Genomic DNA, 115,343 nt, shown 5'->3' on the forward strand with positions numbered 1-115,343 from the left:
CCACTGCGGTTTCTTGCGTGTCTTCACGAGTACCGAAATAGGTGTAAAGACCTTCATCTTCCAGTACTTCTTCGACTTTTAGAGACCAACCTTCTTGGCAGTCGATGACATCACCAACGTTAAAAGTGACTCGGGTAACAGGTGCATCGTTACGTGCGTAAACTCGGTTTTCCTCTGACGCTGCAAACATCAATGTCACAGTACGAGCATCCATTGCTACAACGGTACCTAAACCTAAATCGCTTTCCGTATCGCTAATCCAGCGCTGCCCCAAAGCAAATGTCATGAATTGACTACCTCGTTATTAGTTCTTGATTCGTGTTTCTTGTTGGTCTACTCATGCCCGTAGGCATGGATAATAGTTTAGATCTGATTCTGGCTTCTGCTATGCCGATAGCATTCGTCATTCCAGTATGAACTGAGTATTTTTAAGCCAGCTCAACATGATAAATCGGACGTAGCCTATACGCAGAAAAAGGTCGCTAATCTTACTTGAAGCTGTGATTTAGGTCACGCCGAAACCGCATCAAGCGGAAACTTTTTTTCCCAAACTATAAATGCAATCAAATTGTAAAATACTCATGCCAATGATTAAGTTGTAGAACGTAAATATTACGTATACTTCTAGTGAGGGGCGTTTAAAACCATTGCATATGATTTAAGCGCGTTAGTACACGATTAGGATCAACACGGGTTTGCAGTAAGTTGTCTTGCTACTCGGTTGCACACTAACCGACATCAGCCCGACAACCTCTATTGCAAGCAATCAGAGTTAGGCCGCTTCACACCTATTTGAGAACGACCTAACCACTCGCATGCAGAGCCGTATTACGGCAAGGAGACGCTATGGGCGATACCGATCGGAAACTGTTTGTACTTGATACCAACATTCTTCTTCATGAACCCTTTGCCATCTTCTCTTTCCAAGAACACGATGTCGTTATCCCCATGACCGTGTTGGAAGAACTCGACCGAATCAAAGACAGCAAACGCGATGTCGCAAGAGACGCGCGCGTGGCTATTCGCGCTTTGGAAGATTTGTTTAAAGAAGCAACGCCCGATGAAATTTCTGAAGGCATTCCTGTTTCTAAAGACAGCCCCGCCCAAGGCACTATTTCCATTTTGGCGGATTTTGAACTGCAGGAAACCGTCAAAGCCTTCGCCGACAAAGCCGGTGACAACCGCATCCTCAATGCGATGCTTTATCTGCAAAACAAACGAGCACCACGTGAAGTGGTACTGATCACGAAAGACATTAACATGCGTCTGCGCGCCAAAGGCGCTGGTGTGCGTTTTGTTGAAGACTACCGAACCGATCAACTGATTGACGATATTCAATACCTGACCAAAGGCTTTCAACTGCGTGAGGGGGACTTCTGGAGTGATATTGAGGAAGTGGAAAGTTATGCGCTGGGCGGAAAAACCTATCACAAGCTCAGCCGTGAACCTTTTGAACCCACTTTTATTAACCAATATGTGATTGATGAAGACAGCGACTTTGCTGGCCGCGTGGAAACCATCAATGAAGACAAATTAACCCTACTCGACCTGAGCCGCGAACGCATGATGCACCGTAAGGCTTGGGACATCACACCAAAAAACATCTACCAAGGAATGGCGTTGGATGCCTTACTTGACCCAGATATTGATTTGGTGATTCTAACGGGTGCGGCGGGCAGTGGTAAGACGTTGCTGGCCATGGCAGCCGCACTGGAGCAAACCATTGAAAAAAGCATGTTCGATAAAATTATCGTGACGCGTAACACGCCCGACATCGGGGAATCCATCGGCTTCTTACCCGGCTCAGAAGAGGAAAAAATGATGCCGTGGTTAGCCGCCGTAACCGATACCTTGGAAGCACTACATAAACACGATCACTGCACTGAAGGCTCATTGAAGTACATCTGCGATAAAGCCAATATTCAGTTTAAATCGATCAACTTTATGCGTGGCCGTTCGATTCAAAATGCGTTTGTGCTGCTTGATGAGTGTCAAAACCTCACCGCTTCACAAATCAAAACCATCATCACCCGCTGCGGCGAAGGAACGAAAATCGTCTGCTCAGGTAACTTGGCGCAGATTGACTCCCATTACCTCACCCCAGTGACATCAGGGTTGACCTACATGGTTGAACGCTTCAAGAACTTTGAAGGCAGCGCGAATATTCACCTTAACGGCGTGGTTCGTAGCCGCTTGGCAGAGTTTGCCGAAGAGAACCTGTAGTCGACATCGACTCACAAAAACAAAAGAGCGCTCCAACGAGCGCTCTTTTTATAACGATTCGATTGAGTTACTCAGTACCACCCACTGTTAGTGAATCCAGTTTTAATGTTGGCTGACCAACGCCCACCGGAATACTTTGCCCTGCTTTACCACATACGCCAACGCCCTTGTCGATACTTAAGTCGTTACCAACCATCGACACTTGCTGCATAGCTTCAATACCAGAGCCAATCAACGTGGCCCCTTTAACAGGGCGCGTAATTTTGCCGTTTTCAATTAAGTACGCTTCCGATGCAGAGAACACAAACTTACCCGACGTAATGTCCACCTGACCGCCACCAAAGTTTGGCGCATACAACCCTTTCTCTACCGTTGAAATGATTTCTTCTGGCGTATGTTCACCTGGAAGCATGTAGGTGTTGGTCATGCGCGGCATCGGTAAATGTGCGTAAGATTCACGACGACCATTACCGGTTGGGTTCACGCCCATGAGACGCGCGTTGAGCTTGTCTTGCATGTAGCCTTTTAGCACACCATTTTCGATGAGGGTGTTGTATTGGCCATTGACGCCTTCGTCGTCGACGTTGAGCGAACCACGCAGATCTTTCAATGTACCGTCATCGACGATAGTACACAGTGGTGATGTCACTTGTTGACCGATTTTACCGGCAAAGACTGAAGATTCTTTGCGATTAAAGTCACCTTCCAAACCATGACCGACCGCTTCGTGCAGCAACACGCCCGGCCAACCTGAACCCAACACCACTGGCATCATGCCTGCTGGTGCGGCTTCTGCGGCTAAGTTCACTAACGCCATGCGAATCGCTTCATCGGCATAATGAAATGCCTCTTTCACGCCATCGGTTTCAGAAAGGAAGAAATCATAGCCAAAACGACCGCCGCCACCAGCACTACCCCGCTCACGTCGTTCGCCTTTTTGCGCCAATACACTAATAGACAAACGCACCAAAGGACGAACGTCACCGGCATAAGTGCCGTCAGTTGCCGCTACCAGCATTTGCTCGTGCACGCCGCTGATGCTGATCGACACTTCTTTGACCAACGGCTCTTTGGTACGGATATAGGCATCAAGTGACTTGAGCAGTTCTGTTTTTTGCTGCTTTTCCCATTCAGCTAATGGATTCACAGCGGCGTAATACGCTTGGTTGTCTGTTCGCTTAAACGCTTGAACTTTGCCATTTTGCCCTTGTTGAGCAATACCGCGCGCCGCCATCGCACTCTGTTTTAAACCTTCTGGCTGAATTTGGTCGGAATAAGCAAAGCCAGTTTTTTCACCACTCACCGCTCGAACACCCACACCACAGTCAATGTTAAAAGAACCATCTTTGATGATGCTGTCTTCTAGAACCAGAGACTCGTGCCAGCTGGACTGAAAGTAAATGTCCGCATAATCGATCTGGCGCGTCGCAATGCTGGCAAGTGTGTCAGCAATGTCTTGTTCTGTCAGACCATTGGGGGCAAGGAGTGCCTGTTCTATTTGGTTTGTGCTCATAGTTAGCTCTTTTATTTCCGTCTCAATTCATTGTGAAAGCGACTGTGTTGAGTCAGCGGCATATTCTGCCTTACTTGTTGGCTTTGTGACAAATCTATCTCTGTCACTAACAAGCCTACTTCATCCTGAAGCTGTTTATGGATACGTCCCCAAGGGTCAACGACCATGGAGTGTCCCCATGTGTTTCGTCCACAAGGATGCGTTCCGGTTTGACCACTCGCGAGTATCCAACATTGAGTTTCAATCGCTCGCGCACGTAACAAAACTTCCCAATGCGCCTTACCGGTCACGGCGGTAAACGCGGCGGGCACCACAATGATATCTGCACCTTCTTGGCGTAATACTTTATAAAGCTCGGGAAAACGTACGTCGTAACAAATGCTCAATCCTACGCTGCCGATATCCGTTTCTGCGACTACGATTTGATTACCCGCCATAAATGTATCCGACTCGCGATAGCTGCTATGTCCATCAGCCACATCAACGTCAAACATATGCAGTTTGTCATAATGAGCGATACATTTACCATGTGGCGGCAATACAAGTGTTGTGGTCGTGACACCTTTTGCGGTTTGAATGGGCATGCTTCCGACAATCAGTGTTAACTGGTTCTTTCTTGCGATTTCAGAGAGCCGCAGTTGAATCATGCCACTCCCAAGTGGCTCTGCATGTTGATGGTACGCTTCGCGATTGGCAAACAGCACTGTATTTTCAGGGGTAAGGACAAGCTTGGCACCTTGCTTGGCAGCCAAAGCACACTGTTTTTCAATGAAGTCCAGATTCGCGGTGATATCTGGACCCGATGTCATTTGAATAATACCAACACGTTCCATGCGTTTCCTTCCTTATTCCATTTTAATCGGTAAGTTATTTGGCCTGTTCACGCAGCTTTTCTGGCAGCTTGTATTCGCCTTTACTTCGCGAAATTTCTTTCACTGTTGGGGAATCTAATGGCCCTTTTACTTCATAGTTGACTTGAGTAAAGACTTCCACCACCGGAGAAATTACCGTTGAGATCGCCAATACGTACAGCGCGGTTTGAGGGGCGACCGCAAAGGCCGTTAACATCGGTAAGCCCGATGTAACGTCTGGGGTAAACTTGACTTCCGCATCGACCATTCGGCTAGTCATATTGGCGATACCACGGATCTGCATTTCACCCGCCAAAGCATCCATCACAATATCATTGGTAATGAAAACCCCATCTTGGATCTTGCCCGTGCCCGTGATCGAGTTGAAGGCCATACCTTTATCGAACACGTCAGTAAAATCGAGCTGCATCTTACGAATAATAGAATCAAGACTAAATAAGCCTAGCAAACGCGCCGCACCGCTGACTTCACTGATCACACCTTTTCCGAACTCCGTCGACACGTCTCCTTGCAAGGTTGGGATTTTCATTGACCATGGCGCGCCATCCCACTCCATATTGGCGTTGATCTCAAATGGGGCTTGCTGAATGCCCGAAGTAATACCAAAACGTTCCATAAGATCGGTGTTGTTATCGCCTTTCATCTTCACCTTCAGATTGGAGTGGCTACGATCTTTGGTCAACGCCCACCAACCGCTCATATCAATGCGATTTTTACCGCTGCTAAAGGTGACGTTTCTCCATTCCAAACGATCTTCATGGCGCTGCAAATCAACATTCACCTTCCCCACTTTGTAACCTTGCAACCAAAAGTCGTCGATACTCAAAGCTAAGTTTGGAACCTCAGCGTGAAACTTACGATCAAAACTCGTGATCAACGGCGCACTTTGATCTTCGCTAGCAAAGAGAGAACTGCGTTGCTTCGTCATCTCTTCAAACCCGGGAATATACAGATGTAAATGCTCTAAGGAGACGGATAAGTCATACGCTTTAAGATAGTTCGCTTTGCCTTTGACTTCTTGACTATTGACATCCAACTGCCAATTCAAATTCTTCTTACTGGCCGAAAAATCCACATCATGAAATTCAATCCCGCCAAACTGTAAGTTTGGCGCTTCTATATCAATCCGTGTTGGTAATGGGAGCGTTGGCGTCTGCATATTCTCGAGCACAGACGACGCTTTATTGGTTGGCCGCTGAGCAAACGCCAACCATTGGTCTAAGTTAAGCTCATCGACGCGCACTGAGGCATCATGTCCGACAATTGGGCTGATCTTAAAGCCCCCTGTGCCGATCATTAAATTGGTGGCGGTCAGAACAGGCACCTCTCCGGAGATATCTATCTCGGTTTGGTACTTAGCATTTGGTATTTGTAGTCGTGCAGAAATGCTTTCTTGGTTGCCGGATGCCTGCAGTTTTGCTTGCCCGAACTCGCCAACTTGTTTGGCTAGCGGATAAGGATATTGGCTAGCCACACGGTTTAACTGCGCCAAGACATCGAGCTGATAAGTGAACCCCACATCGTTGAGTTGCAAATCAATATCCATTTGCCACGGCGCATGCCCAGAAACAAGGTTTAACCAACGCTCACCGATATAGGGTTTAAGAGGCTCGACGTCCCAATCGCCTAATGTATTAATCGTCACGTTGTAGCCCGGTTCCGCGCTCTCACCACGAAAATCAAGGGAAATAGCTTGCGTAAGCAATTCTGCCGACAAACCTGATGTAGTCACAACATCATTGTCAAAATGAATGCGGCCTGTGGCTTTTTCCAACGTCATTGGCGGCGCCTCAATATCAACACGATTATCGTTCAGATCAGCATGCCCCCATGCGCGAGATTCCTTTTCAAAGTCAAACGGGATATTAAGTTGAAATTCAGAGTCAACCGGACCATTCACTTGAAGCGCCGTCAATGCTGCCCCGACCGAGTCCACCAATGGCGTCGCCATCATGTAGTCACGCACTTCGTTGCCCGAAGCGCTCGCTTTGGCTTCAATCTCAATGTGTCCACCTTCCGCCAACTCAGGAATTCGTCCGGTAATACGCTTAGCATGGACACCATTTAAAGTGGCGGACTTAGAATCCAAATACATGGCATCATTTTCAAACAGCAAGTCCAGCTGCAGATCCGTGATGGTTGGCCATGCGGTATCAAAGCTAAACTTTGCGTCTTTTAAACCGACCCACGCTTGGAACATCCCGTTGTGATCTTTGTACGGAAAATCCTCTAACTCGCCATACCACAGCAGCTTAGCCGTGTTCACTTTACCGCCTTGAATCGCGGTCGAGAGGTAATCCGTTAAGTCTTGTCCGAGCGCCAGAGTCGGCAGATAACGCCATGTTTCACCCGCGTTGTAGAGATCCGCTTCGGCATAAAACGATAAAAATGGGCTTTGTTCTTTCGGAAAGTCAAGTCGAAAGGCCCCCAGTACTTGAAGATCAGGCGTCGCTGCTGTCACTTTATCAGACCATAAACGCCAGCCGCCCTCATCCTGCTGCCAAATAATATCAACTTCACCTTGTTTGATATTCAGCGGAGCTTGAAATACATCACCGTACGGAAATACATCATCAATGACGGTTACTTTCGCTTTTGCCTGATTTAAATCACCAGAAACGCGGCCTTGTACGTGATGAAACCCGGGTAACAGTTCCCATTGGGTCATCGCAAGTTCATCCAATTCGGCGGAGTAGCGCAAAGTGTCTAAACGACCGTTCATGGACAAGCGAACATCTTCAACTCGGCCTTTCGGTGCCAGTTTGTTGATGACATCACTGGTTAACTCCGATTCGGGAGCAAGCTTTATCAGCGGAATGAGTGCTTCAATATCTAGCTGCGAAAGGTTAAGCGTCCAACCATCCGGTTGCCAGTCAAACGCGACGTCCAGTTCTGGCCATGGCGTATCATCGGTTCGGATCTGAAGTGAGTGACCATTTACTTTCCAGCCTTGCTTGTCTGGTCGAAGATTAAAAATACCAGATTCAATAAATAGATCATGCTGACCATTCTCACTCCACACCAGCTCAGATGGTAATAACTCGACATAAGCATCATTAGGCTGGCTGTGTTTGAGTGTCAGCCAAGTATTTAAGCTGACTTTACCTGACTCAGCGCCGGACTCTTCTTGCATGTAGGCAGTAAGCCAAGGCGTGACAGACACATCTTGAGCACTCACGTAAAACTCACCAGACACATCTCGTAATGAGCCATGGTCTTTAAAGTTAGCACTTACTAACAGCGAGTTAATTTTGGCATCCGCAATACTCACCGTCCCTTCGGCTAAGTGGCGCTGACCTTGGTTACTCCAGCGGAGTTGCTCGATGTCCAAACGACGCGTCTCACCAGACACTGACTGGTACCAAATACGTGAGTTCGTCACGGTAAAATCTTCAAATTGACGTAAAAGCAACGAGTCGAGCTGGTCAATCAACTTAACTTCGCTTTTATCCACTTTAGGCTCTTTATCTTGGCGACTCGAGCTCGGAAGAAGATCTACCGTCTGGATATCCAAGGCTAAATTATGGATAGTGAGGTCGGCAACAACAGGCTTAAATTGAACCAGAGATTGAATCAGATCGAATTCAATGTGAATTTCTTCGACGGCAAAACGCGCTTCCTGATTATTCGGCAGATTGGCTTCTAAGCCAAGTAACGCAATAGAGGGGTGGTTGTTTCGCCAAGCACCAGCGACATTGTCGATAGCAAAATCGAAACCTGTGCTTTTCTTTACCCAAGTTTTGATCTCACCTTGGAAGTGGTTGAGTTGTGGCAATGTGATACGCAGGGTTGTCACTGATATGGCTAATAAAACCAATACAGTGACTACGCTCCACGCACAAAAACGCCCAAAATGGTTAACACCAGAATTCACAAATTTTCCAATTACATCATTACGACGTCAAACTGTTCCTGAATGTACAGGGGCTCAACCTGAATTCGAACTTGCTTACCAATAAATACTTCAAGCTCAGCCAACGCATGAGACTCATCACCCAACAAGGCTTCAGCGACGAACGGCGAAGCGTAGACGACAAAGTTGTCAGCATCGTAAGCACGATTCACACGGGTGATCTCACGCAAAATCTCAAAGCACACTGTTTCGACCGTTTTCACGCTACCACGGCCCTCACAAGTAGGACAACCAGAACAAAGAACATGTTCAATACTTTCTCGCGTGCGCTTGCGGGTCATTTCCACTAAGCCTAGCTGAGTGAAACCGTTAATATTGGTTTTTACGCGGTCTTTAGCCAATGCGGTTTCTAATGAGGTAAGCACGCGTTGGCGATGCTCTTCGGACGCCATATCGATAAAGTCGATAATGATGATGCCGCCCAGATTACGCAGACGTAACTGACGAGCGATGGCCTGAGTCGCCTCTATATTAGTATTGAAAATGGTCTCTTCGAGATTACGACGGCCAACGAATGCACCAGTGTTAATGTCGATAGTGGTCATGGCTTCGGTTTGGTCGATGATCAGATAACCACCTGATTTGAGCTCGACTTTACGCTCTAACGAGCGTTGAATTTCGTTCTCAGTGTCGTACATGTCAAAGATTGGCTTGTCGCCTTCGTAAAGCTCAAGCTTGTCTGTTAACTCAGGGACGAATTCAGAGGTGAACTCTTTCAGGTTTTCGTATTCGAGGCGAGAGTCAACCATGATTTTATCAAGCTCTGTGCCAACAAAATCGCGCAGAATACGCTGAGCCAACCCCAGCTCACCATACAGTGTTGAACGCGTTTTGTATTTCGAGCGACGCTCCATGACTTTTAACCACAAACGTTTGAGAAACGCCGCATCTTGAGAAAGTTCTTTTTCATCGGCGCCTTCTGCAGCAGTGCGGATGATAAAGCCACCATGTTCATCACAATAATTGCTGACCACCTTCTTTAAGCGCTCTCGTTCTTTCTCACTTTCAATGCGCTGTGATACGCCAACATGGCTGGCGCCGGGCATGAAAACGAGGTAGCGTGAGGGCAATGTAATATCAGTGGTTAAACGCGCGCCTTTGGTACCAAGGGGATCTTTCACCACTTGCACAACAATATCTTGGCCTTGGCGAACCAACTCAGAAATATCACGAACTTGAAACTGCTGTTTTTCGTTTTCTGCCACACATTCGGTATGAGGAACGATATCAGACGCATGTAAAAACGCTGCTTTATCTAAGCCAATATCGACAAAAGCCGCTTGCATGCCGGGTAATACTCGGCTTACTTTGCCTTTATAGATATTACCAACAATACCGCGACGCGATTCGCGTTCAATATGAATTTCTTGTAGTACTCCACCTTCAATCATGGCCACACGAGTTTCACTCGGGGTCACGTTAAGCAGCAATTCTGCACTCATGTGCACACCTCAAAACAATTATAAAAATTTTTGAATTAGCTGATCGGTTTCGAACAAAGGTAAGCCTACTACAGCGTGATAACTGCCTTCGATTCGGGTGACAAATCGCCCTCCGAGTCCCTGAATACCATAACTTCCAGCTTTATCGCATGGCTCTCCTGACTGCCAATATTGTTTGATTTCTTCGTGGGTCAGTTGCTTGAACCATACGTCAGTGATGACGACCACTGAGTGTTGATGTTCCGACGATACGATGCTCACCGCGGTCATCACTTGGTGGCGACGACCAGATAAATCAGTAAGCATACGCTTTGAATCTTCAAAACTTTTTGGTTTTTCTAGCACTTGGTCATCGCATACCACGACTGTATCAGAGCCCAAAACAATGGAATCAGGTTTAGCCAAACCTAAGCCAGCTTGAGCTTTTTCCAAAGAAAGACGCAGCACATAGTCTTGTGCTTGCTCATGATCCTGTTTGGTTTCCTCGATGTCAGGTAATACAATGTCAAAATCGTAACCTAGTTGAGCAAGCAGCTCTTTTCTTCTCGGAGAACCCGAAGCGAGAACGAGAGATAAGCCTTTTTTCACTGCTTTACCTTACGTGCCATGCACGACGAATACGTCGCATTAATAAAAACATCCATGGCCAAAGTATACAGTTTATTGCCGCTGTCCACAGAGATAATGGATTAAATACTACGTCTTGGTTCAAATATTCCCCACAGAATATCAAAACTTTCAGTAACACTGTCAAAACGGCAATTAATATCGATTGTTGCCACAATGCCATGTTACGCACCAGCAAGAAATTCAGTGCGACTAGATAGACGGTAATCGACATCATCATACCGCGAATCCCTAGCGTCGAACCCAGCAAAATATCCCATAGTAACCCCAGCACCAAAGCAGTACCCACGTTAACTCGATGCGGCAGCGCCAGCACCCAATAACACGTGACCAAAAACAACCATGATGGACGCAGTAAATCGAGGGCGCCTGGCCATGGGATCGTTTGTAAGACCAGCGCAACAAAGAAACTGGTGCCAATCACCATTCTGCTACGTAATACATTATTGGCCATCTTTTACCTCTTGTTCTTGCCCTAACCGCTCATCCGCGTTAGATCGCAGCACTTGGTGTTGGCGATCTTCGTTAGGCCAGAGCAACAATAGGTAACGTAAACGATCAAATTCAACCACAGGCTCGGCCTTGATTGGTGCAAATTCTTGGCGTGTATCGTGTCCTACATCGGTAACTGTCGCCACCGGGTAGCCTTCTGGATAAATACCGCCGAGGCCTGATGTCACCAGTAGATCACCCACCTGAATATCAGTACTGGTTGGAATATGCTCCAAATGGATTTCATCCATTTGACCATTACCTGATGCGATCACTCGAATATCGTTACGGATCACCTGCACTGGAATCGCGTTTTTGGCATCTATCAGTAGTAATACGCGCGCATTATGTGCAGCAACAAAAGTGACCTGACCAACAATGCCTTTTTCGTTGATCACGGGTTGCCCTACATAAACCCCATCAATCTGACCTTTATCAATCACGACCTGATGACGATAAGGTGACGTATCGACCGCCATCACTTCGGTGACGACTTTCTTTTCATCACGGACAAAGGATGAGCCCAGCAGTTTACGTAAGCGTTGGTTTTCTTCTTTATATTGTTCGAGCAAGATAAGTTCGCTTTTTAGACGTAGTACTTCCCGCTTTAAGTTGCGATTACCTTCAACTAATGCCTGACGAGTATTAAAACGCTCGAATACGCCGTCGAACATACTTCGTGGTAAATCTGCTGCATACTGAATTGGCGCAACCATACTGTTCAATAAGTATCGGACGCTGGAAAACGTATCTAGACGACTATCAGCCAGCATTAAACTCGCCGATACGATGACAGCAAAAAACAGACGTAATTGCAGAGATGGGCCCCTGCCAAAGATCGGTTTCATCTTGTTTTTGACCTGATTGCTTCCATGATTACTGAGCCTTACTTGGCAACCTGAAAACACTAAAGAGAAGACTTTCAGGTATGGAGCATGTTTGAATTACAGAGAGAGCAGAAATGAAGGTGAAGCCAGCTTGAGCTTCACCTAAACCTTTATTCTTCAGAGAAGAGATCGCCACCGTGCATGTCGATCATTTCTAGTGCTTTACCACCACCATGTGCGACACACGTTAGTGGGTCTTCAGCGATAACCACTGGAATACCCGTTTCTTCCATTAGTAGGCGATCAAGATCTTTCAGTAGTGCACCACCACCGGTTAGAACCATGCCGTTTTCAGAAATGTCTGAAGCGAGCTCTGGTGGACACTGCTCTAGTGCAACCATCACGGCTGATACGATACCTGATAGCGGCTCTTGTAGTGCTTCTAGGATTTCATTTGAATTCAGGCTAAAGCTACGTGGTACACCTTCTGCTAGGTTACGACCACGAACTTCGATTTCTCGCACTTCATCACCAGGGTACGCGGAGCCAATTTCATGCTTGATCTTCTCTGCTGTTGCCTCGCCGATCAAACTGCCATAGTTACGACGAACATAGTTGATAACGGCTTCATCAAAACGGTCACCACCGATACGCACAGACGACGAATAAACCACACCATTTAGCGAGATAACCGCCACTTCAGTGGTACCACCGCCGATATCAACCACCATTGAACCGGTTGGCTCTGATACGCGCAGGCCTGCGCCAATTGCCGCCGCCATTGGCTCGTCGATTAAGTAAACTTCACGTGCGCCCGCCCCTAGTGCCGATTCACGAATCGCGCGACGTTCAACTTGTGTAGAGCCACAAGGCACACAAACCAGCACGCGAGGGCTTGGTTTTAAAATGCTGTTGTCGTGCACTTGCTTAATAAAGTGCTGTAGCATTTTTTCAGTAACATAAAAATCAGCGATCACACCATCTTTCATCGGACGAATAGCGGAAATGTTACCCGGTGTACGACCAAGCATCTGTTTTGCGGCGTGACCAACAGCGGCAACGCTTTTTGCAGAACCTACACGATCTTGACGAATAGCAACTACAGAAGGTTCATCAAGGACAATTCCTTGCCCTTTTACGTAAATTAGAGTGTTGGCAGTGCCCAAATCGATCGATAAATCGTTAGAAAACATACCACGAAGTTTCTTAAACATACTCTTCGCTCATCCTGCAAAAATATAGAAGACAAAAATTGTCCTAAATGTACCAATGCCTCGCTGCCACAGCAAGGTATTGATACCCAAACATGGGTAGAAAGCCTCAATTTCTTGCAGTTTCCTAACTTAAGGGCAAAAACCTAAGTTGTTACTGTCCGGTTAACCCTGGCTCACCACGATAAATAACACGGTCGTTACCACGATGAATACCGAAGGTGACCACTGATGATGGGTTTTCTTCAGAACCATCATTGTCCCAGTCGTATTTGAGCCAAGGGAGATTGTTACCACTAGGAGTTAGGTCTAACCACACTTTAGATTGCTGTCTAACGTCGTTATTACACCCCTGTTTCGCAATCAAACGCTCTCTCGCAGTGTTTGGAAGTATGCCTTGCTCAACTTGAGCGTTTGAAATTTCATTATCTGAAGCATCAAAAACTTTCAAAACAATATCACATGCCGTTGTTCCATCCGGACTACTCCAAATTAACTCATCACTTCCCGCTTCAAACGGAGATACAATAGCTCGGTTATCATGCTCACTAACAGTAAATCGATTATTGTTCCAATACTCAACTCTTAAAGGCACACTGAGCGTTTCTCCTTGCCTTCCACCTACATCATCTAAAACCACGCGTCCGTATCGAACGTCAGGCTGCGACAGTAACCGCTGATCTACAGTTCGTGATTTACTCTCATCGTCGCCTTCGGTTAAAAAGAGAGTAGGGTCAATATGTGCTGTTTTCGTACTAGCTGTTTTGTTCAGCGACAATGCAATTGATGACTCTGTAGAACTATCTGTTGAGACTTTAGAGTTAAATGGGCCATCTGGATTAACCGCTTTGCTCCAATTAACAGAGTTCACCCAAGTTTTACTCCATATGGCACCAGACCAGTTCTCACTCGTTAGATCTGAACCCGAAATACTTAACCGATCAGAATAACCACCAGCTAAATGTAGATCAGCTTTCAAAGAATCGGCAAAACCACCGTAGTTCTGTGTAGCATACCCACTAGCGTTATATGCGGTGACTTCAAACTTAACTGACGCAAAACCTTGGCCCATGTAAACAGAGTCATGCTGATTATCGGGATAAGTCCACTCGGTTCCTGTCACTTTAAAATAATCAGGATAGAAGCGACCAATTGTTGACTGGCCATCTGCAATTTTAAAAGCCTTACTGCCAAGGTACAGAGATGTCCCAATATCATCGCCATTTTCATCTTTAGCGACTGGCGCCTCAGCAATGATCTCAAAAGCGCCAACTTCTGAAATAGATTGAACAAACGTCACACTACCACTAGACCATTGACTTGATTCTGGTAACTTTTCATTCAGAAGTTTGGCTAGCGCCCCATTGGACGGATACTTCACTTTATTGCTAACAGTAATAGTTTTCTCTTGGTAGTTCTCAGCAACCGTGTCGTCATCCTGCAATGCAGAGATGGTTAACTCAAAAGCTTCACCTGCTGCAACAAACCCAGCAGAGCAGCCATCTTCACTGTTGGTACACTCTCCACTTTTATTACCACTCTTTGCAGCCACTTTCAGTTTTGAAGGAAAACTTACAAAACTATCGAACCCTTCTGAGTCATCAACCCCTTCAACGCTGGCTTTAAGTTTCACCTTTCCAGCTTCAGCATATTTCAACTTAAAGAATGCTTTGCCTTCACTATCAAAATAAACATTAGGCAGGTATTTATTAGCTCTGGTTAATTCAACAGCTGAACTCCATTCCACAGCCTGATCTTTCACTTTTTGCTTGTAAGAAATCACAACCGGTTGAGAACTATCAACTGGTGCCACTTCATAATCAACGGACATGTTAACACCACGAGATTCACCATTTTCTTCTGTGCGAGTTGAGCAAAACGATAGGTAATCCTCACCCGTAGTTTCGCGACTAGCGACGACATCATTAACATTCACCGCAAGCACATTTTGAGCGAAGGTGACATTGCAATTGTCGGCGGATAGTGCTCCGCCATTAATGCGACATCGCGCCCCTTCAAAGCCAAACTGTGGTACGGAACTTTGGTCGATACCTAAAGTAACATCGCCAGCTCTTGAACCTTGCAGCTCAAGCTGAGTTTCATTCTCAAACTGTACATTTGTACCACCAACCCAGTTGGCAACATTATTGCCAGCAGATGGAAGTAAAGTGACAGAGAGAGGCGTTAAGCTGCCATCATCGTATGCACCTCTAGGATATTGCTCAGAACAACTTTCATTCATACAAGCTCTAAGTGTCACATCAGAAGCCTGACACGTACTGCCCGAGCCAGAGTAGTCAAACTCGAAATGATGAATACCATCTGTTAATCGCGAGTACTTGTCCGCACAGACTTGGAAATCATCAATTTCATGGAAGTTCGTTGCGGCGCCTGTTGATGCTGTAACTGACAAACGAAAATTAGTAGGAGCTTGGCTAAAGTGCCCTTCTGTACGCACATCAAAATCTGAAATAACGGTATTCCATTCCCCACCATTAACACTTCTTTCAACTTTCAACATCATATGCTGACCATCTCTTGAATTCAGAGTGATCTTATAGCGATGTAAATCGTTATGGTTGTCGATGGAACTCGAAAACTGCGTACCATCAACATATGCGTATCCTTTTAGCCATTTTCCTTGGTTATCTTGAGCACCCGACCCACGAATACCTACACTATCTCGTCTACCGTTTCGATTTGGGATAGTTTCTCCACCTTCTCGATAGAAATTGCCGTACTCATCAATGCCTATACCCAACCAGCCACCAGCAAACCCTTCAACATCGCTGCTGATCTCGCTACCATGGTTTTTCTTTAGCTTCATCCCGTAACCAAGAGGGCCTCCAAAAGCACCAGTTTTAGGTGGTAAGTTCGCATCAGAGATTACTAGGGCAATACCATCACCTCCGCCACGATTACTACCGTATGCATAATGCTCAAACTCGATTTCAAGATAGTTTTGATCCGAAGGGAAAATGTAGTTATAAGCAGATGCTGTAGCTTGACGCGTTCTATCATCATTCAGACGGAACTTGCCACCGTGAATTTTAGGCTCAACACTGTCACCAAACCCCATGACAGACCAGTTGGTTAGTACACTACCATTGTCAAACGTCTCTTTGGGTAGATAAGTACACTGTTGAGGCTCTGGTGGAATCCAGCATGACTCTGGGTATTTTGGTTTTTCAATCTTTGTTGAACCACGCATATCAAGTCTGAGACTCGTAATTGCCCCATAAATATGCTCGCTCATATCAAGCATAATGCTTTTAGCCAGAATAAACCCTTTAAACACCTGACCAGAGTCGGTTTTGAAATGTACGCTGGCTTCTGGACCATAAATAACTGGCAAAACAAGATCATCTTTAAAAGTACGATAATCAAAGTGGGCATCTTCTAATTTAAAGTCTGCAGATGTCACAGGACCAACAGGCTGATTCGTTCCCACAACATTGAAGATTACGTCACTACCGAAAATCAATTTAGGATCAGAGCCAGTATTTCTAAATGTCTTCACCGTCAGCTTGGCGTCATCACTAAAATACAGGGAGAGGTTATTACCAGCATCATAAGCAAAGCTTTTAATTTCCCTAGTACCATCAATTTGAAGCTCAACACTTTTTTCTGAACCATATCCGTTAATATTGAGAGAGTTCAAATCGCTTTTCAGTCGAATAACGACTTTGTCGTTCAGGTTGCTGTACTCACATAGAGTCGAAGTAGAAGCACAAACCTTACCGTAATAGTTTGAATCCGTATCTTGTGTACGAATAATTAGGTCTTGAGATGAATCAAACGAAGCGTTAACTGGAGCCGGAGTTTGGGCTTTACGCTTTTCAGTTAAGCCGTCATTTCCATCAGGCTGGGCATCACCAGGATAACATCCCATCCGAACATCACAGATAGTTGAGCGTGAGTTTTCATATAGCTGCCATGCCCCCTCCCCCTCATCGAAGCCTACTCGTAGCGTGTCCCAAGATTGACCATTAGAATTAGAGTACTCGTAGATATTCTGTCTATCAGCAACATACTCTGGAGACCACCCCAAAGTACCTACAGTTGAGTTAGTAACAATTAACTGGCTGACTTCATTTTTCCAGCCTTGAATAGGCTCAGGGAAGGCTTCACAAACTTGATCAGGAACTTGTATTTCTGGTTCAGGTGTTGGCGTTGGCGTTGGCCACTCAAGTTCACCGCATCGTAGAGTATTTAGCTCTTCATCTTTCTCAATCAAAACATCTGCACTGTTCGACATCTTAGAGAAAACATTATCAAATACAGTTTCATGACGTATCAATGAGCCATCAGAAGAGCGTAAGTAATAGTTTAAATCACCTGTATAACTGTTCCCATGCTTTCTTACATTACTGTACTCCAAGCGAATAGAATAGGCGACGCCATCCTGAAGCGAAGGTTCGTTAAATATTCCGACAACATCATCATCGGCGGACCACAATGGGTATAAGGAAACACTGCCTCGTCCTTGTTTTTTGAGATAAATCACTTCATCTTCAATGTCATTACCTCGAAAAAACCGGCCACGCAAGTCACTTAAATCATCATCGTCATAGTAATTAGCTTCAACAAAAAATGGGGCGTCCATTTTGATAGGGCAGGTCTCTGTATCCTCCCATTCATCCGCATAAGACAAATTACTTAAAGACAACAAAGCTAAGGCAAATAGTATTTTTCTCATTATTTTAATCCTTAATCCAAATCTCTTGCTGACGCTGAACTTGAGACTGCCCAGAACCACAAACAGCCAAACTTTTAACCACATAGAGTTCAACTTCTTCACCAGTAATCTCTCCAGGTAGCTTGCCAGCCTTCTGACATTCAGTAGCTTTAATTTTGCATGCTTTATCGAACAAGCGACTATCAGGCTTAACGCTTTCTGCCTCGATATCATCGCAACGAGTTGCAACAGCAACGGACTTACCTAAAGGAAAAAACTGCGTTAACACCCAGTCATTACTGGACTGAGCCGTAAACCATGCTTTTGTACCCAAAAACTCACGCGTTAAACCACTTTGGTTAGACCAAGTCACTTTCATTAGTGATGCCGCCAAATACCCCATCACGACAATGACAAAGAGCGTCACAATTAACACATTGCCTTTTTGCTTATTATGGAACATTCAGCACCTGCACACCTTGTTGGTACACACTACTTTCACCGGACTGTTCAAACACGAACCTCAGGTGCACAAGCCCGCCTCGATGAAGCGATGTATCGTCATATTTGAAATAACTCTGAGATTGTTCATTAGCATAAACAAGGTTGTCGGCAACAACCTCACCATTGCGTTGTATTTGTGTCCCTGCAAAGCAATATTTCACTGACTTGGATGGGTTATAGAGATAGTGTCGATTAGAAACGGAGCGACTGGTTACTAAACTAGCGCCATCAACAATCTTATATGCGTTATCCGAATCTGGAGAAAGCGCTCCAACATCAACACTATGAGTGGATGAGCTTAGATCACTGAGTCGTGTTGGGTTAATCACCATTTTCAAGCCACTATCAAGCTCGGGAGCATTGTCACCAAAAAAGCCAACCACAAACTGTATATCATTACCAGAAATTGCATAAAAACCAGAATGTTCTATAGGCATGAACATTAAACAGTTTTTCTCATCCTCATCGATAAAAAAACTATTCGGCACCGCATGGCGAATTTCACGGGACATTTTCTCAATCACAAACTGCGCTTGAGTTTGTAGCCGTTGTCTATCGATGGTGTCTGTATAACCCTTTGCTCCCAACTGTACATAGCCGGCAATTCCTAACATGATAAAACTGCCAATCACAATCGTGATGACCATTTCCACTAAGGTGAAACCACGCGTTTTCATCAGTAGTTCCCCTTTATTGCTGACAGTGTTAAAGGTTGTGTTTGTCCGGCATAAATGGTCATCGTGATACGTTTGTAAGCTTCAATATCGTTTGAGGCTAGGCCACTTTCGGTCACATACTGGACACCGACTTCCACTCTGAAATTGTTGTAATCGTTTTCCATCGACGTTCCAAGAACGTTACTCAACTGGTACTTAGGGGCGGCGTTGCAGCTGGCTTTTGTATTTTGCGTATACCAACAACCAATATAATCGTCCACATCATTGAAGCTGGAGATGTCGCTTTCTTCTGCTCCTAAATTGTCACTATCTGTACATGTTGCTTGTGGACTCACTAGCTTCCCCTCATCACAGCGTACTAGACCACCATCAAAGTCACTGTTTTGATCAAAACCTCGCGCCAATATCTGAGACATAAAACCTTGGCCTAATGCGACAGCGCGAGTCTGGTAATGGGGTATGGCGGAATCTCGAATTTGAGGGACAAGAAAAGAGGTAAATGCCACCATCGCAATGCCCATTAGAACTATCGCGATGATCATTTCGATCAAAGTCATGCCACTAAATTTCTTCATGAGCATGTACCTTTAGAAACATAACCTTGGGTATTAATTTCAACTTGGCAGCGGTTTTGACCCTGTTTATCTTCAATTAAAATTGAAACCCCACCACTCGCTGAATTTATGGGATTACCCAATAAATTAAACTCGATTGGATTCGTTACAGCATTGGTCAGTGAAAACTTTGCGGATTTATCAACAACTATGTCACTACGAGTGTCTCTTTCCTTGCTAGCCAGACCGCATGCAGCACTAGACCCTATACATGTGCTCGTAATCGACAAACAAAAGTTAGTGTAGCTAGAGTCCTCTCCAGCTTTGTAGCTACTAGGTAGGCACCTTTCAGGATAAGACTTATTTGGGATGCTGATATTCGATTGCATACGATTCACCTGTACTTGGCGAATCACAGAAATCACGCGTTCTTGTAATGCATACGCAGAGAAACTGCCGGAACCCATAAAACGGCTGGCAGCAAAAAGTGAAAGGATAGAGAGGAGAACAATCACCAAGATCAACTCCATTAAAGTGAACCCTAATGCAGAGCTGCGAATTTTCATAACCCTACCTTAGGCTTGGAAAAAGCGAGATAAGTATACGATGCAATTATGAGAATAATGAGTGGTTTATCACTTTTAAACTCGAACTGTGAACGGGTAAGCAGATAACGATCATTTAGTGGCTTTGCTTTTTGAGCGCTCAAGCTCTTCTTCAATTCGATCGTAAGTTTGTTTATTACTCAAAGATTCAGAAACGTGCTCTACGGTTTGCTTGGTTTGTTTCCACTTCGCTTCGTACGTTTCTGGTTCAAAGCTGATAAATCTTGGCAATACCACATAACCGATCACACCTAAAATGGTTAGCACAACCACAAATTCTATTGAGCTAAGGCCTGATGATTGACGCATATGAACTATTCCGAGAGTTATCACCACAAAAAGTCAAAGGCCAGACTAACTGGCCTTTAAGTTTAATTAATTGCCACAATCATTAACTGCAACTGTTGGTTCTTGCTCTGTTGGCAACATTGAGTATTGAACAGAACAGCTAGAAGCATCATTGTTTCCTTCGTAACCAAATGTAATAGCATTACTACCTGATGTAATGACATTCCAATCTGCATCTAGCCCTGTTACGGCATTCATAATGCCATTCCCTGACGCCTCTGGATAACCATTCACTAGATTGATGGTTCGACCGTTTTCAGTAATAGATTCTCCCTGAGAAACAGATTCCAAACCTTCAATTGCCGCCTTACCATATACAATACCGGCTGCACCATCTAAAGCGCCTTTCAACCCTTGAAGAGCTGAATCACGAGCATCATCTTGCAGGTTTAGGAAACGTGGTGCTGCCGTGACCGCTAGAATACCTAGGATTACAATAACCACGACGAGTTCGATAAGGGTGAAACCACCTTGTCTTTTCATTATTTACTCTCTCTATATGTAAGCATGCAGTGTGACTGCAAGGTTTCGTTTAGGTCACGCGACCCTTTTGGATGTTGTCAAAACGGTTTGAGTCAGCCACATTCACTAAACTGACCGTGAAGTGAAGACTGTATCGACCGCATGAACAGAATGACGATTCGCCATTATTCAGTTAACGATGTAATGAGCCAAGCAGGTTAGGATTTACTGTCTATTACAAGCTCTCACCTATGGTAATGATTGCATTATACCGAGTTTGATTACCATTTATAGTGATTGAGTGTCAAAAAAATCACTCCGCCGACATTTCGACATCTATTTTCAATTGATTAGCTGTTGAGACAATGACAATCGACTGGCCATTTTCGTAAGCATAATGGCATACATAATGGTTCGTTTCGATTACCCCATTAACGTCTAGTAATTCACTCGCCATAATCTTACGTTGTGGGTAATGGACCGCTAACCAATAGACGCAATCTAATACGCCTTGTTGAATAAAGGGAGACACTAATCCCCCCTCGGTCATGGTGAGTTCAAAGCCATCCATTCGCATATGCTCGGGCTCACCTTGTACTAACCATGCTTGACGATAACGTTGTACGCTGTCTTGCATCGAAATTTTAGCCAGTTGCGCCCCGGTCACTTGTGCCTGTTCGGTGACAGGGCGTAATTTAGCGGCTAAGCCTACGACAATAATAACGGCGATGATCCCAAACAAAATGAGCATTGCTCGGCTTTGATTTTCAACCACGTATTAGCCACCTTTGATGATGTCCAGCATCCCCCACATTGGCAGGAAGATCCCCAATGCCAGCACCATCACCATGCCAGCCACAATCACCAAAAGTAGTGGCTCTATTCTTGCTGTGAGTGTTTTTAGATCATAATCGACTTCTCGATCGTAAAAATCTGACACTTCGAGCAGCAGCTCATCAATACGACCCGTCTCTTCCCCCACCGCTATCATCTGAATCACCAGTGGCGTAAAAATTTTACTGTTGATGGCGGTCACCGAGATGGTACTGCCCGCTTCGATAGCCGATTTCATCTCAAGGATTCGGTTTTCTAAAAAGCGATTCCCCAAGGCTTCCCCGGCCAGAGATAGCGACTGGTTAAGTGGTACTCCAGACTTCAACATCAAAGAAAACGTTCGTGCAAAACGTGAGAGCTGCGCTCGATTAACGATATCACCCACAATCGGTAATCTCAGGCGGAATTTATCGAATTTTTCTCGTCCATCAGCGGTGACAACCCACGCTTTGAAAACCGCAAAAGCGCCAATCATCACAATAACGAGCAACACCCAATAATTAACCATGAAATTAGAGGTCGCGATCAAAATGCGCGTTGGAATGGGTAAATCAACCCCAAAGCGAGTGAACATAGAGGCAAACTCTGGGATAACGAGGATATTCAAAATAAACATCGCGATGGTGATAAAGATGATCACAAATGTTGGGTACCGCATCGCCGCTTTAATTCGTTTACGGGTTTCTAATTCCTGTTCGTAATAATTCGCCAGTTGCAGCAAAGCCTGATCAAGTCGACCCGTGTTCTCACCAACGTTGATCATTGAGACAAATAACGGACTGAATACTTTGCTGTGCTGCTGCATTGCCGATGACAGGCTACGACCATTACTCAACTCAGACACTACGTCTTCTAAAGCTTCTTTTAACTGTTTATTTTCGCAGTTTTGCAATAAACCACGCATGGAGCGCAATAGTGGCACACCAGCCTTGGTCAAACTAAACAATTGACGAGAGAAAAGAATGACCACTTCCAACGGAATCGCAGGAACAAATAGCTTAGACAAGCTGACTTGGCTTTTCACCGACTCTTTCTGTAAACGCACATTCAGCGGGATGACCCCTTTATTCATCAAGGCTTCCGCCGCAGCTTCTGAGTTCACGGCATCGATTTTTCCGTGTGTTGATGAGCCGTCTAGCGTGCGGCCTTGATAACGAAAAGTTGGCATTTATTTACCTACATGAAAATGGGTTCAATCTTACCAGCCGCATCACCCTCACCGAGGGTCATGACTTCATCTAAACTCACAGAGCCTTGCAATGCGAGCTCCATGGCAGAGGCAAGCAGCGGCTTATAGCTCTCTGAACGACGCGCTGCTTGTGCAAAGCCAACGGTGTCATTGGCGCGCAGCTTATCCATCATCTCGCTTTCCAACTCCAGCATTTCGAATACACCAATTCGCCCGCGGTAGCCGGTCAGGTTACAGTTTTGACACCCCGTACCTTGATAAAAAGTCACGCCAACTTGGTTGGGGAAACGCCCAGCTAACCACTGTTGACGCGATTCATCCAAGTGGTCTTGCGTTTTACAATCAGGGCACACTCGGCGCACAAGGCGCTGTGCCACCACAGCTCTTACCGCACTCGCAACCAGGTAGCCAGGCGCGCCCATATCAACCATACGTAGCGCACTGTCGACCGCATCGTTGGTGTGCAAGGTACTCAATACTAGGTGACCGGTGAGAGCCGCTCGCAGACCGATTTCTACCGTCTCTTGATCACGCATCTCCCCGACGAGGATGATATCTGGATCTTGACGTAAGAAGGTACGAAGAACACGCGAGAAGGTAAGCTCTATCTTGCGATTGACCTGAACCTGCGTGATACGTGGCAAACGGTATTCCACAGGATCTTCAACTGTAATGATCTTTTTAGCTGGTTGATTTAGCTCACTTAGCGCGCCATAAAGCGTGGTGGTTTTACCTGAGCCCGTTGGACCGGTAACTAAGATCATTCCATGTGGACGAGATAACTGGCGGCGTAAACGTGCCAACAGTTCTGGTGGTAACCCCGACTCCTCTAACGGACGCAAGCCTGTCGACTGGTTAAGCAAACGCATCACCACCGACTCACCGTATTGCGTAGGCAACGTCGACATACGGATATCCACCGATTGACCACGCACTTTTATATTAAAGCGGCCATCTTGCGGCAAACGTTTTTCAGAAATATCTAACTCTGCCATCAACTTCAATCGTAGAACCAAGGCAGAAGCGATGTTTACTTCATGTAAGATGGTTTCATGCAACACACCATCAATCCGCTGGCGTAAACGTAATATTTGATCATCCGGCTCAATGTGAATATCCGATGCGCCCACTTGTACCGCATCTTCAAACATGGAGTTAATCAGTTTTACAACCGTGACTTCTTCACTGTCGCTTTCATCAATACCGTAATCGAAGCTTTGTTCATCTTTATGCTCTTCATGCAACTGTTCAGCAAATGAGGCGATCTCTTTGGTACGACGGTAGTAACGATCAAAACTTTTGATCAATTGACGTTCAGACGTAATGATAAACTCAAGGTTGTATTGACCCAGTAAATTCATCAGTGATTCTTGGATAAACAAATCGGCCGGGTCACTCATAGCAACACGCAAAGCGTCCCCGTTACGACCTACCACGATCGCACGTAAACGACGCGCATGAACTTCTGGCAAAATTTGTACGGCATCGGCATCCACTGGCGCGCGGTCAAGATCAATCAAGGGTAAGGCAAGCTGCTGAGAGAGAAAGTCCAGCATTTGCTTTTCAGTAATAAAACCGAGATCAATCAATGCAGCACCCAGTTTTTGTCCGGTATTGCGTTGGGCTACTAATGCTTGCTGAATTTGTTGTTCAGAAACGATACCTTCTTCAACCAGAAGATCGCCTAAACGTTTTCTCAACTGAATTTTCATTGCGCTTTCTCCAGTTGTTTCAAAATAGTCAAACGGTCACGGATAAACGCTTGCGATTGATTTGAGATCCCGACTTTATTTGATGCTTGATGGTAAGAGTGTATCGCGGCAGTAAAAGTGAGTGCTCGCTCTTGTTGAATGGCTAGCCCTAACCACCATCGCGCATTTTCTGGCTCATGTTTAGTCAGCAGTTGATAGCTCTCTAAAGCGATCTCATTCTGCTTTTGTTTTTGTGCTAACGCCGCACGCATTGCCAAGTAGTCTCGAGTCGGCATTGGTGGCAAGTGCACAAGAGGACTCAGCGCTGCGTTAGGTTGCTTCGCTTTGACCAGTAGCTTAGACAGCGCCAGACGAAGCACTTGGTTGTTCGTATCAAGGTTGATGCCCTCTTGCATGATTTCGTACGCTTTGCGCGTATTACCTTTACCAAAATATAATGCGGCTAACTTTTGGCGAGATCCTGCATTCATGGGATCATAACGTAATGCTTCTTCGTAGGCGGAAAGTGCCGTTTGCATATCGTTGGCATCGAGCGCTTTTTCTGCTCGACTCACCGCTTTGAGTGAAAGCTGACGATGCGTTAACTCCACTTGCTCAATACGCATTGAGCTGCCTTCCACCGTCTCGGCCACCACTTGACGTGATCCGCCGTCACTGGATGCGTTGGCGGTTTGCGCGACCAGTATTGGTTCATCCGATACCGTATTCACCTCTGCTCTTGGTGTGAACACATCAGCTTCGGCCGTGGCTGGTTTGGTAACAGATTGCGTTTTAATCGGCTTGCGATAAACCATACCATTGGTTTCGGGCGTGACTTTGCTGGTCGGTGAGTGAGACCGTTCATCTGAATCCGCCTGAGAAAACTGAACGTCACTCGGTTGAAAATGTGAGAGGTCATCCGACGGAATAGGCCCGCGAGATACCGCCCAACCACCAACGGCAAGACTCAACGCAAAGCCTGCGACGAGCCAAAGCCATGGCTTGCTGCGCGAAACACTGGGAATGTCCGCCCGAGTAAGCTCTGACGACGATGTTTTTTCAACGAGTTGTGATAATGCTTTATTGATGGCACTCAAGGTTGACTCCATCCCCAAAATACGGGTGTTTTAAACTTAGGTTTACGGGCATCAAAGGTATCGTGAATTGCCACGTAAACGTGATGATTTTTTAACAACGGGCAACGCTCATTAAATGCAACCAGCAACGACTTGTGACTAATCTGATTGATTAAGCGCGGAATCCCCATTGATGAACGCCAAATCGTTTTTTTCTGTTCAATGGAAAAAACATGCGTTCCGCTGCCCGCTTTCTCTAAACGGTTATCAATGTAAGCCACGCCTTCATCGACAGAAAGTGGGCGTAACTGACAACTAAACGTAATACGTTGACGAAACTGTCTTAACTCGTGGCTTGCCAACCTTTCATCCAACTCGGGTTGGCCAAAGAGCACCAGTTGGATGAGCTTATCTTGTTGAGTTTCTAAATTACCGAACAAACGCAATGTTTCAAGAGCTTGTGGCGAAAGAGCTTGCGCCTCATCGACGATCAGCACGGTTTTCTTACCCAAAGAGTGCACATTAATGAGATGGTCTTGAATGAGAGAAACAACACGCAAAGGGTCGTTGTTCTCGATACCCAGCTCCCGCGCAACCGCAAACTGCAGTTGCTCGCCATTCAGGGCTGGATTGGGTAAGTACACTAGCTCGACTTGTGACTCTACCTGCTCTATCAACTTACGGCACACCATGGTTTTTCCGGTACCGACTTCCCCCGTCACCTTGATCACCCCTTCCCCCATTTGCACTGCGGCCAAAATGGTTTGGATCGCCTCATAGTGAGGGGCTAACCCCAAGAACATATTTGTGTTTGGGGTTAACGAGAAAGGCAGAACTTGGAATCCAAAATGTGATAAGTACATACTCGAATTACGAACTCATAGAGAAACAAAACATCATCCAGCACTTATTGCGCATCTGGGAACCACTCTTGCAGCAACTCCCGAGAGCGCTCCAACTCTTTCTGCCAAGAGTTGACACCTACCACCGTCGGCTTCAGCAAAATGACCAGTTCCGTTTTTTCTGTCACGTTATTCACGTTACGGAATAAATGGCCAAGTGCAGGTACATCACCAAGAAATGGCACTTTAGAAACGAGCTCACGGTTTTGTTGTTTCATCAAACCACCAATCACGACAACGTCACCATCTTGTGCACGAATCACAGAGTCAGACTCTCGGATTGAGCTTTTCGCTAATGGCAGTTGAACATTTTGGAAGTCACCACCTAGGTTCAGTTTCTTCAGTTCTTCTGACACCTCAATAACAGCGGGGTGCACATGCAAAAACACGCTGCCTTGGTTATCGATTTGCGGTGTAACGTCGAGAGAGATCCCTGAGAAGAATGGCGTTAACTCCACTTCTGGTACGGCGTTGGAGTTTTCACCATTCCCCGAATTGCTCGACAATTCGGTCACGAAATACTCATCGGTACCCACTTTGATCACGGACTTCTGATTATTTGCCGCCGTAATACGAGGACTAGACAGCACATTTAAGTCACCTTGCGTTGACATAAAACTTAATACGGCATCGAAATTGCTGTCAGAAATGGTGACGTTCGTTTGCCCGCCTAACAGCGTACCTATCGCATCCAGCGGAGGCAGCGTGGAGGCGGGACGATTGACGATGATACTGCCCGAGTCACTAATCGAGGCGGATAAATTGGACCAATTGATGCCTTGTTGATAACCATCACTCAACGTGACTTCTAGAATTTTTGCCTCCAGAATCACCTGACGTTGCATACGCTCTTGCGATACCCCCAAGAATTCACGCACTTCTCGAATATCATCAGGGAAAGCACGCAGCGTTATCACACCCGCTTGTGGCGTTACGACGACACTTTGCCCTTTACCCGAGCCAATTAAGCTCGCAACCGCCTGTTGCAGCATTGGCCAAAAATCACTTTCTGTGACGGTTTCTATGCGAGTACCGCCTGTTGAGGTTGTCGAGCTACCATTATCATTATTGTTAGAGCTGGAAGAGTCTGAATCACCGGAGCTGCCGCCTGAATTAGAGGTACCAGCCGACGTGACTGAACCTGTCACAATACTTGTCAGAGAGCGACCCGAACGCTTGAATTGCAAATAGTCAACAGGAATCGTCACAGTGCGCATACCGGCTGGATACACTTGGATAACTTTACCGGATGTCATCACATCGTAGCCGTACATATTCTGCACCACATTAAGAACCTCATCCAAGGTTACGTCCGACAAGCTCACGGTGATCTGACCTTGCACCGCGGGGTGAATCGCGACGCTGTACTCTGTGCCCTTCACTAGCGAAGCGAAAAAGCTTCTGGCTTCCACCTCATTCGCTTGAATGCGAAAACGCTTTGATGTGCCTTGATCTGAAGAAGTATTCAAGTCTAAGTTTGGCATCAGATCGGCTTCGACAGAAGAAGGGATTTCTTTTAGCGCACGGCTGTTCGCTTGATTGATAGATTCATTAAGTGCTTGCTTTACTTCAATGGGATCACGGTGACCCATTGAACATCCCATTAAAGAAGCAATCGCTATTCCTACAACTAATTTGCGCATATCTTATCAGGCTCAGGTTATTATTTTTTTACGTTTAAACTAAAAAGCTCGAGGTCCCACTGACTATTACCACGCTTTAAAGTTACAAATTTACTATTGATGCTTGCGATACGATAACCTTTGAGTCGCTCGCCCTTTTCGACCAGCTTGTTATCCATAATCGCGACACACTCAGTCGTCGGCTTACATACAATGCTGTTGAGTGTGGGGAGTCGATACTGTTTTACTGTTGGTTTCGCTGACGCTTCAGTGATTGGCTTTTGCCAATCTAGTGGCGCCGTGGGGTCTTGATTTGCCCAAGTGTCGCCCGCAGCAGCCATGACAATCATTGAGATAATGAGTTTTTTAACCACCGATAAATTCCTCTCGAGTCCCTAATGTGTACACTTCTAATACCAGCTTCGCTTTCGGGTACTCTTCCACTTTGTAACTAAAACTGCGCCAGTAATAATTTGCGGGTAGACTTTCTAATTTGCTGAGGTAATTAACGATAGAAAAGTAATCCCCCATCAGCTCCATTCGCACTGGGTGTAAGTAGTAACCCGAGTATTGCGACGCCTCTTTATCTTTAGTGATGGGTTCAGAAGGCAGAGTTTGCATCGATAAGAGGTGAATCCCCTTTTGCTGCTCCAACACACTTTCCAACAGATCCGCCATTTGGGAAGGTGTGATTAAATGCTCGATGATCTCCGATAACTGCATAGAAAGGTGCTGACTTTCAGCTAAAAGGTTAGAGATAGTTCGATCTATCTCAGCATTTGGATCTTTGCTCAGCTTCGCCTGAATACGTAAAGTATCAATCTCGATCTTTTGGTTAGCTTGTTTTAAGTTGCTCAACTGTTTTTCATGATTGATGATGTCGTTGAGCTTTGGCTCCAATACGAGGGTGAACAGCAACATGACCACCACCACTAGGCCACATAGCGCAACCAGCACTTTTTCACGCGCGCTCATCTCTCCAAAACGCTCTTCTAATGAGAGCCAGAATTCATTCATTTCTCTTTATCCTCGCGCGTTTTGAGTTCAAACGTCACAACACCCTTATCGTTTCGGCTAATTTTGACATTATCAAACGTTCGACCAACTAAGCTGATTTCATGCTTAAATTGACCTACCCAATTCGGCACTGAGCTTGGTGTTTTCGCCAAGCCTTTTAAATCTAACGTATGGCGATTAATTCGAATTTCGGATAAAGAGATCTCTTTACTGCCCAGCTTAGCTAAGGATTGCATCACGCCAGAGTAGCCTGCGCGCTGTGTGTCATCGTATTTCCCCACGGCTTGTAGTGAATCACGTTTGGCTTTCACTTCACGCTCTAAACGTGCTTTGGCCGCTAACTTATTCGTATCAGGCTGATGCTTACGCAGCTTAACTTGGTAGCGTTCAAGCTCTGATTGCAGAATATCGCCTTTGCTTTTTGCAATAGTGATTTCGTCCTCGAGGCCGCTACTTTGCCAAGTGACATAACCGTAAGAGAACAAAATAGCGACTGCCGCCACTCCCCAAGATATCGCGATATTTTTTAACGTCAGAAGGTTTTTTTGTGGCTTTAAGTAGTCAGGATACAGATTGATTCGCCGTGTCGCCGAAGCAGCAGCGGTATCTGCCAAAACATGCCCCGATAACTCATGCTCAGCCGGTAATAACAGGGAAACTTTTGTACTTAAACGATAATTAAGTGACTGAACCAACTCGTTTTCATCTTCCTCGTCACAACACACTTTCAATTGGTGTAATTGAACATGGCGAAGCTGCGAAGAAAGGTAATCAATCGAACGTTGCAGCTCTAAGGATAAGCTGTCCATCTGCATTTCACTCGATGGCACGCCAGTTAACGGCGGCGTCACGCTACGTATAGAACGATGGAATGCTATGGTATTTTCGACAAAAGCACTAATACGGAAATGGCCACGTGCGCTGCGCTGCAATAGTAAGAAATTACCCAGCTCACCCGCCGTCTCACCCCATACATCATCTTCAGGGATGATCGCATCCAGTGGCAGCTGAGCGCGACTGGCAAGCAGAACTATCTTATCCAGCATTTTTCTTGATAAGACATAGGTTTGTACTTTCGTCGAGTAGGGCAACTCTACCGCATCAGCAATAATATCAATGGCGCGTTCAGAAATCAGTTCTTTCAACAAAAACGGTAACGCGGCAGGCCACTCCTGACGAGGCATCGCTGGTTTGTCGATTTGATACATCTGATAGTAATTATGTGAAAGCACGACCGTCAGCGAGTCGTACGCACTGGCCGCTACACTTAATGCCTGTTCAACCGCCCGCTCCCAGTTTGACTCAGAAATTTCGAATTGAGATGGGCGTCCACTTTTGACTGATGATAATAAATAAACTGCATCTGGCTGAATAACCAAAAAACAAGAGCGACCACCACCAGATGATTGCATGAGCTTGTCGAATACTGCTTTAAAATCCATGATCTTTATCTTTATTTTTTCCGCCAGCGATTTCGTCTTCCCAATTTAACTTGGGATTCTGATTGAGAACGCGGCATCGCTTGAGAACGAGGAAGATATTGCTGCTCTGCAGACAAATAGCGTCCTTGTCCACCGTAAACACCTAACTCAAGTAGTGTGTTTAGCTCTTGCTGATTCTCAATCCCCACTGCAATGATTTTAGTTTTACTGTTTGCCGCCGCACCTAGCATACTGCGAACAAAGAGCTGGTTCTCATGTCGTTGATCGATTTTTGCTACTAAGCTGCGATGAAGCTTGAGGTAACGAATATCGACTTCTTTTAGGTAGTGTGTGCTGACGATAGTATGTCCAGCTTGCCCGACCATTAGATGACAGCCTAAACCGGCCAGCATTTTAGCGAGTGGTCGCATAAAATCTAAATGTCTTACAAATTGTGCTTCTACAAACTCAAAACTGAGAGACTTTCTTTGTTCACGTGACAATTGTAAGAGCTCATAACGAAACCACTTGAAGTATTCTCGATTAGAAAAAGGGGTCACATTTAAATTAAGTGCATAAAATTTAGAGTGATCGAAATTAGCCTTAAAATCCCTTAAGAATTTATGAATAACCGCCCTATCCATTTGGGCTTCGTAACCCACCAGTCTTATCGCAGAAATAAACCGAGACGCTTTCACAATGCCGTTTTCAGGATCGCGAATCCGACATGTTAACTCTTCATATAATGGTTTCTTATACGTCTTATCACTTATTAAGTAGACAGATTGTGCGTAGAGTATCACATTTCTAGGTGTCAGTGCCGTGTCAAATAACGTTCGCCACCTCACACTTCCTCGATCTTCTTCATCGTGGTTCCATTTTTTGAAGCGGCTCCAGTTATTGTTATTTTGCAACTGTGCACTACGTAATGCGGTTTCTGCTTCATCGATGATTTGACTATGGCGCTCACCCTCTTTGTACGTGGTGATACCAATATGACACCAGTTGTTAGGATCAAGTGGTTCAGGTGGTGTTAATTTTTCTAACTGGCGAATACACTGCGATGCTAAATTAGCTACATCTTTAGCACTTTGATGGGGTAAAAAGAACGCAAAGTCAGCATCATAGTAACGTGAGAATACAACATCTGGATATCGCTGAACCAAATTGGAAAGTAAGCTTCCAACTTCAACAATAAACTCATCCGTGACCTGCTTATCTAGCTCTTCTTCAACTGACTTCCAATCCTGAATGCGCACCAATAGCACAGCACCACGCGCCCCATTCTCTAACAACGCAGATTCCAATTTACTATCAAATAATACTCGATTGGCGGTCCCGGTGAGTTTATCAAGGAAAGTTTGAGTACGGATGAAGGTATCAAACCGACTGCGCTCTTGACGCGCATCTTGCAGTTCTTCAATCAACAAATCGAGCGCTTCACTCGCCGTGTAAGGCCACTCTCTTTGATCTCCTTTCGCGTACTGCTCTACGCGACCAGCGAGGATCATCCTGCCACGCTCTTCGAGCATTTCAGATCCTAATAACTGTTCTTTCAACCAAGTTACACCTCGCATCAGACAGAAAATAATCAGGATGACAGCGAGCGTTATCGACCAAAGCGCCTGCATTGAGTAGCTATAGCCCAAATAGGGGGGAACCGCTTTGAAATGAATAACATAGTCTGGGTTGTGAGTGAGTTGGTACTCTGTCTCAAACAAGGCCGATACATCTATCCGGTGGGAGGTGTCTTTGAAGCGATAAACGACGGCATTATTCGTCGATAATGTCATTTCAACGATATTAGATGCCTGCAACATTTTCGGCATCCAACGCTGCATAGAATAAGCGGCGTCAGGATCTTCCATCTCCTTGTCGACCACCTCCACAATCCCTTCTAGATAATGGGTAAGATATTCCTGCCCAAGTCGCTTAAAAGAGAGGGCGCCACCGACAAACAAGATAAACATGGCGCATATAACGATCATGGTGACAAAGGCCACCAGCCGTGTGCTTAACTTAAGAGTTGGGGTATACCTCATGAATACCAAATTCCTTTTTATTCATCATATACCTTATTGATATGTTTATACTTGATAAGAACTCACCAAACAATCAGATTAGTCTGATAGTGAGAGGCTGAAACATAAACAACATTGCATTCATTGATAAGCGTTATTGTTATCCCAATCGTAGTAAAATACTGATTACCCTAAGTGGTTAAAGCTCACCTTATTTGATTGGCACGAGGGTATCGCCCTCAGTCATAGAGGTTTGAAACATTCACTAAGCGGTAGGAATAAAAAAGGCCACGTTCTCGCGGCCTTTAGTTTAGGTTCAAACATCCATTTTCGTCTTTGTCTAAAACGGAATATCGTCGTCAAAATCCATTGGCGGCTCATTGTATTGCTGCTGCGGTTTCTGCGGAGCCTGCTGTGGTTGCTGTTGCTGCGGAGGAGCATTGTATTGCTGCTGAGCTGGTTGCTGAGGCTGCCCCCACCCACCTTGTTGCTGTTGTTGGCCACCCATAGGTGCGCCGCCACCTTGACCACGGCCGCCTAGCATTTGCATCACACCGTTAAAGCCTTGCACAACAACTTCGGTTGAGTAACGGTCTTGTCCATTTTGATCTTGCCATTTACGAGTTTGCAGTTGGCCTTCAATGTAAACTTGAGAGCCTTTACGCAAGTATTCACCTGCGACTTCAGCAAGTTTGCCGAACAACGCGACACGGTGCCATTCCGTTTTTTCACGCTGTTCACCAGTCGCTTTATCACGCCATGAATCAGAGGTCGCAATAGTTATATTTGCTACTGCGCCGCCATTCGGCATGTAACGAATTTCAGGGTCGGTACCTAGATTCCCCACCAAAATAACTTTGTTCACCGAACCTCTACTCATAATTTCTACCTTTTTTCTTTAAATTCATAGGATTAACCATTATCTTTAATCACCGTTACTATACGAATGAGTAAAGGTTCTTAACTTTCGTTAATCGTACCAAATATTGGTGTGATTTTGGAGTCCCTAATACGCCTTTCTAAACGAGAAACTCTATCCTGTGCTAAAGCCAATCTATCTTGACCAGAGTACTTATTTTCATAATTTTTGACGATGTCAGAAATCTCTGGAATGTCCACGTCAATTCTCATCATTAGTAGTGATGCTACAAGATATAAGTCAGCCTCCAGTGTCTTCACTCGGTTCTCATTAGAAGCTTCATTAACATTATTTTTACTTTGCATAATAAGAGCAAACTGAGCTAAAACAGAGTCATATTCCGCTTTAAGTTCTGAATAGTCTGAACGCTTTTTTTCGAGCTTTTCTAAAGTGGAGAGCGTTTTTCGTTGAGCCTTTTGGGGACTTTTGTTAGCGTCCTTAATTAAGCTATCAAGTTCCTTCATAAATTCTTGATGGATATAACCACCTGTTTTGGCACTTTTACCAAAAAGAGTAGTCTCACCTACACTCTCACCATTAGGGTAGGTCGCATTTTTGATGACTTCACTTTGGGTGATGTTACCTGCCTTACCATCTTCAATTAAAGCACTAACTGAGTTCCTCAATGCTTGATAAAACATCTGCTTTTTGGCTTCTCTACGACTCACCGCTACCCCCAGTGTCATGTGAAACTTAATGAAGTTATAAGTTCATTTCAAAGTCTCATACAATCATTTTCCAATTATGATGAGCGAAGGGGTTGCTACGTGCAACCCCATAAACAAAGTTAGTCAGATTCAAAGTTTCTATTTGAGTATTTAACCCTGACTTACTATTTGAGTTCGGTAAGACTCACCTTAAATTCTCTAAACCCAATTTGATAAGCAGCGCTAATAGCAGCATCGGTTGTCTTAAAGATCCTAGCATCAGTCCCTCTTTGCGCAGTCAAAAAAGTGTCCAATGATGATTTTTTTCCATGGCAAATCAGAATGTAACCTTCATTACTGAACAGTGGACGGGTAATGCTGCATCCCTTGAATGCTCCCGCCTCAAATTGTAACCTAATCTCATGTAGCTTCATACTTCATATCCGAAAATCGACCAATCAAAATTAAATTTTGATTCATAGTGCCACTTGTGTCATTTTCAATTTTTATTGAATGGTTATAAGTTGTAGTGCTTTCCTTGGATATACTACATCTAAGCAGTAACAGACCGCTTGATTAGATCGTAAATCACATCATCAGCAAACTGAGTTTTAAACTCTACCTGAGCATTTATCAGAACAATAGACTGGATTGTATTTATTCATTACAATTCAGCTCGTTTAAGGGAGTAGCCTTCCACTACTGATTAGTAGTGGAGTGAATATCAACAGTCTCCAAGCCTCACGCTTGTGGTATTCACGTTCGACATGTTCTGGCAAGACTTAAGCTAAATCGCGATACGGGTAGGATCGCTATTTAGCTTTTGTTTTTTGCCTGCCCGAAATGACAAAAGGAAACCTGCTGTGGATGCATGGTACGCTTTGTTTTTAGGGGTTGTGCAAGGAATCACCGAGTTTCTCCCCATTTCTAGTTCTGCTCATTTGATCTTAATGCCGACCTTCCTTGGTGAAGCCGATCAAGGTATTAGTTTCGATCTCGCCACTCACATTGGAACGCTGCTCGCGGTGCTTATCTACTTTCGTCAAGATATCGTTCTGTTGCTCACGGAGTGGAGTAAGTCCATCACTCATCGTCAATATTCGACATCACACAGTCGTTTAGCTTGGGCGATTTTGTGGGGAACCTTTCCCGCCGCACTTGCAGGATTACTGCTAATGGATGTGATTGACCACCAACTTCGTTCGGTTGAGGTGATTATTTTCACCACCGTATTCTTTGGCGTATTACTGGGCTTGGCTGATATTTTCAGCAAGAAAACACGAGATATCAGCACTTTAACGTGGAAAGATGTGGTAGTTGTAGGCTGTGCTCAGGCACTCGCCTTAATCCCAGGAACCTCCCGTTCAGGAGCGACGATTACCGCTGCGCTTATGCTTGGCTTCGAGCGTCAGGCCGCTTCGCGCCTGTCCTTTTTGCTTGCCATACCGATTACTGCTCTCGCGGCAGCCGCCAAAATCGCTGAAGTAGCGATGGATAGTTCGGTAACCGTAGATTGGCTGGCACTTTTAATTGGTAGCGTTACCTCTTTTCTCACCGCAATACTTGCGATCCACTACTTCCTCAAATTCCTGAATCAATTTGGGATGATGCCTTATGTCATCTACCGATTAATTTTGGCCGTTATTCTATACTTTTACGTTATTTAATAGGGATTAAACATGCTATTAGCTTCACTCGCGATTATCGCTGGCTTTGCACTGCTTGTCTGGAGTGCAGATAAATTTGTTGAAGGCGCAGCCGCAAGTGCCAACTACGCAGGAATGCCGCCTTTATTGATTGGTATGTTGGTCGTCGGATTCGGTACATCGGCTCCTGAAATGGTGGTTTCGGCTATGGCAGCTATGGATGGCAACCCTGCTCTGGCACTCGGAAATGCTGTCGGTTCGAACATTGTCAACATTACCTTAATACTCGGAGTGACCGCGATCATTGCACCGATTGCTGTTCATTCAAGCATTATCCGTAAAGAACTTCCCATTCTTTTACTCGTCACGCTTGTCATTGGCGCAATGTTGTGGAATCACCATATCAGCACGTTAGAAGCCTGGGCGCTGATTGGTGGATTCATGCTTTTGATTGGTTGGTCAATCTGGAGAGCATTACGCTCAAAGGGAGACCACTTAGAACAAGAGATGGACGACGAACTGTCTAGCCAAAGTATGTCGCTTAAGTCTTCCATTTTCTGGCTGATTACAGGGTTAGTGTTACTGATTATCAGCTCGCGTATTTTGGTGTGGGGAGCGGTGGAAATCGCACAACAACTCGGTGTCAGCGATTTATTGATTGGCCTAACTATTGTGGCCTTAGGAACATCCTTACCCGAATTAGCAGCATCCATCGTGGCAGCGCGTAAAGGCGAGCATGATATAGCAGTGGGTAATGTGGTTGGCTCAAATATGTTTAACTCCTTAGCCGTCATCGGTATTGCTGGCACCATTGAGCCTATTAGCAATATTGGTGCTGAAGTCTTCTGGCGTGACTGGACATCGATGCTTTTTGTCACGGGATTACTGTTGTTGACCGCCGCTCGTTTTGGTAAATCGCAGACGATCTCTCGCAGTGAAGGCGCTTTGCTGTTGGTGTGTTATTTGGGGTACAACGGTTATCTCATCTATGGAGCGCTGTAATGTCTAAATTAGGCTGGATTGTTGTTGGTCTAGTTTTCCTCTCTGGATGCGAAAGCGCGTCTCCGAAGGTAGAAAAACTATCGGGAATGGCTCAAGGAACAACGTGGCATGTGAGCTATTGGAGCCAAGAAACCTTTGATAGCAATAAGTTAGATGCTGAGCTGGAAGTGGTACTCGCCGAAATTGATAAAGAGATGTCGAACTATCGTCCCGATTCGACCATCTCTGCATTCAACTCGGGAGCGAGTTTGTCTGGTCAGGTGGGAAATAACATTACTCATCTGATACAGGTCGCGAAAGGCGTTTCTCAACAGTCCCGAGGGTGTTACGACTTGACCATAAGACCTTTGTTTGACCTCTGGGGATTTACACAAAATAAGCTATCCATTCCATCACAACAAGAGCTTGATAACGTCATGATGTCGGTGGGCATGGATAAAATTAAGGTTGACGACGCCATGATGACGAAAGCATCTGCACAAGTCCACGTCGATTTATCCTCCATTGCTCAGGGATACAGCGTTGGCCGATTGGCAGAGGTACTTAAACAACACCAAATCACCAACTACCTGGTTGAAATCGGGGGAGAAATGGTGGTGAGTGGCGTAAAACCGAATGGCGAGCCGTGGAAAATCGCGATTGAAAAGCCCTTGCCTGGAGAACGAACGCTACAGAAAGTGTTGGCTTTCGACTTCCCTCAGGCAATTATGACATCAGGTACTTATCGACACTATTTCGATCAAGATGGACAGCGCTATACCCATATCATTGATGCCAGAACAGGAACGCCCGTTAAACACCATACAGTGTCGGTAACCGTTCTTCACGACGACCCGACTCAAGCGGATGCCTGGTCTACTGCGCTGCTTTGCCTTGGCTCTGAACAAGGTATTCAGGTTGCCAATGAGAATCACTTAAAAGCTCTGTTTATCGATGAAGCTGATGGAGAACTAAAAGAAAAAAGAAGCAAAGCGTATGAAGAGATTCACAATGAGCTTGAGGAATAACGAATGTTACGATTTTTCAATATTATCAATGGGGTGATCACAACCATTGCTGACGATGACAAACACGATCTGAATCAATTGGTCGCGCAAGCGGATTGGATTGATGCCCATGAGCCGACCGATGAAGAACGAGAATTAATCAGCTCTTTGTTACGTATCGAACTGCCCGAATCGGAAGATGTAGAAGAAATCGAAACCTCCGCACGATGCTTTATTGATACCGCAGGGATACATGTTCACTCTCTGTTCCTTTCACCAACAGAGGGACGCCACAACACAGTGACGGTTGCCTGTATACTGCAAAATAAGCGTTTAATCACCATTCGCGAAGGAGAGGTGGCAGATTTCCGCTTGCTCCGCCTAAGGGCGAGAAAAGGACAGATTCGCTGTGATGATGTCGATAGTTTGTTGGTGACTTTACTAGAGCAAAAAGTCGAAAATCATGCCGACACACTAGAAGACATTCACCGCCAATTAGAAAAGGTCAGCCATGATGTACTTGAGAATGATGATGCAGATTTAGAAGAATGTATTAGCCGCCTAGCTCGTTTGGAGGACAGCAACGGCAAAGTGCGTTTGTGTTTGATGGATACGCAACGTGACATCTCTTTCCTATTGCGTCATTTAAAATCTCGCAATGATCACCGAGAAACCTTGAGTGAAATTAGCCGAGATATTGAAGCCTTGATGTCACACACCACGTTCTTGTTCGATAAAATTAACTTCCTGATGGATTCGACCCAAGGATTTATCAATATCGAACAAAACCAGATCATAAAAATATTCTCAATTGCTGCTGTGGTTTTCCTCCCACCGACGGTGATTGCAAGTATCTACGGCATGAACTTTGACTTTATGCCAGAACTACATTGGTTAGGAGGCTATCCTTGGGCGCTAGGATTAATGTTAGCGTCAGGATTTGCCCCTTACTTTTACTTTAAACGCAAAGGATGGCTATAAAGGAGCGCCTATGAACCATTTAAGTGCATTTTATACTACGCATCAGGATTTGATTGTCCAAATCCTACAAAATACTCTCATCACTGTTTTTGTTTTTATTGTCGCCGCTATGCTCGCTAAGCTTGTTAAACGTGGCGTATTCAAAGCAACCAGTAAACTGAGCGGGGGCGATGAAATAGTAGCTCGCCTGCTGTCACAGGTGGCTTCTTATGCGGTCTATTTGGTTGGATTGGTGATCATTTTAGACTTGTTTGGTGTCAATACCGCCAGCTTGGTTGCCTTAGTCGGTGCAGCGGGTTTAGCGATTGGCCTGGCTCTGAAAGACACACTGAGCAACATTGCCGCAGGTATCATGATTTTATTTCTGAAGCCGATCAAAAAAGGCGAGTTCGTTGAATTCGGAAACTACTCAGGTAGCGTGGTCGATATTGGCCTATTCACTTCAGTGTTTGAAACGGCAGACGGCCTCTACATCTCTAGCCCGAACAGTGCCATTTGGAATTCAACCATCCGTAATTTTAGCCGTAACAACAAACGTCGTATGGATATCACGGTTGGCATCTCTTACCAAGATTCAGTCGAAGTCGGGCTGAATGTGCTTAAAGAGTTAGCGTTGTCCCAACCACATATCCTTAAAGATCCTGAGCCTCAAGTGATTGTTCACATGCTGGCTGACAGTTCAGTTAACCTCCAACTTCGCGCCTGGTGTCCAACGGACAAATACTGGGAAACCTATTGGGCGGTTCAGAAGCAAGTGAAGCCGAATATCGAAGCGGCTGGATTAACTATTCCTTTCCCGCAGAGAGTTCTGAATATTAATTATAAAGACTAGATCGCGTATTGCGCTTAACATCTGCTGATATAAAAAGCCTTCCGTGAGGAAGGCTTTAGATTCTATCGTATCAATAGTAGAGGGACCGTTGTGTCGGTAATAATCCTCGTCGTATTACTTCCGACGAAGAATTGGCGAAGTTTAGAATGCCCGTAAGCACCCATCACAATCATGCCAATCTTTTGCTTCTGCTGATAGGTCAAGATAGCAGAATGCACTTCGCCTTGTAATTGGGCTTCAACAACGTTGATGCCATTAGCCTTGAGTTTCTGCGAAGCATTTGAAAAAGCATCACATTTACTATCAGAATCCTCAACCATCACCAGATGACAGATCATGCCTTTTAGAAGCGGCGTGTTGATCGCCTTATCAACCAGTTTCTCGCTGATCGTACTGCCGTCGAAGGCAAGTATGTAACTATCTGGCTGAGAAAAATGACCTGAGGCAATCAGGATATGAGCCTTAATCGAACGCACAACACTTTCTAACTGTGAGCCAATGGTTTTAGTGTCATTCTGATGAAGCTCACCAGACTTACCCATAACTAAAACACGAATGTCTTGCTCCATATCGGTTAAGGTTTCAACAAGATTGCCATGCTTTTGTAGCTTCTGAATATCGTTGTGACCCTGATCATTTAAGTGGCTTTCTAGCTCGCTTAATAGCGCTTTGCCGTGCTTTAGTGCAATTTTTGCTCGTTGCTCATCAAGTTCAACAAGCTCTGCCAGTAACTGCTCTCTCGCACCTAAGCCAATATTGCCACTTAATTCACTGTCCGCTTCTTGTGACGATTTGTCCAATACATGAAGTAACGTCAGTGGCGCAGATAATTGTTGTGATGTCCATGCGCCAATGTCGGCAACTGATTGAGAATAGCTTGACCCATCGATACACGCGATTATGTTTGTCATATTTGGCTCCTTAGTGTCCGCCCATCAGTTTTTCAACTTCTTCTGGTTTATCGTGGATACCAAACTTATCAACGATGGTGCTGGTTGCTTCATTCATGCCAATCAAATTGACATCGGTGCCTTCACGTCTGAACTTAATCACAACACGATCGAGAGAAGAAACCGAGGTAATATCCCAGAAATGCGCATTTGAGAGATCAATCGTGACACGATCAAGCGCTTCTTTAAAGTCAAACGCTGTTAAAAATTGATCTGACGAAGCAAAAAAGACTTGTCCCACAACACGATATGTACGCTCTTCACCACTTTCAGACAAATCGCTTTTCACCACCATGAAACGACCAATCTTGTTGGCAAAAAACAGCGAAGCCAGTAAAACACCGACAAAGACACCAATGGCGAGGTTGTGAGTCGCGACCACTACCACCACTGTCGCAATCATAACAATATTGGTCGATATAGGATGAGACTTAAGATCTTTAATCGAACTCCAAGAGAAAGTACCAATAGAGACCATGATCATCACGGCAACGAGCGCGGCCATTGGGATCTGTTTCAACCAATCGCCTAAAAAAACAACCATAACAAGAAGAAACACACCCGCGGCAAAGCTAGATAAGCGACCACGACCACCCGATTTAACATTGATAATGGATTGACCAATCATGGCACAACCAGCCATACCACCTAATAGCCCCGAACCAATATTGGCAATACCTTGTCCTTTACACTCGCGGTTCTTATCGCTGTTAGTATCCGTTAAATCATCCACAATCGTCGCTGTCATCATCGATTCAAGCAAGCCCACAATCGCAAGACCTAATGAGTAAGGCAAAATAATCCAAAGTGTTTCAAGGTTAAGCGGGACATCAGGCCATAAGAAAACAGGTAAAGTATCAGGGAGTTGTCCCATATCGCCAACCGTACGAATGTCGATATTAAAGACAATCGCGACTGCCGTCAGCGAGATAATACACACAAGTGGTGATGGTAAAAGTTTGCCGACATAAGGGAGATAAGGGAACAAGTAGATAATCGCAAGACCCGCAGCCGTCATCGCATAAACATGCCAGGTCACGTTGGTTAACTCTGGCAGTTGCGCCATAAAAATCAGAATCGCTAACGCATTCACAAAGCCAGTGACCACCGAGCGAGAGACAAAGCGCATTAAATCACCTAGCTTGAGATAACCTGCTGCGATTTGGATGATGCCTGTCAACACGGTTGCAGCTAATAGGTATTGTAAGCCATGCTCTTTAACCAGCGTGACCATCAATAAAGCCATCGCTCCTGTTGCCGCTGATATCATGCCTGGACGCCCACCGACAATGGATATGATTACAGCAATACTAAAAGAGGCGTACAGACCCACTTTAGGGTCAACACCAGCGATAATGGAGAAAGCAATCGCTTCAGGGATCAAAGCCAGTGCGACAACTATGCCAGCCAGCACATCACCACGCACATTGGATAACCAATCACGTTTCATCGTTTCAATCATGAATTTACTCGTAAAATTAATAAATTAGTTAATGTATAGAAAGGAATTGAGGAAGGCGGGTGGTCTAAGGCGGCGTAATTGACATCGAGTCGCTCCATAAAAAATAAAAGCGTAATCTTAACGACAGATTAAGAAACAGTCAAACTCTTAAAAATTTTACGCTTTTTTTACGCGAAGCCTTTGGATGCATTTGCTAGAGTGGGCAACACTGTTTATCGTCACTGTTCTACTTTTATGACAACTTGTTGGCTTCATCGTCGCTACCTAATATCTGTATTAGTGTTTTCTGTCGCTCTCATTATCTCTTTAGGACTTGATCACTGGTCAGGCTCAACCATCGCGGTATTGCTGATACTCCAGCTCTCTATCGTTGTGATTGCCCTTCAATGTCACTCACGAATAGCTTATGTGGCTGCGATTGCCGAAGCCGTCAGTTTCAACTTTCTCTTTACCACACCTCGATATTCGCTTCAGATGTTCCACTTAGATGACATCATCAACTTACTTGTTTTTATTGTGGTTGCCTTTACTACCAGTCAGCTCGCTGAACGATATCGACGCCAACAAAATGCGCTAGAACAAGTGCAACTACGCCACCAAATTTTGCTCTCTGTATCCCATGACTTGAGAACCCCGCTCGCGGGGATTATAGGCAATCTCACCACTTTCAAAGAATATCAGACGCAACTTCAAGCCAAAGAAAAGGATGAACTGCTCGACAGTGCCATCAAAGAAAGCCATCGCTTACACCAATACATAGAGAACCTTTTGCAAGCGACGAAATTGCAACACGGCGTGGTTCGCATCCAGAAGCAACAGGAATCCATTGTACATATTGTTAAAAGCGTCATTGGCCGTTTCTCTTCATCCACCACAAGTATTGAGGTCGTCGTCAATGGGGCGGTTTCATTGGTTGATGTCAGTCGGGCTTTGCTAGAGCAGGCGCTATTTAATGTCTTGGACAATGCGTTGCGCTATTCCCCTAAAGATAAACAGGTCAGGGTGACAATTTATCAGAGTCAGCAAAATGTGGTGATTGATGTCTACAACCAAGGCCAATCACTGCAAGCCGATGAGGCAGAACGAATGTTCGAGTTGTTTTATTCGGGCAAGGAAAAAAGAAGTGACGATTCTGGCTCAGGCCTTGGATTGAGTGTGGCAAAAGGCGTGGTCTCAGCCCATCAAGGCCATATCGAATGCGTAGAAGTACAACAAGGTTGTTTGATTCGGATTTCGCTGCCAAGCAGTCAACAAGGAGAGCAGTAGTGAACTACAAAATACTGGTGGTGGATGATGAGCCTCAAATCCAAACGTTTATGCGCATTTCTTTGGCGGCTGAAGGCTTTGATTACGTGGGAGCAGACTCGTTAGCCACGGCAAAAGTGCAATTTGAGCGTGTTCAGCCGCATGTGGTGGTGCTCGACTTGGGATTACCTGATGGTGATGGTATTGAGTTCCTATCGATGATCCGTCAGTCAAGTAAAACACCTGTGCTCATCCTAACGGCACGCGACCAAGAAGAAGAGAAGATCCGCTTGCTTGAAGCGGGAGCTAACGACTACCTCAGTAAGCCGTTTGGCATTAAAGAACTTATTGTACGGATTAAGGTACTGCTGCGAGACTTGGTCAGTGACCATTTTAGCGACGATATCGTTACTTTTAGTGCGCTCAAACTACAAAAAAGTACCCATCAATGCTGGCTGTGCGATACCGAAGTGATTCTGACCAAAAAGGAATTTGCGTTTCTTGAAATGCTCATGATTACACCAGGGCAACTTGTGAAACAGACAGACTTGTTGAGAGAGATGTGGGGCGAAAGTCATACCGACGATACCCATTATCTGCGCGTACTGGTTAGCCAGTTGCGCAAAAAACTCAACGACAGTGCAGACGAACAACAGCTCATTAAAACCGAATCAGGGATTGGCTACCGTTTAGTTTCGATGGAGCCACCTCGTGATTAATCTCAAGAACACCGTTCGACTCTTGGTCATGCCCATGCTTTGGATGGGGATTGTGCAAGGTTCATTTGGCTTATTGTCGCTGTTTTTATTTCAAGACCATATATCAGGTGACTTCTTCTCTCCTTCGGCGGTAATGATGCTCACAGCCTTTTTGTTGTCCGTTCTATTACGAAAAAGTGAGCTGCATAAAGTCACGTTTCGAGATGCGTTAATATTTGCCAGCTTAACCTGGGTTTTAACGGGTTTTTTAGGGGCGCTACCCATTCATTTGGCCACAGATGTGAGCATGACTGATGCGGTATTTGAGTCTATCAGCGCCTTAACCACCACAGGTGCCACCATCCTGGCTGGCTTGGACGATATGCCGAAATCTTTTCTCTTGTACCGTCAATTTCTTCAGTGGATGGGTGGGTTAGGCGTGGTGATTTTTGTCGTCGCGGTATTGCCCATGCTCAATGTCGGAGGAATGCGACTGCTTAAGGCAGAAACGCCTGGACCGATTAAAGATGACAAGCTTTCGCCCCGTATTAATAAGACAGCACATTATCTCTGGGGTGTGTATTTGGCGATTACCGTTGCGTGTGCGTTGGCTTACTATCTTGCAGGGATGTCGGCTTACGATGCCATTGCGCATAGTTTTACCACGGTTTCAACGGGCGGGTTCTCGACGCATGACGCCAGTATGTGGCATTTTGAAAGTCACCTTATCCTTATGCTATCTAACATTTTCATGATGTTGGGCGCGATTAGTTTTGGTCTTCATTTTCGAGTATTTCGAAGTGGTTTTGCAGGGCTACGTCTGTATGTCTCTGATGAAGAGTCAAGAGTATTTATTCTTACAGCGATTGCTCTCTCCTTTGTTTTGGGGTGGTACATTTTTAGCCATTCTGCCTATGACGATTTTCTTACCTCACTGAGTTTTGCCATGTTCAGCGTCGTCTCATTTATGACCAGTACAGGATTTGGGGCAGCGGATTTGGGCAGTTGGCCTGCGGCAAGCGCTCTCTTTTTGGTGTTTTGTGCCTATCTTGGTGGTTGCTCAGGTTCAACCGCAGGGGGCAATAAATTTGTGCGCGATATCATCACGTTTAAAGTGATTCGACGAGAAATCCGCCAGCTTACCCATCCCAGAGCCATTTTGCCGATCCGTTATCAAGGGCGTGTTGTAACCTCTGATGTGACCAATGCCGTGATGGCTTTTATGTCTCTGGCAGCGCTGACCACCGTGGTGTTCACTTTGCTGATGATGGCAACAGGACTGGACTTTTGGTCGTCCTTTACCGCAGTGGTAGCGTGTATCAATGTGCTTGGACCTGGTTTTGGCGTGGTAGCAAGCAATTTTCAACCTGTTTCTGATACAGGCATCTGGATATTAAATCTGGCAATGATCCTTGGCCGACTGGAATATTTCACGGTGTTAGCCATGTTATTGCCACACTTTTGGAAAAAATAGTAAAGGTATTGTCATGGCACATTTTACTGTCATTGGACTTGGGCGTTTTGGTATCGCGGCCAGTCTTGAACTGATCCATCTCGGACACACCGTGACGGGCGTTGATCGCGACCCAAAAATCGTTGAGAAATATGTCGAGGAGTTAACGCAAGCCATAATTTGCGACTCCACCGATGAAAATGCGCTACGTGAGTTAGATCTTGGCAACAGTGAAGCGGTATTGATAGCGATTGGGGAAGACATGCAGTCGAGTTTGCTTTGCACCTTGGCATTGAAAAATCTCGGTGTTAAAGAGATTTGGGTTAAGGCCAGTACCAAAGCACATCACACCATAGTGTCGAAACTTGGCGTTCAACGTATTATCCATCCAGAAGAGGAAATGGGCGTGCGTGTCGCTCAGGCACTAAACTACCCTATGGTGAATAACTACTTGTCCTTAGGTCATGGCTTGTATGTGGTTGAAATTCACATCAGAGCATCGTTACACGACACACCGATTGGACAAATTCTTGGTGATGCCAAAGGCAGTGTGCAAACGGTTCTTATCAAACGTGAACAAGACGTGCTCAATCAGATTGGTCATGATTTTGTCTTGAAAGCGAATGATATCATTCTGTTGTGCGGCACTCGCGCTGAGCTAAAATACCTCGCTCCAAGGTTGGTGTGACATGGTATTGTGGCACCCCTCTATCACGCCGATAGAACGGAAACCCAAGTCAGGAAAAAAAATAGTTGGTGCGCCGCCACTGATTTTAAGTGGCAGCTTTTTACTGCTTATCCTGGTGGGTACGGCATTACTCAAACTGCCAATTGCGGCTCATGAGCCTATCACTTGGATACAGAGTTTGTTCACGGCTACCTCAGCCGTAACGGTGACAGGGCTAGTGGTGGTTGATACAGGCACTCAGTTCACCTTATTTGGGCAAGTTGTCATCGCTTTACTCATTCAGTGTGGTGGCCTCGGACTCATGACCTTTGCCATTGTGACCTTGATTGCTTTGGGAGGGAAAATCGGCTTTTTAGAGCGTACCGTCGCAAGAGAAGCATTTAATCAAACCGACTCCTCAACGCTTGTTGCGACCGCTAAATCCGTGTTGATGTTTGCTCTGACCGTCGAACTGGTTGGGATGACCATATTGACCTGGTATTGGAGCGATGAGCTTGGCTGGGCAACCAGTTTATTTCACGGTTTTTTCTATACCATCAGTGCGTTTAATAATGCAGGGTTTGCCTTAAGTGCTGATAGCTTAATGCCTTATGTGGATGACCCCGTCGTTAACCTGACCATTACAGGACTATTTATCATTGGCGGGTTAGGCTTTTCGGTTTGGATGGATTTAAAGCGAAACCGTCGGTGGTCAAAGCTGACGGTTTATAGCCGCATGATGATAACGGGAACCGTGCTTATCAATGCCGTGGCAGTGATAGCCATCTACCTAATCGAGCGTGATAACCCCAACACCTTAGCGCCACTCAGCGAACTCGGTAAGTGGCTGGCTTCTTGGTTTCAGGCGGTAACCCCAAGAACCGCAGGCTTTAATACACTCGCGATTGACCAACTCGAAGATGCAACAACGGCAATTATTCTAGTGCTTATGTTCATTGGTGGTGGTTCGTTAAGTACCGCAAGTGGCATTAAAGTTGTCACCTTTATGGTATTGATTTTATCGACGTACGCTTACTTACGTCGTGATGAGCAAATCCATGTGTTTAAACGTGAAATCGCAAAAGAGACGATCAGCAAAGCTCTTGCACTGACGATGATTTCGGTTGTAGTGACGTGGTTAGCCATCTTTGCATTACTCTTGACGGAAAATGCCCCGATGATTGATGTCGTGTTTGAAGCGGTTTCTGCATTAGGTACGGTGGGGTTATCTCGTGGCTTAACAGGTCAGCTTTCCGCATCGGGTGAACTCATTATCATATTTATGATGTATATGGGAAGATTGGGACCATTAACCTTGGCGTACTTTTTAGCCAGCCCACGCCAGAAAAAACTGCGTTTTGCGGAGACAAAATTAGCCATTGGATGAGTTTTCAAGGCTAACACAAGGAAGTGAATGCAGGTTTAACGAACTAATAGCTAAAGCAATGTCATCAACAATAGTAAGCCTTATTTACGATGACTAGGGTATGACTATGTATTATTACTGGCGTATTTTAAGAAGGGCGCTTTGGGTTAAATTCAATTGTTCAAGAGGATTGCACCATGATCCTGATGGTAACGCACGGTACTGTTCTTACTGTGGTAAAAAGATATCTCACATATCGGCTTAAGTCGTAAACGTAGGAACAATACAGTTTGATATAAATATTGGGAATTCAGCGTAACTCACTTTAGTTCAATTGTGAGTTAGCGATTCAAAGTAAAATTCAAAGTAAAAGGGACCTGCCCATAACGATTTCGAATGTTGTAAACAACGCAATTGGTCGAGATTGACCACCCTTCGTTTCTATACAAGCAAAACCTTTAGATGAAAGAGCTTCGAAAGTATCAGTAACATCCTTGATACTACGCCCACTCATTTCAGCAAGGTCATCAAGACTGTTTGGCTTTTCGCGAGCAATCAAATTCAGTAGTTCAACATTTTCGTTAGACAACAGTTGTGAAAGAGCTGCCAGTGACTCAAACAAAAATTGAGGATAAGGTTCTTTAGACGTCACTTTTCCTTCTGCAATCCGAATCATGCGCTTACGAGCAAGCTCTTCTGATAGAATGCCGATTGTTGCTTTCATACCATCCTCACTCCTAATAGTCGCCATCTAGATCGACTGAACAGTCTCCAACGACCTCGCCCAATTCATCTTTCATTTCGTGAGAAGGAATAACTAATTTGTCTGTATGCTGCTCGATGTCTTTTTCGAGCAAGGCTAAAAAGCGAGCTACGCTCAGGTTTTCACAAGAAGGTTCTGTTAGCTCATTACTCTTATCTTCCTCACGTTCCATTGTTAGCTGCTCCCGTTTTTATTGACGCGATCACTTTTAACAAATCTGTAGCAATTGCTGGGCATTTGTCGTTCATAAAAACCATTACCTCATCACCAAACTTCATCGTTACGATACCGTTCTTATCGACACTTAGCAGAGCGAAAGACTGCTTCAAATCAAGAGTCGTGTTACTTCCATTGGTTGTGGTTTCAGCCATCTTTCCCTCACTGCTAACGAGTATGTTTACAAAATGGGCAATAATTGTTACCCGAGATGTTTACTTAATTGATCTGTTTAACTTTTCGACGATCTTAGTGGCATGTTGAAATATTGCGTCCTTTACTAGCGAAAACTCCTTTTCAGGAAATCGATTGTCTATAGAGCTAAGTGCGCTACTAAATTGAGCGAGAAAGGCAGAAAGGATTTCATGGCATTCAGCATTACTAATACCGAACTGAATAGCGGTTTGCTCTATGTGTCGTAAGCAAATTTTGTTGATATGGTATTTATATCCTTTGGATGCTTTTAGACCCATCGATAACTTTAGTTTTCTCTTATTTAATCCTTTAGGACCTACAGCAGGATATGCAGACAGTAAATCGTAGAATGGTGTGAGTTGATGGAATCCATTGGAATCAATATGCACCGAAAAATTTTTCAGATGCCCATCAGTTGCCCCAAGAAGGTACTGTAAAATCATAAACTTAAAAAAATCACGAGTATTTTCATGGCCTTTTGTAGAAGCAGTTAAAAAATCAGCAATCTTAGAAGTGCCCAGTTGGTTCTCCGATTGATACTTTTTATTTTCAGGAACGCCGAAAATCTGGCAAAAATCTTCTTGATGTCTACGAGACGCGACACTGCTACTAAAACATCTATCGAACCGCTCTACAGCTAAGGCTTTAGCTCCTGACGCGGTAGTAATTATCTCCACATTAGGTACATTAAAACCAAGCTTCTTGGCAATTTGAGCACAAATGAATTCATTCTCAACACTGCTTCTCATATCTAGCACTGAGTTATTTTGTGCAATCGCCCCCATCGAATACTTGATAATGTGGCTACTGATTGATTTTCCTTGTGGTACATACCACTTGTCATTCAACTTCATTAGCGTTGTTTTGGGTTGTGTCCCTGAAATACACGGACGGTAATCACCAAAAAAAGGAAGAAATGACTTACGCTGAGTAACGATTTCATCTAATTGGCTTATAGATAGTTCTCAATATTCCCATCCTACAACGGGAGGCTCCTTGCAGTCAGTGAACGAAATGCTTCCTGTACAGTCGTGTCCGATTTTAGAGAGTAAAGTGAGAGCATCGACAGATTGCACACCTATTGAGCGAGCAAGTTCTAATCGCTCACTCGTTAAGTCAGGAAGGAGGTTGTTTATAAAATTCAGTGCATTAAATGCTGAGCATTCTCCTCTTACGAGCGGTAGGCTTAACGAAATAGGGAAAGCTGAATCATATGCTAACCACTCATCAGAGTATGAAAATGATACGTTGGTCTTCGACTGTTGGACAAACTGCCCCACGAGCATGTTGTTGTTTGTAGCATGTGCGTAAAGTATAAGATTGTGCAAATTAGTTCCCACTTTCTACTGGGTGGGCTGTGTTTTTGTAGAAGGTAATTGCGTTTTCTACTGCCTGCATTTCGGCTTTGAGATCCAGTCTACGATTATCATACTCGGATATATACTCGTCTAAACACAGCCGAAGTTCTGAGTGTTGAGCACACAACCGATTGAAATGCTTCCATGTCCTTTTATGAAGAGAATAGGACTCTGACAGCTCTGACTGTCTATCTTGCAAAATCGTCAAAAGACTTTCTCTTTTGAAAGAAAGGCAGTTGGAGTCCTCACTGTAGTTGTCGTAATCCACGACCTCCCAGTCGATATGGTTAAACATAAAACCTTTGGAAAATTCTTCGTCACCATGCTTATCGAAACCGCACGAGAGCACTGCTCCGATCAACGACATTTCCTTCAATTTTTTTTCGACGTATTCATCTGATAAGTATTCTTTCTCATCACAGTCTATTGGAAAGGACTTTAAGTCATTGGCAGAGAAGTGTTCATTGTAATAAATGGCGAGAAATAACTCTTTTCTGATCTTTACCTTCATGTGTTCCAAAAACGGCCTTTATTGATGATTTTGAGGATTATAATCCGTGGAGTTATATGCCGCAAGTGTGTAATTGTTCAGCAAATTAATTTCATAAATAAAAAACATGAACAAGAAGATTGCAGCACTTGTGGGCAAACGCATTGCAAAAATGAGGAAAGCCAAAGGGTTAACTCAAGATAAACTCGCGTTGTTCGCAGAGATAGATAGAAGTTATGTGGGACGCATTGAGCGCGGTGAAGTTAATATCACAGTTGAGAAGTTGTATCAGATTGCGGAGACCTTGGGCTGTGATGTGAAGGAACTTCTGCCTTAGTGAGTTAGGTTTGTATGCAGTTCGGACTGAATCGATTGGAGTTTATTTTAGGGATAGGGCTGTTTTTCACAGCTATGTTGCGGAGAGTTCAATGACCACGAAAAATCATGGGGCAATCTCTTCCCTACTCTCTGCTTTTTGGCTACAGCGTATTAGCTAATAGAGTCAGCGAAGGAATCACTGACTCTAGGTTGAGTTCAAAACTCGAAGAATATATCAAGCGAAATAAGCGTCATAGTGTGGCTTATCATTCGTTTCAATAGCAGTGCAGATTATGTTCCAAATAGCCGCTAATTGTGGCTGTACGGCTTCAGGAAGTTGCGTACCAAGCTCCATCGACTTCGCATGGCATTTTTCATTCATGTACTCATACAAGGCGTTTGCCTTCACTTCTGCGTCATCAATACCTTTCAATAAATTAGGGGCAATATAATCTGTCCCTTGCTTTCTGAAATCATTCAGGTTAAACCTAAACGAAAAATACACTTCCATTATCTTTCTGACATACGATTGAACAGCAATAGCGTCACAGTTTTGTGGTTGGGTGACAGCTTCTTTGATTTTACTGATTAGATAAGCGTATTCAGACCTATGGTTCTTCAATAAATCAGGCAACTGGTCAATTTGCGAATGATCGCCTTTACGGTTAATTAAGAAGTACTGCGAACGTTTCTGATTGCCTTCATTTGCACGATAGTAAGACATCCACATCTTCACTAGATTGAAGAATTCAAAGTTATGCGTAGATATAAAAAGCTGTTCTACGTGGTCATGATTCAGCTTACTTTTAATGATCCCAAGAACGTTGTAAATGTGGTTTGAATCAAGGCTACAGATGGGGTCATCCAGATACACAATTGGCTTAACATCTTTCAGTTCTTCATCTTCAAGCTGCGTTATGAAATACGCAAAGGCAATAGCCGTACGTTCACCATCAGATAAGTGCTTGGCTTCTCGTTCTTCACGCATGAACTTGTAAGTGCCAGCAATCGGCTTAATTTCAATATCTGTCTTGCCAAAGTACTGTCTTAGGTTGTCATTAAGACTTTGGGCGCCTTGCTTAGTATTATTCAGTTCGGCTTTGATGACAGCGGCACGTGTATCCATAACAGTGATGTCAGCTTGCAATATTTTAGCGGCATCTTGAAATGCTTTTATATCTATTGCTGCTTTTGGGTGGTCGTAATCCTGCGTCTCTTGATAGACATAGTGACGCTTGATCGCTTCAATGGCTTGCCGCTGTTCAGTTGAATGATTAGAGGCTCTTTCGTTATGTGCTTTGATTTGTATATTGAATTTCTCAAGTAACTCTGTTGCATCTGGCAACGGATAATCTGAAGCACTGAAGGGGACATCTTCAGCCATGTGCTCTTTTTTATCGGTCAGCAAATCAATTAGTGATAGCTTTACAGCATCAAAAGATTCATTCAGTGGCTCAACTTCATTTCTAAGATCATCAAATCCTGCCTGTAAATCAGGATACAACTGGCTAGTTTTAGGAATACTGGAAATTAATGACTTTGCTTTTACCGAAGCAATAGCAGAATCAATTCGCTGACTTAAATCTTTGTATGCCTTTGAGAAGTATGTATTTAGTTCATCTAACCGTGCTGGATTAATAGGACTTTGACAGAACTGACAAGTCGTGTGACCTTCGTTACGTTCAATACCTTCTTCAACCCAGTCCCTTAATTTCTTGTCTGCATCTAATTCAGCAATGGTTATCTGTGTAACTGACGTACGCAAGATATCTTCGATTTCGTTGAAGATAGTTGTCATATCAGGAACAGTAATTACTGCTTTAGGCGCACTAGCAACGGCAGTGGCTTTTGCTGTATCTATGAACGCACCTAATTGCTCTGGCGTTAGTTTATGTTCAGCGGTTGCACCACTAAGCATTGATTTTACACTTGCTGCGTTGAAGGTCGATCTGCCAAGAATATTTAAGTCTGTGACATTGCGACCAACGGCTGCAAGTCGTATGTTCTTTTCTTTTTCTTTAAAAGTTGCTGATTTTAAATTGTTTTCGTATTCTTGTTCTTTGTCAGGAATAGCTGCTTCAAGTTCTTGAATTTCATTTTCTAAGTCGATATTGCGTTCACCAACAATCAAAACAGGGCTAACACTTGATTCATCAAAATTAACGTTCTTTGCTATGTAATCTGAATTGAATACACGTAGGTTCTCAACCTTTTTGATCGCGTTGCTTTTGATTGAAATGTTTTCATGCTGATCAATTTCAAACGAACCAGTTTCAAACCCTTCAGGCATTTCACCTAACTGCATCGCACGGAAGATTCTTGATAATGTTGTCTTCCCTGAATAGTTAAAGCCATAGAACAGATTGAATTGATAGAAAGGCTGACCAGCATTAGTCTTAGCACCCTTGAAAATACCGAAATTTTTTATCGATTTTATGTTTTTAAACATGCATATACCCCCCAGAAAAGACCAGGGTATTGTACTACGTGTTAAGCGCTTGCCAATGCAACTTATTTGATATATCGCTTATCGGTGAATAGCAATCGAGTTTGAAGATGAATCTCCCCAAACTCTACTTATTCGATATAGCCACATTCAACCACAATCCCTAACTCGGAACTGTCCCTACTCATACCAGGCTGATCACATTCACAGTTGGCACTTCGTAACTCAAAAGTGTCCAGAGGCTTGCTGATGGGGCATGAAGAGTTAGTGATTAAATACATAGTAAGGCTACTGAGGACACGCTTGTTGGGCAGTTGACGTTACTACGTCAGGCACGCGTTGTTAGTGCTCAAGCTGGTCGTAATAAGAAAAATTTCAAGCTCGCTGAAAGCTAGGCTGTGGGGTGTTAGTTAGTGCAGCGTGTAAAGAAAACGGTGGGGTAATGCTAGGGACTCCATTCCCTACAGGTTGTTGATTAGTCCAAGTTATTGTCTTTGCTTGGGTCTGGGCTTGATACTGGAGTTTTAACACCGTTGATTTCTCTTACGTGGTACTTGGAATATTCACCACTCTCAATCTTCTTAACGAACTGACTTCTAGTCATACTTTCGCCAGTGTAATTGTCACGAAACTTGGTATTTCTTCCGCTACTAGATTCTTGAGTAGTAGTTACACGCTTTCTTCCCATAATGTCACCTCTGGGTTGTTAATGTGATTTGCAAAATGCCTGTACATTCTACCAGTATTTAAGCGTGCTGTGTAATTTTTGTTCAATAAGATGGGGAGGCTTAATCACCTCCCTTTTTTATATTTGGGGCTTATGGCTTCTTGTATTTTGCCAGTAACTCATTCTTACGGGTTTCAATCTCTCTCATGATGATTGACTGGACGTTATGAATAACAGATGGTGGTGCGCCTTTGAGCTTTAGATTGACAAAGTTGATGCACAACTCTGGGTTAATCAACTTCCTTTTGTTGTAGTCACTAAACTCGTAAGAGACCCTGCATTCACCCGAATAGGATTTATGGTCAATAGTGTAGGTGGCGACTACCTTAGTCGCTTTAATGTAAGGGTGAATGTGCTTCCACTTCACCGTAATAATCTTTTCTAAATCACCTGATACGCGGAGTCTGTTGATGTCCTTCTCAAGAAGGTTGGTATCCTGCTTGAGGTGTTTTGTGTCCAAATCCTTATCTGGGGTGAAGCTGAAATCATCAATCTTCGTGTGGTAGAAGTCGTAACCAGTGTGCTGAGAAGCAAGAGAGTTCAAGAAATTAATCCTGTTCTCGTTAGTAAAGTCATCGAAGAGAACTCGACCGCCTTGCTTTGGCTCGTCAATCACACCATCTTCAATAAGGGACTTTTCTACGATAGAGATGACTTTATCCGCAACTTCTTTAGTTTCAGGTGATGAGTGATTCAATTTAACACTCATGCTTATGGCTTTGTTGTCATCTGAGCCTTTCTTGATTTCAACCGAACCCTTGAAGAACTTCTCTGATTCATACCAATCATCAAGGATGTCCTTACGGCAGACCTCGAAATCAAGTATGAGGGAGTTAGAACTTGTTCCGTCTAGGGATGTGAAGTCATTAAAGTCGGAAATCTGATAATTTACGTAATCATTGGATTGAAGGTCATCGGTATCCATTAACCCACTTACCAAATCAAGAAGGTCACTATCTTGCTTAACCTCATAGCTACGAAAGTTGACCTTATCTAGCTTCTCTTTGGTCTTGATACCGTTTAGTAACTCGTATGATTCTGCTGGACTAAGTAGTGACTTAATCAAGTTTGGTACAGTGTTAACCTTCTCAGAGGATGAACAGAATACACCACGTTCTCGCAGAATGTCATTGATTATCGTAGCGGTACACTTGGTTTGGCTAACTAAGCCTTTCAGGTTCTCACCCCACGGTATGAAATTGGTGTCAGCCATTAACTTCGCTCCTAAAGCTCTTGTTGTAGGTTCCAACGAATAGCTCGATTTCTGCTTCTGACTCAGAGGACATTTTGACCTCATCACGGATAGGGTCATGCTCTAGTGAGTTGTAGTTTTGGAAATAGATTTCATAATGGTTGGCAAACTCAGCACACAACTTACGTGCAAGTTTGTAGACAAGCACTAGAGATTCTTGTGTGAATGCAAAATCACATAGCATTACGAACTTCTTGCCTGAATCGGTTGATACAGATAGAGGAATGATTGGTGATGTGATGTACTCGACAGGCATTATAGGCGAGTGGTTTGTCTGGTTATTTGCTGCTACATTTAGTGATGTCGTTAAACAGAAGAACTCATAGGACGAGTATTTATTATTGATGAAATTCAGTGATTCATACAGGAAGTCTGCTCTTGCATTGTCAATCACATGGATGGTATTGAACTTCAAATCACCACCAATTCGACGCTTGGCTATGTCCTGCTTGATGTCGTCTTTTGTCCCACTGTTATCATTATTGATGTAAAATAGAACACCTACATCGTCCTTGCGAGAGCTGCCTTTGAACCCCTTGGTTAAATCTCTTTTAAGACGAGACTTGCCATAGCATTCCACGGTATGGGCTATGTCCCTGAAATGTGAACCAAAAGTTGTACTAACCTTATCATAAGGTTTAGACGAGTATTTTGTTGAAACCACTACACTTACGAGTGATTGCTTCTGCAATGGTGAATTATAGATAAAAAGCGAGTCAATCCCGTGGGTCTTTTTATTATGAGCAGGAGTACAACAAGGTAATTCCTTGTTTTTGCACATGTTCTTCCATCTAAACAAGATAAGGAAGTCATTGACAATCCCTTCGCCTACTTCACCAACATACTTTGAAAACTCACCCATAACATTACGCATCTTTGAATAATAGTCACATTATTCTATGTTATTTCAATGTATTAGACTATGGACCTGAATTAATTATGTGATGGTAATTCGTACGGTTGTTGCGGATAGAGAGAAAGAAGAAAATAAGCCCTTTCACCCTCTATCAACCAGAATGATCTGCACCAGCAAGTTTGGACACGTCGTTAAGCGACATTTTGATTTTCAAAATTAGATAGATCTTAGTTCAATGGATGAGTGAATTTGGCCATCAGATTAGAGTATTTTCAATACCGCTCTTAACCCTTTAAATGCAGCTAAATTAGCAAAGCCTCTATTAAGGTGTTGTCCAAAGGCTTATCAGCGGTGATCATCGCTAGCAATGTTTTGCCCCAAACGGTGTTACGTCAGTTGTTGAACACTAAAATGGTTTCTATTAGTTTCCCTCAATTTATCTAATAACAACTAATTCCAAGAACAAATTTTTGTCCCAATAGTATCCTTATGTGTCCTTTAAGCCACTTTTGAGCGTCTATCCTATTGCATAAAATGACTCCATTACAGCAAAACACAGCAATACTGGAGCACAATTATGAAAATCACACAAATTCGCAATGCAACACAAGTCATCGATTATGCAGGTAAAACATTCCTTATTGACCCAATGTTAGCGCCAAAAGGCACTTACCCTGGATTTGAAGGAACAGCAAATTCACACTTACGCAATCCAACAGTTGAATTGCCTCTGCCTCTTGAAAGCATCATCAATGTGGACGCTGTTCTTCTAACTCATACTCACCCAGACCACTGGGATGAAACAGCGGTGAATGCGATACCTAAAGATAAATTGATTTTTGTACAGCACGAAGGTGATGAAACTATTCTTCTATCACAAGGTTTTACCAACGTTAAAATCTTCTCTGAAGAGACTGAATATCACGGTATTTCATTTACACGTACAGTCTGCCAGCATGGCTCTGATGCAGCATTCCAACATGATCAAATGGCTGAAATTTTGGGTGAAGTGACAGGCGTGATTTTTTCCCATGCCGATGAAGAAAAGTTATATGTGGTTGGTGATACGATTTGGATTCCAAGTGTAGAAGAAACCATGAAAAAAGAACAACCAGGTGTCGTTATTCTCAATACAGGTTGGGCGCATGTACTGGGCTTTGGTCCTATTATTATGGGTAAAGAAGATGTACTCAAAACACACCAAGTGCTACCTAAAGCGAAAATCGTTGCGACTCATATGGGGGCGGTTAACCATGTATTGGTGACTACTCAAGAAATGCGCGAATACGCAGCTGCAAATATGATTAGCGATTTTGTGTTTGTTCCAGAAGATGGTGAAACAGTGATAATCTAGTTTTGATGTCATAAAGCAAACCTATGGCCTGCGTTTATGAACCGCACAGAGTAGCGTACTAACATTGCTCTGTGCATTTTACTTTGGAAACGAACTATGTATCTCAATGAAAACCATAAAATTCCTTCCGTTGCTGTTGTTGTTTTCAATCGCTTTAGCCCGTTTCATATTTCTGTCCCTAGCATTGTGTTTGGAAGAGATACCCTTAATGAAGCTTTTTTCGAGCTTAAATTTGTCGCTGGAGAGGAAGGACCGATTTTATCTGATATCGGTATGGAAATTCATACAGAGGCGCAGCTTGATTTCCTAGAGTATTGCGACATCATCGTTGTACCTTATTGGAGAACAATTGACGAGCGCCCTAATGAAAAGTTGCTCAATGCTCTCTGTCGTGCTCATGCCCGAGGCGCATTGGTTGTCGGTTTATGTCTTGGTGGTTATGTTCTCGCTTATGCTGGCTTATTAGCGGGGAAACGAGCTGCGACACATTGGGAATTAGAACAGGATTTTAGTCAACGCTTTCCAGAAATTTCGCTCGATACGAATGCCTTATATGTTGAAGATAGCGGGGTGATAACCTCAGCAGGTACTGCCGCAGGTATCGATTGCTGTCTGTATGTTTTCCGAAAATACTACAGCAGTACGATTGCGAACCGAGTAGCAAGAAGAATGGTTGTGCCTCCATACAGAGATGGTGGGCAAGCTCAGTTTATCGATCAACCTATACCTGTGACGACATCTGATTCACGTATCAATGCATTAATGGACAATATCAGGCGTGATATCAATCAAAAATATTCACTGGATGAGCTAGCAGATTCAGTGATGATGTCCCGCCGAACTTTTACGAGAAAATTTAATAGAGCTACAGGTATGTCATTTGGAGAATGGCTGACGGCTGAGCGACTAAACTTGGCTCAGGATCTACTTGAATCTACAGATTTGTCTATTGAACAGATTGTCGCAAAAACAGGGTTTAGCTCAATTCTCATTTTCAGAGATAAATTTAAAGAGCGTTATGAGGTAACCCCTAACCGATGGAGGAAAACGTTCCACCAACAGCCTTAGATAAATATTCAGCGTTCCAACTAAGGTTTGCCATACATTTCCTCATGTCAATTCCGATTATTAGAGAGGTTAGCGTAGCTCATTAATGTATGGTACGCCCCGTTTTGCAAGTGAAAAATTCAAATAACGGAGTTGGTTTGCGCTAATGTATTCAGAGTCTAATTGGGGACACCTACATGCTACATAGCCCCAGCTCTACGATGAGATCCGCGCCAGATTGTCCTCAAAAATGAGAAAGCGTTCTATGTCGCTGTTCTGTCCACAAGGTCTTCAATCTGGTGGTCTAACCGTTTTGTCATCTTTCATTTTCATATGCAAACTTGATTTATACTCTTATTTCAAATGGTTTCTTCGTAGCCATAACAGACCAAGCTATCCTCGCTAACTTATTGGCTAAAGCTACTAAAGCAACATTAAAAGGCTTTCGAAGTTTTAAGTCTGTAAGCCACGAGCCAAAGTATCTCTGAGCAGTTTCATCTCGCCATAAAACAGCCCTAGCTGCATGGATAAAAAGCTCACGAAGTTCTTTGTTACCTCGCTTGGATATCCCTAGCATTCTTGGCTTTCCACCTGTTGAATATTGAAATGGTACTAACCCTAGCCAAGCTGCAAAGTTACGGCCATTGGAAAAGTCTTTAGGGTCGGAGACGGAAGACAGGCAACAAGAAGCTGTCATAGGTCCAATGCCTGGTACGGTTTGTAATATAGTAAATAACTCATTGTCACGATTAAGAGTTTCCAGCTTCTTATCTTGCTCTTTAATTTTGTCATTAAGATCATTGTAATGACTAAGCTGATCTCGTAACTCAAAGACTAGTAAAGAAGGAACTGGCTGCCCTGTATCTGCCAACCATTGAAAAAGACGCTTCATATTCGCATGCCCGCGTGGAAAGCTGAAGCCAAACTCAGTAAGGATAGAACCAATACGGTTCATCGTTGCCGTTCGCTCTCGAATATAGCCTGTTCTAATCCTGCGAATAACTACTCCTAATTGTGCTTGTTCAGTTTTCGGTGAAACAAAGCGCATTCTTGGTCTGGTCGCAGCTTCGGCTATAGCATCTGCATCAATAAAATCATTCTTATGACTCTTCACATATGGCTTAACATATTGAGGGGGAATCAGCTTAACTTGATGCCCATATTCTTGGCATTTTCTTGCAAGCCAGTGAGCACCACAGCAAGCCTCCATTGCTATCAATGTTGGTTCATGCACAGAGATAAACTGTAGTAATTTACTTCTAGATAATTTGTGCCGATATTGTTCACGACCACTATAGTCGTGGCCAACTAGATGAAAAGTAGATTTACCTAAATCGATTCCAATAACTTTGATTGCCGACATGATGGCACCTCCCATATTCAGCGACATAGCTGAGTGTAGTGCAGGTGTGGGGCGTACCATCTTATTGTCCAAAAGCGATTTTGGTGGCATAAGGGACAGTCTGTACGACTAGGTCACGCTTCACCACCATAGGTGTCAGATTGTGTATAAGTCAGTACAACTTAGCAATTTAATTGTATAGCCAGAGAGTTTTTGATATCAGCGATAAAACGCTTCGACTTCTCTACTAACATAGGCTTTGTACTATTTTCAATGACTTGCTGGTGAAGCTCTATCCTTCTTTGCCAGTAGGCTTCACGACGATCATCAATCCCAAGGTTAGGGCATCCAGCGCAACGAGACTCCTCCCTTAGAGCTTCATCAATTTCACCATTGGAGTCGAGGCACTTTGAATGACACTTTGTATCTTTAGTGAAAACACAATACCCGTCAGCATGAACAACTATAGTTATTTCACCTGAGTTTATAAGGTCATCAATGAAGTGAGCAATTTCCGTTGGATTGAGTATTTTAGATTTTACTTGGATGATGCGGCTATATCGCTCCAAGGTCTTAGATGCTCCTCCTGAAACTTTAATCTTTTGGGAGAATGCTCTATTCAGAATATCAAACGCTATTTTTTGATGAGCATCAGGCATAAACTCCCAGATATCTTCATCATCCGTATATCTCTTGGTGAAAATTTCATTGTTATGTTTCAGCATCTTAGAAAGTTCGTGCAGATCCCCAACTTCATAGCGCCAGCCCCAGATCATAGCGTAAGCACGGCGAAACATATGAGGTCTAAGAGGAATATCGAAACCACACGATTTTCCAAAATACGTCAAGAGAGAATACATCGGTCTGCTCGATAAATAGTAGTGCTTCTGATTGTGACCTGAAACACAATGTGCCATGGGTAACTTTAGAAGAACTTTCGAAGTACCAGCAACACTCCTAGTGTATTTTGTAATTTCCATGATCACACCGAAAGCATCTTTAACTTCTTGAATAACAGCAACTTCGGTTTTTTTACCTGAAATAGAACCTGAAGTTTTTTTCTCTACCCCAACTAAAATATCTAACTCAGATTCAAGTAAATCGACAACATCAGATTCATCCCTTAAAGCTGCTTCGTGCTTCCTCTCAGCGGTCAGCAAAAAACACACGACTAGTGCTGCGCCGTACAACTCACGAATCCTTTTAATCAATACACCTGAACTCTCCCCTGTTCGTCTTTTGAATTTATCAGCGACACCCCTATCTAATTCTTCTCCAGTCCCTCTAATTCCCATGTAGATATCTAAGAGGTACAAGTCTTTTTTTGAATTAGAAACTCTCTTAATCGCCTCATTTAATAGGTAAAAAGTTTCTCTAGGCACTAACGTTTTAGTATGTCCATTTGCCTTTCCGTTAGTTTTGGCCCATTGTGTTTTATTCGTTGAGGAGAACGGATCAAACTTTAATGGCTGCTTGATTCCACCTCGGAGTAAGTACAAATCGTGGAGAGGGGTTACAGCGGATTCCAAAGTGGAGGAGCTAAGCTCACGCTCTATCAGAGCCTGTTTGTAAGCATTGATATCATCAAGAGAGATATCTTCCACAAGACTACAATTTCGCTTGATATAGAGGAAGCGAGCTAGGCTTCTTAAATGTCGGGCATATCCCGCTAGCGATCCTGTTTTAAGTTTGCACCTATCTTCCCTGTTCATTTTTGCAACACAGACATCTTTACATACGTCAACCCAGTAACTCCAACCACTCATGTTTTCTAGGTCATCATAAAACCATTGAACTGTGTACTTAGATGGCTCTTCGGATTCAATGTGGGGCTTTAGCCTCCAAGTGTTTTCAGAATATCCACTCAAAAGCCAGTCAAATGAACCACCCTCACTGTGGTTAATGCCACCCAATTGATTTGCAAAAACATTATCCAGATGACTTTCAGAGAGCAACTCTCTCTCGGATTCATCCAAAACAACTTTTTCAAATTCGTTAACTGCCATTCTGCCCTCTATGATAACGGTGGTAATGTAATACCTGCCGCTTTCTCAGCAGCAATTTTTAACTCAGCTTTGGAAACAAGAGACAACATACTTCTGTATTTTGCTAATCTAGGGAGCCAATAGATACTCCATCGTTTAGGGTTGTTGAACTTCAATTCTTCTTCATAGTCAGATATTTGTTTTTCCCAAGCTACCCACTCAGAGATAATTTCAACATCGTGAAACCAAAAACGTTGAGCATCGCAGTTTAGCCACTCATCAACTCCGTCTGACGACACATCCCACAAATCATTTTCTGATTTTGATTTATCTGACTTCAATTTTGATTCTTGCGAAGTAGCATTGTCAACCAGATACTGCATGAAATTCTTTTGCTTAGTTTTTAAGATTGTCTGCGTGTAAACCCTTTCTGTATACAGATCTGTTGTTGATGAGAAGCTATGGTTTAGAATCCTCTGAATCATAGCTGAAGATTCGCCAGATAATTTTAAAATCAGCGCGTTGGTTGGTCGAAAGTTTTCCCCAGTTGCATTACTTAGTTCTTTAAGGATAGGGTGCTTTACAGATGTGTCGCTAATGAAATCTCGAACTAGATCGGTCACGGTTGAAACGTGCGGTGCTGTTAAGGTTGCAGTTTCCTCTGCCTTTGTTACTGATGCAGTGGCCGTATACTGAACAAAAAGGGGCGGTTTTTCCATTCTAAGAACTTCACGGCCAAACTCACCTGCATCGAGTAAGAAGTTCTTTACTCTTTCTACATACCTAACACAGGCAGCAATAATTTCATCATCAGCGTTGAAAGACTTATCAAGTGGTTTCCCTCTGAATTTATCTAGAATAACCCTGACCATTCCCTTTTCTTCAGCGGGAACAAATGAACCTAAATGTGCATATTGGGCAACAGTATCAACATTAGGACTTAAATCGATATACGAAAGTAAACCTACGATAAACGGCAACACAGACCTAGTAGTGGGGAAGAGCGAAGCTCGTACTCGTGAAGGAACCCAACCTCTGCGTTTCAGATAATCTGTTACAGCAGTTGGCCATTGAGTAGAGTCGGGAAGTATTCTCCCTCGCTGTACATATAAAATGGCAATAGCGTGCTCAATAGTCCTCAAATCGAAACGAGGGTTTTGGTAGCTAAAGTCCTCAAGGTCACGATACTCACTCAACTGCTTTTCAGAAAGCCCCTTGGCGAATGCAAGTAGTTTTGCATCCTCTATTTCGACAGGTTCCCCCTTAAATAATCGTTTAACCCTAGAGCTGACCTTATTCCAACCTATTGACCTAAAATAACTTTCTAATTTTGACGGCCAATATTTAGTAGATGGAATGGCCGTACCAAATTTAGCATATAAGGTTGCAATTGCCTCTTGAGCAGTCCGCTCTCTGAAAAAAGCAGAATCATTAATTCCATCAACACTTTGATAAAAAGCGACATGCTCTGTAGTAAGTTGGTCGATAATCGACTGAACAAAATCCCAGTCACTTTCTAGCTTAGAAATTGCGGATAGAGACTCTCTATGTATAGTATCTATACACTCCAGAGCAAAAGAGTATGCCCGAGCATCCCGCAAATCAATCTCAAAAGCTTCCGCGACCTTTTTGATATCTTCTCCATCAAAATTACTGTCATCCTCTACGTAGTGTCTTGCAAGCTCAGGAAATGACTTTTTGGAGTTTTTAGCAATCTTAGATGAGTCGAAGCCTGCGGGAACTTTCATCTCATCAGGTAGAACATTATTCTCTTTAAGATACTCAATGAATTTTTTAATGGTCGAATATTTCTGATACTTAGTCGTGTAAAGAATAGAAGGATTAGAACTAAGTTCATCAATATATGCATCCAAACTTGCAGTGTTGACTACTCCAGAAAATCCAAGAGTAAACCTTAAATAACTTAAAACCTCGTTTGATTCACCTCTTGCCGAAGTAGGCCGCTTACCTCGTACAAAGAGATTTAAGCTACGGATTATCTTCTCTCCATCATGCAAATCCATGAGATCTAAGCATGGAATCGTGCTTGTATCCTTACCTAGGTATACTTCAAAACGACCAGATGGTGATATCGGCGTTACTGTTGCTTTCTTTTTGGGACCAACCTTACGGCGTTGCAGTTTTCTTGTCGCCATTAGATATCCTCATGGAACCTTGAAACTGTGTATGTTTCAAGCATATCTTCATGTTGGTGTCTAGTAGACTGTTTAGCTATCCTTTCTGGGTTTTTCACGCCTTTATTATCCAAGCCCTGGAGCACGTCTGTCGCATGGCGGTGTCTAAGACCATGCGTCCACACAACTTGGTCTTCAGCTAATTCACCAACCTCTACAGCCTTCAAAAATGCTTTTCGTATTTTGTTAGAAAAGGTTCGGGAGTGTATTTTTATTCCCGTCGTTTGAGATGGGAATAAAATGCCAGAATCAACAAATGGGATACGCTGTTCTTTTGCTTTACTCTTAACTTGAGAAAGAACCCGCTCTCTGTCAATCTCCACGAAATCCCATGTCTTTTTAATCAAAAGCGTACTCACAGGCACCCTTTTAGGCTTACTCCCTTTTGAAATAACAATGTTTATAAATACATTTTGCTCATTAATATAGGCATCTTCAGCCGACTTCTTGGATGGTAATTGGCTGATAGTCAGCGAACAAACTTCATGCGCCCGAAGACCAATCCCAACACACCAATCAATCATTAATTCATCACGTACACAGAGTTCACCACTTTTGACTTGTAGGTTAGCTTTAACTGCATCAATCCAGTCCATTCTAGGTGCTGTGCGCCTTGGCGATTTTTCCTTTGAGAGTTTTTTGGCTAGAGGGAGTATTGTTTGATCGCCTTTTTTTGAACTAGAAGTATTCAACTTAATACGGTTATCTTCACCAATACCAATAAGGTTGATGGTATAGCCTGAGGTTTGCGTCCATTTCAAGTAACCAACCACAGTGCTTAAAAGGCTGCCAACATAGTTTTTCTTATTATCAGACTCAGATTCATATCGACTGATTAATTCGGCAGAATATGCCTCTATCCAATTATCATCAATTTCATCCCACTCTCAATATTCGGGATCTTCACAAGTAAGCCCATCGTTTTCAACTTCAAGCTGAGATAGAAAATCCGCTATATGTTGCGCATATGTGAATAATGTTGTTGCTTGGACTGAAGTTCTTTTATGGAGGAAGAACTCTAATGAGAGGATATGAACCTTGAGATTATTTGTGATGATGAGAGGGAATTTATCTAACTTCGAACCATTAATTTCTAGCTTGGTCGTGCAGCGGATATGTGCCATTGACCTCTCCCTCTCTATCCAATGACCTATTATTGAGAGATTAAGTCTAGGCTATAGCAATCTATTTGTATATAGTATTTTCGTATAGTAGATTAGTGATGATTAAAAATAACTTTGTTAATTCCACGGCTGGCCATGATGTGCTCCGTTTGACTCTGGATATATAAAATTTTAGCGCATTAGAATAGCACGCTTTAATGTTTTGATTAAAGTCTAATACCACGGGTTCGATTGAGTTCACCTCTAGAACCCCAATCGCTATTCAACTTTCACATGTAGCATTTTTGACACGCTTTACAGACATCGTTTCCTGAAGCTTTGAATTGGAACGCATTTATTCATCAAAACTATGGTTATAACCCGCCTTTAATGCCAATTTATGGTCTTTATTGACTGTCAGGAGATTGAAACACGTGAGAAAGTCGGCTTACGCAAGAAAGCTATTTCTGATCAGTATGGAAGATAACGCGGACAAAAAAGTCGCGATATTCGAGAAGTACATTGACATGAGTATTCCGGTGATCTCGGCAGACGCATTAATGGAAGCCAAACCACTGCACCGCAACAAAATCCTCCTTATTGACTTCAGTGAACATAAATCCCTCGTTCAATCGATAAAAAACCTGCCGCTGGTGTGGAAAAATTTTGAAACGGTTATTTTTAATGTCCCAAAGCGTCTAACCACTGACGAGTTACTGGCGTTTGGACAACTCAAAGGACTCTTCTATACTGAGGACTCTCTAGAGCAAGTTGGTGAAGGTTTAAAAGGGATTGTTAACGGTCAAAACTGGTTACCACGCAATGTGACTAGCCAGCTTTTACATTATTATCGTAATGTCATTAACACGCATACTGCGCCTGCGACGGTGGACCTTACCATTAGAGAATTACAAGTGTTACGTTGCTTACAAGCCGGCGCTTCGAATAGCCGAATGGCGGAAGAGTTGTTTGTCAGTGAATTTACGATCAAATCTCACTTGTATCAGATATTCAAAAAACTGTCGGTTAAGAATCGCGTACAAGCCATTGCTTGGGCAGATCAAAATTTGATGTCTTAACGCTATGCCGGCGACTCTGGTCGCTAATTTGGCGAGTCGTTTATACTTGTTTCCGTACTCAGCCTCACACTTTTGCCTACTTTATTCATGATTCATTGGTGCCTCTCGTGGTAAAGTTGCCCGCAGATTCTTGATAATAACGAGACAGGATATTCCCCCAATGATTAAAAAATGTCTGTTCCCTGCTGCAGGCTATGGCACACGCTTTCTACCGGCCACTAAATCAATGCCAAAAGAGATGATGCCAGTAGTGAACAAGCCGTTAATTGAGTACGGTGTTGAAGAAGCAATCCAAGCTGGTATGAACGGCATGTGTATTGTTACAGGTCGTGGCAAGCACTCGATCATGGACCACTTTGATAAGAACTACGAGCTGGAACATCAGATTAGCGGCACCAACAAAGAAGAGTTGTTGGTAGACATTCGTGACATCATTGAATCCGCACACTTCACTTATATTCGTCAGCGTGAAATGAAAGGCTTAGGCCACGCTATCCTGACTGGGCGTGAGTTGGTCGGCGACGAACCCTTTGCCGTAGTCCTTGCTGATGACCTTTGTGTCAACGAAAAGGAAGGCGTTCTGGCTCAAATGGTTGCATTGTTTAAGCAATTCCGCTGTTCAATCGTTGCGGTTCAAGAAGTCCCAGAAGAAGAAACACATAGATATGGTGTGATTTCAGGTGAAATGATCAAAGACGATATCTACCGCGTAGATGACATGGTAGAGAAACCAGAAAAAGGCACCGCGCCAAGCAACTTAGCCATTATCGGCCGTTACATTCTGACTCCAGATATCTTCGAGTTAATCGAAAATACAGAGCCAGGTAAAGGTGGTGAGATTCAAATCACCGACGCGCTACTCAAACAAGCAAAAGCAGGTTGCGTATTGGCTTATAAATTCAAAGGTCAACGCTTTGACTGCGGTAGTGTCGAAGGCTATATCGAAGCAACAAACTACTGCTTTGAAAATCTGTACCTAAAAGATGAGAAAACATCTGAGCTCGGTAAGCACGCAACGCAAAAAGCGGTATAAATTCTTCGTCCTATTTCGCGATAACGATTCACAAAGCTCGGCACCATGCCGAGCTTTTATTTTACTGTTTTTTTGTCCAGTGTTTTTCTTTGCACATTTCTCACACTATGTAATACTTGTCCCACTTGGTTATACATAGAGCAAAAACGATGGATAAAATAGAAGTTCGCGGTGCCCGAACCCATAACCTCAAAGACATTAATCTTACAATTCCTCGCGACAAACTGATTGTTATTACTGGATTAAGCGGTTCCGGTAAGTCCTCTCTCGCTTTCGACACCTTGTATGCTGAAGGGCAAAGACGTTATGTGGAGTCTCTATCAGCTTACGCTCGCCAGTTTTTGTCTCTGATGGAAAAGCCCGATGTCGATTCTATCGAAGGCTTATCACCTGCAATTTCTATCGAACAGAAGTCAACGTCTCATAACCCTCGTTCAACCGTGGGTACCATTACCGAAGTCTACGATTACTTACGCCTGCTTTATGCCCGTGTCGGTGAGCCTCGATGCCCGACCCATCATGCCCCTCTTGCCGCTCAAACCATTAGTCAAATGGTAGACAAGGTGCTCGAGATGCCTGAAGGCAGCAAAATGATGTTACTAGCCCCCATCGTCAAAGAGCGTAAAGGGGAACATGTCAAAACACTTGAAAATCTTGCTGCTCAAGGCTTTATCCGCGCTCGCATTGATGGTGAAACGTGTGATCTTTCCGATCCGCCAACTCTAGAATTACACAAAAAACACACCATTGAAGTGGTCGTGGATCGCTTTAAAGTACGTCCAGATTTACATCAGCGTTTAGCCGAGTCTTTTGAAACAACACTTGAGCTTTCAGGGGGGATCGCCGTGGTTGCGCCCATGGAGGGAGACGGCGAAGAAATTATTTTCTCGGCTAATTTCGCTTGTCCTCAGTGTGGTTACAGCATGCAAGAATTGGAGCCGCGACTTTTCTCGTTCAACAACCCTGCCGGCGCTTGTGGCACTTGTGATGGTTTAGGTGTACAGCAGTATTTTGACCCGAGCCGAGTGATTCAAGATGATTCGCTGAGCTTGGCACAAGGCGCTATTCGCGGCTGGGATCAAAAAAACTATTACTACTTCCAAATGCTGACATCATTGGCGGATCATTATGGGTTGGATCTACATGCCCCATTCAATTCGCTGCCCAAGAAAACCCAAGATGTGATTTTAAAAGGATCGGGGCGTACCGACATTGAGTTTAAATACATCAATGACCGTGGTGATATTCGCGTCAAACGTCATCCATTCGAAGGCATTCTGAATACCCTAGAGCGTCGTTATCGTGATACCGAGTCTAATTCCGTACGTGAAGAGTTAGCCAAGTATATCTCAACCAAATCTTGTTCTAGCTGTGGCGGAACCCGTTTACGCTTGGAAGCACGTAACGTTTTTATTGCCGATACCACCCTTCCAGAGATTGTCGAGCTTAGCATTGCGGATACACTTGAGTTCTTTCGTTCTTTAAAACTCGAAGGACAACGCGCTCAAATCGCTGAAAAAATAATGAAAGAGATCAACGATCGTCTGCAATTTCTCGTCAACGTTGGTTTGAACTATCTGAACTTATCCCGCAGTGCGGAAACCTTATCAGGTGGTGAAGCACAACGTATCCGTCTGGCAAGTCAAATCGGCGCAGGCCTCGTAGGTGTGATGTACGTGTTGGATGAGCCATCAATTGGTCTCCACCAGCGTGACAATGAGCGTCTGCTAAAAACGCTGACTCACCTACGCGATCTTGGTAATACTGTACTTGTCGTCGAGCACGATGAGGATGCCATTCGCAGTGCCGATCACGTGATTGATATCGGCCCTGGTGCGGGGGTTCATGGTGGCCACGTTGTCGCAGAAGGGACGTTCGAAGAAGTTATCGCCAACCCGAACTCTGTCACAGGTCAGTACTTAAGTGGGGTTAAAAAAATTGCGATCCCCAAAGAGCGCACCCCCCGAGATCCGAAAAAAACAGTCAAACTGCTAGGGGCCACCGGTAACAACCTTAAGAATGTCGATCTGTCGATTCCTGTCGGGTTATTTAGCTGTATTACTGGCGTATCTGGCTCAGGTAAATCAACGTTGATTAATGATACCTTTTTCAAAATAGCTCACACCCAATTAAACGGCGCGACTACCGCCCAGCCTTCACCGTACACATCCATTAAAGGGCTTGAGCATTTTGATAAGGTGATCGATATCGATCAAAGCCCTATTGGTCGCACACCTCGTTCGAACCCAGCCACCTACACAGGCATCTTTACCCCCATCCGTGAACTGTTTGCCGGTACACAAGAATCACGCTCACGGGGCTACAAACCTGGACGTTTTAGTTTTAATGTGCGTGGTGGCCGTTGTGAGGCGTGTCAAGGGGACGGTGTCATTAAAGTAGAAATGCACTTCTTACCGGATGTCTACGTACCGTGTGATGGATGTAAAGGAAAGCGCTATAACCGCGAAACCTTGGAAGTACGCTACAAAGGCAAAACCATTGATGAAGTCCTCGAGATGACCGTCGAAGACGCGCGAACTTTCTTCGAGCCAGTTCCAGCTATTGCGCGTAAATTGCAAACTTTAATGGACGTTGGCCTGTCATACATACGTCTTGGCCAAGCAGCAACCACGCTATCTGGTGGTGAGGCACAACGTGTCAAACTAGCACGAGAGTTATCGAAACGCGATACAGGAAAAACGCTCTATATTTTAGATGAGCCAACAACTGGCCTTCACTTCCATGACATCCAACAGTTACTCACGGTCCTACATCGCTTGCGTGATCACGGGAATACAGTGGTCGTGATCGAGCACAACTTAGATGTTATCAAGACTGCTGACTGGCTTATCGATTTAGGGCCAGAAGGCGGCCAGGGTGGTGGAGAGATAATTGCTCAAGGAACACCGGAAGATGTGTCGCAAATCGAGGGCTCACACACAGCTCACTTCCTTAAACCTATGTTGAAGTAGAAAAAACAGGTAAAGTACGAAGACCAGCAAGTGCTGGTCTTTTTTCATTCAAAACAACGCAATAACTATGGCTACTATACATGTAAGTGGAACGAAGCTTTCTCCTGAAAAAGTACAAATTCCTCTCAATCGCAAGTTTATCTTTGCTTTGGCAACACTGTTTTTGTTGGCAATGCACTTTTTTATCCCTAATCCTGGCGGTTCAGGCTTGGCTCTTTCATTCAATGCGACAACTTGGATTGCTTTTAGTTTTGCGCTAGGTATTGGATGTTATCAACTCGCCAGCAACCGAGTTTTACGTTACTCCAAACTGACCATTGGGCTGTGTATTAGCGTCATGATCATGACTGTACCCGTCTTTTATCCGAATGCGAATAGTAGTTTGGCGGCCAATAAACTCATTGGCCTTTGGAGTGGTTTGCTGTTTTTTATTGTGTTGCAACAGTTCCATTTCAGTAATAAGCACCGTCAGCGCTTGTTGTGGTTCATCGTCTTGGCCGTTGTCATCGAAGCCATTTTCGGTTTGACGCAATACCTCTACCTCAAGCCGGGTAATCCATTTGGTTACAATACAATGGTTAACCGTCCCTATGGTATTTTCCAGCAGCCGAATGTAATGGCTAGCTTTCTCGCAACTGGATTGGTGATTGCGAGTTACTTGCTTGCGCGCCAGCCCTATAAGTACGACCGAAAATTGAGTGATGTTTACCTGCTCTATGCAGTGCCCGTGTTAACTTTGCCATTGATTGTGGCATTGGCTTCACGTACTGGCTGGTTAGCATCGATTATCGCCGTATTATTGCTCATTCCGTATATGTACCGCTTCGCGACAAAAGGACGCTTTGTCCGCTGGGTTTCGTCTCTCGCGACAGGGCTAGCACTATCGGTTGTTGTGATGCACATTGCCTTTCCTGACGGCGGCGGCTTAGCGACAGAGAAAGTGAACATGGAGTCACCTCGTGCTTACACTTTCCCTCAAACTTTAGATATGGTGATTGAAAAGCCTTTCACCGGCTATGGCTATGGCCGATTTGAGTCGGAGTATATGCTGTATACTGCTCGCCAACATGCACTAAACGAGCATTATCCCGCGGGTTTACCTGCAATGGATCATCCTCATAACGAACTACTTTACTGGGGCGTTGAAGGTGGATTATTGCCAATATTAGGCATTTTCTTAGCCATGATGCTCGTACTGTATCGCATCTATCAAGCCAAGCGAGGGACTCGTCTTGCCCTACTTGCACTGTTTATTCCGATGGTCTTGCACTCGCAGCTGGAATACCCTTTCTATCATTCTTTAGTGCATTGGTTGATCTTCATTCTGCTTATTTACTGGGTAGATCAGCGCGTCTCTCGTTACCGACAAGTAGGATTCAGTCACATCACAAAAAGCTTGCTACGAGTCTTGAGTTTAATACTTCCCACCGTATTTACGTTCTACATGGTGAGCGCTCTACATACCAACTATATACTGACGAAGTTCGAAACCACACGACCGACCAACCCAGATATTCTCAATCAAGTCAGCAATCCAGTTGTTTGGAAAGATAGATTCGACTGGGATGTCTACAGCACGTTCTTGAACATCGGCTTATACCAGCAAGACCCAACATTGATTCAGCCATACATCGACTGGTCACTCACGATCATTAAAGATAAACCACGTCCTGCTTTCTATAATAATTTGATTCTCGCCTATCAAGGTCTAAACGACAGTAGCAAAGCTGAGCAGGTACGGACTGAAGCGCAATTCCTATTTCCGAACGTAGACTTTAGCCAAGTCAATTACCAACCACCTTCACATGCGCAATCGGCGACACCGAGCATATCTCGGCCTGAATCGGTCATGGCGAATTAAGTCATATAAAAAAGCGAAGGAGAACCTTCGCTTTTTTATTTATATTTTGATTAACACTACTCGGTGAGCGACTCTTCTAAGGCTTTTAAGCACAGTGCGACATTTTCAGGTCGAGCAGCATAGCCCATCAAACCGATCCGCCACGCTTTTCCAGCCAATGCTCCTAATCCCGCGCCAATCTCCAAGTTGTACGTCTCTAACAAATGCGTACGAACTTTTGCTTCATCGACCCCTTCTGGCACATAAATCGCATTCAACTGAGGTAAGCGATGAGCCTCTTCCACTACAAATTCAAAGCCAAGCTTTTGTAAGCCATCCTTCAATTTTTCATGCATTAATTGGTGACGAGCCCAGGCACTCTCCAAACCTTCGTTCTTTAAAATCAGTAAAGCTTCGTGCAGCGCATACAAACTATTAACTGGTGCAGTATGGTGGTAGCTACGTTTGCCTTCGCCACTCCAGTAACCTAGCACTAAACTTTGGTCTAAGAACCAACTCTGTACTGGTGAGGTTCTTGACTGAATCTTTTCGATTGCGGCAGGAGAAAGCGTCACTGGCGATAAACCAGGTACACATGACAAACATTTTTGACTTCCCGAATACACCGCATCCAGTTGCCACTCATCGACTTTTAGCGGCACACCGCCCAATGACGTGACCGCATCAACAATCGATAATGTGTTGTACTGCTTCGCTAGTTTCCCTAGAGTTTGAGCATCACTCACTGCGCCGGTTGAAGTTTCTGCATGTACGAAAGCGAGGATTTTTGTCTCAGGATGCTGCTGTAGTGCTTGCTCCACTTTATCAACAGAAACTGGCGTACCCCATTCATCATCAACGACAACAACTTCTCCCCCAGCACGAACCACGTTTTCACGCATGCGCTCACCAAACACACCATTGCGGCACACAATGACTTTGTCACCTTTTTCAATTAAGTTAACAAAACAGGTTTCCATCCCCGCACTGCCTGGCGCCGAGACCGCAATAGTGAATTCATTTTCCGTCTGGAAAGCGTATTTCAATAGCTGTTTCAACTCATCCATCATCGCGATGAAAAGAGGGTCTAAATGGCCAACCGTTGGACGACTCAATGCTTGAAGCACTTGAGGATAAATATCAGAAGGACCAGGTCCCATGAGAATACGATGAGGGGGAATAAAGCTCTGGATCGGCATGTCAGCTCCTTGATTGCTATCATTTATCCTGAGCATGATAAAAGTTCTATTCAACAAGGTGGCTCAGGCATCAAGCTTTTACCCTAATCGATTTTCCTTCACTCAGCAATTAGCCGTAAGTATAGAGGTCAAACCACTGTCACAAATTCGTTAATAAAAAACATCATCATGGTTGAAATATTGATTGACATTACTTCGGCAAAACCGTTCAATGTTTGAGCTTTATGTAGAAGAGGAGCACTACCCAGGTAGATGATTGGTGGAACCGCAATTCCAAGCCCAATTATTCAGGGGGAGTAGTGCCGAGGTAAGTCAAAGTTGCAGGATTTGACTTGTCGGTTGACTGGGTTGAGTCCCATCAACTGTCATCAGCGCCGCCTGATGAAGAGCTTCTGAGGGTGAGTTTTTCAAATGACATTCTAAATACCTCTCTTTTTGCTCTGTTCCTTTCCTCACTAAACATTGGATGTACATATTATTTTTTAGGAAGTCGTGGGAGAACGCAGTGAGTGCATTTAACGTAGCTAAATTCGGTGGGACTAGTGTGGCCAACTTTGAGGCAATGAGTCGTTGCGCCAGCATTATTGAAAACAACCCAAATACTCGCTTAGTGGTGAGCAGTGCTTGCTCAGGTGTAACCAATTTACTGGTTGCGTTGGCAAGTGGCGTGCAAGACCAAACACACCGCTCCGAGTTACTTCAAAAGCTGACCAATATACATGATTCCGTTTTAGCTCAGCTCAAAGATGGCTCTGAAGCCTCCACTGAGGTATATGCCATTCTCGATACCGTAACCAGTCTGGCCGAAGCCGCATCCATTCAAACCAGCGCCAAGCTGACCGATCAATTGGTCGCATGTGGTGAACTGATGTCGACCCATATTCTCGCTCAATTGATGCGTGAACGTGACATTCAAGCCGTTCGCTTCGATATCCGTGACGTTTTAAGAACAGATGACAGCTTTGGCCGCGCAGAACCAAACATTGAAATGATTTCAGAGCTCGCACAAGAAAAATTGGTTCCACTGTGTCACAAATCTGTCGTCATCACTCAAGGCTTTATCGGGTCTGACGGACAAGGCAATACAACCACATTGGGACGAGGCGGCAGCGACTACAGTGCCGCATTAATCGCAGAGAGTGTCAAAGCGGCGGGTTTAGAAATTTGGACCGATGTGCCAGGCATCTACACCACCGATCCCCGTATTGCGCCAAAGGCCTCACCCATCCCCGAGATCAGCTTTAGCGAAGCATCAGAAATGGCCAATTTTGGTGCAAAGATCCTCCACCCTTCAACACTTATTCCTGCACTTCGCCATGACATTCCTGTGTTTGTTGGTTCATCGAAGACACCAGAGAAAGGCGGCACTTGGATTCGTCATCAAGTCGAAAGCTCACCACTTTTCCGCGCGCTGGCCCTACGCTGCAACCAAACGATGGTGACACTCCGCAGTGCCAACATGTTCCACGCGTATGGCTTCTTGGCAAAAGTCTTTGAGATCTTAGCCAAACACAAAATCTCAGTCGATTTGATCACAACATCAGAAATCAGTGTCTCGTTAACTTTGGATCAAACGGATACGTCAGGCGGGGCCCCTCAACTACCACAAGCCGTGCGTGAAGAACTGGAAGCGCTGTGTAAAGTAGAAGTCGAACACGATTTATGCCTCGTTGCTCTGATTGGTAATAACATGAGCGAGAGCAAAGGTTATGCGAAACAAGTCTTCGGTACGCTAGCAGATTTTAACCTACGTATGATTTGTTACGGTGCCAGCCCTCATAACTTGTGCTTCCTTGTTCATGAGTCAGTGTCGAAACAAGCCATCCAAAAACTGCATACTGAACTGTTTGAGTCATAATACTTTATATCAAATAGGAAAAAGGGCTGCGATTGTGCAGCCCTCTTTGTTTTCACAGAAACAGATTAAGCGTTGATGTTTGGACCTAGCCACTTTTCAGCTTCGATCCGATCCCACCTTTTACGATCGGCATAACTTTCTAACTGATCGTCTTGAATCTGTGCGATCGCGAAATAGCGAGAGTCGGGGTGCGAGAAGTACCAACCCGATACCGATGCTCCGGGGTACATCGCATAGCTTGAAGTCAATGACATACCAATATTCTCTTCTACATTAAGTAGCTCCCATAATGGACCTTTTTCAGTATGCTCAGGGCATGCAGGATAACCAGGTGCAGGGCGAATACCTTGATATTTTTCACGGATAAGACCATCGTTAGATAAGTTTTCATCCGCTGCATAACCCCAAATTTCTTTGCGTACGCGCTTATGCAAATATTCAGCAAACGCTTCGGCAAGACGATCCGCTACCGCTTGAATCATGATGGCGTTGTAATCATCACCTTGGGCTTTATATTGGTCAGCCAGTTCACGTTCACCTATGCCACCGGTTACCGCAAACGCTCCAATCCAATCTGGCTTACCCGACTCTTTTGGCGCGATGTAGTCCGAAAGACAGTAATTGAATCCTTTTGGTTTTTCAGTTTGTTGACGTAGATTACGCAGCACTTTCGCCACTTCGTTACGTGATTCATCGGTGTACACTTCAATATCATCGCCTACGCTCGCCGCTGGAAATAAACCACACATGCCGCGAGCTTTAAGTAAACCTTCCCGCTCAACACGGTCAAGCAACTCATTGGCATCATCGAACAGACGCTGTGCCTCTTCACCGACTTCTTCATGCTTGAAAATGGTTGGGTACTTGCCAACTAATGACCAAGTCATAAAGAAAGGGGTCCAATCGATGTATGGACGTAACGCCGCGATATCAACGTCATCAAAGATATGAATTCCCGGTTTAACCGGCGCAGGCGGTGTGTAAACTTCCCAATTGATAGCCACTTTATTTGCCCGCGCCTCTTCAAGCGTCACGGGTTTAGTTCTCGGCTTCTTACGCTTATGCTGATCTCGAACACGTTCATAATCAGCATCTAGCTTTTCAACAAACACCGGTCGACGTTCGTCTGATAATAAAGATGAACATACCCCCACAGCTCGAGAGGCATTATTTACGTACACCACAGGATGTTGATAGTTTTGCTCAATCTTAACCGCCGTGTGCGCTTTTGATGTGGTTGCTCCGCCAATCAACAGTGGCAGTTTAAAATCAAGACGTTGCATTTCTTTCGCGACATGGACCATTTCATCTAAGGAGGGGGTGATCAAGCCTGATAGACCGATGATGTCGACATTCTCTTCTTGTGCCACTTTTAAGATTTTGTCGCATGGCACCATAACGCCAAGATCGATAATTTCATAGTTATTACATTGAAGCACTACGCCAACGATATTTTTTCCAATATCGTGCACATCCCCTTTGACTGTGGCGAGTAGGATCTTACCATTAGTTTGGCCAACCTGTTTTTCAGCATCAATGTAGGGCTCCAAATGCCCAACTGCCTGTTTCATCACTCGGGCTGACTTCACTACCTGAGGCAGAAACATCTTACCTTCCCCAAATAAGTCCCCGACCACGTTCATACCATCCATTAACGGGCCTTCAATTACCTCCAAAGGTTTAGTAGCATTCACGCGAGCTTCTTCCGTGTCCTCGATAATAAACTCGGTAATCCCTTTTACTAAGGCATGCTCCAAACGCTTTTCAACAGGCCATGTTCGCCACTCTAATACTGAAGCATCTTCTTCCTTGCCAACCCCCTTGTCTGCGTACACGGTAGCAATATCTAATAGCCTTTCTGTTGAGTCATCACGACGGTTCAAAACCACATCTTCTACCGCTTCGCGCAATGTTTCAGGGACGTTATCGTAAATTTCTAACTGGCCAGCATTTACGATGCCCATGTCCATACCGTTTTTAAAACAGTGGTAAAGGAACACGGCGTGAATCGCTTCACGCACGTAATTATTGCCACGAAAAGAGAAAGAAACATTAGAGACACCACCTGAAATCATCGCATGTGGTAGGTCACGTTTGATCTCCCCGATAGCTTCGATAAAATCAACCGCGTAGTTGTTGTGCTCATCAATCCCTGTCGCAACAGCAAAGATATTTGGATCAAAAATGATATCTTCAGGTGGGAAACCACCCTCATCGACCAAAACTCGGTAAGCGTTAGTACAAATTTCGACTTTACGCTCACGGGTATCCGCCTGACCGACTTCATCAAAGGCCATGACGATGACCGCCGCACCGTAACGACGAATCAACTTCGCTTGCTCGACAAACTTTTCTTTGCCTTCTTTTAGCGAGATCGAGTTTACAATCCCTTTACCTTGAATACACTTTAAGCCAGCTTCGATCACTTCCCACTTCGAAGAATCGACCATGATTGGCACTTTCGAAATTTCTGGCTCAGACGCACAAAGGTTCAAGAACCGAACCATACAGGCCTGAGCGTCCAACATGCCTTCATCCATGTTAATGTCGATGATTTGCGCACCATTTTCAACTTGCTGACGTGCAACATCTAGAGCCTCATCATAGCGTTCTTCTCGAATCAGGCGTTTGAAACGAGCAGAGCCAGTCACGTTAGTACGCTCACCTACATTTATAAATAACGACTCTTTTTTTATCGTCAGTGGTTCAAGCCCAGACAAGCGACAAGCGACTGGTAAATCAGGCAAATGACGAGGCACTACGCCTTCAACCGCTTCTGTCATTTGACGAATATGTTCTGGGGTCGTCCCACAACAACCACCGATTAAATTCAAAAAGCCACTTTGTGCCCACTCTTTAACATGAGTTGCCATCTCTTCTGGGGAAAGATCGTACTCACCGAACGCATTAGGTAGCCCAGCATTAGGATGCGCGGAAATGAATGACTCAGAAATACGAGAGAGCTCCTCAACATAAGGGCGAAGCTCATCGGGACCAAGAGCACAGTTAAGACCAAAAGATAGCGGCCTTACATGACGTAGAGAGTTATAAAAAGCTTCGGTCGTTTGTCCTGATAGCGTGCGACCCGACGCATCGGTAATCGTACCTGAAATCATGACAGGCAGAGTGATACCAAGTTCTTCGAATACCGTATCGACCGCAAAAGCACACGCCTTAGCATTCAATGTGTCAAAGATAGTTTCGATCAGGATCAGGTCCGCCCCACCTGTTATCAGCGCACGCGTGGATTCCGAATACGCTTCAACTAATTGGTCAAAAGAGACATTTCGGTAACTGGGGTCGTTAACATCAGGTGAGATTGAACAAGTACGATTAGTCGGTCCAAGCACTCCGGCAACATAACGCGGCTTATCAGGGGTCTTTAACGTCCATTCATCTGCAACTTCACGGGCGAGTTTAGCGGCAGCGAGGTTAATTTCTTCACTGAAGCTTTCCATTTCATAATCGGCCATCGCAATCGTCGTGGCGTTGAATGTGTTGGTTTCGAGAATATCGGCGCCTGCTTCAAGATAAGCCGCGTGTATTTCCTTGATCAGTTGAGGCTGACTAAGTACCAACAAATCGTTGTTACCTTTTAAATCGCAATGCCAGTCAGCAAAGCGTTCTCCCCGATAGTCTTGCTCTTCAAGTTTGTATCCCTGAATCATGGTTCCCATACCACCATCAATCAGAAGAATACGTTGTTTCAATTGAGCTTCAATCTGTTGTCTTACATTACATCCCACAGTACAGCCTCATTCCTTAAGTTATAATTCCATCCTATCACACAAACTTCAGGAGTCTAGACGTCTAAACGGGAATTGATGATTATTTTATCTCCTTCTTAACTTGCAAAATAATCGCGAAAAAATGTTTGCTATTTAACCAACATCAACCGAAAATTCCATTCACAAAATGTTACAAATAGAGATCTCTATGTCGGTCTACCATACCTTATGTTTTTTATCTGCCGCTGCGATGTTAATTGCCTTTATAAACAGCAAGGTAGGAAAAATGCAAACCACCATCGCGATTACTGCAGGCTCCATGGTACTTTCGCTTCTCATCTTGACGGCAGGTCAAAATAATTGGTTCCACCTCACCGAAGTGGCAACAGAAACAGTCACGAAAATCAACTTTGAAGACTTCTTACTTAATGGCATTCTTGGTTTCTTACTGTTTGCTGGCGGACTGGGCATCAAGCTCCCTAACCTTAAAGATCAAAAGTGGGAGATAACGACTTTAGCTCTTGGTGCCACGCTATTTTCGACCTTCTTCATTGGTTTTGTCCTTTATGGCGCTTGTCACTTGCTTGGGATTCAGTTTGATTTAGTTTACTGCTTGTTGTTCGGTGCACTAATCTCACCAACCGATCCAATTGCGGTTTTGGCCATTGTTAAAAAGCTTGATGCTCCAAAACGTATCTCAACCCAAATAGAAGGCGAATCTCTCTTCAACGACGGGTTTGGTTTGGTCATTTTTGTAACCTTGTTCACAATCGCATTTGGCACGGAAGCACCAACCGTCGGAAGTGTCACATTATTATTTATCCAAGAAGCCATCGGGGGCATCGTATACGGCCTGCTCCTCGGCTTACTATTTCACTACTTGATCGGTGCGACCGATGACCACTCCATGGAGTTATTATTAACCATTGGCATTCCAACTGCTGGCTATGCGCTCGCAGAATACATCCATGTTTCTGGCCCATTAGCGATGGTGGTATCGGGCATAATGATCGGTAACTGGACGCGCTTTATTGGTTTCTCAAAAGAAAGTGAAGATCACCTTGACCACTTCTGGGAATTAGTGGATGAATTTCTAAATGGTGTTCTGTTCTTATTAATCGGTATGTCGATGCTGTTATTTGAATTTCATGAAGAAGACTGGATCATGATGGCAATTTCAATTCCTCTTGTTCTAGCGGCTCGTTATTTAAGTGTATATATCTCTTATATTGGCTTTAAACGCTATCGAAAGTATAACCCTTGGTCAGTGAGAATTTTAACGTGGGGAGGCTTACGTGGTGGTCTTGCTCTTGCTATGGCGCTTTCAATTCCATCAGGCATTTGGGTAATTCAAGATAAATTAATTGATGTAAAAGAAATCATTCTTGTAATGACTTACTCCGTCGTTGTTTTCTCTATTTTGATCCAAGGTTCAACCATCACACCAATGATTGAAAAAGCCAAAGCTGAAGAGAAGAAAATGGAAGAACAACAAGGAGCCCTCGTCCCTGAACAGAAAGAGCAAATAGACTCTTAAGAAAGTAAATAAAAGTAATATGACCTAAGAAGCAGCTCGTGGTTGCTTTTTTATCTCCAGTAATACTAATCGTCGGACTAAGTACTAACGAACGTAACGGAATATCTATCAAGTTGATCGCGGCTATAACGCTAACACGAATTGGACTGACATTGGCGCCTTCGGCAATATGAATGATTGCTAAGCGAACTAAATTATAAGCAGCCTCTAAGTTCTTGACTAACTCCTGCTGCAAAACGACTTCGCAATGTCACTTCACTTTACTGGTGTGTTGGTGGATTAGGGTTCTTTCGCTGCAATCCAGCCGGACCGCTTGTGAGCGGGTAGCTGCCATCTCTAATACTTGTTTTTAATGTGTCATGGAAAGCTTAAGTCGAATGGCATTAACGACAGACTCGTAGTTTTACCATCCTCCATAGTTTCATGAGCTAGAACTAACTCTTAGCCAACATAGAAAAATCCCCACTAACTAAGTTAGTGGGGATTATCATAGCAATCTAAGGGTCATTTAAGTCTCTAAACTGATCAACATTAAGTCTTTTTCTAATACGTGGTAGATCAGCTCGGAGTATATACTGTCAGACATCAAGCACTCAGCGCCTGGAGCCTTTAAATAAATATTAAAATGAAAAAAGCCTCGCTATTACTAGCGAGGCTTTTGAATAAATGGCGGAGTGGACGGGACTCGAACCCGCGACCCCCGGCGTGACAGGCCGGTATTCTAACCAACTGAACTACCACTCCGCAGTGGTATCACCCGTTGTAAAAACGAATGTCCATAATGTAAAGCCTGGCGATGTCCTACTCTCACATGGGGAAACCCCACACTACCATCGGCGCTATTTCGTTTCACTTCTGAGTTCGGCATGGAAGTCAGGTGGGGCCAAAACGCTATGGTCGCCAAGCAAATTCTTTTTAACTACCGCCAACGCAGTAATTAATAATCTGGAAAGCTGTTTCAGTTCTTAACACAATCAAGTTTTCTTGTATTGAGTCCATCAAAACCCCTTGGGTGTTGTATGGTTAAGCCTCACGGGCAATTAGTACAGGTTAGCTCAATGCCTCGCAGCACTTACACACCCTGCCTATCAACGTCGTAGTCTACGACAACCCTTTAGGATACTTAAAGTATCAGGGAGAACTCATCTCAAGGCTCGCTTCCCGCTTAGATGCTTTCAGCGGTTATCGATCCCGAACTTAGCTACCGGGCAATGCGTCTGGCGACACAACCCGAACACCAGAGGTTCGTCCACTCCGGTCCTCTCGTACTAGGAGCAGCCCCTTTCAATTCTCCAACGCCCACGGCAGATAGGGACCGAACTGTCTCACGACGTTCTAAACCCAGCTCGCGTACCACTTTAAATGGCGAACAGCCATACCCTTGGGACCGACTTCAGCCCCAGGATGTGATGAGCCGACATCGAGGTGCCAAACACCGCCGTCGATATGAACTCTTGGGCGGTATCAGCCTGTTATCCCCGGAGTACCTTTTATCCGTTGAGCGATGGCCCTTCCATTCAGAACCACCGGATCACTATGACCTGCTTTCGCACCTGCTCGAATTGTCATTCTCGCAGTCAAGCGGGCTTATGCCATTGCACTAACCACACGATGTCCAACCGTGTTTAGCCCACCTTCGTGCTCCTCCGTTACGCTTTGGGAGGAGACCGCCCCAGTCAAACTACCCACCAGGCACTGTCCTCACCCCCGATGAGGGGGCTAAGTTAGAACATCGACACTACAAGGGTGGTATTTCAAGGTTGCCTCCACACATACTGGCGTACGTGCTTCAAAGGCTCCCACCTATCCTACACATGTAGGGTCAATGTTCAGTGCCAAGCTGTAGTAAAGGTTCACGGGGTCTTTCCGTCTAGCCGCGGGTACACTGCATCTTCACAGCGATTTCAATTTCACTGAGTCTCGGGTGGAGACAGCGTGGCCATCATTACGCCATTCGTGCAGGTCGGAACTTACCCGACAAGGAATTTCGCTACCTTAGGACCGTTATAGTTACGGCCGCCGTTTACCGGGGCTTCGATCAAGAGCGTCGACCGAAGTCTAACCCCATCAATTAACCTTCCGGCACCGGGCAGGCGTCACACCGTATACGTCATCTTACGATTTTGCACAGTGCTGTGTTTTTAATAAACAGTTGCAGCCACCTGGTATCTGCGACTCCTAGTAGCTCCATCCGCAAGGGACTTCACCGCCAAGAGCGTACCTTCTCCCGAAGTTACGGTACCATTTTGCCTAGTTCCTTCACCCGAGTTCTCTCAAGCGCCTTGGTATTCTCTACCCGACCACCTGTGTCGGTTTGGGGTACGATTCCATCAAATCTGAAGCTTAGAGGCTTTTCCTGGAAGCATGGCATCAATGACTTCACATCCGTAGATGCTCGACGTCGTGTCTCAGCCTTAAAAAGAGCCGGATTTACCTAACTCTTTAGCCTACGCACTTGAACCTGGACAACCGTCGCCAGGCCCACCTAGCCTTCTCCGTCCCCCCATCGCAATTTGATTGAGTACGGGAATATTAACCCGTTTCCCATCGACTACGCCTTTCGGCCTCGCCTTAGGGGTCGACTCACCCTGCCCCGATTAACGTTGGACAGGAACCCTTGGTCTTCCGGCGTGGAGGTTTTTCACCCCCATTATCGTTACTCATGTCAGCATTCGCACTTCTGATACGTCCAGCGTGCCTTACGACACACCTTCAACCGCTTACAGAACGCTCCCCTACCCAATACTCAAAGAGTATTGCCGCAGCTTCGGTTTACTACTTAGCCCCGTTACATCTTCCGCGCAGGCCGACTCGACCAGTGAGCTATTACGCTTTCTTTAAATGATGGCTGCTTCTAAGCCAACATCCTGGCTGTCTGAGCCTTCCCACATCGTTTCCCACTTAGTAGTAATTTGGGACCTTAGCTGGCGGTCTGGGTTGTTTCCCTCTCCACGACGGACGTTAGCACCCGCCGTGTGTCTCCCGGATAGTACTTACTGGTATTCGGAGTTTGCAAAGGGTTGGTAAGTCGGGATGACCCCCTAGCCTTAACAGTGCTCTACCCCCAGTAGTATTCGTCCGAGGCGCTACCTAAATAGCTTTCGGGGAGAACCAGCTATCTCCAGGTTTGATTGGCCTTTCACCCCTAGCCACAAGTCATCCGCTAATTTTTCAACATTAGTCGGTTCGGTCCTCCAATTGATGTTACTCAATCTTCAACCTGCCCATGGCTAGATCACCTGGTTTCGGGTCTATATCCAGAGACTAAGTCGCGCAGTTAACACTCGCTTTCGCTACGGCTCCCCTAGATGGTTAACCTTGCCACTGAATATAAGTCGCTGACCCATTATACAAAAGGTACGCAGTCACACCACGAAGGTGCTCCTACTGCTTGTACGTACACGGTTTCAGGTTCTATTTCACTCCCCTCACAGGGGTTCTTTTCGCCTTTCCCTCACGGTACTGGTTCACTATCGGTCAGTCAGTAGTATTTAGCCTTGGAGGATGGTCCCCCCATATTCAGACAGGATATCACGTGTCCCGCCCTACTCGATTTCACTGCATATGCGTCGTCAGTTACGGGGCTATCACCCTGTATCGCCAAGCTTTCCAGCTTGTTCACCTGACGCCTATAAAGCTTAAGGGCTAGTCCAATTTCGCTCGCCGCTACTTTCGGAATCTCGGTTGATTTCTTTTCCTCGGGGTACTTAGATGTTTCAGTTCCCCCGGTTCGCCTCGCTACGCTATGTATTCACGCAGCGATACTTACTTATGTAAGTGGGTTTCCCCATTCGGAAATCCCAGACTCAAGTGGCTTTTACTGCCTAATCTGGGCTTATCGCAAGTTAATACGTCCTTCATCGCCTCTGACTGCCAAGGCATCCACCGTGTACGCTTAGTCACTTAACCATACAACCCGAAGGAGTTTCGAGTTGATGTTCAAATCACCAAAGTTGTCTCTCATTATTTGAATGAGCGAGAGACATTTCGATTTTGCCGGACTCAATTTCGAATAATCACTGTAATAGTGATATTCCCAAGAACACTTGAATGTGTTGTTTTGGTGTTTATCTTAAAGATAAACATTGAGAACTTTATTTGATAACAACGTTGTTGTTATCAGTCAGCTTTCCAAATTGTTAAAGAGCAAATCACTTCCTAAGAAGTTCATTTTCTAAAGACTTTTAGATTCAACAATGCGAACCAGTATCAATTGCTTGCTCTGGTTTTGAGTTTTATTCCAAAAATACTTAGAGAATGGTGGGCGATACCGGGCTCGAACCAGTGACCCCCTGCTTGTAAGGCAGGTGCTCTCCCAACTGAGCTAATCGCCCACATTGTTTTCTTACCTAAAGTAAGCATTTCCGTGGAAGGAAATGGTGGGTCGTGCAGGATTCGAACCTGCGACCAATTGATTAAAAGTCAACTGCTCTACCAACTGAGCTAACGACCCAATGGTATCCCGTAGGGGAGTCGAACCCCTGTTACCGCCGTGAAAGGGCGGTGTCCTAGGCCTCTAGACGAACGGGACACTAGTGTAAGTGTTGGGCACTTACTTTCTCTTAAACTTTATAAACCGTATCAATCTGTGTGAACACTCATCGCAATAATCTTTCGTATAAGGAGGTGATCCAGCGCCAGGTTCCCCTAGCGCTACCTTGTTACGACTTCACCCCAGTCATGAACCACAAAGTGGTAAGCGTCCCCCCGAAGGTTAAACTACCTACTTCTTTTGCAGCCCACTCCCATGGTGTGACGGGCGGTGTGTACAAGGCCCGGGAACGTATTCACCGTGGCATTCTGATCCACGATTACTAGCGATTCCGACTTCATGGAGTCGAGTTGCAGACTCCAATCCGGACTACGACGCACTTTTTGGGATTCGCTCACCATCGCTGGCTCGCCGCCCTCTGTATGCGCCATTGTAGCACGTGTGTAGCCCTACTCGTAAGGGCCATGATGACTTGACGTCGTCCCCACCTTCCTCCGGTTTATCACCGGCAGTCTCCCTGGAGTTCCCGACATTACTCGCTGGCAAACAAGGATAAGGGTTGCGCTCGTTGCGGGACTTAACCCAACATTTCACAACACGAGCTGACGACAGCCATGCAGCACCTGTCTCAGAGCTCCCGAAGGCACACCAGAATCTCTTCCGGCTTCTCTGGATGTCAAGAGTAGGTAAGGTTCTTCGCGTTGCATCGAATTAAACCACATGCTCCACCGCTTGTGCGGGCCCCCGTCAATTCATTTGAGTTTTAATCTTGCGACCGTACTCCCCAGGCGGTCTACTTAACGCGTTAGCTCCGAAAGCCACGGCTCAAGGCCACAACCTCCAAGTAGACATCGTTTACGGCGTGGACTACCAGGGTATCTAATCCTGTTTGCTCCCCACGCTTTCGCATCTGAGTGTCAGTATCTGTCCAGGGGGCCGCCTTCGCCACTGGTATTCCTTCAGATCTCTACGCATTTCACCGCTACACCTGAAATTCTACCCCCCTCTACAGTACTCTAGCCTGCCAGTTTCAAATGCTATTCCGAGGTTGAGCCCCGGGCTTTCACATCTGACTTAACAAACCACCTGCATGCGCTTTACGCCCAGTAATTCCGATTAACGCTCGCACCCTCCGTATTACCGCGGCTGCTGGCACGGAGTTAGCCGGTGCTTCTTCTGTCGCTAACGTCAAAGAATACCGCTATTAACGATATCCCCTTCCTCACGACTGAAAGTACTTTACAACCCGAAGGCCTTCTTCATACACGCGGCATGGCTGCATCAGGCTTGCGCCCATTGTGCAATATTCCCCACTGCTGCCTCCCGTAGGAGTCTGGACCGTGTCTCAGTTCCAGTGTGGCTGATCATCCTCTCAGACCAGCTAGGGATCGTCGCCTTGGTGAGCTCTTACCTCACCAACTAGCTAATCCCACCTAGGCATATCCCGACGCGAGAGGCCCGAAGGTCCCCCTCTTTGGCCCGTAGGCATTATGCGGTATTAGCCATCGTTTCCAATGGTTATCCCCCACATCAGGGCAATTTCCTAGGCATTACTCACCCGTCCGCCGCTCGACGCCCAACAAATCACCCGAAGGCTCAATGTTGTCGTTTCCGCTCGACTTGCATGTGTTAGGCCTGCCGCCAGCGTTCAATCTGAGCCATGATCAAACTCTTCAATTTAAGATTTTGTCGGCTCAACGAATACTGACTTCAAAACTACAAACGTAATTTTAAAGCTATTATCGTTCCAACAGAACGATAATGAATTGACTGTGCCAAGATTAAACAAGTTAATCTTGATTGGTCACTCAGTTCATTGAAACCGTATTTGAAGCAAAAGCTTCTAATTCGATTATCATCAACGAGTGCCCACACAGATTGATAGGTCTATATTGTTAAAGAGCTTGGCTTTCAGTGCCTTAGCACTTAAGCGAGGTGCGTATAATACGCTTCCCACTTTGAAAGTCAACATAAAATTCTAAACAAATTTAGAACTCTATGGTGACTTGCTTAACGAATAAGCAAAGTCGAGATTAAAGCCTGGCGATGTCCTACTCTCACATGGGGAAACCCCACACTACCATCGGCGCTATTTCGTTTCACTTCTGAGTTCGGCATGGAAGTCAGGTGGGTCCAAAACGCTATGGTCGCCAAGCAAATTCTTTTTAACTACCGCCAACGCAGTAATTAATAATCTGGAAAGCTGTTTCAGTTCTTAACACAATCAAGTTTTCTTGTATTGAGCCCATCAAAACCCCTTGGGTGTTGTATGGTTAAGCCTCACGGGCAATTAGTACAGGTTAGCTCAATGCCTCGCAGCACTTACACACCCTGCCTATCAACGTCGTAGTCTACGACAACCCTTTAGGATACTTAAAGTATCAGGGAGAACTCATCTCAAGGCTCGCTTCCCGCTTAGATGCTTTCAGCGGTTATCGATCCCGAACTTAGCTACCGGGCAATGCGTCTGGCGACACAACCCGAACACCAGAGGTTCGTCCACTCCGGTCCTCTCGTACTAGGAGCAGCCCCTTTCAATTCTCCAACGCCCACGGCAGATAGGGACCGAACTGTCTCACGACGTTCTAAACCCAGCTCGCGTACCACTTTAAATGGCGAACAGCCATACCCTTGGGACCGACTTCAGCCCCAGGATGTGATGAGCCGACATCGAGGTGCCAAACACCGCCGTCGATATGAACTCTTGGGCGGTATCAGCCTGTTATCCCCGGAGTACCTTTTATCCGTTGAGCGATGGCCCTTCCATTCAGAACCACCGGATCACTATGACCTGCTTTCGCACCTGCTCGAATTGTCATTCTCGCAGTCAAGCGGGCTTATGCCATTGCACTAACCACACGATGTCCAACCGTGTTTAGCCCACCTTCGTGCTCCTCCGTTACGCTTTGGGAGGAGACCGCCCCAGTCAAACTACCCACCAGGCACTGTCCTCACCCCCGATAAGGGGGCTAAGTTAGAACATCAACACTACAAGGGTGGTATTTCAAGGTTGCCTCCACACATACTGGCGTACGTGCTTCAAAGGCTCCCACCTATCCTACACATGTAGGGTCAATGTTCAGTGCCAAGCTGTAGTAAAGGTTCACGGGGTCTTTCCGTCTAGCCGCGGGTACACTGCATCTTCACAGCGATTTCAATTTCACTGAGTCTCGGGTGGAGACAGCGTGGCCATCATTACGCCATTCGTGCAGGTCGGAACTTACCCGACAAGGAATTTCGCTACCTTAGGACCGTTATAGTTACGGCCGCCGTTTACCGGGGCTTCGATCAAGAGCGTCGACCGAAGTCTAACCCCATCAATTAACCTTCCGGCACCGGGCAGGCGTCACACCGTATACGTCATCTTACGATTTTGCACAGTGCTGTGTTTTTAATAAACAGTTGCAGCCACCTGGTATCTGCGACTCCTAGTAGCTCCATCCGCAAGAGACTTCACCGCCAAGAGCGTACCTTCTCCCGAAGTTACGGTACCATTTTGCCTAGTTCCTTCACCCGAGTTCTCTCAAGCGCCTTGGTATTCTCTACCCGACCACCTGTGTCGGTTTGGGGTACGATTCCATCAAATCTGAAGCTTAGAGGCTTTTCCTGGAAGCATGGCATCAATGACTTCACACCCGTAGGTGCTCGACGTCGTGTCTCAGCCTTAAAAAGAGCCGGATTTACCTAACTCTTTAGCCTACGCACTTGAACCTGGACAACCGTCGCCAGGCCCACCTAGCCTTCTCCGTCCCCCCATCGCAATTTGATTGAGTACGGGAATATTAACCCGTTTCCCATCGACTACGCCTTTCGGCCTCGCCTTAGGGGTCGACTCACCCTGCCCCGATTAACGTTGGACAGGAACCCTTGGTCTTCCGGCGTGGAGGTTTTTCACCCCCATTATCGTTACTCATGTCAGCATTCGCACTTCTGATACGTCCAGCATGCCTTACGACACACCTTCAACCGCTTACAGAACGCTCCCCTACCCAATACTCGAAGAGTATTGCCGCAGCTTCGGTTTACTACTTAGCCCCGTTACATCTTCCGCGCAGGCCGACTCGACCAGTGAGCTATTACGCTTTCTTTAAATGATGGCTGCTTCTAAGCCAACATCCTGGCTGTCTGAGCCTTCCCACATCGTTTCCCACTTAGTAGTAATTTGGGACCTTAGCTGGCGGTCTGGGTTGTTTCCCTCTCCACGACGGACGTTAGCACCCGCCGTGTGTCTCCCGGATAGTACTTACTGGTATTCGGAGTTTGCAAAGGGTTGGTAAGTCGGGATGACCCCCTAGCCTTAACAGTGCTCTACCCCCAGTAGTATTCGTCCGAGGCGCTACCTAAATAGCTTTCGGGGAGAACCAGCTATCTCCAGGTTTGATTGGCCTTTCACCCCTAGCCACAAGTCATCCGCTAATTTTTCAACATTAGTCGGTTCGGTCCTCCAATTGATGTTACTCAATCTTCAACCTGCCCATGGCTAGATCACCTGGTTTCGGGTCTATATCCAGAGACTAAGTCGCGCAGTTAACACTCGCTTTCGCTACGGCTCCCCTAGATGGTTAACCTTGCCACTGAATATAAGTCGCTGACCCATTATACAAAAGGTACGCAGTCACACCACGAAGGTGCTCCTACTGCTTGTACGTACACGGTTTCAGGTTCTATTTCACTCCCCTCACAGGGGTTCTTTTCGCCTTTCCCTCACGGTACTGGTTCACTATCGGTCAGTCAGTAGTATTTAGCCTTGGAGGATGGTCCCCCCATATTCAGACAGGATATCACGTGTCCCGCCCTACTCGATTTCACTGCATATGCGTCGTCAGTTACGGGGCTATCACCCTGTATCGCCAAGCTTTCCAGCTTGTTCACCTGACGCCTATAAAGCTTAAGGGCTAGTCCAATTTCGCTCGCCGCTACTTTCGGAATCTCGGTTGATTTCTTTTCCTCGGGGTACTTAGATGTTTCAGTTCCCCCGGTTCGCCTCGCTACGCTATGTATTCACGCAGCGATACTTACTTATGTAAGTGGGTTTCCCCATTCGGAAATCCCAGACTCAAGTGGCTTTTACTGCCTAATCTGGGCTTATCGCAAGTTAATACGTCCTTCATCGCCTCTGACTGCCAAGGCATCCACCGTGTACGCTTAGTCACTTAACCATACAACCCGAAGGAGTTTCGAGTTGATGTTCAAATCACCAAAGTTGTCTCTCATTATTTGAATGAGCGAGAGACATTTCGATTTTGCCGGACTCAATTTCGAATAATCACTGCAATAGTGATATTCCCAAGAACACTTGAATGTGTTGTTTTGGTGTTTATCTTAAAGATAAACATTGAGAACTTTATTTGATAACAACGTTGTTGTTATCAGTCAGCTTTCCAAATTGTTAAAGAGCTAGATTTTCTAATGAAAACCATGTTTAAACACACTCATTGAATGCGCTTAAAGATGGTGGAGCTATGCGGGATCGAACCGCAGACCTCCTGCGTGCAAGGCAGGCGCTCTCCCAGCTGAGCTATAGCCCCATCAGGTGTCGATACTGTATGCCAATTTTCTGGGAAGGAAATTGGTGGGTCTGAGTGGACTCGAACCACCGACCTCTCGCTTATCAGGCGAACGCTCTAACCACCTGAGCTACAGACCCAGTATCGTCTCTTAAACTTTATAAACCGTATCAATCTGTGTGAACACTCATCGCAATAATCTTTCGTATAAGGAGGTGATCCAGCGCCAGGTTCCCCTAGCGCTACCTTGTTACGACTTCACCCCAGTCATGAACCACAAAGTGGTAAGCGTCCCCCCGAAGGTTAAACTACCTACTTCTTTTGCAGCCCACTCCCATGGTGTGACGGGCGGTGTGTACAAGGCCCGGGAACGTATTCACCGTGGCATTCTGATCCACGATTACTAGCGATTCCGACTTCATGGAGTCGAGTTGCAGACTCCAATCCGGACTACGACGCACTTTTTGGGATTCGCTCACCATCGCTGGTTCGCCGCCCTCTGTATGCGCCATTGTAGCACGTGTGTAGCCCTACTCGTAAGGGCCATGATGACTTGACGTCGTCCCCACCTTCCTCCGGTTTATCACCGGCAGTCTCCCTGGAGTTCCCGACATTACTCGCTGGCAAACAAGGATAAGGGTTGCGCTCGTTGCGGGACTTAACCCAACATTTCACAACACGAGCTGACGACAGCCATGCAGCACCTGTCTCAGAGCTCCCGAAGGCACACCAGAATCTCTTCCGGCTTCTCTGGATGTCAAGAGTAGGTAAGGTTCTTCGCGTTGCATCGAATTAAACCACATGCTCCACCGCTTGTGCGGGCCCCCGTCAATTCATTTGAGTTTTAATCTTGCGACCGTACTCCCCAGGCGGTCTACTTAACGCGTTAGCTCCGAAAGCCACGGCTCAAGGCCACAACCTCCAAGTAGACATCGTTTACGGCGTGGACTACCAGGGTATCTAATCCTGTTTGCTCCCCACGCTTTCGCATCTGAGTGTCAGTATCTGTCCAGGGGGCCGCCTTCGCCACTGGTATTCCTTCAGATCTCTACGCATTTCACCGCTACACCTGAAATTCTACCCCCCTCTACAGTACTCTAGTCTGCCAGTTTCAAATGCTATTCCGAGGTTGAGCCCCGGGCTTTCACATCTGACTTAACAAACCACCTGCATGCGCTTTACGCCCAGTAATTCCGATTAACGCTCGCACCCTCCGTATTACCGCGGCTGCTGGCACGGAGTTAGCCGGTGCTTCTTCTGTCGCTAACGTCAAAGAATATCGCTATTAACGATATCCCCTTCCTCACGACTGAAAGTACTTTACAACCCGAAGGCCTTCTTCATACACGCGGCATGGCTGCATCAGGCTTGCGCCCATTGTGCAATATTCCCCACTGCTGCCTCCCGTAGGAGTCTGGACCGTGTCTCAGTTCCAGTGTGGCTGATCATCCTCTCAGACCAGCTAGGGATCGTCGCCTTGGTGAGCTCTTACCTCACCAACTAGCTAATCCCACCTAGGCATATCCCGACGCGAGAGGCCCGAAGGTCCCCCTCTTTGGCCCGTAGGCATTATGCGGTATTAGCCATCGTTTCCAATGGTTATCCCCCACATCAGGGCAATTTCCTAGGCATTACTCACCCGTCCGCCGCTCGACGCCCAACAAATCACCCGAAGGCTCAATGTTGTCGTTTCCGCTCGACTTGCATGTGTTAGGCCTGCCGCCAGCGTTCAATCTGAGCCATGATCAAACTCTTCAATTTAAGATTTTGTCGGCTCAACGAATACTGACTTCAAAACTACAAACGTAATTTTAAAGCTATTATCGTTCCAACAGAACGATAATGAATTGACTGTGCCAAGATTAAACAAGTTAATCTCGATTGGTCACTCAGTTCATTGAAACCGTATTTGAAGCAAAAGCTTCTAATTCGATTATCATCAACGAGTGCCCACACAGATTGATAGGTCTATATTTTTAAAGAGCTACTCTTCTTTGTGATTAACATCACTTCGGAAGAGGCGGCCATTCTAGCGAGATAATCTTTAGTGTCAAACACTTTTTCAAAATTATTTCGTTTTTCTTTCTGACCTTGCCAACCTTGCTTAAACCCTTGCGAGCCCTTGCCCTGTCGACGAGGAGGCATTATAGAGATCGTGCTCACATTGGCAAGTGTTATTTTTCAAAAATTGCAAAAACAATGATTAAACGATGCGTTTTCGATCAAAGCTTTATTTATTCAACTTTACCCCAAAATATCACACAAGTTATCCACAGAGTTATCCTTTGAGACGTATTTTTCAAGTGCTATAAATAAAGAAAGCTACTTTATTGCAGCTTTCTTTATTTACTCTAAACTCGATTTAAAGGTCATTATGGCTATATGCCGGACCCATCTTGTTCTGCACCATCATCTTCATGTAAACCACACTCTCGCTTTAAGCCAAAGAATCGAGTTTCTTCCTCTGACATTCCCGGCTCCCATTTACGAGTGGTATGTGTATCACCAACTGAAAGGTAACCTTCATCCCACAATGGGTGGTATTTAAGTCCGTGTTGCTCTAGATAGTAATGGACGTCTTTATTAGTCCAGTCAATTACTGGCAAAAACTTAAACACACCGTTTTGAATTGATAGTATCGGTAAACCTGCACGTGATTTACTTTGCTCTCGACGTAGTCCAGAGAACCACGTTCCAACATTAAGTTCTTTTAGTGCTCGACGCATTGGCTCCACTTTATTAAGCTTGTTGTATTTTTCAATTCCCTCTACGCCCTGCTCCCATAACTTTCCATATCGAGCCTCTTGCCAATTCGCACTTTCTTTCGCTCGATAAACTTTTAAGTTTAGGTTGAGAGTATCTGTCAGCTCATCAATAAATTGATAGGTTTCAGCAAACAGGTATCCGGTATCGGTTAGAATGACGGAGATATCCGCTTTGACTTGAGTAACTAAATGAAGCATAACCGCGGCTTGAATACCAAAACTAGAAGAAACCGCAAATTCGCCCTCTAGATTATCTAAAGCCCACTTTACTCTATCTTGTGCCGAAAGCTTTTCGAGCTCGACATTAATTTGAGCAAGACGGAGGATTTGCTCCGTCTTTGTTAATGTCAATAACTCTGTAAGCTCAAGCCTGGATGCTACAGAATCAAGCATGAAAGTCCCTCTTTGATACGAGCACTTCTTGGATAATACCAGCACGAATTGTGAAATCGCCGAAGGCTTCGCCTTCTTCACGCTCTTTCGACCATCGAGCCACCAGCAGATCAATCTCTTCTAAGATTTGCTTATCCGTGATGTTCTCTTTATACATTTTTGGTACTCGAGTACCGGCACGGTTACCACCTAAATGTAGGTTGTAACGACCTGGCGCTTTACCAACTAAACCAATTTCAGCCAACATGGCGCGACCACAACCGTTTGGACACCCAGTTACACGCAAAATGATGTTGTCATTTTCTGGTAGGTTGTGCTTTTCCAAAACCCCCTCCACATCAGTAACAAACTGAGGAAGGAAACGCTCTGCCTCTGCCATCGCTAGCGGACAAGTTGGAAAGGCAACACACGCCATTGAGTTTTTGCGCTGCTCACTGATGTTGTCATCCATCAAGCCATGTTCACGAGCGATCTTTTCGATCTTCGCTTTGTCGCTTTTCGGTACACCCGCAACAATTAAGTTCTGGTTGGCAGTCATACGGAAATCGCCTTTATGGATTTTGGCAATTTCAGCAACACCCGTTTTAAGTGGTTTTCCTGGGAAGTCCAGCAAGCGACCATTTTCGATGAAAAGTGCTAAGTGATGCTTACCATCAATTCCTTCTACCCAACCAATACGGTCACCACGTTCAGTAAACTCGTACGGGCGGCTTGCTTCAAACTGAATGCCTGTTCGCTTTTCGACTTCGGCTTTAAAGACATCAGTACCTACACGGTCAAGTGTGTATTTGGTTTTGGCATTTTTACGGTTTGAGCGATTACCCCAATCACGCTGAGTGGTAACCACCGCCGCTGCAACATCAAGCGTTCTCTCTAATGGGATGAAACCTAAGTCATCAGCTCGGCGCGGATAAGTGGAGGTATCACCATGTGTCATCGCTAGACCGCCGCCAACTAGGACGTTAAAGCCTACCAACTTGCCGTTATCCGCAATTGCTACGAAGTTAAGATCATTGGCATGCACGTCTACGTCATTTTGCGGTGGGATCACCACCGTCGTTTTGAACTTACGCGGTAAATAGTTTTTCCCCAGAATGGGTTCATCTTCTTCAGTGCTTTCTACTTTTTCACCGTCTAGCCAAATCTCAGCGTAAGCGCGTGTTTTCGGAAGCAGGTGTTCACTGATCTTCTTCGCCCACTCGTAAGCTTCTTGATGAAGTTCTGATTCGACCGGGTTCGTGGTACACAACACGTTTCGGTTTACATCACCCGCGGTTGCAATCGAATCAATGCCAATACTGTTGAGCGTTTGATGCATCAACTTAATATTCGGTTTCAATACACCATGGAACTGGAACGTTTGGCGAGTCGTCAGACGAATACTTCCATATAAAGAATGCTCCGTTGCGAACTTGTCGATCGCTAACCATTGCGTTGGCGTGATGATGCCTCCAGGCATACGAGCACGAAGCATCACGTTATGCAATGGCTCCAATTTTTGCTTTGTGCGTTCATTACGGATATCACGATCGTCTTGCTGATACATACCGTGGAAACGAATTAACTGGAAGTTGTCGGCAGTAAAGCCACCAGTAATACGGTCCTGTAAATCTTGCTCAATGGTGCCACGTAATAAATTACTTTCTCGCTTCAGGCGCTCGTTATCAGATAGCGGCCCTAGCTCTTCGCCTAATACAATCTGCTTGTTATGTTCAGTAGAAAAAGTCATTAGTACACATCCCTCTGATAACGTTTCGCTTTACGTAGGTCATTAATAAATTGTTCTGCATCGTCACGCGGCATCTTGCCTTCTTGTTCAGCAACGATAACCAGTGCGTCGTGCACATCTTTTGCCATACGAGTGGCATCACCGCAGACATAGATATAAGCGCCTTCTTGGATCCACTGCCACACTTGAGCTGCGGTTTCTAAGATGCGGTGCTGTACGTAAACTTTTTCTACTTGGTCACGACTAAATGCAACATCCAATCGGCTTAGTACTCCTGACTTGAGGTACTTTTGCCATTCAACTTGGTATAAGAAGTCTTGAGTGAAAGTACGATCACCAAAGAACAACCAGTTTTTGCCTTCCGCATCGCGGTTTTCACGCTCTTGAATAAAGCTACGGAATGGTGCGATCCCAGTGCCCGGCCCCACCATGATAATTGGGGTGCTATCATCTTCCGGCAGTTTGAAGTTGTTGTTATGCTCAACAAATACCTTAACTTCATCTCCCTCTTCGAGACGCTGTGCTAAGAAGCCCGACGCACCACCATATCGTTTTTCGTCGTGTTGTTCATATTCAACCAAAGCAACCGTTAGGTGTACTTCTTCATCGACCTCTTCTTGGCTTGATGCAATGGAGTAAAGACGAGGAGTAAGACGACGAAGCAAACCAATCAACTCATCCGCAGTTAACTTGGTTTTCTTCTCTGCCAATACATCAACAATTTGGGTATTGGCAGAGTACTCGCGAAGTTTATCTTTATCTTCAACCAGCTTTTGTAGCTTCTTGCTACCGGATAACTCGGCAAACTTTGTAATGAGCTGTGGGTTAGATGTTGTGATTTCATATTTACTCACGAGAGCACTATGGATTGACAAGCTTTCGCCATCGACGTCAACGGTCTCAACCCCAGACAACCCGACCTTACCAAGAATGGCATTTGCGAGTTCTGAGCTATTTTCAAACCACACTCCCAGCGCATCACCGGGCTGATATGTTAACCCCGAGCCTTCTAAGTCGATTTCTATATGACGAACGTCTTTTCCAGAGTCACGACCCGTAATTTTTTGACTGGTTAGTAACGTCGCGGTGTACGGGTTTTGTTTATTGTAAGGAGAGTGCACAGTCGCCGCTTGACCCACTGGGAGTTGAACCACATCCGCTTCAGTGCCAGAAGAAAGCGTATCTTTTACCTTACCTAACGCATTCTTACGCCATTCAGTTGCCGATGCTTCATAATCCACATCACAATCAAGACGCTCGATAAATGGGGTCGCGCCTAACTTTGATAAGTAAGCGTCGAAGTCTTTACCGGTTTGACAGAAGAATTCGTAGCTCGAGTCGCCCAAAGCAATAACGCCATATTGAAGGTTTGACAGCTTAGGAGCTTTCTTAGACTGCAAAAACTCATGTAGCTCTATGGCGTTATCTGGTGCCTCGCCTTCGCCGTTCGTCGATGCCACAATAATGACATGCGTTTCTTTGGTTAAGTTTTTACCTTTGTAATCACTTGCATCAAAAAGTTCGACAGCAATTCCTTCTGCTTTTGCTTGCTGTTCCAGAGCTTCAGCAACGCCTTTAGCATTGCCCGTTTGGGAAGCAAAAATAATACTTAGCTTACCTGCTGGTTTTACTGACGCGGCTGCCGTTGCTTGCGCAATTGGTGTTACCGCTGTGTTTGGTTGGTTTTGAGCTAATCCCCAAAAATACCCACTGACCCAAGCAAGTTGCTGTGCAGACAACTCAGAAACAGTTTGTTGGAGTGAGCTAATTTGTTGGTCATTCAGAGGGCTTGCGATTGGAGGGGTTCCTCCTCGCCCATTATTATCTTCAGACACATTCTTGTGAGAATACTCATTCTTTTGAAAAGACATTATCACGACATCCCTATTCATTGCGTGACAATAGAGTACCGACTCTCCTTAATAACAAGAAAGAATAGAAGTGAATGCTTTATAACTTTTTGGAAGTAAGAGCGACTTACTTTTGCTTATCTATCTTCAATGCGAACTTGCTGAAAGCCTACTGCCATTGCCGATTTTGACGCGGTATCCAAATCTTCATAAAAACATTCTTCACCATGACTGTCCGTTAAAAACACGAAACCGCCTCGCGCATGCCGAAACTCTACGACCCAACCACCCTCTTGAATCGCAGGCTCTATAATCGCTTCTACAAGCTGGTTTTCACGAAATAGATGTCTTAATTCATTTATTGTCATCGCTATCTCTGCTTTAATTTTTTCACATTGTTCCAAAATAAGCATGGTCTAACTGAGCCAAATAGGGAGAATATTTCGAATGAATATAATGAAGTGATATAAAAAAACGCCGCTTATAAGGCGACGTTTTAAAAAATAAAAATGTACAACTTTAGAAAACGTACTCGGTGCTCACAAAAAAGCCATTGGCAAAGATAAACTCTTTACCTAAATTAGACAGGAATAACTCCGATTCTAAGTCAATTACGCGGTAACCACTGCGGAAAGCCAACTGAGAATCTTTGAAAGGCACGTGGTATTGAATTCCTGCCATTAAATCTGTGCTTTTGATCCCTTTGTTATCGCCAAAGTTCATCTCACCAATCACATCAAAGTGAGTGTTTGGAACCTGAATTTCCGCATAACCATGCCAAGCCCAAACTAGTTCATCAAATTCTTCTACACGTTTTGGCGAGCCGGCATCAATGTATTTAGTGTCGCTTAAATTACTGAACGTAATCCCCGCATCAAAATGCAATAATTCATGCTCTAATACTTGGTAATACAACGTTAAATCGAGCTTATCAAAGCCCATATAATCAGCATCTACACTCGAGTAACGTAGGCGTGCATTAGGTACATACTTTACGTCATGCTCGATTGCCGCATAAAAAATCCCTGTGGTATGACGGTCTCGTCTTACTTCATTAACCTTTGTATCCGCCCCCCATACCTCTGCGCCAACCTTTGTGGACACAGAGTACTCTGCGAAAGCAGGGAAAGATGCTGCCAACGACACAGCCGTTAAAGCGAAGGCCGCTTTGTTTATCATGTGATTATTTACTCCGAGGTAGCTGATATTTAACGTTAAAGGCGTGAGAGAAAATATACCATATTCTCACGCCTCCCTATCAACTAAATCTCCGCAGCCTTTACTTATAACGCGGCTGGATTACGTAGTTTTTGAAAAACCAAACACCCAAAGCAATGACAATTAACCACGGTAATAATTTAAGGACCACACCCACCATACCCAATACAAACATCACAACTAACGCAATGCCCGTAGCTGCGAGTACCGTCATCATCGTGATACCCGTTACTAATAACGTCGCCGCAAATACTAAAATAAAGATTAGCTCTAACATGATCACGTCTCCATTTGTTTTTAGTCATTACAGCAGTTTCCATACCAATTAATCAAAATCGATTAATACCCTGATTTATATATAAAAATAAAGCCAGCAGTGTTTCTACACTCTGGCTTTTCATTGTTTAGGTGGTTACTTTCACCAATCAATGGCAATTTTTACACGTTCAATTCTTTGGGGATCTTCGCCAGTGCCTCTTGCAGAACTTCAAGACCAGCTCCCGGCTTGTGCGCATTTTCACTGATGTAACGACGCCATTGACGCGCACCCGGCATGCTTTGGAATAAACCCAGCATATGCCGGGTGATATGACCAAGATACGCGCCTTTGGCTAGTTGTGCTTCAATGTATGGATACATTTCTTCAACAATCTCACTGCGTTTTTTTACTGGCGCATTAGAGCCAAACAACTCTTGGTCTACCGACGCGAGCGTGTATGGGCTTTGGTACGCTTCACGGCCGATCATCACACCATCAAGATACTGTAAATGCACTTTCGCTTCTTCTAGCGATTTCACACCACCATTAACTGCGATGGTTAAGTGCGGAAAGTCTTTTTTCAACTGGTAAGCTCGAGGGTAATCCAATGGTGGAATCTCGCGATTTTCTTTCGGACTGAGACCGTTTAACCAAGCTTTACGTGCGTGAATAGTAAACTGCTCACAACCGCCTTTCTCAGACACAATAGAGACAAAGTCGGTTAAGAATTCGTAAGAATCTAGATCATCAATACCAATACGCGTTTTTACGGTGACGGGTACATCAACCACAGCTTTCATCGCGGCGACACAGTCGGCGACGAGCTGGGGTTCTGCCATTAGACAGGCACCAAAACGACCATTTTGCACGCGATCAGATGGACAGCCTACGTTGAGGTTGATCTCATTATAACCACGTTCTTGAGCTAACTTGGCACAGGTGGCTAAATCTGCTGGGTTTGAACCGCCTAATTGAAGAGCTAACGGATGTTCTTGTTCGTTATAAGCGAGGAAGTCTCCTTTTCCATGAATGATCGCCCCAGTGGTCACCATTTCGGTGTACAGCAGGGTTTCTTTGGTCATTAAGCGATGGAAATAGCGACAATGACGATCGGTCCAATCGAGCATTGGCGCTACAGATAGCCTGCAAGAATGAGTCATGATTTAAACACCCGTTTTTATGTTGCCAAGGTCGAGCGCAGCAGTACGCTCAAAAAATAAGTCGGGTATTGTATACCCAAGTCACCTCAAGGTGCTAGCTTCAGCAAGAATGATTTGCTTTGCTGACCCGGCGACGATTTGAAGATTTCGTCACTCTCACTCAAAAGTCGTCAATAAAGTCTCTAGGATCCTTTGGCAACATGTTAGCAATTAAGGAAAGATGCGAATATCACAAGTTCGCTCACTCTGTAACAATTATTCCGACTTCACCCCGACATCGACTTGCTTTAATCCATGATTTTCGTTCTGATAGCAGGTAAAATGCAGAGTTTCTAAACGAACTTCGTATAGAAATGATTTATCATAGAGCACGCCCGATAGTTATGGTGAAAGGTTTGAACCCAACAATCATTGAACAAATTGGAAGTATCTGCGCAGAGCGTGGAGTACGATTGACTCCGCAACGTCGACGCGTTTTTGAACTTATTTGTTCTAATCGTCGTGCCTCAAGTGCGTATGAGTTATTGGAACAACTGAAAGAGAGTGAACCTCAGGCCAAGCCCCCAACGGTTTATCGAGCGTTAGATTTTCTCCTCGAGCAAGGTTTTATCCATCGAGTAGAATCAACAAATAGCTTTATTACTTGTTGCTCTTTCAATACTCAACAGCACTTTTTCCAACTGCTAATTTGCGATAAATGTGGTGATGTCGTTGAACTTGAAGATGAGACGCTGATATCCTTATTAACTGAAAACGCCGAGAAGCATGGATTCAAACTGACCAACCAAGTGATTGAAACTCATGGTGAATGCCAGGCCTGTTCCTCCGAGACAAAAGAAAAAGTATAGAAGAACGTTATGCGCGCTGAATTTGTAAACCCGTTTTTAGCTTCTTTAATGAACGTACTAAAAACCATGGCTTCTCTTGAACTGAAGCCACAAAAACCGCGAATCAAAAAGGATGAGATCGCACGAGGTGACGTTTCTGGTCTGATTGGCATGGTCGGCCCACAAACTCGTGGTTCAATGTCAATTACCTTTGATGAAGCGTTAGCACTGGAAATCATGCAGAACATGCTTGGTGAACGTCCTACCGGACTTAACGAAGAAGTCACCGATATGGTGGGCGAGATCACCAATATGGTGACTGGTGGTGCGAAACGCATTCTGGCTGAAAGTGGTTTTGATTTTGATATGGCAACACCGGTAGTGGTTTCTGGCCGAGGCCATACGATTCGCCACAAGTGTGAAGGCTCAATCATCATCATGCCTTTCTCTTCACAGTGGGGAAATGCCTTTATCGAAATTTGCTTCGAATAAAAGAGAAAAATAGGTTGGCACTGGCCAGCCTATTTTGTTTTTGCCTCAGGCAATAAAAAGGTCAGCATTTGCTGACCTTTTCTTTTATAACCGAATATTACGCTTTATAAGCTTTAAATGCGTTGATTAGACCGTTTGTTGAGCTGTCATGCGAGCTGATTTGAGACTCATCGGCAAGCTCAGGTAGGATTTGGTTAGCCAGTTGTTTACCTAGCTCCACGCCCCATTGGTCAAAGCTGAAGATGTTCCAGATAACACCTTGTACGAAGATTTTGTGTTCGTACATTGCGATCAAGTTGCCTAACGTACGAGGAGTGATTTGCTTCACGAGGATAGAGTTTGTTGGACGGTTACCTTCAAACACTTTGAATGGCGCAATCGCTGCCACTTCTTCAGCGTTCTTACCTGCTTTCACCAACTCTTCTTTCACTGTTTCTTCGCTCTTACCAAACGCTAATGCTTCAGTTTGTGCAAAGAAGTTGGACATCAGTTTTTGGTGGTGATCGCTAGCTGGGTTGTGACTGATTGCAGGTGCAATGAAGTCACATGGGATCAGCTTAGTACCTTGGTGAATTAGCTGGTAGAACGCGTGCTGACCGTTAGTACCTGGTTCACCCCAGATGATAGGGCCCGTTTGGTAAGTCACAGCATTGCCTTCACGGTCAACGTATTTACCGTTTGATTCCATGTTACCTTGCTGGAAGTACGCCGCGAAACGGTGCATGTACTGATCGTAAGGTAAGATAGCTTCTGATTCCGCACCGTGGAAGTTGTTATACCAAATACCGATAAGTGCAAGGATCACAGGGATGTTGCTTTCTAGGTCTGTTGATACGAAGTGCTTGTCCATCTCGTGAGCACCTTCAAGCAGCTCAACGAAGTTGTCAAAACCAACGGCTAATGCAATGGAAAGACCAATTGCCGACCATAGTGAGTAACGACCGCCAACCCAGTCCCAAAACTCGAACATGTTGTCAGTATCGATACCGAACTCAGACACGGCTGTCGCGTTCGTTGAAAGCGCCGCGAAATGCTTCGCCACGTGCGCTTGATCGCCTGCCTCTGCAAGGAACCAATCACGAGCGCTGTGTGCGTTTGTCATGGTTTCTTGAGTCGTAAAGGTTTTAGATGCCACTAGGAATAGTGTCGTTTCTGGATTTACTTTCTTCAACGTTTCAACGATGTGAGTACCATCGACGTTAGACACGAAGTGAAGGTTTAGATGATTTTTGTATGGCGCTAGAGCTTCCGTCACCATATAAGGGCCAAGGTCAGAACCACCGATACCGATGTTCACGATATCGGTAATTGCCTTGCCTGTGTAACCTTTCCATTCACCACCGATTACGCGCTCAGTGAATGATTTCATTTTTTCTAGCACCGCGTTGACCGCTGGCATTACGTCTTCGCCATCAACCATGACTGGCGTGTTAGCACGGTTACGCAGTGCAGTATGAAGAACGGCGCGGCCTTCTGTTTGGTTAATAGCCTCACCACTAAACATCGCTTCAATTGCAGACTTCAGCTCAGTCTCTTTAGCAAGGGCGAACAGATGCTTCAGCGTTTCCTCATTGATGAGGTTCTTTGAGTAATCGACTAGGATGTCTGAGCCGAAACGTGCAGAGTATTTGTCAAAACGCGCCGCATCTTGAGCAAATAATTCTTTAAGATCCATATCTTGTGCAGATTCGAAATGCGCTGTTAACGCTTTCCAAGCTTGTGTTTGCGTTGGATTGATATTGTTCAACATGGTCTTTATCCCAATGTTACAGTAGGTTCCATTCCTTACAGTCTAGCGAAACTGTGGAATCCCCGATTTAGCAAATAGCATATAATGAAATGTTTGGGCGATTTGCCACAAAACAAGTCTTGTAATTTTTTTTCAGGCGCTAATTATGACCGAGTGCTTTTACACTCACATTGAGTTAGGTCACGTTCCCCGTCCTGAATTTGAGCCATTCATTTCATGATTAGAAGAATCCTATCATTTACTTATGACAGGCTCTAATTGGAACAGGATAGTCGCCAATTTAGAAATTTCCAAAGGAAGACGTATGTGGACACAAAAAACACTGCAATTAAAAGCAAAACCTCGTGGGTTTCACTTAATTACTGATGAAATTGAACAACAATTACCACAACTAAACGAAATTTCTGTAGGTTTATTACACCTATTTATTCAGCATACGTCCGCCAGCTTGACGTTAAATGAGAATGCCGATCCGACGGTTCGCATGGATATGGAGTCCCATTTTAATCAATATGTTCCAGAAGGTGCCCCGTATTATCAACACACCTATGAGGGGGATGACGATATGCCTGCGCATATTAAAGCATCTCTTATGGGCAGCAGTGTGACGCTACCGATTCAAAACGGTCGATTAGGGTTAGGAACATGGCAGGGTATTTACTTGGGCGAACATCGTGATTGTGGCGGAAGCCGCCGTATCATCGCAACCATTCAGGGCGAATAAATATAATAAAGGCTAACCTGAAGGCTAGCCTTTATTGTTTATTGTGAGTACTCCATCTCAACACGAGAAGTCAACTTAGTGACCAATTCGTAAGCGATGGTGCCGATGTGCCCAGCAACCTCCTCGACGGGAAGTTCTTTCCCCCAAAGAATCGCTTCATCACTGACTTTATCGGTCGCATCAGGGCCTAAATCGACCGTTAACATATCCATAGAAACTCGCCCAGCAATAGGAACTTTACGTCCGTTAACCCAAACTGGCGTACCATTTGGCGCGCATCTTGGATAACCGTCACCATAACCCACAGCAATCACGCCCACTTTTGTGTCTCGCTCACTGACCCACATACCACCATAGCCAACGCTTTCTCCCTGTTTCACTTCACGTACTGCAATGAGATGTGATTTCAGCGTCATCACTGGTTGATAGCCAAGATCTTGTGCAGTGTTGTCATCGAATGGCGAAACACCATACATGATGATCCCAGGACGAACCCAGTCCAATTGACTTTGAGGCCACGCCAGCAAACCCGCAGACGCAGCAAGTGAACGCTCCCCCTGACAACCTAAAGTCAACGACTTAAACAGCTCAATCTGCTGTGGGGTAATAGGGCTATCAAGCTCATCCGCACAGCCAAAGTGGCTCATGTAACGTAGCGGCTTAGCTACATTCGGGCACTCTTTTAATCGCGCAACAAATTCAGCGTATTGCTCAGGACGAACGCCTAAACGATGCATGCCACTGTCAATTTTCAGCCATACGACAACCGGGGTTTCTAGCTCCGTTTGTTCCAGCGCTACCAACTGTTCTTCACAGTGCACCACAGTTTGAATGTTGTTCGTCACCAACACGGGCAAATCACCCGACGAGTAAAAACCTTCTAACAATAAGATCGGTTTCACTACACCACAAGCTCTGAGTTGCAACGCTTCTTCAATGCGCGCGATACCAAATGCATCAGCATGGTTGGCATGTTTGGCAACATGGCGTAACCCGTGGCCATAACCATTGGCTTTCACGACAGCCATCACTTTACTGTGTGGCGCTTGAGCCTTAACGCGCTGCAAATTGTGCTGCAGCGCAGACAAGTTAATGCATGCTTTGGCGGCTTTCATATAGCTCATGCGATTACTCATCATCAATATCAAATGCAGGACCCGCGTAATTATCAAAGCGCGAATGTTGTCCTTGGAAGGTGAGACGCACAGAGCCGATTGGGCCGTTACGTTGCTTACCGATGATGATCTCTGCCGTACCTTTGTATGAGCTATCTGGGTGGTAAACCTCGTCACGGTAGATGAACATGATCAAGTCGGCATCCTGCTCAATAGAACCTGATTCACGCAAGTCCGAGTTTACCGGACGTTTATCCGACCGTTGCTCGAGGGAACGGTTAAGCTGCGACAATGCCACAACCGGGACATTCAATTCTTTTGCCAGCGCTTTCAACGAGCGTGAAATCTCGGCGATTTCTAACGTACGGTTATCCGAAAGAGCCGGCACACGCATTAGCTGAAGGTAGTCGACCATGATCATAGACAGGCCGCCATGCTCACGTGCGACACGACGAGCTCGCGAGCGAACTTCTGTTGGAGTTAAGCCGGAACTGTCATCAATGTACATATTTTTCTTCTGCATCAGGAGACCCATAGTAGAAGAAATGCGTGCCCAATCTTCGTCATCTAATTGACCAGTTCGGATTTTGGTCTGGTCAACGCGAGAAAGAGAAGCCAACATACGCATCATCAACTGTTCTGCTGGCATCTCTAGAGAAAAAATTAAAACGGGTTTATCTTGTTGCATCGCCGCATTCTCACACAAGTTCATCGCAAAGGTTGTCTTACCCATTGATGGACGTGCTGCGACGATCACCAAGTCAGAACCTTGTAGACCTGCGGTTTTCTTGTTGAGATCAGTGAAACCAGAGTCGACCCCTGTTACTCCATCTTGTGGTGATTTATATAACAGCTCGATACGCTCTAGCGTTTTCTCGAGGATGTTATCAACGTTCTGTGGGCCTTCATTTTCACTGGTACGCGATTCGGCAATAGCGAAAACTTTACTCTCCGCCATATCAATAAGATCTTCCGAGCTTCTCCCTTGTGGATCATAACCCGCATCAGCAATCTCGTTTGCTACCCCAATCAGGCCACGCACAATCGCACGCTCTGCAACGATGTCAGCATAAGCATTGATGTTCGCGGCACTTGGCGTGTTTTTAGCCAAGTCAGCTAAGTAAGCAAATCCCCCCACATCTTCTAAATGCTCGTGGCGTTCGAGATACTCCGACAGCGTGATAAGATCGAGAGGCTTACCCGCTTCAAGAATGGCTTTAACACCTTCGAAAATCAGACGATGTGGACGGCTATAGAAATCACTGCTAACAACACGTTCGGCGACGGTGTCCCAACGTTCATTGTCCAGTAGAAGACCACCAATGACTGATTGCTCGGCTTCTAGTGAGTGAGGTGGCACTTTGATTGCGTCGACCTGACTGTCTGAAGGTTTTCGATTTCTATTTCCCGCCATGACTTTACTCGATAACTACTAATGACCCACGATTATAACCTTAACCTAACTGAGATGCTTCCCCGAAGCGACAATTACTTGTTAAGAAATCAACATGTGCATAGCAGAAAGTAATAGGCCGGGAATTCTGCCCCGTTCTAATAAAAATTTAACTTGCCATTGACCCGACAAAATATCTGTATCACTATCATGCCCCTCCTGTTTAATTGCCTTCGAGGTTGATGTGTTCCGATACTGGTTACTTAGCTTTAGTCTACTTTGCGCAGGTGCATCGTACGCTGATGAATCAGTACAGCCAGAGCAAAGAATTGATGTATCAGAACCACTTACAACAGAAGTCGAGTTCGGTTATCAAGCTCACACAGGTAACACGGACTCTCGTTCCCTGAATACTCGTTTGAGTGCGGAATACACCTCGGGTCGGCATCGTTCTAATGGTGAGTGGAAGTATTACAATCTTTATAAAGATGGTGAAGAAGACAAGCGCACATCAACTTATGGAGTGCAAAGCGACTATAAATTAGGCCCTAAAACCTACCTGTACGCCAGTTTTAAAGGGGTGGACTCTCGCTACAGTGCCTACTTTAAAGATTACACCTTATCGGGCGGTTTAGGTTACCAATTCTCTTACACTGAAAACTTCATTTTAGAAGTCGAGGTTGGCCCTGGTTTTCGTTATCAAGAACCAAACCGAGATGAGATTGATGACGACGATATTGTGTTTCCAAATATTGTTCGAGAAGGGATTTTTCGAAGTAATATCAATACCACTTGGCATGCACTCGACAATTTAAGTTTTGCTGCAGATATTACACTGGTTACTGGGGAAAGTAACACGCGTACGGACAGTGAGCTCAGCGCAACAAATAATATTACGGAAGCCATCGCTTTAAAACTGGCACACTCACGTCAATACCACGATAAAGTACCGGAAGGCTTAAACAAAGCAGACAGTGTCTTTTCAGTAAACCTACTTTTCGCTTTTTAATTTACGGCTCTCTCTTCGCTTCGCTCTCATTTCAGGCATAAAAAAAGCACCTCCGAAAAGGTGCTTTTTACTATTTCGTCTTGATACTGAACTTACTCAGCAGCAACAACTTGTAGTTTCACAGTTGCGAAAACTTCAGAGTGAAGTTGAACGCTGATCTCGAACTCACCAGTTGTACGTAGAGCACCTTCAGGAAGGCGAACTTCGCTCTTAACAACTTCAACGCCAGCTGCAGTGATTGCATCTGCGATATCACGAGTACCGATAGAACCGAATAGTTTACCTTCGTCACCAGCTTTAGAAGCAATTACCACTGCTTCTAGAGCGTTAACTTTTTCTGCACGAGCTTCTGCAGCAGATAATTGCTCAGCAACTTTAGCTTCTAGTTCAGCACGACGAGCTTCAAACACTTCAATATTAGCTTTGGTTGCCATAACAGCTTTACCCTGTGGGATAAGGAAGTTACGAGCGTAGCCAGATTTAACGTTTGCAGTATCGCCAAGGCCACCTAGGTTACCAATTTTATCAAGTAGAATAACTTGCATTGCTTAATCCTCTTTCTTAATAAAATGAACCGATTACTGATGCTTGTCAGTGTACGGTAGTAGAGCTAGGTAGCGTGAACGCTTGATAGCACGTGCTAGTTGACGCTGGTATTTAGCGCTTGTACCAGTGATACGGCTAGGTACGATTTTACCAGCTTCTGTGATGTAGTTTTTAAGAGTTGCTACGTCTTTGTAATCAATCTCTTGTACGCCTTCTGCAGTGAAACGGCAGAATTTACGACGACGGAAGAAACGAGCCATGGGCTATCTCCTGATCTTAAATTTGAGTAATATTGTCGGCATGTAACACTAATTTCCCAACACCATTTCGGCCGGTTTGATAAGTCACAAAGCCACTTACCTTAATGTTACTACCTTGTACTAAATTCTGAGTTAGTTCTGGTGACCCAAGCCCACTGACAACTACTGGCATTCGACAATAAACTTGTCGAGGTAAATCAGCTTCGATAACAGTAGAGCGATGCTCTAACCAAAATCGACAGTGTTCAATTCCACCAGGGCTTTTACTACGAATGGGCGGTTTAGCAATTGCGCCGCTCAGCTCCATTCGATTGGTCATAACAAAACTTACTCAGCAGCTTCTGACTTAGCTTCAGGCTTAGCTTCAGGCTTAGCTTCTGACTTAGCTTCAAAGCGCTCTTCACGACGTGGAGCACGCTCTTCTTTTTGCTTAAGCATGATAGATTGCTCAGTGATCGCTGCTTTAGTACGCATGATCATGTTACGTAGAACTGCATCGTTGAAACGGAAAGCAGTTTCTAGTTCATCGATAACAGCTTGGTCAGCTTCAACGTTCATTAGAACATAGTGAGCTTTGTGAAGCTTGTTGATTGGGTAAGCCAGTTGACGACGACCCCAGTCTTCTAGACGGTGGATAGTACCGCCAGCTTCAGTGATAGAACCAGTGTAACGCTCGATCATGCCAGCAACTTGCTCGCTTTGATCTGGGTGCACCATGAATACAATTTCGTAATGACGCATGGGTTGCTCCTTACGGGTTATTCAGCTTCCACAATTGGCTCAGTCGTCCAGAGGAAGCAAGGAACTAAAGATAATTGACTGAGTTTTAAGGAGCACGAATAGTACAGAAAGGAGGAAAAATAGGCAAGTGATTATTTGCTTAGCGCGGCGGATATTTTATTTCGTCGAGGTTAGAATCCACAAAGGCTATCATGGGGATGACAGCCTTTTAAATCAGAACGTTAAAGCGCTTATTTTACGTGTGCGAGCTCTTCACGCATTTTATCGATGACCGCTTTGTAGTCTGGCTGACTAAAGATTGCGGAGCCAGCAACAAACATGTCTGCACCCGCTTCAGCAATTTGACGGATGTTATCTAACTTCACGCCGCCATCGATTTCTAAACGAATATCGCGACCAGACTCATCAATCATTTTACGTACCGCACGAAGTTTATCGAGCGTATGAGGAATGAAAGATTGACCACCAAAACCTGGGTTTACCGACATAAGTAAGATCATGTCCACTTTGTCCATGATGAACTCAAGCTGTGTAAGTGGTGTGGCAGGATTGAGTACCACACCTGCTTTACAACCGTGCTCTTTGATCAACTGCAAGGTGCGATCAACGTGGTCAGACGCTTCAACATGAAATGTGATCATCGATGCACCAGCTTTGGCAAAATCAGGAATAATACGATCTACAGGTTTGACCATTAAATGCACGTCGATTGGGGCAGTAATACCATAGTCGCGTAACGCCTTACACACCGGTGCACCAAAAGTCAGGTTTGGTACATAATGATTATCCATAACATCGAAATGCACCACATCCGCCCCTGCCGCGAGTACTTTTTCAACGTCTTCACCTAGGCGAGCAAAATCAGCCGATAAAATGGATGGAGCAATAAGAAAATCTTTCATACCTGACCTCAGTAGTAACGAGCAAATAGCAAACGTAGTTGCGCAATTCTACCGAAGCCAGTGGGGAGATCCACTATTTAGGTGAAATATAGTGTGAGAATTATAAAGTCGAGCAGTCTAAGTCCGGCGCTTTGAAAAGAGCCAACAATTCGTCAACTTTATTGCGTCCATTGCCGTTGCGGCTAATGGTACGCTTTACCTTGACCACGCTCAAATCTGCGCCATGATACAAACGGCGCGTTAAGGTCGTATCGTGGTTTGAGATCAATACCGGAATGCCGCGCTCTATTGCCGTTCTTTCAGCAATATCAGCCAATGCCGCTTGGTCATCCAACGTAAAACCATTGACCGCATAAGAGGTGAAATTTGCAGTATTCGACAAGGGTGCATAAGGAGGATCGCAATACACCACACAGCCCTTGCGTGCTCGACGAAATGTTTCTGTATAGCCTTCACACACGAAAGTCGCTTTCTTGGCTTTTTCAGCAAAAAACTCTAGTTCTGCTTCTGGGAAGTAAGGTTTTTTGTATGAACCAAATGGTACATTGAAGCCGCCTTTTTTGTTGTAACGACACAGGCCATTAAAACCAAAACGGTTCATATACAAAAACGCCAAAGAACGATACATCACATCGTCAGTTTTATTAAACTCAGCACGAACATGTAAATAAGCTTCTTTACGGTTATTTTCAGCAATAAACCATCGCTTCGCTTCTGAAATGTACACTTCAGGGCGTTCTTTGAGCAAGTTGTAGAGGTTAATCAGGTCAGGGTTGATATCCGCTAATAGATAATGGTCATAATCAGTATTCAAGAATATGGAGCCTGCACCAACAAAAGGTTCAACTAGCTTTCGAGCCGGTGGTAAATGACGTTGGATGTCTTCAACCAGTCCGTATTTTCCTCCTGCCCACTTTAGAAAGGCCCGTTGCTTTTTCATCTACTGCTCTATCTATCGACCAAAAATTAAGGCTGCGGAATGTAACATATTTTTCAGCGAAGCTCAGGTTTATTTCACTCGCTCGATTTCGCGATGAACTTGTCTGAGCGATTTTGCCCACGGACTCACCGACTTAACCGAACCGGGCAACTTGTTAACCGCGTCGCGAGCCAACTGTATGGTCGGATAATCTTGGTAAGTGATGATATACCACTCAATGCCACTCCGAACCGTTGGATAAATACGCACCTGATTATTCAGTTGATGCTGGTCGAGAAAGGCTTGTACTTCTTCCATTGATGTCATTGCGGCAAGCTGCAAGGTATACGCGCGTGGAGACAGTTTTTTCAACTCTTCACGAGCAAACGAAAACTTAACCACAGGCTTGCTCTCCTCCGCTTCAGGTTGTGCTGGGCTGTGAGCCGCACCGTCATTTGGCTTCACCACTTGGATGAATGGAGAGCTTGGTTCACTTGAAACCTGTGATTCTTCTTTTGTGCCGACAACGTCATCAATCGCTTGTGTATCAGCAGACTTCGCATTTCCTTCGAGCAACGCATCGACCACATTCGATTCAATCACTACTCTCTGCTGTTGATCATCACTACCAACACTGGCAACTTCATCAGTCACCGCTGGCGGCAAAGAACCTGAGTCATCAATGGCATCAGAATCATCAACACGACTTCCTAGACCATCGTCCACAGACTGTAATGTCGATTCTACGGTACTGTTTTCCGACTCTGCGAGGGTTGGGATTGCGGTTTGCTCTAAGCTGCCTGTAATGAGCTGGGCTTTATCATTAGGGCTTGGTTGATTGAACATCCACCAATAGCCACCAGCCGCAAATAATAATAACGCTAGCACCACCAGCGCAATATTCAGCGGAGATCCGACAATCGAGCGGATAATAATCCTTTTTTCCATTTTTATCCCTCCTAACGCGATGATCTCTCCCGGAACTGGATCGACTTTTTTAAATGCTTCTCGAACCCGCTTCTCGGAATCATCATCTACGTATCGTGCAACCAAGGATTCGAAGAAACGACGAGTTTCAACTTCAGATAGTACATCAATATCGAGCTCGACAGGCTTGATTTCTTGCCCATAACTGAGGCGTGACAATAGCCCTTCCAAACATCCAGATTGCGTAAACAGTAATACGTTAATAGTCCAGCTTGGCTTTTGGTGCGCCTCCAAAACTAGCATCCATAGTTCAGACACCAACGTTTCACTCAACAAATGAGCATCATCAACCACAATCACGATATCGCACGGCTCTCCCCCCAATAGCCGTGCAAGGCTATCAAGCAAAGGCTCTTGTTGATTAAACAACGCGTTTGAAACTAACTGGCTCAAAATAAGGATACGACGCTGCACATCATCTTGATTTTCATGACAAAGTAACAAGCACTGGTTCTTATTACTTGCACCCACTTCAAGGTATCGCTGTGCTAACCAAGACTTCCCATAGCCATCATGACCATTAATCGCGATCAAGTTAGAACCAAAGTTTGTCAGTAATCCCAGTCGTTCGAGTAACTCGGTTTGAGAATCTAATTCCAGAGCGTGAGCAAAACTCATCCAGTAACCTTAATGCACATCAAGAATGGCGCCTAGGGCGCCATTTCAAGGTTAAATATCGCGACCGAAGTCAATGGCTTGTTTGAGCACGTCGTGTGTCGTGTCAGCCACCACCTTAGCACTGCCAATACCTGTTGGTAAAACCAACCTTAATTGACCAGAGAGCACTTTCTTGTCTCGCATCATATGCTTGATAAAATCATCAAAGTTCATGCTGTCCGGTGTATGTACTGGCAAGTTAGCGCGGCGTAAAATCGCGACGATCCGCTCAAACTGCTCTTCCGAGATGAGACCACGCAAATGTGATACTTTGGCGGCCATCACTGTGCCAGCTGACACGGCTTCACCATGCAACCAATTACCGTAGCCAAGCTCGGCTTCAATTGCATGCCCAAAGGTATGTCCCAAGTTCAACAACGCGCGAATGCCCGACTCTTTCTCGTCCTGAGCAACCACTTCAGCTTTGATCGCACAACAACGAGCAATTGCATGTATAAGCGCCGCTTCGTCTAACGCATACAAGCGATCCAAGTTTTCTTCCAACCAGTCAAAGAAAGCAGCATCATAGATAATACCGTATTTGATCACTTCCGCGATACCAGCGGCAAACTCGCGTTCAGGCAAAGTCGTCAAGCAATTGGTATCAATAATGACCGCTTTAGGTTGATAGAATGCCCCTATCATGTTTTTCCCCAGCGGATGATTGACAGCCGTTTTACCACCAACCGAAGAGTCAACTTGTGATAATAAGGTTGTGGGGAGCTGAATAAAATCCACACCGCGCTGGTAACATGCCGAAGCAAAACCGACTAAATCGCCAATGACCCCGCCGCCTAATGCAATAATCACCACATCTCGAGCATAATTTCCCTCTAGCAAGAATTTCATCACTTGGTTAAATACATCCAAGTTTTTATATTGCTCGCCATCAGGCAACTCTAACAATGATACGCTACAACCGAGAGACTCGAGTTGCTTAAGAATTTTGTCTGCATACAAAGGGGCCACTGTGACATTACTGATCACAACGACTTTTTGTTTTGCATTTTTATTTGAGAGAACTTGAGAGAGGTACGCCGGGTCCTCAAACAACCCGGCGCCAATAGAGATTGGGTAGCTACGCTCAGCTAGATTGACCGTAATCCGTTCCATCGGTTTGCTCCAATTTAAAAAAGATACAACTTATCTCTCTTCTAGCATTTTTACGATCTGATTGGCTACCACTTTTGCACTCTGATCATCAGTGCGGACAGTGTAATCCGCTACTTCTTCGTATAGCGGGTTACGTTCGAGAGCTAATTGCTCCAATACTTCTCGCGGATTGTCCGTTTGAAGTAGAGGACGCTTCTTGTCACGGTTAGTTCGCGCAAGTTGCTTTTCAATCGTCGTTTCTAAGTAAACAACAACACCACGTGCCGAAAGACGATTGCGGTTTTCTTTACTCATTACTGAGCCGCCGCCAGTCGCAAGCACGATGCCTTGCTCTTGTGTTAGGTCTTCAAGTACCGCTTCTTCACGCTTGCGGAAGCCTTCTTCACCTTCTACATCAAAAACCCAAGAGATGTCTGCACCAGTGCGTTCTTCGATCACTGTATCGGAGTCAACAAACTCCATATGCAGTTGCTGTGCTAGATGTCTACCAATTGTACTTTTGCCGGCGCCCATTGGCCCAACAAGGAAAATATTACGTTTCTCAGCCATGTTTAGCAGTAATTTACAACATTGATTCAATAAGATCGCCACAAGAAAAACACAGCAAAGCCGCTGTTCTACAAGGCTTGTGACACCAGTTCCTCACAGATAATTCGTGATAAGACCCGAAATTATCCAAGCATGGTGCCACTATTGCAACTTTATTTTTGATTTAATCACTTTTTCCCGAGGCAGTACTACTGAATAACCACATTAGGAGTGACGAAAATCAGCAACTCACTTTTGCCTACATTCTCGTAACTTCGGCGAAAAAGAGCGCCTAATAACGGTAGATCGCCCAATAACGGCACTTTATCGACAGAGTTAGTGATGCTGTGTTGGAAAATACCGCCAAGCACCACAGTTTCACCGTTATTGACTAAAACTTGTGTCCCGATACGCTGTGTATCAATCGCAACGGCTTCACCAGTACCAGTTTTAACCACTTGTCCAGGCCTATCTTGCGTGACGCTTAAGTCCAACACTAGGCGGTTATCAGGGGTGATTTGTGGTGTAACCTTCAAACTTAATACTGCTTTTTTGAACGCCACCGAGGTCGCGCCACTGGAAGATGATTCCAGATAAGGGATCTCTGTACCTTGCTCAATATACGCTGGTTTTTTATTGGTGGTGATCAGACGCGGGCTCGAAATGATCTCTGCTTTAGACTCTTGTTGAAGAGCCGAAAGCTCTAAATCTAACAGAGTATCGGAACCTAGCTTTGCCACTTGGAAAGCAATACTGCTCGCATTCGGGCTGGTCGCGGCTAAGTTTACGTTTAGGAAGTCATCAATACCGCTGCCGCCATCTTCTCCTTCCCCACCACCGTCATAGAGCCCAATTGTTGCGAGGTTGTTTTCAATAGAGCCACCAACGGTATTATCACCATTAATGGATGTAAAGCCCCAGCGAATGCCTAGCTCGTCCATGTTGCCTTCATTGATAGTCACAATGCGAGCTTCGATTTGAACCTGTTTTACCGGAATGTCTAATGACTCAATAATTTCACGGATCACTCTAATGTTTTCTGGTAGTTCACGAATCAATAACGAGTTAGTGCGCTCATCTATCGTCATACTGCCTCGCTCTGACAACATACTGATGTTCGCTTCTCCATTGATCATCTCTGCAATATCTGAGGCTTTAGCGAAGTTTACTTTGATAATTTCAGACGAAAGCTCGCCCATTTCCTCTTCCAGTTTTTGCTTTTCTAATTGTTGCTTTTCACGCAAATCAAGTTCATCAGTAGGCGCCACCAGAATCACGTTGTTATCAACACGCTTATCCAAACCTTTTACTTGCAATATGATATCGAGCACTTGCTGCCATGGTACCCCATCAAGGCGAAGCGTTAGGTTGCCTTCAACCGAGTCAGATACCACCAAGTTAAATTGATTATAATCGGCGATCAACTGCAAGACGTTACGCACAGGAATGTCTTGGAAGTTAATCGAAATCAACTTACCTTCCTTTTCTAAGATACTTTGATCTGGCGCTTTTTCATCTGGCTTAAGCTTGGCGACTTTG

At 44.9% G+C, this 115,343-nt stretch carries 89 protein-coding genes, 6 tRNA genes, 6 rRNA genes, 2 pseudogenes and 1 riboswitch (2 of these 104 only partly in view); of the genes and pseudogenes, 24 read left to right on the top strand and 79 right to left on the bottom strand.

Annotated features, from left to right (window positions below; translation table 11 throughout):
• On the bottom strand, positions 1–286 hold the 5' end (the start) of the coding sequence (gene rapA, locus AC3D28_RS09280; RefSeq protein ID WP_488534598.1) for an RNA polymerase-associated protein RapA. It extends 2,624 nt beyond the left edge of the window; only the first 286 of its 2,910 coding nucleotides appear in the window; the start codon lies at positions 284–286; the stop codon falls past the left edge of the window.
• 560 nt (positions 287–846) lie between these two features.
• Between rapA and AC3D28_RS09285 the strand changes: the two genes are divergently transcribed.
• Positions 847–2,223, top strand: coding sequence for a PhoH family protein (locus AC3D28_RS09285; protein WP_488534599.1), 1,377 nt, complete (start codon positions 847–849; stop codon positions 2,221–2,223).
• A 67-nt stretch (positions 2,224–2,290) separates the two neighbouring features.
• Here AC3D28_RS09285 and tldD read toward each other — a convergent pair whose 3' ends face one another.
• From tldD to AC3D28_RS09420, 27 genes are all read right to left on the bottom strand, one after another.
• On the bottom strand, positions 2,291–3,736 hold the full coding sequence (tldD, locus tag AC3D28_RS09290) for a metalloprotease TldD (protein WP_098414707.1): 1,446 nt from the start codon (positions 3,734–3,736) through the stop codon (positions 2,291–2,293).
• Between the two features lie 11 nt (positions 3,737–3,747).
• Positions 3,748–4,569 carry a carbon-nitrogen hydrolase family protein gene (locus AC3D28_RS09295; protein ID WP_488534600.1) on the bottom strand — a complete coding sequence of 274 codons (822 nt, stop codon included), beginning with the start codon at positions 4,567–4,569 and terminating at the stop codon, positions 3,748–3,750.
• Between the two features lie 34 nt (positions 4,570–4,603).
• Complete coding sequence (locus tag AC3D28_RS09300; protein WP_488534601.1) at positions 4,604–8,482, bottom strand: YhdP family protein; 3,879 nt, start codon at positions 8,480–8,482, stop codon at positions 4,604–4,606.
• Positions 8,483–8,493: 11 nt separating this feature from the next.
• Positions 8,494–9,963: a ribonuclease G gene (rng, locus tag AC3D28_RS09305; protein WP_098414704.1), complete on the bottom strand. Its 1,470-nt coding sequence runs from the start codon at positions 9,961–9,963 to the stop codon at positions 8,494–8,496.
• An 18-nt stretch (positions 9,964–9,981) separates the two neighbouring features.
• Positions 9,982–10,551, bottom strand: a complete 570-nt coding sequence (locus AC3D28_RS09310) for a Maf family protein (RefSeq protein ID WP_488534602.1) — start codon at positions 10,549–10,551, stop codon at positions 9,982–9,984.
• 4 nt (positions 10,552–10,555) lie between these two features.
• Positions 10,556–11,044, bottom strand: coding sequence for a rod shape-determining protein MreD (mreD, locus tag AC3D28_RS09315; RefSeq protein WP_488534603.1), 489 nt, complete (start codon positions 11,042–11,044; stop codon positions 10,556–10,558).
• The gene (mreC, locus tag AC3D28_RS09320) at positions 11,034–11,930 is read right to left on the bottom strand and encodes a rod shape-determining protein MreC (RefSeq protein ID WP_488534604.1); all 897 of its coding nucleotides are present in this window, start codon (positions 11,928–11,930) and stop codon (positions 11,034–11,036) included. The genes mreD and mreC overlap by 11 nt, the downstream gene beginning before the upstream one ends.
• Positions 11,931–12,079: 149 nt before the next feature.
• On the bottom strand, positions 12,080–13,123 hold the full coding sequence (locus AC3D28_RS09325; protein ID WP_098414700.1) for a rod shape-determining protein: 1,044 nt from the start codon (positions 13,121–13,123) through the stop codon (positions 12,080–12,082).
• A 151-nt stretch (positions 13,124–13,274) separates the two neighbouring features.
• A complete protein-coding gene (locus AC3D28_RS09330) occupies positions 13,275–17,819 on the bottom strand; it encodes a DUF6701 domain-containing protein (protein ID WP_488534605.1) in 4,545 nt (1,514 codons plus the stop codon).
• A 4-nt stretch (positions 17,820–17,823) separates the two neighbouring features.
• The gene (locus tag AC3D28_RS09335) at positions 17,824–18,261 is read right to left on the bottom strand and encodes an MSHA biogenesis protein MshP (RefSeq protein ID WP_488534606.1); all 438 of its coding nucleotides are present in this window, start codon (positions 18,259–18,261) and stop codon (positions 17,824–17,826) included.
• The gene (locus AC3D28_RS09340) at positions 18,251–18,979 is read right to left on the bottom strand and encodes a PilW family protein (protein ID WP_488534607.1); all 729 of its coding nucleotides are present in this window, start codon (positions 18,977–18,979) and stop codon (positions 18,251–18,253) included. Before AC3D28_RS09340 ends, AC3D28_RS09335 begins: the two co-directional genes overlap by 11 nt.
• On the bottom strand, positions 18,979–19,554 hold the full coding sequence (locus AC3D28_RS09345) for a type IV pilus modification PilV family protein (RefSeq protein ID WP_488534608.1): 576 nt from the start codon (positions 19,552–19,554) through the stop codon (positions 18,979–18,981). Before AC3D28_RS09345 ends, AC3D28_RS09340 begins: the two co-directional genes overlap by 1 nt.
• On the bottom strand, positions 19,551–20,099 hold the full coding sequence (locus tag AC3D28_RS09350; RefSeq protein ID WP_488534609.1) for a type II secretion system protein: 549 nt from the start codon (positions 20,097–20,099) through the stop codon (positions 19,551–19,553). The genes AC3D28_RS09345 and AC3D28_RS09350 overlap by 4 nt, the downstream gene beginning before the upstream one ends.
• Positions 20,100–20,210: 111 nt before the next feature.
• Positions 20,211–20,447 (bottom strand): type II secretion system protein, encoded by a 237-nt coding sequence (locus AC3D28_RS09355; protein ID WP_488534610.1) that lies wholly within the window; start codon positions 20,445–20,447, stop codon positions 20,211–20,213.
• 66 nt (positions 20,448–20,513) lie between these two features.
• Positions 20,514–20,969 carry a prepilin-type N-terminal cleavage/methylation domain-containing protein gene (locus tag AC3D28_RS09360; protein ID WP_488534611.1) on the bottom strand — a complete coding sequence of 152 codons (456 nt, stop codon included), beginning with the start codon at positions 20,967–20,969 and terminating at the stop codon, positions 20,514–20,516.
• A 292-nt stretch (positions 20,970–21,261) separates the two neighbouring features.
• Positions 21,262–21,723: an MSHA biogenesis protein MshF gene (locus AC3D28_RS09365; RefSeq protein ID WP_488534612.1), complete on the bottom strand. Its 462-nt coding sequence runs from the start codon at positions 21,721–21,723 to the stop codon at positions 21,262–21,264.
• A gap of 3 nt (positions 21,724–21,726) precedes the next feature.
• Entirely contained in the window at positions 21,727–22,950 is a 1,224-nt protein-coding gene (locus tag AC3D28_RS09370; RefSeq protein WP_488534613.1) for a type II secretion system F family protein, read from the bottom strand.
• An 8-nt stretch (positions 22,951–22,958) separates the two neighbouring features.
• Positions 22,959–24,683: an MSHA fimbrial ATPase MshE gene (gene mshE, locus AC3D28_RS09375; RefSeq protein ID WP_488534614.1), complete on the bottom strand. Its 1,725-nt coding sequence runs from the start codon at positions 24,681–24,683 to the stop codon at positions 22,959–22,961.
• The gene (locus tag AC3D28_RS09380; RefSeq protein WP_488534615.1) at positions 24,680–25,759 is read right to left on the bottom strand and encodes a tetratricopeptide repeat protein; all 1,080 of its coding nucleotides are present in this window, start codon (positions 25,757–25,759) and stop codon (positions 24,680–24,682) included. Before AC3D28_RS09380 ends, mshE begins: the two co-directional genes overlap by 4 nt.
• Positions 25,756–26,601 carry an ExeA family protein gene (locus AC3D28_RS09385; RefSeq protein WP_488534616.1) on the bottom strand — a complete coding sequence of 282 codons (846 nt, stop codon included), beginning with the start codon at positions 26,599–26,601 and terminating at the stop codon, positions 25,756–25,758. The genes AC3D28_RS09380 and AC3D28_RS09385 overlap by 4 nt, the downstream gene beginning before the upstream one ends.
• 44 nt (positions 26,602–26,645) lie before the next feature.
• Entirely contained in the window at positions 26,646–28,283 is a 1,638-nt protein-coding gene (gene mshL / locus AC3D28_RS09390; RefSeq protein WP_488534617.1) for a pilus (MSHA type) biogenesis protein MshL, read from the bottom strand.
• 20 nt (positions 28,284–28,303) lie between these two features.
• Positions 28,304–28,636, bottom strand: coding sequence for an MSHA biogenesis protein MshK (locus AC3D28_RS09395; RefSeq protein ID WP_488534618.1), 333 nt, complete (start codon positions 28,634–28,636; stop codon positions 28,304–28,306).
• Positions 28,629–29,279, bottom strand: a complete 651-nt coding sequence (locus AC3D28_RS09400; RefSeq protein WP_488534619.1) for a type II secretion system protein M — start codon at positions 29,277–29,279, stop codon at positions 28,629–28,631. Before AC3D28_RS09400 ends, AC3D28_RS09395 begins: the two co-directional genes overlap by 8 nt.
• Positions 29,276–30,721, bottom strand: coding sequence for an MSHA biogenesis protein MshI (locus tag AC3D28_RS09405; protein ID WP_488534620.1), 1,446 nt, complete (start codon positions 30,719–30,721; stop codon positions 29,276–29,278). The genes AC3D28_RS09400 and AC3D28_RS09405 overlap by 4 nt, the downstream gene beginning before the upstream one ends.
• Before the next feature lie 11 nt (positions 30,722–30,732).
• Complete coding sequence (gene csrD, locus AC3D28_RS09410) at positions 30,733–32,742, bottom strand: RNase E specificity factor CsrD (protein ID WP_488534621.1); 2,010 nt, start codon at positions 32,740–32,742, stop codon at positions 30,733–30,735.
• A gap of 319 nt (positions 32,743–33,061) precedes the next feature.
• Positions 33,062–33,601 carry a single-stranded DNA-binding protein gene (locus AC3D28_RS09415; RefSeq protein ID WP_488534622.1) on the bottom strand — a complete coding sequence of 180 codons (540 nt, stop codon included), beginning with the start codon at positions 33,599–33,601 and terminating at the stop codon, positions 33,062–33,064.
• Between the two features lie 80 nt (positions 33,602–33,681).
• On the bottom strand, positions 33,682–34,308 hold the full coding sequence (locus AC3D28_RS09420; protein WP_193267147.1) for a hypothetical protein: 627 nt from the start codon (positions 34,306–34,308) through the stop codon (positions 33,682–33,684).
• Positions 34,309–35,150: 842 nt separating this feature from the next.
• Between AC3D28_RS09420 and AC3D28_RS09425 the strand changes: the two genes are divergently transcribed.
• Genes AC3D28_RS09425 through AC3D28_RS09445 form a run of 5 tightly spaced genes read left to right on the top strand, consistent with a single transcriptional unit; the run spans position 35,151 to position 39,734 of the window.
• Positions 35,151–35,954: an undecaprenyl-diphosphate phosphatase gene (locus AC3D28_RS09425; RefSeq protein ID WP_114323975.1), complete on the top strand. Its 804-nt coding sequence runs from the start codon at positions 35,151–35,153 to the stop codon at positions 35,952–35,954.
• A gap of 12 nt (positions 35,955–35,966) precedes the next feature.
• Positions 35,967–36,935: a calcium/sodium antiporter gene (locus tag AC3D28_RS09430; protein WP_114323974.1), complete on the top strand. Its 969-nt coding sequence runs from the start codon at positions 35,967–35,969 to the stop codon at positions 36,933–36,935.
• On the top strand, positions 36,935–37,942 hold the full coding sequence (locus tag AC3D28_RS09435; protein WP_114323973.1) for an FAD:protein FMN transferase: 1,008 nt from the start codon (positions 36,935–36,937) through the stop codon (positions 37,940–37,942). Before AC3D28_RS09430 ends, AC3D28_RS09435 begins: the two co-directional genes overlap by 1 nt.
• A gap of 3 nt (positions 37,943–37,945) precedes the next feature.
• Positions 37,946–38,902: a magnesium/cobalt transporter CorA gene (corA, locus tag AC3D28_RS09440; protein ID WP_112404217.1), complete on the top strand. Its 957-nt coding sequence runs from the start codon at positions 37,946–37,948 to the stop codon at positions 38,900–38,902.
• Positions 38,903–38,912: 10 nt separating this feature from the next.
• Positions 38,913–39,734 carry a mechanosensitive ion channel family protein gene (locus AC3D28_RS09445; protein WP_114323972.1) on the top strand — a complete coding sequence of 274 codons (822 nt, stop codon included), beginning with the start codon at positions 38,913–38,915 and terminating at the stop codon, positions 39,732–39,734.
• Between the two features lie 62 nt (positions 39,735–39,796).
• Here the strand turns inward: AC3D28_RS09445 and AC3D28_RS09450 are convergent, their stop codons facing one another.
• The gene (locus AC3D28_RS09450; protein WP_114323971.1) at positions 39,797–40,645 is read right to left on the bottom strand and encodes a universal stress protein; all 849 of its coding nucleotides are present in this window, start codon (positions 40,643–40,645) and stop codon (positions 39,797–39,799) included.
• 10 nt (positions 40,646–40,655) lie between these two features.
• On the bottom strand, positions 40,656–42,146 hold the full coding sequence (locus AC3D28_RS09455; RefSeq protein WP_114323970.1) for a SulP family inorganic anion transporter: 1,491 nt from the start codon (positions 42,144–42,146) through the stop codon (positions 40,656–40,658).
• Positions 42,147–42,380: 234 nt separating this feature from the next.
• Between AC3D28_RS09455 and AC3D28_RS09460 the strand changes: the two genes are divergently transcribed.
• From AC3D28_RS09460 to AC3D28_RS09480, 5 genes are read left to right on the top strand one after another with little or no spacing between them, the layout of a single operon-like run.
• Complete coding sequence (locus AC3D28_RS09460) at positions 42,381–43,412, top strand: sensor histidine kinase (protein WP_114323969.1); 1,032 nt, start codon at positions 42,381–42,383, stop codon at positions 43,410–43,412.
• Positions 43,412–44,110 carry a response regulator transcription factor gene (locus AC3D28_RS09465; RefSeq protein ID WP_114323968.1) on the top strand — a complete coding sequence of 233 codons (699 nt, stop codon included), beginning with the start codon at positions 43,412–43,414 and terminating at the stop codon, positions 44,108–44,110. Before AC3D28_RS09460 ends, AC3D28_RS09465 begins: the two co-directional genes overlap by 1 nt.
• Entirely contained in the window at positions 44,103–45,563 is a 1,461-nt protein-coding gene (locus AC3D28_RS09470) for a TrkH family potassium uptake protein (protein ID WP_181869560.1), read from the top strand. Before AC3D28_RS09465 ends, AC3D28_RS09470 begins: the two co-directional genes overlap by 8 nt.
• Before the next feature lie 13 nt (positions 45,564–45,576).
• Positions 45,577–46,230 carry a potassium channel family protein gene (locus tag AC3D28_RS09475; protein ID WP_025787165.1) on the top strand — a complete coding sequence of 218 codons (654 nt, stop codon included), beginning with the start codon at positions 45,577–45,579 and terminating at the stop codon, positions 46,228–46,230.
• A gap of 1 nt (position 46,231) precedes the next feature.
• Positions 46,232–47,596: a TrkH family potassium uptake protein gene (locus AC3D28_RS09480; protein ID WP_114323967.1), complete on the top strand. Its 1,365-nt coding sequence runs from the start codon at positions 46,232–46,234 to the stop codon at positions 47,594–47,596.
• Positions 47,597–47,936: 340 nt separating this feature from the next.
• Here the strand turns inward: AC3D28_RS09480 and AC3D28_RS09485 are convergent, their stop codons facing one another.
• The 5 genes and pseudogenes from AC3D28_RS09485 to AC3D28_RS09505 form a co-directional block, all read right to left on the bottom strand.
• Positions 47,937–48,299, bottom strand: coding sequence for an HVO_A0114 family putative DNA-binding protein (locus tag AC3D28_RS09485; protein ID WP_114323966.1), 363 nt, complete (start codon positions 48,297–48,299; stop codon positions 47,937–47,939).
• Positions 48,300–48,312: 13 nt separating this feature from the next.
• On the bottom strand, positions 48,313–48,510 hold the full coding sequence (locus AC3D28_RS09490; RefSeq protein ID WP_114323965.1) for a hypothetical protein: 198 nt from the start codon (positions 48,508–48,510) through the stop codon (positions 48,313–48,315).
• Positions 48,500–48,709, bottom strand: coding sequence for a hypothetical protein (locus tag AC3D28_RS09495; RefSeq protein WP_114323964.1), 210 nt, complete (start codon positions 48,707–48,709; stop codon positions 48,500–48,502). The genes AC3D28_RS09490 and AC3D28_RS09495 overlap by 11 nt, the downstream gene beginning before the upstream one ends.
• Before the next feature lie 60 nt (positions 48,710–48,769).
• Positions 48,770–50,077 (bottom strand): annotated as a pseudogene (locus tag AC3D28_RS09500) (HipA domain-containing protein).
• Between the two features lies 1 nt (position 50,078).
• A complete protein-coding gene (locus AC3D28_RS09505) occupies positions 50,079–50,618 on the bottom strand; it encodes a hypothetical protein (RefSeq protein WP_114323962.1) in 540 nt (179 codons plus the stop codon).
• Between the two features lie 106 nt (positions 50,619–50,724).
• Between AC3D28_RS09505 and AC3D28_RS09510 the strand changes: the two genes are divergently transcribed.
• Positions 50,725–50,934 (top strand): helix-turn-helix domain-containing protein, encoded by a 210-nt coding sequence (locus AC3D28_RS09510; protein ID WP_047690150.1) that lies wholly within the window; start codon positions 50,725–50,727, stop codon positions 50,932–50,934.
• A 216-nt stretch (positions 50,935–51,150) separates the two neighbouring features.
• On the opposite strand, the gene AC3D28_RS09515 is transcribed toward AC3D28_RS09510, so the two are convergent.
• The 4 genes from AC3D28_RS09515 to gapS4a form a co-directional block, all read right to left on the bottom strand.
• The gene (locus AC3D28_RS09515; protein ID WP_114323961.1) at positions 51,151–53,364 is read right to left on the bottom strand and encodes an AAA family ATPase; all 2,214 of its coding nucleotides are present in this window, start codon (positions 53,362–53,364) and stop codon (positions 51,151–51,153) included.
• Positions 53,365–53,836: 472 nt separating this feature from the next.
• Complete coding sequence (locus AC3D28_RS09520; protein WP_488534623.1) at positions 53,837–53,965, bottom strand: hypothetical protein; 129 nt, start codon at positions 53,963–53,965, stop codon at positions 53,837–53,839.
• 214 nt (positions 53,966–54,179) lie between these two features.
• On the bottom strand, positions 54,180–55,301 hold the full coding sequence (gapS4b, locus tag AC3D28_RS09525; protein ID WP_053321080.1) for a GapS4b family protein: 1,122 nt from the start codon (positions 55,299–55,301) through the stop codon (positions 54,180–54,182).
• Positions 55,294–56,214, bottom strand: coding sequence for a GapS4a family protein (gene gapS4a, locus AC3D28_RS09530; protein WP_431193012.1), 921 nt, complete (start codon positions 56,212–56,214; stop codon positions 55,294–55,296). Before gapS4a ends, gapS4b begins: the two co-directional genes overlap by 8 nt.
• Positions 56,215–56,773: 559 nt before the next feature.
• Between gapS4a and AC3D28_RS09535 the strand changes: the two genes are divergently transcribed.
• Entirely contained in the window at positions 56,774–57,550 is a 777-nt protein-coding gene (locus tag AC3D28_RS09535; protein ID WP_031817663.1) for an MBL fold metallo-hydrolase, read from the top strand.
• Positions 57,551–57,646: 96 nt separating this feature from the next.
• A complete protein-coding gene (locus AC3D28_RS09540; RefSeq protein WP_114323959.1) occupies positions 57,647–58,618 on the top strand; it encodes a GlxA family transcriptional regulator in 972 nt (323 codons plus the stop codon).
• 325 nt (positions 58,619–58,943) lie between these two features.
• Here AC3D28_RS09540 and AC3D28_RS09545 read toward each other — a convergent pair whose 3' ends face one another.
• The 5 genes from AC3D28_RS09545 to AC3D28_RS09565 all read right to left on the bottom strand — a co-directional run bounded on the left by AC3D28_RS09545 (position 58,944) and on the right by AC3D28_RS09565 (position 65,243).
• The gene (locus tag AC3D28_RS09545; RefSeq protein WP_025612881.1) at positions 58,944–59,960 is read right to left on the bottom strand and encodes an IS110 family RNA-guided transposase; all 1,017 of its coding nucleotides are present in this window, start codon (positions 59,958–59,960) and stop codon (positions 58,944–58,946) included.
• Positions 59,961–60,121: 161 nt separating this feature from the next.
• Entirely contained in the window at positions 60,122–61,945 is a 1,824-nt protein-coding gene (locus tag AC3D28_RS09550; protein ID WP_114323958.1) for a site-specific integrase, read from the bottom strand.
• 8 nt (positions 61,946–61,953) lie between these two features.
• Positions 61,954–64,080 carry a hypothetical protein gene (locus AC3D28_RS09555; protein ID WP_114323957.1) on the bottom strand — a complete coding sequence of 709 codons (2,127 nt, stop codon included), beginning with the start codon at positions 64,078–64,080 and terminating at the stop codon, positions 61,954–61,956.
• Positions 64,080–64,880: a tyrosine-type recombinase/integrase gene (locus AC3D28_RS09560; RefSeq protein ID WP_488534624.1), complete on the bottom strand. Its 801-nt coding sequence runs from the start codon at positions 64,878–64,880 to the stop codon at positions 64,080–64,082. Before AC3D28_RS09560 ends, AC3D28_RS09555 begins: the two co-directional genes overlap by 1 nt.
• Before the next feature lie 126 nt (positions 64,881–65,006).
• Positions 65,007–65,243 (bottom strand): hypothetical protein, encoded by a 237-nt coding sequence (locus AC3D28_RS09565; RefSeq protein ID WP_488534625.1) that lies wholly within the window; start codon positions 65,241–65,243, stop codon positions 65,007–65,009.
• A 413-nt stretch (positions 65,244–65,656) separates the two neighbouring features.
• On the opposite strand from AC3D28_RS09565, the gene AC3D28_RS09570 reads away from it, so the two are divergent.
• From AC3D28_RS09570 to AC3D28_RS09585, 4 genes are all read left to right on the top strand, one after another.
• On the top strand, positions 65,657–66,301 hold the full coding sequence (locus tag AC3D28_RS09570) for a LuxR C-terminal-related transcriptional regulator (protein ID WP_098414682.1): 645 nt from the start codon (positions 65,657–65,659) through the stop codon (positions 66,299–66,301).
• 160 nt (positions 66,302–66,461) lie between these two features.
• Positions 66,462–67,334, top strand: a complete 873-nt coding sequence (gene galU, locus AC3D28_RS09575) for a UTP--glucose-1-phosphate uridylyltransferase GalU (RefSeq protein ID WP_098414681.1) — start codon at positions 66,462–66,464, stop codon at positions 67,332–67,334.
• A 149-nt stretch (positions 67,335–67,483) separates the two neighbouring features.
• Positions 67,484–70,306, top strand: a complete 2,823-nt coding sequence (uvrA, locus tag AC3D28_RS09580; RefSeq protein WP_488534626.1) for an excinuclease ABC subunit UvrA — start codon at positions 67,484–67,486, stop codon at positions 70,304–70,306.
• Positions 70,307–70,373: 67 nt separating this feature from the next.
• Complete coding sequence (locus tag AC3D28_RS09585) at positions 70,374–72,167, top strand: PglL family O-oligosaccharyltransferase (RefSeq protein WP_488534627.1); 1,794 nt, start codon at positions 70,374–70,376, stop codon at positions 72,165–72,167.
• Positions 72,168–72,223: 56 nt separating this feature from the next.
• Here AC3D28_RS09585 and AC3D28_RS09590 read toward each other — a convergent pair whose 3' ends face one another.
• Positions 72,224–73,345, bottom strand: coding sequence for a pyridoxal-phosphate-dependent aminotransferase family protein (locus AC3D28_RS09590; RefSeq protein WP_098414678.1), 1,122 nt, complete (start codon positions 73,343–73,345; stop codon positions 72,224–72,226).
• A gap of 222 nt (positions 73,346–73,567) precedes the next feature.
• Positions 73,568–73,745, top strand: a riboswitch (Lysine riboswitch).
• 105 nt (positions 73,746–73,850) lie between these two features.
• On the opposite strand from AC3D28_RS09590, the gene lysC reads away from it, so the two are divergent.
• Positions 73,851–75,203 (top strand): lysine-sensitive aspartokinase 3, encoded by a 1,353-nt coding sequence (lysC, locus tag AC3D28_RS09595; RefSeq protein WP_488534628.1) that lies wholly within the window; start codon positions 73,851–73,853, stop codon positions 75,201–75,203.
• Positions 75,204–75,268: 65 nt separating this feature from the next.
• On the opposite strand, the gene metH is transcribed toward lysC, so the two are convergent.
• Positions 75,269–78,949 carry a methionine synthase gene (gene metH / locus AC3D28_RS09600; protein ID WP_488534629.1) on the bottom strand — a complete coding sequence of 1,227 codons (3,681 nt, stop codon included), beginning with the start codon at positions 78,947–78,949 and terminating at the stop codon, positions 75,269–75,271.
• A 190-nt stretch (positions 78,950–79,139) separates the two neighbouring features.
• On the opposite strand from metH, the gene AC3D28_RS09605 reads away from it, so the two are divergent.
• Positions 79,140–80,468, top strand: coding sequence for a cation:proton antiporter (locus tag AC3D28_RS09605; protein ID WP_488534630.1), 1,329 nt, complete (start codon positions 79,140–79,142; stop codon positions 80,466–80,468).
• A 73-nt stretch (positions 80,469–80,541) separates the two neighbouring features.
• Here AC3D28_RS09605 and AC3D28_RS09610 read toward each other — a convergent pair.
• The 20 genes and pseudogenes from AC3D28_RS09610 to dusA form a co-directional block, all read right to left on the bottom strand.
• Positions 80,542–80,728, bottom strand: a pseudogene (locus AC3D28_RS09610) (IS4 family transposase); the annotation flags it as partial.
• 407 nt (positions 80,729–81,135) lie between these two features.
• Positions 81,136–81,212 (bottom strand) — tRNA-Asp (locus AC3D28_RS09615).
• Between the two features lie 44 nt (positions 81,213–81,256).
• Positions 81,257–81,373: ribosomal RNA gene (gene rrf, locus AC3D28_RS09620) — 5S ribosomal RNA — on the bottom strand.
• A gap of 114 nt (positions 81,374–81,487) precedes the next feature.
• Positions 81,488–84,377, bottom strand: a 23S ribosomal RNA gene (locus tag AC3D28_RS09625).
• 349 nt (positions 84,378–84,726) lie between these two features.
• A tRNA-Val gene (locus tag AC3D28_RS09630) sits at positions 84,727–84,802 on the bottom strand.
• Between the two features lie 43 nt (positions 84,803–84,845).
• Positions 84,846–84,921, bottom strand: a tRNA-Lys gene (locus AC3D28_RS09635).
• A gap of 2 nt (positions 84,922–84,923) precedes the next feature.
• Positions 84,924–84,999 (bottom strand) — tRNA-Glu (locus AC3D28_RS09640).
• 88 nt (positions 85,000–85,087) lie between these two features.
• A 16S ribosomal RNA gene (locus AC3D28_RS09645) occupies positions 85,088–86,640 on the bottom strand.
• Positions 86,641–86,998: 358 nt separating this feature from the next.
• Positions 86,999–87,115, bottom strand: a 5S ribosomal RNA gene (rrf, locus tag AC3D28_RS09650).
• 114 nt (positions 87,116–87,229) lie between these two features.
• Positions 87,230–90,119 (bottom strand): 23S ribosomal RNA (locus tag AC3D28_RS09655).
• 293 nt (positions 90,120–90,412) lie between these two features.
• Positions 90,413–90,488: transfer RNA gene (locus AC3D28_RS09660), tRNA-Ala, on the bottom strand.
• 42 nt (positions 90,489–90,530) lie between these two features.
• A tRNA-Ile gene (locus tag AC3D28_RS09665) sits at positions 90,531–90,607 on the bottom strand.
• Positions 90,608–90,675: 68 nt separating this feature from the next.
• Positions 90,676–92,228: ribosomal RNA gene (locus AC3D28_RS09670) — 16S ribosomal RNA — on the bottom strand.
• The 16S, 23S and 5S rRNA genes sit together here with 6 tRNA genes alongside, the layout of an rRNA operon.
• Positions 92,229–92,845: 617 nt before the next feature.
• Positions 92,846–93,625 carry a phosphoadenylyl-sulfate reductase gene (locus tag AC3D28_RS09675; RefSeq protein ID WP_488534631.1) on the bottom strand — a complete coding sequence of 260 codons (780 nt, stop codon included), beginning with the start codon at positions 93,623–93,625 and terminating at the stop codon, positions 92,846–92,848.
• Positions 93,618–95,354 carry an assimilatory sulfite reductase (NADPH) hemoprotein subunit gene (gene cysI / locus AC3D28_RS09680; RefSeq protein ID WP_488534632.1) on the bottom strand — a complete coding sequence of 579 codons (1,737 nt, stop codon included), beginning with the start codon at positions 95,352–95,354 and terminating at the stop codon, positions 93,618–93,620. The genes AC3D28_RS09675 and cysI overlap by 8 nt, the downstream gene beginning before the upstream one ends.
• Positions 95,354–97,225 carry an assimilatory sulfite reductase (NADPH) flavoprotein subunit gene (locus AC3D28_RS09685; RefSeq protein WP_488534633.1) on the bottom strand — a complete coding sequence of 624 codons (1,872 nt, stop codon included), beginning with the start codon at positions 97,223–97,225 and terminating at the stop codon, positions 95,354–95,356. The genes cysI and AC3D28_RS09685 overlap by 1 nt, the downstream gene beginning before the upstream one ends.
• Before the next feature lie 116 nt (positions 97,226–97,341).
• Entirely contained in the window at positions 97,342–97,572 is a 231-nt protein-coding gene (locus AC3D28_RS09690; RefSeq protein WP_098415862.1) for a hypothetical protein, read from the bottom strand.
• Between the two features lie 151 nt (positions 97,573–97,723).
• Positions 97,724–98,383 (bottom strand): TIGR04219 family outer membrane beta-barrel protein, encoded by a 660-nt coding sequence (locus AC3D28_RS09695; RefSeq protein ID WP_488534634.1) that lies wholly within the window; start codon positions 98,381–98,383, stop codon positions 97,724–97,726.
• A 100-nt stretch (positions 98,384–98,483) separates the two neighbouring features.
• Positions 98,484–98,699, bottom strand: coding sequence for an envelope stress response protein PspG (gene pspG / locus AC3D28_RS09700; RefSeq protein ID WP_488534635.1), 216 nt, complete (start codon positions 98,697–98,699; stop codon positions 98,484–98,486).
• Between the two features lie 161 nt (positions 98,700–98,860).
• Positions 98,861–99,841, bottom strand: coding sequence for a tRNA dihydrouridine(20/20a) synthase DusA (gene dusA / locus AC3D28_RS09705; protein WP_488534636.1), 981 nt, complete (start codon positions 99,839–99,841; stop codon positions 98,861–98,863).
• Between the two features lie 383 nt (positions 99,842–100,224).
• On the opposite strand from dusA, the gene zur reads away from it, so the two are divergent.
• Together zur and AC3D28_RS09715 are read left to right on the top strand one after the other, a co-directional pair.
• Positions 100,225–100,689 carry a zinc uptake transcriptional repressor Zur gene (gene zur, locus AC3D28_RS09710; RefSeq protein WP_098414666.1) on the top strand — a complete coding sequence of 155 codons (465 nt, stop codon included), beginning with the start codon at positions 100,225–100,227 and terminating at the stop codon, positions 100,687–100,689.
• Between the two features lie 9 nt (positions 100,690–100,698).
• A complete protein-coding gene (locus AC3D28_RS09715) occupies positions 100,699–101,160 on the top strand; it encodes a chemotaxis protein CheX (RefSeq protein ID WP_098414665.1) in 462 nt (153 codons plus the stop codon).
• A 97-nt stretch (positions 101,161–101,257) separates the two neighbouring features.
• Here the strand turns inward: AC3D28_RS09715 and pgi are convergent, their stop codons facing one another.
• Positions 101,258–102,910 carry a glucose-6-phosphate isomerase gene (pgi, locus tag AC3D28_RS09720; protein WP_098414664.1) on the bottom strand — a complete coding sequence of 551 codons (1,653 nt, stop codon included), beginning with the start codon at positions 102,908–102,910 and terminating at the stop codon, positions 101,258–101,260.
• 304 nt (positions 102,911–103,214) lie between these two features.
• Here pgi and AC3D28_RS09725 point away from each other — a divergent pair, with 304 nt between their 5' ends.
• Positions 103,215–103,634 (top strand): secondary thiamine-phosphate synthase enzyme YjbQ, encoded by a 420-nt coding sequence (locus AC3D28_RS09725; protein WP_488534637.1) that lies wholly within the window; start codon positions 103,215–103,217, stop codon positions 103,632–103,634.
• Positions 103,635–103,672: 38 nt separating this feature from the next.
• On the opposite strand, the gene alr is transcribed toward AC3D28_RS09725, so the two are convergent.
• Together alr and AC3D28_RS09735 are read right to left on the bottom strand one after the other, a co-directional pair.
• Complete coding sequence (gene alr, locus AC3D28_RS09730; RefSeq protein WP_179885619.1) at positions 103,673–104,758, bottom strand: alanine racemase; 1,086 nt, start codon at positions 104,756–104,758, stop codon at positions 103,673–103,675.
• 4 nt (positions 104,759–104,762) lie between these two features.
• Entirely contained in the window at positions 104,763–106,163 is a 1,401-nt protein-coding gene (locus AC3D28_RS09735; protein ID WP_098414662.1) for a replicative DNA helicase, read from the bottom strand.
• Between the two features lie 223 nt (positions 106,164–106,386).
• On the opposite strand from AC3D28_RS09735, the gene AC3D28_RS09740 reads away from it, so the two are divergent.
• Positions 106,387–107,151 carry a DUF481 domain-containing protein gene (locus tag AC3D28_RS09740; RefSeq protein WP_488534638.1) on the top strand — a complete coding sequence of 255 codons (765 nt, stop codon included), beginning with the start codon at positions 106,387–106,389 and terminating at the stop codon, positions 107,149–107,151.
• A 92-nt stretch (positions 107,152–107,243) separates the two neighbouring features.
• Here AC3D28_RS09740 and rplI read toward each other — a convergent pair whose 3' ends face one another.
• The 10 genes from rplI to AC3D28_RS09790 form a co-directional block, all read right to left on the bottom strand.
• Positions 107,244–107,696, bottom strand: a complete 453-nt coding sequence (rplI, locus tag AC3D28_RS09745) for a 50S ribosomal protein L9 (RefSeq protein ID WP_098414660.1) — start codon at positions 107,694–107,696, stop codon at positions 107,244–107,246.
• Positions 107,697–107,729: 33 nt separating this feature from the next.
• Positions 107,730–107,957 carry a 30S ribosomal protein S18 gene (gene rpsR / locus AC3D28_RS09750; protein WP_000090472.1) on the bottom strand — a complete coding sequence of 76 codons (228 nt, stop codon included), beginning with the start codon at positions 107,955–107,957 and terminating at the stop codon, positions 107,730–107,732.
• 16 nt (positions 107,958–107,973) lie between these two features.
• Entirely contained in the window at positions 107,974–108,276 is a 303-nt protein-coding gene (gene priB, locus AC3D28_RS09755) for a primosomal replication protein N (protein ID WP_488534639.1), read from the bottom strand.
• A gap of 8 nt (positions 108,277–108,284) precedes the next feature.
• The gene (gene rpsF, locus AC3D28_RS09760; RefSeq protein ID WP_098414658.1) at positions 108,285–108,698 is read right to left on the bottom strand and encodes a 30S ribosomal protein S6; all 414 of its coding nucleotides are present in this window, start codon (positions 108,696–108,698) and stop codon (positions 108,285–108,287) included.
• A gap of 230 nt (positions 108,699–108,928) precedes the next feature.
• Positions 108,929–109,600 (bottom strand): ribulose-phosphate 3-epimerase, encoded by a 672-nt coding sequence (rpe, locus tag AC3D28_RS09765; RefSeq protein ID WP_488534640.1) that lies wholly within the window; start codon positions 109,598–109,600, stop codon positions 108,929–108,931.
• A 100-nt stretch (positions 109,601–109,700) separates the two neighbouring features.
• Positions 109,701–110,540: a Dam family site-specific DNA-(adenine-N6)-methyltransferase gene (locus tag AC3D28_RS09770; RefSeq protein ID WP_488534641.1), complete on the bottom strand. Its 840-nt coding sequence runs from the start codon at positions 110,538–110,540 to the stop codon at positions 109,701–109,703.
• A gap of 69 nt (positions 110,541–110,609) precedes the next feature.
• Entirely contained in the window at positions 110,610–112,124 is a 1,515-nt protein-coding gene (locus AC3D28_RS09775) for an AAA family ATPase (protein ID WP_488534642.1), read from the bottom strand.
• Between the two features lie 51 nt (positions 112,125–112,175).
• Positions 112,176–113,276, bottom strand: a complete 1,101-nt coding sequence (aroB, locus tag AC3D28_RS09780; protein ID WP_488534643.1) for a 3-dehydroquinate synthase — start codon at positions 113,274–113,276, stop codon at positions 112,176–112,178.
• Positions 113,277–113,306: 30 nt separating this feature from the next.
• On the bottom strand, positions 113,307–113,825 hold the full coding sequence (aroK, locus tag AC3D28_RS09785; protein ID WP_098414653.1) for a shikimate kinase AroK: 519 nt from the start codon (positions 113,823–113,825) through the stop codon (positions 113,307–113,309).
• Positions 113,826–114,013: 188 nt separating this feature from the next.
• Positions 114,014–115,343: the 3' portion of a type IV pilus secretin PilQ gene (locus AC3D28_RS09790; protein ID WP_488534644.1), read on the bottom strand. The gene runs 407 nt beyond the window's last position; the window shows 1,330 of its 1,737 coding nt (coding positions 408–1,737); its start codon lies off the right edge, out of view; it ends in the stop codon at positions 114,014–114,016.

Source organism: Vibrio sp. TAP-3B, from assembly GCF_057784735.1.

Bases quoted from the DNA above. Each gene is read 5' to 3' on its own strand.
- AC3D28_RS09335 (WP_488534606.1), bottom strand. From the start codon at position 18,261: ATGTTCCATAATAAGCAAAAAGGCAATGTGTTAATTGTGACGCTCTTT.
- zur (WP_098414666.1), top strand. From the start codon at position 100,225: ATGGTGAAAGGTTTGAACCCAACAATCATTGAACAAATTGGAAGTATC.
- rplI (WP_098414660.1), bottom strand. From the start codon at position 107,696: ATGCAAGTTATTCTACTTGATAAAATTGGTAACCTAGGTGGCCTTGGC.
- AC3D28_RS09685 (WP_488534633.1), bottom strand. From the start codon at position 97,225: ATGTCTTTTCAAAAGAATGAGTATTCTCACAAGAATGTGTCTGAAGAT.
- AC3D28_RS09435 (WP_114323973.1), top strand. From the start codon at position 36,935: ATGTCTAAATTAGGCTGGATTGTTGTTGGTCTAGTTTTCCTCTCTGGA.
- AC3D28_RS09715 (WP_098414665.1), top strand. From the start codon at position 100,699: ATGCGCGCTGAATTTGTAAACCCGTTTTTAGCTTCTTTAATGAACGTA.
- aroK (WP_098414653.1), bottom strand. From the start codon at position 113,825: ATGGCTGAGAAACGTAATATTTTCCTTGTTGGGCCAATGGGCGCCGGC.
- AC3D28_RS09540 (WP_114323959.1), top strand. From the start codon at position 57,647: ATGTATCTCAATGAAAACCATAAAATTCCTTCCGTTGCTGTTGTTGTT.
- AC3D28_RS09505 (WP_114323962.1), bottom strand. From the start codon at position 50,618: ATGAAGGTAAAGATCAGAAAAGAGTTATTTCTCGCCATTTATTACAAT.
- corA (WP_112404217.1), top strand. From the start codon at position 37,946: ATGTTACGATTTTTCAATATTATCAATGGGGTGATCACAACCATTGCT.
- AC3D28_RS09325 (WP_098414700.1), bottom strand. From the start codon at position 13,123: ATGTTTAAGAAACTTCGTGGTATGTTTTCTAACGATTTATCGATCGAT.
- AC3D28_RS09355 (WP_488534610.1), bottom strand. From the start codon at position 20,447: ATGCGTCAATCATCAGGCCTTAGCTCAATAGAATTTGTGGTTGTGCTA.
- AC3D28_RS09330 (WP_488534605.1), bottom strand. From the start codon at position 17,819: ATGAGAAAAATACTATTTGCCTTAGCTTTGTTGTCTTTAAGTAATTTG.
- rpsR (WP_000090472.1), bottom strand. From the start codon at position 107,957: ATGGCTCGTTTCTTCCGTCGTCGTAAATTCTGCCGTTTCACTGCAGAA.
- AC3D28_RS09400 (WP_488534619.1), bottom strand. From the start codon at position 29,279: ATGAATGAATTCTGGCTCTCATTAGAAGAGCGTTTTGGAGAGATGAGC.
- AC3D28_RS09585 (WP_488534627.1), top strand. From the start codon at position 70,374: ATGGCTACTATACATGTAAGTGGAACGAAGCTTTCTCCTGAAAAAGTA.
- AC3D28_RS09510 (WP_047690150.1), top strand. From the start codon at position 50,725: ATGAACAAGAAGATTGCAGCACTTGTGGGCAAACGCATTGCAAAAATG.
- mreC (WP_488534604.1), bottom strand. From the start codon at position 11,930: ATGAAACCGATCTTTGGCAGGGGCCCATCTCTGCAATTACGTCTGTTT.
- AC3D28_RS09695 (WP_488534634.1), bottom strand. From the start codon at position 98,383: ATGATAAACAAAGCGGCCTTCGCTTTAACGGCTGTGTCGTTGGCAGCA.
- AC3D28_RS09385 (WP_488534616.1), bottom strand. From the start codon at position 26,601: ATGTACTTATCACATTTTGGATTCCAAGTTCTGCCTTTCTCGTTAACC.
- AC3D28_RS09445 (WP_114323972.1), top strand. From the start codon at position 38,913: ATGAACCATTTAAGTGCATTTTATACTACGCATCAGGATTTGATTGTC.
- pgi (WP_098414664.1), bottom strand. From the start codon at position 102,910: ATGTTGAACAATATCAATCCAACGCAAACACAAGCTTGGAAAGCGTTA.
- rpsF (WP_098414658.1), bottom strand. From the start codon at position 108,698: ATGCGTCATTACGAAATTGTATTCATGGTGCACCCAGATCAAAGCGAG.
- AC3D28_RS09605 (WP_488534630.1), top strand. From the start codon at position 79,140: ATGTCGGTCTACCATACCTTATGTTTTTTATCTGCCGCTGCGATGTTA.
- AC3D28_RS09475 (WP_025787165.1), top strand. From the start codon at position 45,577: ATGGCACATTTTACTGTCATTGGACTTGGGCGTTTTGGTATCGCGGCC.
- AC3D28_RS09450 (WP_114323971.1), bottom strand. From the start codon at position 40,645: ATGACAAACATAATCGCGTGTATCGATGGGTCAAGCTATTCTCAATCA.
- AC3D28_RS09295 (WP_488534600.1), bottom strand. From the start codon at position 4,569: ATGGAACGTGTTGGTATTATTCAAATGACATCGGGTCCAGATATCACC.
- mshE (WP_488534614.1), bottom strand. From the start codon at position 24,683: ATGAAAATTCAGTTGAGAAAACGTTTAGGCGATCTTCTGGTTGAAGAA.
- alr (WP_179885619.1), bottom strand. From the start codon at position 104,758: ATGAGCTATATGAAAGCCGCCAAAGCATGCATTAACTTGTCTGCGCTG.
- galU (WP_098414681.1), top strand. From the start codon at position 66,462: ATGATTAAAAAATGTCTGTTCCCTGCTGCAGGCTATGGCACACGCTTT.
- AC3D28_RS09490 (WP_114323965.1), bottom strand. From the start codon at position 48,510: ATGGAACGTGAGGAAGATAAGAGTAATGAGCTAACAGAACCTTCTTGT.
- gapS4b (WP_053321080.1), bottom strand. From the start codon at position 55,301: ATGGCTGACACCAATTTCATACCGTGGGGTGAGAACCTGAAAGGCTTA.
- AC3D28_RS09460 (WP_114323969.1), top strand. From the start codon at position 42,381: ATGACAACTTGTTGGCTTCATCGTCGCTACCTAATATCTGTATTAGTG.
- AC3D28_RS09360 (WP_488534611.1), bottom strand. From the start codon at position 20,969: ATGAAAAGACAAGGTGGTTTCACCCTTATCGAACTCGTCGTGGTTATT.
- AC3D28_RS09590 (WP_098414678.1), bottom strand. From the start codon at position 73,345: ATGCCGATCCAGAGCTTTATTCCCCCTCATCGTATTCTCATGGGACCT.
- AC3D28_RS09370 (WP_488534613.1), bottom strand. From the start codon at position 22,950: ATGCCAACTTTTCGTTATCAAGGCCGCACGCTAGACGGCTCATCAACA.
- AC3D28_RS09485 (WP_114323966.1), bottom strand. From the start codon at position 48,299: ATGAAAGCAACAATCGGCATTCTATCAGAAGAGCTTGCTCGTAAGCGC.
- AC3D28_RS09480 (WP_114323967.1), top strand. From the start codon at position 46,232: ATGGTATTGTGGCACCCCTCTATCACGCCGATAGAACGGAAACCCAAG.
- AC3D28_RS09340 (WP_488534607.1), bottom strand. From the start codon at position 18,979: ATGAAAACGCGTGGTTTCACCTTAGTGGAAATGGTCATCACGATTGTG.
- uvrA (WP_488534626.1), top strand. From the start codon at position 67,484: ATGGATAAAATAGAAGTTCGCGGTGCCCGAACCCATAACCTCAAAGAC.
- AC3D28_RS09495 (WP_114323964.1), bottom strand. From the start codon at position 48,709: ATGGCTGAAACCACAACCAATGGAAGTAACACGACTCTTGATTTGAAG.
- AC3D28_RS09515 (WP_114323961.1), bottom strand. From the start codon at position 53,364: ATGTTTAAAAACATAAAATCGATAAAAAATTTCGGTATTTTCAAGGGT.
- AC3D28_RS09690 (WP_098415862.1), bottom strand. From the start codon at position 97,572: ATGACAATAAATGAATTAAGACATCTATTTCGTGAAAACCAGCTTGTA.
- AC3D28_RS09345 (WP_488534608.1), bottom strand. From the start codon at position 19,554: ATGAAGAAATTTAGTGGCATGACTTTGATCGAAATGATCATCGCGATA.
- AC3D28_RS09430 (WP_114323974.1), top strand. From the start codon at position 35,967: ATGCTATTAGCTTCACTCGCGATTATCGCTGGCTTTGCACTGCTTGTC.
- AC3D28_RS09555 (WP_114323957.1), bottom strand. From the start codon at position 64,080: ATGGCGACAAGAAAACTGCAACGCCGTAAGGTTGGTCCCAAAAAGAAA.
- mreD (WP_488534603.1), bottom strand. From the start codon at position 11,044: ATGGCCAATAATGTATTACGTAGCAGAATGGTGATTGGCACCAGTTTC.
- dusA (WP_488534636.1), bottom strand. From the start codon at position 99,841: ATGACTCATTCTTGCAGGCTATCTGTAGCGCCAATGCTCGATTGGACC.
- AC3D28_RS09565 (WP_488534625.1), bottom strand. From the start codon at position 65,243: ATGGCACATATCCGCTGCACGACCAAGCTAGAAATTAATGGTTCGAAG.
- AC3D28_RS09725 (WP_488534637.1), top strand. From the start codon at position 103,215: ATGTGGACACAAAAAACACTGCAATTAAAAGCAAAACCTCGTGGGTTT.
- rng (WP_098414704.1), bottom strand. From the start codon at position 9,963: ATGAGTGCAGAATTGCTGCTTAACGTGACCCCGAGTGAAACTCGTGTG.
- AC3D28_RS09775 (WP_488534642.1), bottom strand. From the start codon at position 112,124: ATGAGTTTTGCTCACGCTCTGGAATTAGATTCTCAAACCGAGTTACTC.
- rpe (WP_488534640.1), bottom strand. From the start codon at position 109,600: ATGAAAGATTTTCTTATTGCTCCATCCATTTTATCGGCTGATTTTGCT.
- AC3D28_RS09405 (WP_488534620.1), bottom strand. From the start codon at position 30,721: ATGGATTTTAAAGCAGTATTCGACAAGCTCATGCAATCATCTGGTGGT.
- priB (WP_488534639.1), bottom strand. From the start codon at position 108,276: ATGACCAATCGAATGGAGCTGAGCGGCGCAATTGCTAAACCGCCCATT.
- pspG (WP_488534635.1), bottom strand. From the start codon at position 98,699: ATGTTAGAGCTAATCTTTATTTTAGTATTTGCGGCGACGTTATTAGTA.
- AC3D28_RS09415 (WP_488534622.1), bottom strand. From the start codon at position 33,601: ATGAGTAGAGGTTCGGTGAACAAAGTTATTTTGGTGGGGAATCTAGGT.
- tldD (WP_098414707.1), bottom strand. From the start codon at position 3,736: ATGAGCACAAACCAAATAGAACAGGCACTCCTTGCCCCCAATGGTCTG.
- AC3D28_RS09675 (WP_488534631.1), bottom strand. From the start codon at position 93,625: ATGCTTGATTCTGTAGCATCCAGGCTTGAGCTTACAGAGTTATTGACA.
- cysI (WP_488534632.1), bottom strand. From the start codon at position 95,354: ATGACTTTTTCTACTGAACATAACAAGCAGATTGTATTAGGCGAAGAG.
- AC3D28_RS09285 (WP_488534599.1), top strand. From the start codon at position 847: ATGGGCGATACCGATCGGAAACTGTTTGTACTTGATACCAACATTCTT.
- AC3D28_RS09535 (WP_031817663.1), top strand. From the start codon at position 56,774: ATGAAAATCACACAAATTCGCAATGCAACACAAGTCATCGATTATGCA.
- AC3D28_RS09520 (WP_488534623.1), bottom strand. From the start codon at position 53,965: ATGACTAGAAGTCAGTTCGTTAAGAAGATTGAGAGTGGTGAATATTCC.
- AC3D28_RS09550 (WP_114323958.1), bottom strand. From the start codon at position 61,945: ATGGCAGTTAACGAATTTGAAAAAGTTGTTTTGGATGAATCCGAGAGA.
- aroB (WP_488534643.1), bottom strand. From the start codon at position 113,276: ATGGAACGGATTACGGTCAATCTAGCTGAGCGTAGCTACCCAATCTCT.
- gapS4a (WP_431193012.1), bottom strand. From the start codon at position 56,214: ATGCGTAATGTTATGGGTGAGTTTTCAAAGTATGTTGGTGAAGTAGGC.
- mshL (WP_488534617.1), bottom strand. From the start codon at position 28,283: ATGCGCAAATTAGTTGTAGGAATAGCGATTGCTTCTTTAATGGGATGT.
- csrD (WP_488534621.1), bottom strand. From the start codon at position 32,742: ATGAGGTATACCCCAACTCTTAAGTTAAGCACACGGCTGGTGGCCTTT.
- AC3D28_RS09545 (WP_025612881.1), bottom strand. From the start codon at position 59,960: ATGTCGGCAATCAAAGTTATTGGAATCGATTTAGGTAAATCTACTTTT.
- AC3D28_RS09350 (WP_488534609.1), bottom strand. From the start codon at position 20,099: ATGAAAATTCGCAGCTCTGCATTAGGGTTCACTTTAATGGAGTTGATC.
- AC3D28_RS09735 (WP_098414662.1), bottom strand. From the start codon at position 106,163: ATGGCGGGAAATAGAAATCGAAAACCTTCAGACAGTCAGGTCGACGCA.
- AC3D28_RS09770 (WP_488534641.1), bottom strand. From the start codon at position 110,540: ATGAAAAAGCAACGGGCCTTTCTAAAGTGGGCAGGAGGAAAATACGGA.
- AC3D28_RS09455 (WP_114323970.1), bottom strand. From the start codon at position 42,146: ATGATTGAAACGATGAAACGTGATTGGTTATCCAATGTGCGTGGTGAT.